The 115343-nt window shown below is 68.9% G+C and carries 101 protein-coding genes (3 of these 101 only partly in view); 76 read left to right on the top strand and 25 right to left on the bottom strand.

Annotated features, from left to right (window positions below; genetic code table 11):
• Positions 1-1164, top strand: the end of a protein-coding gene (metE, locus tag RBS60_RS15110) for a 5-methyltetrahydropteroyltriglutamate--homocysteine S-methyltransferase (protein ID WP_307958397.1). 1239 nt of this gene lie to the left of the window's left edge; 1164 of the gene's 2403 nt are visible here — the last part of the coding sequence; the start codon falls outside the window, past its left edge; it ends in the stop codon at positions 1162-1164.
• Positions 1165-1242: 78 nt separating this feature from the next.
• Here metE and RBS60_RS15105 read toward each other — a convergent pair whose 3' ends face one another.
• The 3 genes from RBS60_RS15105 to RBS60_RS15095 are packed head-to-tail and all read right to left on the bottom strand — an operon-like array spanning position 1243 to position 3566.
• A complete protein-coding gene (locus RBS60_RS15105; protein ID WP_307958396.1) occupies positions 1243-1746 on the bottom strand; it encodes a DUF2004 domain-containing protein in 504 nt (167 codons plus the stop codon).
• A gap of 53 nt (positions 1747-1799) precedes the next feature.
• A complete protein-coding gene (locus RBS60_RS15100) occupies positions 1800-2609 on the bottom strand; it encodes a DUF72 domain-containing protein (RefSeq protein WP_307958395.1) in 810 nt (269 codons plus the stop codon).
• 60 nt (positions 2610-2669) lie between these two features.
• Positions 2670-3566, bottom strand: coding sequence for a LysR family transcriptional regulator (locus RBS60_RS15095; protein ID WP_307958394.1), 897 nt, complete (start codon positions 3564-3566; stop codon positions 2670-2672).
• 357 nt (positions 3567-3923) lie between these two features.
• On the opposite strand from RBS60_RS15095, the gene nrdH reads away from it, so the two are divergent.
• From nrdH to RBS60_RS15060, 7 genes are all read left to right on the top strand, one after another.
• Positions 3924-4172, top strand: coding sequence for a glutaredoxin-like protein NrdH (gene nrdH, locus RBS60_RS15090; RefSeq protein ID WP_307958393.1), 249 nt, complete (start codon positions 3924-3926; stop codon positions 4170-4172).
• Between the two features lie 47 nt (positions 4173-4219).
• Positions 4220-4705, top strand: a complete 486-nt coding sequence (gene nrdI / locus RBS60_RS15085; RefSeq protein WP_307958392.1) for a class Ib ribonucleoside-diphosphate reductase assembly flavoprotein NrdI — start codon at positions 4220-4222, stop codon at positions 4703-4705.
• 23 nt (positions 4706-4728) lie between these two features.
• On the top strand, positions 4729-6849 hold the full coding sequence (gene nrdE / locus RBS60_RS15080; protein ID WP_307958418.1) for a class 1b ribonucleoside-diphosphate reductase subunit alpha: 2121 nt from the start codon (positions 4729-4731) through the stop codon (positions 6847-6849).
• Positions 6850-6886: 37 nt separating this feature from the next.
• Positions 6887-7675, top strand: a complete 789-nt coding sequence (locus RBS60_RS15075) for an NUMOD3 domain-containing DNA-binding protein (RefSeq protein WP_307958391.1) — start codon at positions 6887-6889, stop codon at positions 7673-7675.
• The gene (nrdF, locus tag RBS60_RS15070) at positions 7668-8642 is read left to right on the top strand and encodes a class 1b ribonucleoside-diphosphate reductase subunit beta (RefSeq protein WP_307958390.1); all 975 of its coding nucleotides are present in this window, start codon (positions 7668-7670) and stop codon (positions 8640-8642) included. Before RBS60_RS15075 ends, nrdF begins: the two co-directional genes overlap by 8 nt.
• 218 nt (positions 8643-8860) lie before the next feature.
• Positions 8861-9811, top strand: coding sequence for a hypothetical protein (locus RBS60_RS15065; RefSeq protein ID WP_307958389.1), 951 nt, complete (start codon positions 8861-8863; stop codon positions 9809-9811).
• Positions 9812-9924: 113 nt separating this feature from the next.
• Positions 9925-11076, top strand: a complete 1152-nt coding sequence (locus RBS60_RS15060; protein WP_307958388.1) for an FUSC family protein — start codon at positions 9925-9927, stop codon at positions 11074-11076.
• Here the strand turns inward: RBS60_RS15060 and RBS60_RS15055 are convergent.
• Entirely contained in the window at positions 11073-12527 is a 1455-nt protein-coding gene (locus RBS60_RS15055; protein ID WP_307958387.1) for an MFS transporter, read from the bottom strand. The two genes, RBS60_RS15060 and RBS60_RS15055, sit on opposite strands and share 4 nt — an antisense overlap.
• Before the next feature lie 101 nt (positions 12528-12628).
• Here RBS60_RS15055 and RBS60_RS15050 point away from each other — a divergent pair, with 101 nt between their 5' ends.
• Positions 12629-13462 carry a thioesterase family protein gene (locus RBS60_RS15050; RefSeq protein ID WP_307958386.1) on the top strand — a complete coding sequence of 278 codons (834 nt, stop codon included), beginning with the start codon at positions 12629-12631 and terminating at the stop codon, positions 13460-13462.
• 1 nt (position 13463) lies between these two features.
• Positions 13464-14243 (top strand): lipoyl protein ligase domain-containing protein, encoded by a 780-nt coding sequence (locus RBS60_RS15045; protein ID WP_307958385.1) that lies wholly within the window; start codon positions 13464-13466, stop codon positions 14241-14243.
• Positions 14244-14345: 102 nt separating this feature from the next.
• Here the strand turns inward: RBS60_RS15045 and RBS60_RS15040 are convergent, their stop codons facing one another.
• The 3 genes from RBS60_RS15040 to RBS60_RS15030 all read right to left on the bottom strand — a co-directional run bounded on the left by RBS60_RS15040 (position 14346) and on the right by RBS60_RS15030 (position 15874).
• A complete protein-coding gene (locus RBS60_RS15040; protein WP_307958384.1) occupies positions 14346-14606 on the bottom strand; it encodes a mycoredoxin in 261 nt (86 codons plus the stop codon).
• Between the two features lie 97 nt (positions 14607-14703).
• A complete protein-coding gene (locus tag RBS60_RS15035) occupies positions 14704-15348 on the bottom strand; it encodes an NAD(P)-binding domain-containing protein (RefSeq protein WP_307958383.1) in 645 nt (214 codons plus the stop codon).
• Between the two features lie 10 nt (positions 15349-15358).
• A complete protein-coding gene (locus tag RBS60_RS15030) occupies positions 15359-15874 on the bottom strand; it encodes a universal stress protein (RefSeq protein WP_307958382.1) in 516 nt (171 codons plus the stop codon).
• Between the two features lie 180 nt (positions 15875-16054).
• Between RBS60_RS15030 and RBS60_RS15025 the strand changes: the two genes are divergently transcribed.
• Positions 16055-19276 carry an HAD-IA family hydrolase gene (locus RBS60_RS15025; protein ID WP_307958381.1) on the top strand — a complete coding sequence of 1074 codons (3222 nt, stop codon included), beginning with the start codon at positions 16055-16057 and terminating at the stop codon, positions 19274-19276.
• On the opposite strand, the gene RBS60_RS15020 is transcribed toward RBS60_RS15025, so the two are convergent.
• Positions 19260-20003, bottom strand: a complete 744-nt coding sequence (locus RBS60_RS15020; protein ID WP_307958380.1) for an SOS response-associated peptidase — start codon at positions 20001-20003, stop codon at positions 19260-19262. The two genes, RBS60_RS15025 and RBS60_RS15020, sit on opposite strands and share 17 nt — an antisense overlap.
• Before the next feature lie 92 nt (positions 20004-20095).
• On the opposite strand from RBS60_RS15020, the gene RBS60_RS15015 reads away from it, so the two are divergent.
• From RBS60_RS15015 to RBS60_RS14970, 10 genes are all read left to right on the top strand, one after another.
• On the top strand, positions 20096-22204 hold the full coding sequence (locus RBS60_RS15015; RefSeq protein ID WP_307958379.1) for a hypothetical protein: 2109 nt from the start codon (positions 20096-20098) through the stop codon (positions 22202-22204).
• 98 nt (positions 22205-22302) lie between these two features.
• On the top strand, positions 22303-24324 hold the full coding sequence (gene thrS, locus RBS60_RS15010) for a threonine--tRNA ligase (RefSeq protein WP_307958378.1): 2022 nt from the start codon (positions 22303-22305) through the stop codon (positions 24322-24324).
• A gap of 1 nt (position 24325) precedes the next feature.
• Positions 24326-24943, top strand: coding sequence for an HIT domain-containing protein (locus RBS60_RS15005; RefSeq protein ID WP_307958377.1), 618 nt, complete (start codon positions 24326-24328; stop codon positions 24941-24943).
• Positions 24933-25550 carry a phosphatidylinositol phosphate synthase gene (pgsA, locus tag RBS60_RS15000; RefSeq protein WP_307958376.1) on the top strand — a complete coding sequence of 206 codons (618 nt, stop codon included), beginning with the start codon at positions 24933-24935 and terminating at the stop codon, positions 25548-25550. The genes RBS60_RS15005 and pgsA overlap by 11 nt, the downstream gene beginning before the upstream one ends.
• Positions 25551-25693: 143 nt before the next feature.
• Positions 25694-26602, top strand: a complete 909-nt coding sequence (pdxS, locus tag RBS60_RS14995) for a pyridoxal 5'-phosphate synthase lyase subunit PdxS (RefSeq protein ID WP_307958375.1) — start codon at positions 25694-25696, stop codon at positions 26600-26602.
• A 208-nt stretch (positions 26603-26810) separates the two neighbouring features.
• On the top strand, positions 26811-28613 hold the full coding sequence (gene acsA / locus RBS60_RS14990; protein WP_307958374.1) for an acetate--CoA ligase: 1803 nt from the start codon (positions 26811-26813) through the stop codon (positions 28611-28613).
• A complete protein-coding gene (gene pdhA / locus RBS60_RS14985; protein WP_307958373.1) occupies positions 28610-29611 on the top strand; it encodes a pyruvate dehydrogenase (acetyl-transferring) E1 component subunit alpha in 1002 nt (333 codons plus the stop codon). The genes acsA and pdhA overlap by 4 nt, the downstream gene beginning before the upstream one ends.
• Positions 29608-30588 (top strand): alpha-ketoacid dehydrogenase subunit beta, encoded by a 981-nt coding sequence (locus tag RBS60_RS14980; protein WP_307958372.1) that lies wholly within the window; start codon positions 29608-29610, stop codon positions 30586-30588. Before pdhA ends, RBS60_RS14980 begins: the two co-directional genes overlap by 4 nt.
• A complete protein-coding gene (locus tag RBS60_RS14975) occupies positions 30581-31948 on the top strand; it encodes a dihydrolipoamide acetyltransferase family protein (protein ID WP_307958371.1) in 1368 nt (455 codons plus the stop codon). Before RBS60_RS14980 ends, RBS60_RS14975 begins: the two co-directional genes overlap by 8 nt.
• On the top strand, positions 31945-32190 hold the full coding sequence (locus RBS60_RS14970) for a phosphopantetheine-binding protein (protein ID WP_307958370.1): 246 nt from the start codon (positions 31945-31947) through the stop codon (positions 32188-32190). Before RBS60_RS14975 ends, RBS60_RS14970 begins: the two co-directional genes overlap by 4 nt.
• Before the next feature lie 14 nt (positions 32191-32204).
• On the opposite strand, the gene RBS60_RS14965 is transcribed toward RBS60_RS14970, so the two are convergent.
• The 3 genes from RBS60_RS14965 to asnB form a co-directional block, all read right to left on the bottom strand.
• Positions 32205-33539, bottom strand: coding sequence for a phosphoribosyltransferase family protein (locus RBS60_RS14965; protein WP_307958369.1), 1335 nt, complete (start codon positions 33537-33539; stop codon positions 32205-32207).
• Between the two features lie 133 nt (positions 33540-33672).
• The gene (locus RBS60_RS14960) at positions 33673-35685 is read right to left on the bottom strand and encodes a M3 family metallopeptidase (protein ID WP_307958368.1); all 2013 of its coding nucleotides are present in this window, start codon (positions 35683-35685) and stop codon (positions 33673-33675) included.
• Positions 35686-35774: 89 nt separating this feature from the next.
• Complete coding sequence (gene asnB, locus RBS60_RS14955) at positions 35775-38438, bottom strand: asparagine synthase (glutamine-hydrolyzing) (RefSeq protein ID WP_307958367.1); 2664 nt, start codon at positions 38436-38438, stop codon at positions 35775-35777.
• 127 nt (positions 38439-38565) lie between these two features.
• On the opposite strand from asnB, the gene pdxT reads away from it, so the two are divergent.
• From pdxT to RBS60_RS14910, 9 genes are all read left to right on the top strand, one after another.
• A complete protein-coding gene (gene pdxT / locus RBS60_RS14950; RefSeq protein WP_307958417.1) occupies positions 38566-39255 on the top strand; it encodes a pyridoxal 5'-phosphate synthase glutaminase subunit PdxT in 690 nt (229 codons plus the stop codon).
• Between the two features lie 2 nt (positions 39256-39257).
• Complete coding sequence (locus RBS60_RS14945) at positions 39258-40013, top strand: YebC/PmpR family DNA-binding transcriptional regulator (RefSeq protein ID WP_307958366.1); 756 nt, start codon at positions 39258-39260, stop codon at positions 40011-40013.
• Positions 40014-40044: 31 nt separating this feature from the next.
• Positions 40045-40656: a crossover junction endodeoxyribonuclease RuvC gene (ruvC, locus tag RBS60_RS14940; protein ID WP_307958416.1), complete on the top strand. Its 612-nt coding sequence runs from the start codon at positions 40045-40047 to the stop codon at positions 40654-40656.
• A gap of 90 nt (positions 40657-40746) precedes the next feature.
• Positions 40747-41388, top strand: a complete 642-nt coding sequence (gene ruvA, locus RBS60_RS14935) for a Holliday junction branch migration protein RuvA (protein WP_307958365.1) — start codon at positions 40747-40749, stop codon at positions 41386-41388.
• The gene (gene ruvB, locus RBS60_RS14930; protein ID WP_374049289.1) at positions 41381-42451 is read left to right on the top strand and encodes a Holliday junction branch migration DNA helicase RuvB; all 1071 of its coding nucleotides are present in this window, start codon (positions 41381-41383) and stop codon (positions 42449-42451) included. The genes ruvA and ruvB overlap by 8 nt, the downstream gene beginning before the upstream one ends.
• Before the next feature lie 127 nt (positions 42452-42578).
• Positions 42579-43025, top strand: a complete 447-nt coding sequence (yajC, locus tag RBS60_RS14925; RefSeq protein WP_307958415.1) for a preprotein translocase subunit YajC — start codon at positions 42579-42581, stop codon at positions 43023-43025.
• A 77-nt stretch (positions 43026-43102) separates the two neighbouring features.
• Complete coding sequence (gene secD / locus RBS60_RS14920; protein ID WP_307958364.1) at positions 43103-44872, top strand: protein translocase subunit SecD; 1770 nt, start codon at positions 43103-43105, stop codon at positions 44870-44872.
• Entirely contained in the window at positions 44872-45867 is a 996-nt protein-coding gene (secF, locus tag RBS60_RS14915; RefSeq protein ID WP_307958363.1) for a protein translocase subunit SecF, read from the top strand. The genes secD and secF overlap by 1 nt, the downstream gene beginning before the upstream one ends.
• A 57-nt stretch (positions 45868-45924) precedes the next feature.
• The gene (locus RBS60_RS14910) at positions 45925-48366 is read left to right on the top strand and encodes a RelA/SpoT family protein (RefSeq protein ID WP_374049288.1); all 2442 of its coding nucleotides are present in this window, start codon (positions 45925-45927) and stop codon (positions 48364-48366) included.
• A 15-nt stretch (positions 48367-48381) separates the two neighbouring features.
• On the opposite strand, the gene RBS60_RS14905 is transcribed toward RBS60_RS14910, so the two are convergent.
• The 3 genes from RBS60_RS14905 to RBS60_RS14895 all read right to left on the bottom strand — a co-directional run bounded on the left by RBS60_RS14905 (position 48382) and on the right by RBS60_RS14895 (position 51416).
• On the bottom strand, positions 48382-48975 hold the full coding sequence (locus RBS60_RS14905; RefSeq protein WP_307958362.1) for a hypothetical protein: 594 nt from the start codon (positions 48973-48975) through the stop codon (positions 48382-48384).
• Between the two features lie 123 nt (positions 48976-49098).
• Positions 49099-50586 (bottom strand): DUF349 domain-containing protein, encoded by a 1488-nt coding sequence (locus RBS60_RS14900; protein WP_374049287.1) that lies wholly within the window; start codon positions 50584-50586, stop codon positions 49099-49101.
• The gene (locus RBS60_RS14895) at positions 50583-51416 is read right to left on the bottom strand and encodes a peptidylprolyl isomerase (RefSeq protein ID WP_307958360.1); all 834 of its coding nucleotides are present in this window, start codon (positions 51414-51416) and stop codon (positions 50583-50585) included. Before RBS60_RS14895 ends, RBS60_RS14900 begins: the two co-directional genes overlap by 4 nt.
• Before the next feature lie 44 nt (positions 51417-51460).
• Here RBS60_RS14895 and hisS point away from each other — a divergent pair, with 44 nt between their 5' ends.
• The gene (gene hisS, locus RBS60_RS14890) at positions 51461-52804 is read left to right on the top strand and encodes a histidine--tRNA ligase (protein WP_307958359.1); all 1344 of its coding nucleotides are present in this window, start codon (positions 51461-51463) and stop codon (positions 52802-52804) included.
• A gap of 59 nt (positions 52805-52863) precedes the next feature.
• Here hisS and RBS60_RS14885 read toward each other — a convergent pair whose 3' ends face one another.
• Positions 52864-54129, bottom strand: a complete 1266-nt coding sequence (locus RBS60_RS14885) for an amino acid permease (protein WP_307958358.1) — start codon at positions 54127-54129, stop codon at positions 52864-52866.
• 56 nt (positions 54130-54185) lie between these two features.
• On the opposite strand from RBS60_RS14885, the gene aspS reads away from it, so the two are divergent.
• The 15 genes from aspS (at position 54186) to nusB (ending at position 69981) form a co-directional block, all read left to right on the top strand.
• A complete protein-coding gene (gene aspS / locus RBS60_RS14880; RefSeq protein WP_307958357.1) occupies positions 54186-56009 on the top strand; it encodes an aspartate--tRNA ligase in 1824 nt (607 codons plus the stop codon).
• Positions 56010-56071: 62 nt separating this feature from the next.
• Positions 56072-57523 carry a replication-associated recombination protein A gene (locus tag RBS60_RS14875; RefSeq protein ID WP_307958356.1) on the top strand — a complete coding sequence of 484 codons (1452 nt, stop codon included), beginning with the start codon at positions 56072-56074 and terminating at the stop codon, positions 57521-57523.
• Positions 57524-57682: 159 nt separating this feature from the next.
• On the top strand, positions 57683-58306 hold the full coding sequence (gene rpsD, locus RBS60_RS14870; protein WP_307958355.1) for a 30S ribosomal protein S4: 624 nt from the start codon (positions 57683-57685) through the stop codon (positions 58304-58306).
• Positions 58307-58488: 182 nt separating this feature from the next.
• The gene (locus tag RBS60_RS14865) at positions 58489-58869 is read left to right on the top strand and encodes a DUF948 domain-containing protein (protein ID WP_307958354.1); all 381 of its coding nucleotides are present in this window, start codon (positions 58489-58491) and stop codon (positions 58867-58869) included.
• Positions 58870-58970: 101 nt separating this feature from the next.
• Complete coding sequence (locus RBS60_RS14860) at positions 58971-59183, top strand: hypothetical protein (protein ID WP_307958353.1); 213 nt, start codon at positions 58971-58973, stop codon at positions 59181-59183.
• Between the two features lie 114 nt (positions 59184-59297).
• Positions 59298-61976, top strand: coding sequence for an alanine--tRNA ligase (alaS, locus tag RBS60_RS14855; RefSeq protein WP_307958352.1), 2679 nt, complete (start codon positions 59298-59300; stop codon positions 61974-61976).
• 13 nt (positions 61977-61989) lie between these two features.
• Positions 61990-62541: a Holliday junction resolvase RuvX gene (ruvX, locus tag RBS60_RS14850; protein WP_307958351.1), complete on the top strand. Its 552-nt coding sequence runs from the start codon at positions 61990-61992 to the stop codon at positions 62539-62541.
• 5 nt (positions 62542-62546) lie between these two features.
• A complete protein-coding gene (gene mltG, locus RBS60_RS14845) occupies positions 62547-64661 on the top strand; it encodes an endolytic transglycosylase MltG (protein ID WP_307958350.1) in 2115 nt (704 codons plus the stop codon).
• A gap of 13 nt (positions 64662-64674) precedes the next feature.
• Entirely contained in the window at positions 64675-65547 is an 873-nt protein-coding gene (locus RBS60_RS14840) for a shikimate dehydrogenase (RefSeq protein ID WP_307958349.1), read from the top strand.
• 26 nt (positions 65548-65573) lie between these two features.
• Entirely contained in the window at positions 65574-66773 is a 1200-nt protein-coding gene (gene aroC, locus RBS60_RS14835; RefSeq protein ID WP_307958348.1) for a chorismate synthase, read from the top strand.
• On the top strand, positions 66770-67333 hold the full coding sequence (locus tag RBS60_RS14830; protein WP_307958347.1) for a shikimate kinase: 564 nt from the start codon (positions 66770-66772) through the stop codon (positions 67331-67333). The genes aroC and RBS60_RS14830 overlap by 4 nt, the downstream gene beginning before the upstream one ends.
• A complete protein-coding gene (gene aroB, locus RBS60_RS14825) occupies positions 67330-68433 on the top strand; it encodes a 3-dehydroquinate synthase (protein ID WP_307958346.1) in 1104 nt (367 codons plus the stop codon). The genes RBS60_RS14830 and aroB overlap by 4 nt, the downstream gene beginning before the upstream one ends.
• Positions 68430-68939 carry a tetratricopeptide repeat protein gene (locus RBS60_RS14820; RefSeq protein WP_307958345.1) on the top strand — a complete coding sequence of 170 codons (510 nt, stop codon included), beginning with the start codon at positions 68430-68432 and terminating at the stop codon, positions 68937-68939. Before aroB ends, RBS60_RS14820 begins: the two co-directional genes overlap by 4 nt.
• 68 nt (positions 68940-69007) lie before the next feature.
• Entirely contained in the window at positions 69008-69571 is a 564-nt protein-coding gene (gene efp, locus RBS60_RS14815; RefSeq protein ID WP_307958344.1) for an elongation factor P, read from the top strand.
• Entirely contained in the window at positions 69571-69981 is a 411-nt protein-coding gene (gene nusB, locus RBS60_RS14810) for a transcription antitermination factor NusB (protein WP_307958343.1), read from the top strand. Before efp ends, nusB begins: the two co-directional genes overlap by 1 nt.
• A 73-nt stretch (positions 69982-70054) precedes the next feature.
• On the opposite strand, the gene RBS60_RS14805 is transcribed toward nusB, so the two are convergent.
• Positions 70055-71254 (bottom strand): PrsW family intramembrane metalloprotease, encoded by a 1200-nt coding sequence (locus RBS60_RS14805; protein ID WP_307958342.1) that lies wholly within the window; start codon positions 71252-71254, stop codon positions 70055-70057.
• A gap of 150 nt (positions 71255-71404) precedes the next feature.
• Between RBS60_RS14805 and pyrR the strand changes: the two genes are divergently transcribed.
• The 14 genes from pyrR to RBS60_RS14735 all read left to right on the top strand — a co-directional run bounded on the left by pyrR (position 71405) and on the right by RBS60_RS14735 (position 87847).
• Positions 71405-72052 carry a bifunctional pyr operon transcriptional regulator/uracil phosphoribosyltransferase PyrR gene (gene pyrR / locus RBS60_RS14800; protein ID WP_307958341.1) on the top strand — a complete coding sequence of 216 codons (648 nt, stop codon included), beginning with the start codon at positions 71405-71407 and terminating at the stop codon, positions 72050-72052.
• Between the two features lie 3 nt (positions 72053-72055).
• Complete coding sequence (locus tag RBS60_RS14795; protein WP_307958340.1) at positions 72056-73063, top strand: aspartate carbamoyltransferase catalytic subunit; 1008 nt, start codon at positions 72056-72058, stop codon at positions 73061-73063.
• Positions 73060-74397, top strand: coding sequence for a dihydroorotase (locus RBS60_RS14790; protein WP_307958339.1), 1338 nt, complete (start codon positions 73060-73062; stop codon positions 74395-74397). The genes RBS60_RS14795 and RBS60_RS14790 overlap by 4 nt, the downstream gene beginning before the upstream one ends.
• The gene (locus RBS60_RS14785) at positions 74397-74924 is read left to right on the top strand and encodes a hypothetical protein (protein ID WP_307958338.1); all 528 of its coding nucleotides are present in this window, start codon (positions 74397-74399) and stop codon (positions 74922-74924) included. Before RBS60_RS14790 ends, RBS60_RS14785 begins: the two co-directional genes overlap by 1 nt.
• Entirely contained in the window at positions 74921-76126 is a 1206-nt protein-coding gene (gene carA, locus RBS60_RS14780; RefSeq protein ID WP_307958337.1) for a glutamine-hydrolyzing carbamoyl-phosphate synthase small subunit, read from the top strand. The genes RBS60_RS14785 and carA overlap by 4 nt, the downstream gene beginning before the upstream one ends.
• Entirely contained in the window at positions 76126-79506 is a 3381-nt protein-coding gene (gene carB, locus RBS60_RS14775; protein WP_307958336.1) for a carbamoyl-phosphate synthase large subunit, read from the top strand. Before carA ends, carB begins: the two co-directional genes overlap by 1 nt.
• A complete protein-coding gene (pyrF, locus tag RBS60_RS14770; RefSeq protein WP_307958335.1) occupies positions 79499-80368 on the top strand; it encodes an orotidine-5'-phosphate decarboxylase in 870 nt (289 codons plus the stop codon). The genes carB and pyrF overlap by 8 nt, the downstream gene beginning before the upstream one ends.
• A gap of 180 nt (positions 80369-80548) precedes the next feature.
• On the top strand, positions 80549-80863 hold the full coding sequence (gene mihF / locus RBS60_RS14765) for an integration host factor, actinobacterial type (protein ID WP_307958334.1): 315 nt from the start codon (positions 80549-80551) through the stop codon (positions 80861-80863).
• Between the two features lie 48 nt (positions 80864-80911).
• The gene (gene gmk / locus RBS60_RS14760) at positions 80912-81538 is read left to right on the top strand and encodes a guanylate kinase (RefSeq protein ID WP_307958333.1); all 627 of its coding nucleotides are present in this window, start codon (positions 80912-80914) and stop codon (positions 81536-81538) included.
• Between the two features lie 40 nt (positions 81539-81578).
• Positions 81579-81866 carry a DNA-directed RNA polymerase subunit omega gene (gene rpoZ, locus RBS60_RS14755; protein WP_307958332.1) on the top strand — a complete coding sequence of 96 codons (288 nt, stop codon included), beginning with the start codon at positions 81579-81581 and terminating at the stop codon, positions 81864-81866.
• Positions 81867-81878: 12 nt separating this feature from the next.
• Entirely contained in the window at positions 81879-83192 is a 1314-nt protein-coding gene (gene coaBC / locus RBS60_RS14750; RefSeq protein WP_307958331.1) for a bifunctional phosphopantothenoylcysteine decarboxylase/phosphopantothenate--cysteine ligase CoaBC, read from the top strand.
• Positions 83193-83196: 4 nt separating this feature from the next.
• Positions 83197-84414, top strand: a complete 1218-nt coding sequence (metK, locus tag RBS60_RS14745; RefSeq protein ID WP_307958330.1) for a methionine adenosyltransferase — start codon at positions 83197-83199, stop codon at positions 84412-84414.
• A 19-nt stretch (positions 84415-84433) separates the two neighbouring features.
• Entirely contained in the window at positions 84434-86560 is a 2127-nt protein-coding gene (locus RBS60_RS14740; protein WP_307958329.1) for a primosomal protein N', read from the top strand.
• Between the two features lie 129 nt (positions 86561-86689).
• Positions 86690-87847: a hypothetical protein gene (locus RBS60_RS14735; protein WP_307958328.1), complete on the top strand. Its 1158-nt coding sequence runs from the start codon at positions 86690-86692 to the stop codon at positions 87845-87847.
• A gap of 130 nt (positions 87848-87977) precedes the next feature.
• Here the strand turns inward: RBS60_RS14735 and RBS60_RS14730 are convergent, their stop codons facing one another.
• The 4 genes from RBS60_RS14730 to RBS60_RS14715 form a co-directional block, all read right to left on the bottom strand.
• Positions 87978-89066 (bottom strand): glycosyltransferase family 1 protein, encoded by a 1089-nt coding sequence (locus RBS60_RS14730; RefSeq protein ID WP_307958327.1) that lies wholly within the window; start codon positions 89064-89066, stop codon positions 87978-87980.
• Positions 89063-89956, bottom strand: coding sequence for an alpha/beta hydrolase (locus tag RBS60_RS14725; protein WP_307958326.1), 894 nt, complete (start codon positions 89954-89956; stop codon positions 89063-89065). The genes RBS60_RS14730 and RBS60_RS14725 overlap by 4 nt, the downstream gene beginning before the upstream one ends.
• A gap of 44 nt (positions 89957-90000) precedes the next feature.
• Positions 90001-90825, bottom strand: coding sequence for an aldo/keto reductase (locus tag RBS60_RS14720; protein ID WP_307958325.1), 825 nt, complete (start codon positions 90823-90825; stop codon positions 90001-90003).
• A gap of 87 nt (positions 90826-90912) precedes the next feature.
• Entirely contained in the window at positions 90913-91935 is a 1023-nt protein-coding gene (locus RBS60_RS14715) for a sugar-binding domain-containing protein (protein ID WP_307958324.1), read from the bottom strand.
• Positions 91936-92040: 105 nt separating this feature from the next.
• Here RBS60_RS14715 and RBS60_RS14710 point away from each other — a divergent pair, with 105 nt between their 5' ends.
• The 8 genes from RBS60_RS14710 (at position 92041) to holA (ending at position 103944) form a co-directional block, all read left to right on the top strand.
• Entirely contained in the window at positions 92041-93789 is a 1749-nt protein-coding gene (locus RBS60_RS14710) for a glycerol-3-phosphate dehydrogenase/oxidase (protein WP_307958323.1), read from the top strand.
• Positions 93790-93856: 67 nt separating this feature from the next.
• Entirely contained in the window at positions 93857-94609 is a 753-nt protein-coding gene (locus RBS60_RS14705) for an MIP/aquaporin family protein (RefSeq protein WP_307958322.1), read from the top strand.
• A 43-nt stretch (positions 94610-94652) separates the two neighbouring features.
• A complete protein-coding gene (gene glpK / locus RBS60_RS14700) occupies positions 94653-96170 on the top strand; it encodes a glycerol kinase GlpK (RefSeq protein WP_307958321.1) in 1518 nt (505 codons plus the stop codon).
• A gap of 189 nt (positions 96171-96359) precedes the next feature.
• On the top strand, positions 96360-98906 hold the full coding sequence (leuS, locus tag RBS60_RS14695) for a leucine--tRNA ligase (RefSeq protein WP_374049294.1): 2547 nt from the start codon (positions 96360-96362) through the stop codon (positions 98904-98906).
• 14 nt (positions 98907-98920) lie between these two features.
• Complete coding sequence (locus RBS60_RS14690; protein WP_307958319.1) at positions 98921-99931, top strand: DegV family protein; 1011 nt, start codon at positions 98921-98923, stop codon at positions 99929-99931.
• A 432-nt stretch (positions 99932-100363) separates the two neighbouring features.
• Positions 100364-101026, top strand: a complete 663-nt coding sequence (locus tag RBS60_RS14685; protein WP_307958318.1) for a helix-hairpin-helix domain-containing protein — start codon at positions 100364-100366, stop codon at positions 101024-101026.
• 37 nt (positions 101027-101063) lie between these two features.
• Positions 101064-102875 carry a ComEC/Rec2 family competence protein gene (locus RBS60_RS14680; RefSeq protein WP_307958317.1) on the top strand — a complete coding sequence of 604 codons (1812 nt, stop codon included), beginning with the start codon at positions 101064-101066 and terminating at the stop codon, positions 102873-102875.
• A 31-nt stretch (positions 102876-102906) separates the two neighbouring features.
• Complete coding sequence (gene holA, locus RBS60_RS14675; RefSeq protein WP_307958316.1) at positions 102907-103944, top strand: DNA polymerase III subunit delta; 1038 nt, start codon at positions 102907-102909, stop codon at positions 103942-103944.
• Between the two features lie 94 nt (positions 103945-104038).
• On the opposite strand, the gene rpsT is transcribed toward holA, so the two are convergent.
• Both rpsT and RBS60_RS14665 read right to left on the bottom strand, forming a co-directional pair.
• Positions 104039-104302: a 30S ribosomal protein S20 gene (rpsT, locus tag RBS60_RS14670; protein ID WP_307958315.1), complete on the bottom strand. Its 264-nt coding sequence runs from the start codon at positions 104300-104302 to the stop codon at positions 104039-104041.
• 157 nt (positions 104303-104459) lie between these two features.
• Positions 104460-104936, bottom strand: coding sequence for a type II toxin-antitoxin system PemK/MazF family toxin (locus tag RBS60_RS14665; RefSeq protein WP_307958314.1), 477 nt, complete (start codon positions 104934-104936; stop codon positions 104460-104462).
• Between the two features lie 81 nt (positions 104937-105017).
• On the opposite strand from RBS60_RS14665, the gene lepA reads away from it, so the two are divergent.
• Together lepA and hemW are read left to right on the top strand one after the other, a co-directional pair.
• A complete protein-coding gene (lepA, locus tag RBS60_RS14660) occupies positions 105018-106871 on the top strand; it encodes a translation elongation factor 4 (RefSeq protein WP_307958313.1) in 1854 nt (617 codons plus the stop codon).
• Positions 106871-108109, top strand: a complete 1239-nt coding sequence (gene hemW / locus RBS60_RS14655) for a radical SAM family heme chaperone HemW (protein ID WP_307958312.1) — start codon at positions 106871-106873, stop codon at positions 108107-108109. The genes lepA and hemW overlap by 1 nt, the downstream gene beginning before the upstream one ends.
• A 52-nt stretch (positions 108110-108161) precedes the next feature.
• Here the strand turns inward: hemW and RBS60_RS14650 are convergent, their stop codons facing one another.
• Positions 108162-108557: a DUF4870 domain-containing protein gene (locus RBS60_RS14650; protein ID WP_307958311.1), complete on the bottom strand. Its 396-nt coding sequence runs from the start codon at positions 108555-108557 to the stop codon at positions 108162-108164.
• A gap of 19 nt (positions 108558-108576) precedes the next feature.
• Positions 108577-109419 (bottom strand): DUF3097 family protein, encoded by an 843-nt coding sequence (locus tag RBS60_RS14645; RefSeq protein ID WP_307958413.1) that lies wholly within the window; start codon positions 109417-109419, stop codon positions 108577-108579.
• 131 nt (positions 109420-109550) lie between these two features.
• On the opposite strand from RBS60_RS14645, the gene hrcA reads away from it, so the two are divergent.
• The 3 genes from hrcA to RBS60_RS14630 are packed head-to-tail and all read left to right on the top strand — an operon-like array spanning position 109551 to position 112511.
• Entirely contained in the window at positions 109551-110567 is a 1017-nt protein-coding gene (gene hrcA, locus RBS60_RS14640) for a heat-inducible transcriptional repressor HrcA (RefSeq protein ID WP_307958310.1), read from the top strand.
• Between the two features lie 17 nt (positions 110568-110584).
• Entirely contained in the window at positions 110585-111712 is a 1128-nt protein-coding gene (gene dnaJ, locus RBS60_RS14635; RefSeq protein WP_307958309.1) for a molecular chaperone DnaJ, read from the top strand.
• 1 nt (position 111713) lies between these two features.
• Positions 111714-112511: a 16S rRNA (uracil(1498)-N(3))-methyltransferase gene (locus tag RBS60_RS14630; protein WP_307958308.1), complete on the top strand. Its 798-nt coding sequence runs from the start codon at positions 111714-111716 to the stop codon at positions 112509-112511.
• Here RBS60_RS14630 and RBS60_RS14625 read toward each other — a convergent pair.
• Positions 112508-113476 carry a GerMN domain-containing protein gene (locus RBS60_RS14625; RefSeq protein WP_307958307.1) on the bottom strand — a complete coding sequence of 323 codons (969 nt, stop codon included), beginning with the start codon at positions 113474-113476 and terminating at the stop codon, positions 112508-112510. The two genes, RBS60_RS14630 and RBS60_RS14625, sit on opposite strands and share 4 nt — an antisense overlap.
• A gap of 389 nt (positions 113477-113865) precedes the next feature.
• Between RBS60_RS14625 and RBS60_RS14620 the strand changes: the two genes are divergently transcribed.
• On the top strand, positions 113866-114876 hold the full coding sequence (locus RBS60_RS14620) for a PhoH family protein (protein ID WP_307958412.1): 1011 nt from the start codon (positions 113866-113868) through the stop codon (positions 114874-114876).
• Positions 114873-115343 carry the 5' portion of an rRNA maturation RNase YbeY gene (ybeY, locus tag RBS60_RS14615; RefSeq protein ID WP_307958306.1) on the top strand. Its footprint extends 3 nt past the window's final position, so only the first 471 of its 474 coding nucleotides appear in the window; the start codon lies at positions 114873-114875; its stop codon lies off the right edge, out of view. Before RBS60_RS14620 ends, ybeY begins: the two co-directional genes overlap by 4 nt.
• Position 115343 carries a 1-nt sliver of a hemolysin family protein gene (locus tag RBS60_RS14610; protein WP_307958305.1) on the top strand. Its footprint extends 1295 nt past the window's final position, so a 1-nt sliver of its 1296-nt coding sequence is all that appears in the window; only part of the start codon is in view: it crosses the right edge, with 1 base visible at position 115343; its stop codon lies off the right edge, out of view. Before ybeY ends, RBS60_RS14610 begins: the two co-directional genes overlap by 4 nt.

Genomic DNA, 115343 nt, shown 5'->3' with positions numbered 1-115343 from the left:
CAGGCCCCCGGCGTCCGCCGCCCCGAGGTGCGTGAGCGCACCTCGGCTCTCACCGATGCCGACTTCTCCCGTTCCGACTACGCCGTCCGCACCCAGGCGCAGGGTGCAGTTCTGGACCTCCCGCCGCTGCCTACGACGACGATCGGCTCGTTCCCGCAGACCGCCGAGGTCCGCGGGGCCCGTGCGCGACTGAACCGGGGAGCTATCGACGCGGCCGAGTACGAGCAGCTCATGAAGGACGAGATCAAGCGCGTCATCGAGCTCCAGGAGGAGCTCGGCTTCGATGTGCTCGTCCACGGCGAGCCCGAGCGCAATGACATGGTCCAGTACTTCGCCGAGCACCTCGACGGCTTCGATGTGACGGTGCACGGATGGGTCCAGTCCTACGGATCGCGCTGCACGCGCCCGTCCATCCTGTGGGGCGACGTGTCGCGGCAGGCTGGCCCGTCCATCCTCTGGGGCGACGCGTCCAGCTGCTCGGCGATCACGGTTCCGTGGGCTGCGTACGCGCAGTCGCTGACCGAGAAGCCGGTCAAGGGCATGCTCACGGGCCCGGTCACGATCCTCGCGTGGTCGTTCGTCCGCGACGACCAGCCGCTGGCCGAGACCGCCAACCAGGTGGCGCTCGCGCTGCGCGACGAGATCGCCGACCTCGAGGCCGCTGGGATCAAGATCATCCAGGTCGATGAGCCCGCCCTCCGGGAGCTGCTGCCGCTGCGCCGGGCCGACCAGGCTGCCTACCTCGACTGGTCCGTCAAGTCCTTCCGGCTCGCGACCGCGGGAGCCGCGGACGCGACGCAGGTCCACACGCACCTGTGCTACTCGGAGTTCGGCGTCATCATCGATGCGATCGACGGGCTTGACGCTGATGTGACGTCCATCGAGGCCGCCCGCTCCCGCATGGAGGTCGTCAACGACCTCGAGTCCCATGGCTTCGGTCGCGGGGTCGGTCCGGGTGTCTACGACATCCACTCGCCGCGCGTCCCCGGCCAGGGCGAGATCGAAGAACTGCTCGCGACCGCCGTCGAGCACGTTCCCGCCCGCCAGATCTGGGTCAACCCGGACTGCGGCCTCAAGACGCGTGGCTACGAGGAGACCGAGGCCTCGCTGCGCAACCTCGTCGAGGCCACCAAGGCGGCCCGCGTTGGGCTGACGGTGGTCTGACGACCGGACGGCACCGCAGACACCGCGACGCCGGCCCGTTCATCCGGGGCCGGCGTCGCGGTGTCGTTGGCGGGGGCGTCAGTCCCAGACGACCTCGTCGTCGACGACGCCGTCGGAATCCGCCGCCGCGATGAGCACCTCGTCCGTGAAGCCCTCGCCGAGCGTGAAGTCGAGCACGAAGTACCGCTCCGGCTGGCCTGGGAAGATGCCGACATGCGCGAGCCGGAGCGCGCGGAGGAACACCTCCGTGGTGATCTCTTCGGGGCTCTCAACCCCGAAGACCTCCTTGGCTTCGCCGTCGTGCAGGTTCTGGCAGTGGAACCGGCGGTACTGGCCCGCTGGGCTCTCTTTGTCGTCGAGTTCCTGCGCGATCAGCTCGCGGGCGGAATCGACGAGCTCGGGGAGGAAGCGGAGCCGGTAGTCCACCTTGTGCAGCGCCGCCTCATCGAGGTGGTCCTGATCGGTGATGTTCAGATCGAGCTCCACCGGCGCACCACCCAGCGTGAAGCGGCCGGTCACGGCCCGGCTCGACGCTGGCGCGAGGGCTATTTCACCGAAATGCTGGCTGATTGCCGTCTCCATGACAGAACGATAGCCCGCACCCCGCGTGGCAGGCCAGCATCCGTTGCCGGTGGTCAGTGCAGCCGGCCCAGAAGCGCGACGGCGTCGTGCGGCGCGCGCCCGTCCACGTCGTTGTCGAAATAGACGTACGCGTCCCGCCCGGCCGCGAGCCATCCTTGGACCCGGTCCGCCCAGGCGTCCAGGGACCGGTCCGAGTAGCCTCCGCGGTACAGCGCCGTTTCCCCGTGCAGCCTCGCATAGCGGAAGGCCGCCGTGTCGGCATCGACTTCCGGCCAGCTGCCCGCCCCATCCGAGAGGGCTATGCCGACACCTTCGCGCTCGAACAGCTCGAGGGCCTCTGGCGCGCCGAAGCTCTCGTGCCGTGGTTCGAGAGCGTGAAGGATCACGCGATCGGACCTCGATGCGGTGAGGGCCTCGGCGACCTTGGAGTCGTGCCGCGCAGCGAGCTCGGCGGCTGCGCGGGTCGAATGGGGGAGGAGGCGCAGGAATGGGGCCAGCAGGCCGCCGTCGAACGCCATGCGGGCCGGAAGCTGCCAGAGGATAGGGCCGAGCGCGTCATCGAGTGCAAGGACGCCCGAGGCGAAGTAGTTCGCGAGGGCCGTTTCGACGTCCCGCAGGCGCTTCATGTGGGTGACGAACCTGCTGCCCTTGAGGGCGAAGACGAATCCGTCCGGGACGGCGGTCCGCCATGCCTGGTAGGTGGAGGGGCGCTGAAGTGAGTAGAAGGATCCGTTGACCTCTGCAGAGGTCATGTGCCGGGCGAGGTAGGCGAGCTCGTCGGCCTGCCGGAGCCCGGGCGGGTAGAAGTCGCCGCGCCAGTGCTTGTAGCGCCAGCCGGACACTCCGATGAACGCGCGGGCCATATCCGCAAGGCTAGCCTCCTGTGCCAAGTGGCAGCATCCCTTGCTGTGCGCCGTCCGTGGCTACCTGAGCGCCTCGGCCACGAGGTCGAGGAACAGCCGCGTCGGCGTGTCGAGGGCACCCCGAGGCCGCAGGGCGAAGATGTTCCGCGCAAGCCGGATCTCGGGAACGTCGACGACCACGACGCCGGGGGGCCTCGACCGCAGCGCGAGCCCGGGGACGAGCGCCGCGCCCAGCCCGGCCGAGGCGAGGCCGAGGCTCGCGTTGAAGTCGTCGCTGTAGGCCACGACGCGGGGGGCGAGCCCTACGCTGGCGAAGAGTCTGTCGATCACCGTCGCGTCGCCGGTACCGGGATGGTGCACGATCCATGGCATGCCGCCGAGCTGGTCCGCGGTGACCTGTGCGCCGTCTGCGATGCCCCACGACTCGGGAAGGACCACGTGGAAGGGATCATCGCCCACCCACAGCCGTTCGGCCGTGTGCGGCCAGGCGAGACCGCTCTGGCCCACCTGGTAGACGAGGACGACGTCGAGGTCCCCGCCCTCGGCGAGGCGCCGGACCGTGTCGCCCGGCTCCGCGACCGAGACGTGCAGGTCCAGCCCGAGGCGCCGCCAGCCCTCGCTCCTGAGCACACGTGGGAGCACGTAGGTCGCGAGGCTCGGGAAGATGCCGAGCCGCAGTTGCCTCCCGGCCGCCTCGGCAGCGCGCGCCGTCGCGGCCTTGAGCGCGTCGATGTCTGTGAGGACCTTGGCCGCGTGGCGGACCATGACGAGCGCAGCGTCGGTGGGCTCAATGCTGCGCGCCGTCCGACGGAACAGCTCGACGCCGGTATCGCGCTCGAGGGCGGACATCTGCTGGGAGACGGCCGACGGCGTGTACCCGAGATGGGCGGCGGCCGCGGCGAACGAGCCGAGCCGGACCACCTCGATGAGGGTTGTCAGGTGGACGGGATTGACCACACGGGCTCCTTCCTGGGCCGGGCCCGCCCAGACTACGACACGCCGCGACACGCCGTGAGATGAACGACACGCAAAGTTTCGCTGACTGTGGGCACGGAGGTCCACAGGCTGTGGACAAACGCGCCCGATCCGCAGGAATACGGGGGTCGCGGCGGTGCATTAAGTGTGTGGAGTCTGTGGACTGAGAGCCTCAGTAATGACATACTTGTAAGACAACATCTTGGGGTCCGCGGCTGGGGCATGCACTACATGTAGTATCGAGGGCACCGAGATGCTCGAGACCCGAGGGGCGGCTGTCGGTGCGGCAGCGGCGAACGCCCCGGCCGGGGAAGCTTTTGAAGGATGGGGTTGGGAATCATGAACGTCACGGTCTACACGAAGCCCGCGTGTGTGCAGTGCAACGCGACCTACCGTGCCCTGGACAAGAAGGGCATCGACTACAGGAAGGTCGATGTCACGCAGGATCCGGAGGCCCTTGAGCGGCTCAAGGCCATGGGCTACCTGCAGGCGCCCGTCGTCGTCACGGACCGCGACCACTGGTCTGGCTTCCGGCCGGACAAGATCGCGGCGATCGCTCAAAGCGCATCCGCCGCGTCGGTGGCCTGAGCCGCCTGCCCCACCACTCAGCTTTTCCCACAAGGGGGTGCGCTCAAATGGCCTCCCAGGTCATCGCCGCGAGTGACGTCGGGGCGCAGGGCTCGGACCCCGCGCCACGCCTGACGTCGGCGCGACTCATCTACTTCTCGTCTGTCTCGGGCAACACCCGCCGTTTTGTGGGCAAGCTCGGTCTCGAGGCAGAGCAGATCCCGCTCCACTTACACGACGCGCCACTCCGGGCAACGGAGCCGTTCGTGCTGGTCGTCCCGACATACGGCGGGACTGGCGGAGCGGGGTCCGTGCCCAAACAAGTCATCAGATTCCTCAACGACCCGCAGAACCGGGGCCTCATCCGGGGCGTCATCAGCGCGGGCAACACGAACTTCGGGGACAACTACTGCGCTGCAGGCGACATCGTCGCCGTTAAGTGCCACGTTCCCCACCTCTACCGATTCGAACTCATGGGCACGCCCGAAGACGTGGCCCGGGTCACCGAAGGATTGGACGCATTTTGGACACGACTCTCGCTTCCCCTGCAGTAGCAGCGACGGCAGATCCGAAGGAGCTGCCCGCGAAGTACAAGGGCCTCGGCTACCACGAGCTCAATGCCATGCTGAACCTGTATGGCGACGACGGGAAGATCCAGTTCGAGGCGGACCGCTACGCGGCGCGCCAGTACTTCCTCGACCACGTCAACACCAACACGGTGTTCTTCCACGATCTGGACGAGAAGCTCGAGTACCTGATCAAGAAGGACTACTACGAGCGCGAGACGCTTGACCAGTACACGATGAACTTCGTCCGCGACCTGTTCGGCCGGGCCTACAAGAAGAAGTTCCGCTTCGAGACGTTCCTCGGCGCGTTCAAGTTCTACACCTCCTACACGCTCAAGACGTTCGACGGCAAGCGCTACCTCGAGCGCTACGAGGACCGAGTGTGCATGGTTGCGCTCCACCTTGCCCGGGGTGACGAGCAGCTCGCGACCCAGCTCGTGGACGAGATCATCTCGGGCCGCTTCCAGCCGGCCACACCCACCTTCCTCAACGCCGGGAAGAAGCAGCGCGGCGAGCTCGTCTCGTGCTTCCTCCTGCGCATCGAGGACAACATGGAGTCGATCGCGCGCGGCATCAACTCGGCGCTCCAGCTCTCCAAGCGCGGCGGCGGCGTCGCCCTCTCGCTGACGAACATCCGCGAGCACGGCGCGCCGATCAAGCAGATCGAGAACCAGTCCTCGGGCGTCATCCCCGTCATGAAGCTCCTCGAGGACTCCTTCTCGTATGCGAACCAGCTCGGCGCACGCCAGGGCGCCGGCGCCGTGTACCTGCACGCACACCACCCGGACATCTACCGCTTCCTCGACACGAAGCGCGAGAACGCTGACGAGAAGATCCGCATCAAGACACTCTCGCTCGGCGTCGTCATCCCGGACATCACGTTCGAGCTCGCGAAGAAGAACGAGGACATGTACCTCTTCTCGCCGTACGACGTCGAGCGCGTGTACGGCAAGCCGTTCTCCGATGTCTCGGTGACCGAGAAGTACTACGAGATGGTCGACGACGCGCGGATCAAGAAGACGAAGATCAGCGCCCGCGAGTTCTTCCAGACCCTCGCGGAGATCCAGTTCGAGTCGGGCTACCCCTACATCATGTTCGAGGACACGGTGAATCGGGCCAACCCGGTGGCCGGCAAGGTCACCATGAGCAACCTGTGCTCGGAGATCCTGCAGGTCTCCACGCCGAGCGTGTACAACGAGGACCTCTCCTACGCGAGCGTTGGCAAGGACATCTCCTGCAACCTCGGCTCGATGAACATCGCGAGGACCATGGACTCCGAGGACTTCGGGCTCTCCATCGAGACCGCGATCCGCGCGCTCTCGGCTGTGTCCGACATGAGCTACATCGAGTCCGTGCCTTCCGTCGCCGAGGGGAATGCGAAGTCCCACGCCATCGGCCTCGGCCAGATGAACCTCCACGGGTACCTCGCCCGCGAGCGGGTCCACTACGGCTCCGAGGAGGGTCTGGACTTCACGAACATCTACTTCTACACGGTGCTTTTCCACGCACTGCGGGCCTCGAATCGGCTCGCAATGGAGAACGGGCAGGCGTTCGGCGGCTTCGAGAACTCGAAGTACGCCTCGGGCGAGTTCTTCGACAAGTACACCGAGCAGGAGTGGGCCCCGCAGACCGAGAAGGTCCGCGAGCTGTTCGCCAAGGTCGAGGTTCCAACCCCGGACGACTGGCGAGAGCTCAAGGCCTCGGTCATGGAGCACGGCATCTACAACCAGAACCTCCAGGCGGTCCCCCCGACGGGCTCGATCAGCTACATCAACAACTCGACCTCCTCCATCCACCCGGTCGCGGCCAAGATCGAGATCCGCAAGGAAGGCAAGATCGGGCGCGTCTACTACCCGGCGCCGTACCTGACTAACGAGAACCTCGACTACTACCAGGACGCGTACGAGATCGGCTACGAGAAGATCATCGACACGTACGCGGCCGCCACGCAGCACGTGGACCAGGGCCTCTCGCTCACACTGTTCTTCAAGGACACTGCGACGACGCGGGACATCAACAAGGCCCAGATCTACGCGTGGCGCAAGGGCATCAAGACGCTCTACTACATCCGCCTCCGCCAGCTCGCCCTCGAGGGGACTGAGGTGGAGGGTTGCGTCAGCTGTGCGTTGTGAGACTCAACTATCGATTCTTCGAATGAAAGGGTAGGAGATGACGACGGCGACGGGTGGCTTGATCTATGGGATTCGGCTTCGCCACGAGTTCGAGTACCGATATGTAGGACTCACCACCAAGACCGCCCGCGTCCGTCTACGTCAGCATGTCAAGGTCGCTTCGGAAGGACGAAAGACCCCTTTCTACGATTGGTTGCGAAAGCAGAATGCGTCGGAATTGGCGGTTGACGAACTGGATTGGATTGAAGGTCTCGACGCATTGGGGACCGCCGAGATCGATTGGATTGCCTATCTCAGACTCGAAGGCGATCGGCTCCTCAATCTCTCCGAAGGCGGGCTCGGGCCAACCGGAGTGGTCTGGACGGACGAGATGCGCGAGGCCGCTCGAATCCGGTCGACCGGTCGCAAGGGGCTTAGCCGCCTTGGAGAAGCAGCGCCCTTCTATGGCAAGAGTCATTCCGCTGAGCAGAAGAAGAAGTGGTCCAGGGAACGCAGAGGCCAGAATGCCGGGCACACGAATCCGAACTTTGGGAAGTTCGGGTTGGAGCACCCTAGCTTTGGGCACGTCATGCCGGAGGAATCCCGGCGTGCATTGTCCGAGCAGCGCACAGGCGCAGGGAATCCAAACTATGGCAGAACGGCCTCCGCGGAGACGAAGGCTAAGATGTCCGCCGTTCGCAAGGGCGTCCCTATGCCGTCGAGCCGCCGGAGCGCTCACACGCGCCACCACACGAACAAAGGTGTCACCAAGGACACCTGTCAATACTGCATCGAGGATGCAGCCAAGCTCACGATGAGTGAAGAAAGAGACAGCCACCATGAGTGACAAGCTCAAGCTCCTCGATCACGTCCAGGCGATCAACTGGAACCGCATCCAGGACGAGAAGGACGTCGAGGTGTGGAACCGCCTCGTGAACAACTTCTGGCTGCCCGAGAAGGTGCCGCTCTCCAACGACGTGCAGTCGTGGGCCACCTTGACCCCGCAGGAGCAGCAGCTCACGATGCGCGTGTTCACGGGTCTGACGCTCCTGGACACGATCCAGGGGACGGTCGGCGCCGTGTCGCTGATCCCGGACGCCATCACCCCGCACGAGGAGGCCGTCTACACGAACATCGCCTTCATGGAGTCTGTCCACGCGAAGAGCTACTCGTCGATCTTCTCGACGCTGTGCTCGACCAAGGAGATCGACGACGCGTTCCGCTGGAGCGTCGAGAACGAGAACCTCCAGCGCAAGGCGCACATCGTCATGGACTACTACCGTGGCGACGAGCCGCTCAAGCGCAAGGTCGCCTCGACCCTGCTTGAGAGCTTCCTGTTCTACTCGGGCTTCTACCTGCCCATGTACTGGTCCTCGCGGGCCAAGCTGACGAACACCGCCGACCTCATCCGCCTCATCATCCGCGACGAGGCCGTGCACGGCTACTACATCGGCTACAAGTTCCAGAAGGGACTCGAGAAGGTCTCCGAGGAGAAGCGCCAGGAGATCAAGGACTACACGTTCGAGCTGCTCTTCGAGCTGTACGAGAACGAGGTCCAGTACACGCACGACCTGTACGACTCGGTGGGACTGTCCGAGGACGTCAAGAAGTTCCTGCACTACAACGCCAACAAGGCCCTCATGAACCTCGGTTACGAGGCCATGTTCCCCTCGTCGGTCACGGACGTGAACCCGGCGATCCTCTCGGCGCTGAGCCCGAACGCGGACGAGAACCACGACTTCTTCTCTGGGTCCGGTTCGAGCTACGTGATCGGCAAGGCCGTGAACACGGAAGACGAGGACTGGGACTTCTGATTCTTTCCTTCTTCTGCAGCAAGCGCTGATCACACAACAGGAGGAGGACGACGGCGGGAGGCCCCCGTCGTCGTCCTCCTCCTTCCGCGCTGGGCCGGTTGCGTCCCGGCGTCAGGTGAATCACGATGAGCAGGAGCGCGGCGGTCCCGGCGACGGCCATGATGGCATCGTTCGTCTGCGTGTCGTCGCCGCGCACCAAGGGACCTATGATGCGTGCCATGGAGCTCGATGATGTGGCCGCCGAGTTGTACGCGCTCCCGCCCGGAGCGTTCACCGCGGCCCGCAATCAGCGGGCCAAGCAGGCACGGGCCGAGGATCAGGCCCTTCTGGCGAAGCAGATTGCCCGCCTTCCCAAGCCATCCGCGGCCACCTGGGCGCTCAACATGCTCGCCAGGCGCCGCGTTGATGAAATCTCCCAGGTCCTAGACCTCGGCGCCGAGCTGCGCGACGCCCAAGAGGATCTCGACCCCGCGCGGATGCGTGAGCTGAGCCAGCAGCGCTCGAGGCTCCTGAGCGCCGTCGTGAGGGATGGCCGTGCCCTCGCCTCGGACCTTGGGGTGAAGATCAGTGAGCCCGCGGCCTCCGAGATGGAGCAGACGCTGCGCGCGGCCATGACGGATCCACGGGCGTCGGAGGCCCTTCGGAGCGGGCTGCTCGTGCGGACCTTCACGAGCAATGGCCTCGAGCCAGTGGACCTCACGGGTGCCGTTGCAGTGCCGGGCGCGTGGCCAGAGCAGCCCGCAGCCGCGGAGGGCGACGGGTCGGCGTCGATCGTGGTGCCTACGCGAGCTCGGCGCCCGGGCTCCGAGAGCAAGGCCCACGCGGACGATACGGGTGTGGACAAGCTTGCAGTGCGGGACGAGGCGAGGCGGCACGAACGCCAGGCGGCAGAGGCAGAGCTCGCGGAGGCTCAGCGGAGCCTCGACGACGCCGAGGCAGAGCTCGCCGACGCGGAGCGTGAGGCAACCGAGGCCGCCGAGCGGCGGGCCCGACTTGCGGCGGAGCTCGAGAGCCTCCGGAACCGGGCCGCCGAGCTCGAAGTGGAGGCGGCGTCCGCCGAACGCGAGGCTGGGGCCGCGGAGCGCGCGCGCAGGCTCGCATCGCGTCTGGCAGAGCAGGGACGCCGTGCGGTGGCCCGGGGGCGCGAGCGCCTCGGCCGCCTGTCCTGAGCTGTTGAGGAGGTCCAGCTCAAGGGGACAGCCACCGCCTCGGAGACAGGTGGTGCAGTGAGCGACGAGGGGACGGACTCGACCTACCGCGCGGGGGGTGCAAGGCTTGGCTCATGGCCGCCAGCTCCCCGCGGGACAGGTCCAGTGCGCGCGCGTTTCTGGGCCCGTCCCTCTCCGCCGTCCGCTCAGGACTGCGCGAGGCCGTCTCGATAGAGCGGCTCATGCTGGCCGCGAAGACCGCCCTCGCCGCGGGGCTCGCATGGTTCGCCGCGCAGCTGATGCCGGAACCCATCTCGCAGTATCCGTACTACGCGCCCCTCGGCGCTCTCGTGAGCATGTACCCGACGGTGGCGGACTCCCTGCGTAAAGGCCTCCAGAGCCTCCTAGGTCTGGCCCTCGGCATCGGGGTCGCGATGGTCGTGGCAAGCTTCACCGAGACGAGCGCGCTCGCCATAGCAGTGGTGATCGGCTTCGGCGTGCTGGTCGGGGGTCTTCCCCGGATGGGCACGGCGCGGGATTGGGTTCCTCTCGCTGCACTGTTCGTCCTCGTTGCCGGCGGCGGCCGCCGCGAGGACTTCTCGCTCGCCTACCTCGGGCAGATGGGTGTGGGGGTCGCGATCGGGTTCGCGGTGAACTGGCTGGTCTTCCCGCCCCTGCGCTACAGCGCCATCACTCCTGCCTTCAGAAGGCTCCGCCACACGCTTGGCGATCAGCTCGATGAGATGGCGCTCGCGCTGAACGAGTCATCGCCACAGAACCATCAGGACTGGGCCAGTCGCGAGGAACTCCTCGCGGAGACCGCTTCTCGGGTCCGACGCGTGGTCGAAGCCGCCGAGGAGAGCGCCAGGGTGAATCCGCGACGCTGGCGCCGCCGCCGGGATCTCGCGGCGGACCTCGCGGATCTGCGCGCCGTCGAGCGTTCGACCTTCCAGGTCCAGGACATCACGGACCTCCTATCCGGCGTGATCGGTGGGGAGGACGAGTCGTCCGCGATCCCAGTGGACGTGATGCCGCGGCTCGGGGACGCTCTCTCCGCCACCGCTGATGTGCTGCGCGCGTGGGGTGAGTCCGATTCCCTGCCGGACGTCCTAGCCCGAGCCGAAGGCACGATCGATGCCGTCAGCCGGACCTACTACGAGGCGGCAACGGCCCACGGGGCGTCTGTCAGCGTGGCTGCCGCGGTCTCCCTGTCACTGGCCCGGATCATCCGCGTTGTCCGCAGCAGGGAGGAGGGGGAGCACCCGGACACGAGGCGAGTTGGCTAGGCGCCCGGTCGCGTGGATCGGGACGCCGTCTCAGCGGCGTCTGAGACGCGGCGCCCGTCGCGGGGCATGGCGAACACGGCAAAGCCCACGAGTACGGCCACGACGACCACGGTGAGGAAGACCGCCGCCGACGCCGGCACGATCGTTTCGCCCTTCGCCTCGCCGGCGGGGGAGGAGGCGTAGATGCCGTTGGCGATGGCCCCGAACACGGCGACGCCCAGGGCGCTGCCGATCGAGCGCGAGAAGAGGTTCGTCCCCGTCACGACGCCGCGCTCATTCCATTCGACGCTCGACTGCGCGGCGATGAGCGTAGGCGAAGCGGTGAGGCCCAGGCCCAAGCCGATGGTGAAGCAGCTTGCCGCGACGGCCGCGACGTTCGGTGTGTGGGCCGTGGCCGCCAGAACGGCGGTGCCTGCCACCGCCACCGCGATTCCGATGAGAGCCGTTGTCCGGAATCCTATCCGGAGGTACAGCCGGCCGGACTGGGCGGCGCTGATCGGCCACCCGAGCGTCAGAGCCGCGAGGGCCAGGCCGGCGACCACGGGGGAGACCGAGAGTGCGCTCTCGAGGAACGTTGGAACGTACGAGGTGAGCCCCAGGATCATGGCCCCTACGCCGAAGGAGGCGAGCGTCGTGGTCAGTAGGAGGCGCCGCGAGACGACCCACAGGGGCAGGACCGGCTCGGCGGCACGCCGCTCTGCAATGAGGAACGCCCCGAACAGCGCCGGGCCGAGGACGAAGCAGCCGATGCCCAGCGGCGAGTTCCAGGCCCAGGCCTGACCGCCCTCGAGGGCGCCGAGGATGACCAGGGTCATGGACAGTGTGAGAAGGCCCGAGCCGAGGAAGTCGATCCGGTGCCGCGCGCGCTCCACGGTCTCGTGGAACGTGCGGGCCAGCATCCATCCGGCCAGCACGCACAGCGGGATGTTCACGAGGAAGATGCCGCGCCAGATCCCGAGGGAGGCGAAGACTCCGCCGAGCGTCGGCCCTACCACGGAGGACACCGCCCACACGCTCGCGAGGTACCCCTGCACTCTGGCACGTTCGGCGACGGTGTAGATGTCCCCCGCAATCGTGATGGCCATGGGCTGGACGGCGCCTGCGCCGAGGCCCTGGATCACCCGGAACGCGATGAGTGCGCCCATGGAGCCGGCCAGACCGCAGAGGACCGAGCCGACGAGGAACAGGGCGATGCCGATAAGGACGATCGGCTTGCGCCCGAGCATGTCCGCGAGCTTCGCGTAGACCGGCACCGAGACGGCTTGGGCGAGCATGTAGGCCGAGAACAGCCAGGGGAACGAGGAGAACCCGCCGACGTCGTTCACGATCGAGGGGACCGCCGTCGCGACGATCGTCGAATCGATGGCCACGAGCCCTGTAGTGAGCATGAGGGCCACGAGGATGGGCCCCCGCTCGGACCGGAAGCCGACATCCGCGCGCGTGATGGTCATGCGAGGGGAACCTCCCTTCGGCTCGAATTAGTCCCGCCGACCGCTGGAGATAGTCTGGATGGGGCCGCCCAGCGCGTGGCGGACCCGGAGAGGAGTGGGACGTGACGCAGGACACTGCGCTGAAGGCTGAGCAGGACGGGGTACTGCCGGGACTGGCAGTCGGCGAGTTCTACTACGAGGACCTCGGCGGCGGACGCTTCCGCTCGACGATCCACGCGCAAGGCGCCTGGAATGCCCACGAACAGCACATGGCCCCCGCCTCGGGGATCCTCGCCCACGCGCTCGCCCAGCACGAACCGCGCCCCGATCTGCGGATCGCCCGCATCAGCTACGAGATCCTCGGTCTCATTCACGCTGGCGAGTTCGAGGTTGCCGTGCGCACCGTCCGCCCCGGGAAGACGATCGAGCTCGTCGAGGCCGAACTCACCGCCCGGGGCCGCGTCGCGATCCGCGCAAGCGCTTGGCGGCTCATCACGACGGACAGCTCCGCGGTCGCCGCGGTCGAGGACACCGCAATCCCTCCGGTCGAGGAGTGCGAGCGCTGGGACGGTTCGACGGAGTGGCCTGGCGGCTACATCCGCTCGCTTGAGATGTACCAGGCGCCCCATCATCGCTCCGGGAACGGGACGGTCTGGATCCGGACCGCGCATCCGCTGGTCGGCGGGGCGGAGAGCCCCGACTGGGTGCGCCTCATGGGTCTTGTGGACACGGCCAACGGCATCGCCACGCGCGTCCCGCCGGGACAGGGAAGCTGGGCGTTCCCGAACGTCGACCTGCAGATCCACATGTACCGGGAGCCGCGCGGCGAGTGGCTCGGGATCGACAATGCGGTGTCCTTCGGCGCGGACGGCATCGGTCTGACCTCCTCTGTCCTGCACGATGCCGACGGGCCCTTCGGCCGAGCCGAGCAGATCCTCACCCTGCGCCGGAGCTGACATGGCGGAATGGAATGACGGCGAGAGCGTGCAGCTCGGCCTGGTCCGGGGGAGCGGAGTGCCGGACGGCGGTTCCGGCGCTGAGCGCGCCGCGGCCGAGCTGGCCCATGCCACCGAGCTGCTCGACGAGGTCAAGCGCGGAGTCCGGGGAGCTACCCTCCGCCTCTACCGCCCCCGCCCCACCCTCGCCTTCGGCCAGCGGGACACCCGTCTCGCAGGATTCGATGCCGCGCGGGACGCCGCCCGCGCGCACGGCTTCGAGCCCGTGGTCCGCAAGGCCGGCGGGCGGGCGGCCGCCTACCATGAGGGCACGCTCATCGTGGACCACATCGAGCCGGCGCGCGAGGCCATGGTGGGCCACCGGCATCGGTTCGAGGTGTTCGGCGCCCTCTACGCAGGCGTTCTGCAGGCGCTCGGAGTCGATGCCCGCGTGGGCGAGATCCCGGGCGAGTACTGCCCCGGCGAGTACAGCGTCCACGGGGTGCCCGTCGGGTTCGGCACCGGCACCGCCGTGTCGGGACGCACGACGGCGGCTGGCCGGCTCAAGCTCGTGGGCACGGCCCAGAGGGTGGTCGCCGGAGCCTGGCTCTTCTCCTCCGTCTTCGTGGTGAGCGACGCCGAGCCCGTCAGGGCAGTTCTCACCGACGTGTACCGGGCGCTCGCGCTTCCGTTCGACCCGGCTACCGCGGGGGCGGCCGACGATCTGGTGCCCGGGCTCACCGTCGATGCGGTCGAGACCGCGCTGCTGGCCATGTACCGCGAGCGCGGGGCGGTCGCCTGAGCCGCCACGCGCGCCAGCCAGAGGCCAGACGGGACGTCCACCCGTTGGGTACGACAAAATAAGGGTGCGCACCCAAGGGGTGCGCACCCTCTGGGTGCTGTACTAGACCGAGAGCTTCGCCTTCACCTGCGACGCGGACGGGTTGGTCGCAGCCGAGCCGTCAGGGAAGATCACCGTCGGGACGGTGCGGTTGCCTCCGTTGAGCTTCTCCACGAGCTCCGCCGTGCCGTCGACCTCCTCGATGTTCACCTCGGTGTAGCCGATGCCCTGGGCGTCCAGCTGCTTCTTGAGCCGGTTGCAGTAACCGCACCAGGTGGTCGAGAACATGGTGATCGTGCCGTCGGCGGGGGTGAAGTTGTCCATGCAGGAACTCCTCGGTGTAGGGGGTTACCTCGCGCAACGACTTGCGGCGCAACGGTATTCCCTCACCGCACGGTCCGTGGCGGTGACCTGCACGACTCTACGGCAGGATCCGCAGCGACGTGTCCCAGTTGAAGTTCTCGTGTGCGGGGCTCACCTGGAGGCCGGAGACCAGGAGCATGATGGCCTCCAGCTCCCGGGCGCGGCGAAGCGGCCCGGCATCGATGGGTCGCATCTGCGACCGGGCGACGAGCGCGCTGACCTTCTCCTTGGCGGCCTCGGAGTCTCCTGCGATGAAGACGTCCAGATGCTGGCCGTCCACCGAGCCTGCCTCCAGCGGGCCGGCGTAGACGGTGTTGAAGGCCTTCACCACGTCGGCGCGGCCGTTGACGATCGCGGCGACTTCCTCTGCGGAGGAGGTTCCCGCACGGGTGAGGAGCCGGTCGAAGGTGGACACATCGATGGGGTTGGCGATGTCCACGATCACGCGCCCCTCGATTCCGTCGCCGAGTTCCAGGAGCACAGGGTGGACCTCCCCGTACGGGACCGCCAGGATGACGATGCCTCCCTCGACCGGCGCACCGACGATTCCGCCGGTCGCGCCCGGGCCGAGGGACTCGACGAGGTCGCGGGTCTGGCTGCCATTGCGACCGAGGATCTGCACGGTGCGGTCGGCCCGCAGCGCCGCCCGGGCCAGTGCCCGCGCCATGTGTCCGCTGCCGATGATGGTGATCTGCGCTGTCATCGCTCTCTCCTCAGGCGTCCGTGCTTCCAGCGGGTGTTGTCGCTTTGCCTGCGTCTGCGGCACTGGCCGCCCCTGAGTCTCCGGAGGGATGAAGCACGAGGACGGGACAGTGTGCGTGTTCCGCGCAGGCCCCGCTCACCGAGCCGAGGAGGAGCCCCATGAAGCCCCCGATGCCACGCGAGCCGACGATGAGGAGCCTGGCGTTCCGGCTGTTCTCAATGAGGGTGTGGGCCGCTGGGCCCGAGGCCACCAGAGTGGTGAGTCCCGCAGGGCGAGAGCCTCCGTAGGCGTCCTCGACGGCCTGCTCGAGGATTCCCCGGGCATCGCCCTCGGCGTCCCAGTCCAAGCGCGAGTACGAGGTGCCCGCCCCGGCCACGGGAAACTGCCAGACCGTGGCCGCGGTGATCGGCCCGCCGACGACGGGCTCAAGCCGTGCTGCCCAGCGCAGCGCCTCGACGGAGAGGGGTGATCCGTCCACGCCGACGACGATGCCCGCGAGGGCTGTTCCTGCCTCTGTCCCATTCATGCCACCGAGAGTAGGTTCGCCGGAATGGCTGGGATAGGGCCTAAGGCCACGTAGGGCCCGCCGCCGTGGTCGATCACGGCGAGGCAGGTCCAGCCGCGAGGGCGACCGCCGATGACCTGGCCCTTGCCGTTGCGGCGGCGACTGCCCAAACTGACCTCAGGCGCCGAAAGGAGCCGGGCCATGACCCGATCGCCAACCCTCGAAGCAGCACGCCCCCCGTTCGACGCGGTGATCTTCGACCTCGACGGTGTGGTGACCGACACTGCGGCCGTGCACGAGGCCGCCTGGCGAGAGCTCTTCGACGCAGTCCTGCGTGACCCGCGGGTCCCAGCGGGAACGGATGCCTCGCCGTTCAGGCGGGCCGACTACCGCGCGTTCGTGGATGGGCGGCCGCGCGAAGAGGGCGTTCTCGCGTTCCTCGCCGCACGCGGCGTCGCCGTGCCGCGAGGCGATGCGGGGGATCCCGCGGATCGTTGGACGGCGTTCGGTCTCGGGGCCCGCAAGAACCGGATCTTCCATCGGCGCCTCGAAGCGACAGGCGTTTCGGTGTTCCCTGAGACAGTCGACCTCCTTGGCCGCCTCAGGGCTGGGCGTGTCCCAGTCGTCCTCGCGACGGCTAGCAGGAACGCTCTGGCGATCCTGAGGGCGGCCGGACTCGAGGGCATCTTCGACTGTGTCCTCGACGGCGCCGACGCCGCCGCGGCGGGCTTCGCCGGAAAGCCGGCACCGGATGTCTTCCTCGAGGCGGCGCGGCGGGTCCACGTCGATCCGGGACGCGCCGTCGTCATCGAGGACTCGGTGTCGGGAGTCCAGGCTGCGCGCCAAGGCGGCTTTGGCCTCGTGGTCGGTATCGACCGTTCAGGCCATCGCCCCGAGCTCAGCGACGCGGGGGCCGACGTGGTCCTCGACGACGTGGGAGAGCTCGATCTGGGACTCGTCGTCGCGAACCCGTGGCATCTGGTGTACGAGGGCTTCGACGCGGGCCACGAGGGGCACCGTGAGGCCTTGACGACCCTCGGCAACGGCTATCTCGGAGTGCGCGGCGCAGAACCCGAGAGCGGCAGGGCGGGTCCGGGCTATCCGGGCACCTACCTCAGCGGCATCTACAACCGCGTCGTCAACCGCGTGGAAGACGAGGAGACCGAAGACGAGCATCTGGTCAATGCACCCAACTGGCTCCACTTCGACCTGCGGATCGAGGGCGGAGTCTGGTGGTCCATGGGCGGTCTCACCGTGCGTTCCGAGCGGCGCGTCCTGGACATGCAGCAGGCAGTGCTCATGCGGGAGGCCACCCTCGAGGACGACGGCGGTCGGCGCATCACCGTGGCACAGCGTCGGTTCGTCTCCATGGCACTCCCGCAGCTCATGGCCCTCGAGACAAGCGTGACCGCCGAGGGCTGGAGCGGCCAAGTAACGATGCGCAGCGGCGTGGACCTCGACGTGAGCAACGAGAACGTCCTCGAGGACACGCTCCTCGCGCACCGCCACGTGCGCGACGTGAGCCCTATGGAGGAGACAGCCCCTCCCGACGTCGATGAGGGAACCGGGGAACTTGATGCCACCCTGATCACCGAGGCGGAGACGCTCCAGAGCCGCATCCGCATCGCTGTGGCGCTCCGGAACCGTGTCACGGGGTCAGCGCGCGGGGACGTGAGCGACGGCTGTGTCGGCGCGCTGCATTTCCACGAGTTCGCCCTGCGGCTCGACGACGGACGGCCGGTCCGCCTGACGAAGACTGCCGCGTTCGCGACCTCGAGGGACCACGCCCTCTCGTCGGCCCGCACGGGAGCCGCCGCCGTGCTCCGGCGCTCGCCGGGCACCTTCGAAGAGCTCCTCGCGAGCCATTCTGCAGCCTGGCAGCGCTTCCTCCATCTCTTCACCGTTGAGCTCGATGCTGCTCCCAGCGTGCAGTTCGCCGTCAACCTTCACGTCTTCCACGTCCTCCAGGCCCTCGCCCCGTTCGTCGAAGATCTGGACGTGGGAGTCCCGGCCCGCGGACTGCATGGTGAAGGCTACCGGGGGCACGTCTTCTGGGACGAGCTGTTCGTCCTGCCTATCATCACCTCGCGTCTGCCGGCCGTGGCGAGGGCTCTCATCGCGTACCGCTGGCGGCGCCTGCCCGAGGCACGGCACGCTGCGGCCGGGCTCGGTCTCCGCGGCGCGCTGTTCCCGTGGCAGAGCGGCAGCGACGGGCGGGAGGAGACTCCTCGGTGGATCTTCAACCGAAGGTCCGGCCATTGGATGCCTGACTACTCCCGGCTGCAGCGGCATGTGGGCCTCGCCGTGGCCTTCAACGCGTGGCAGTACTTCGAGGCGACGCACGACAGGTTCTGGCTCCTGCGCCAGGGCGCGGAGCTCATCATCGAGGTCGCGCGGCTCTTCGCATCGATGGCAGAGTACGACCCGCTGGAGGACCGCTACCACGTCCGCGGGGTGATGGGCCCCGACGAGTACCACACGGGCTACCCTGGCCGGCCGTCATCAGGCATCGACGACAACGCCTACACCAATGTCTTGGCCGCATGGGTATGCCATCAGGCGGCCCACCTCCTGCACGTCGTTCAGGGCCACGACCGGGACGACCTCGCCGACCGGCTCCGTATAGAGCCCGCCGAGCCCGAGCTCTGGGCGCGCATGGGCCGGCGGATGTCGGTGCCGTTCCACGGCGAAGGCATCATGAGCCAGTTCGCCGGATACGGCGACCTGGCCGAGCTGGACTGGGACGCGTACAGGGACCGCTACCACAACATCGAACGCCTCGACCTCATCCTCGAGGCCGAGGGGGACAGCACCAACCGGTACCAGTTGGCCAAGCAGGCAGACGCCCTCATGCTGCTCTACCTGTTCGGCCCCACCGAGCTCACAGCGCTGCTCGGACGGCTCGGCTACACCGTCACCGCGGAGCAGCTGGCACGGACAGTGGACTACTACCTCGCTAGGACCGCCCACGGCTCGACCCTCAGCCGGGTGGCGCACTCGTCAGTGCTTGCCGGCATGGATTCGGAACGGGCATGGGACACCTTCTGCGAGGCGCTCGACGCCGACCTCGACGACACCCAGGGCGGCACCACGCGCGCGGGAATCCATCTCGGCGCGATGGCCGGATCGATCGACGTCGTCCAGCGCAGCTTCGCCGGCCTCCGGCTCACGGGCGACGCGTTGATCTTCGCTCCCCGGCTGCCCGACGGGCTGCGCTCGGTGACATTCCGTGTGCGGTACCGGGATCAGCTGCTCGACGTCGACCTGGGGCAGGATCAGCTCCGGGTCTCCTCGGCGAGCGGCGACGCTGGGCCGGTGCGGATCCGGGTGGAGGGCGAGGAGATCCTGCTGCGCTGCGGCACGTCCCACCGCTTCCGCATCCAGGCGGGCCAGCCTCGTCCTTGGCCTACGCCGGCGCGATGAGCTCCGGCCCGTTGTTCCGGACGCTGTTCACAAGGCTGCCCACGATCCGTGGCGTGAGGTGCGGCTCCGGCATCGCATCGATGAGCGCCTTGACGTCCGCCTCGCCCGTCGTCTCCGGGTCGAGCCAGTCCGCCCACATCGCGCGCGGGACGATCACCGGGGTCCGGTCATGGATGTAGCCCAAGGAGTCCGACGCTGGCCCGGTCAGGATCGTGCACGTGCGCACCCACCGCTCGGGGTCATCCGGGGGGAGTGCAGGGTCGGGCCAGTTCTCGAAGAGGGCAGCGAAGGCGAGCACACCGCAGTCGGACGCGTGGAGGAACGTGGGTACCTTCTCGATCTTCACGCCCTTCGCGGCCGCCTCGGCAGCGCCGGGCACTTCACGCTTCTCCCACTCGTAGTACCCGTCCGCGGGAACAAGCGCACGCTTCGACGCGGCGGCCTTGCGGAAGGACGGCTTCTCCGTGACCGTCTCCCGCCGGGCGTTGATGAGCCGCGCGGCCGACTTCGTGTCCTTCGACCACGGCGGAACCAGGCCCCAGCGTGCGGTCACCAGCTTCCGCGAGTGGTCCCCGGACACCTTGTCGCGCCGATCGAGGATGATCGGCACAGGGTCGGTAGGAGCGATGTTGTACGAGGGCTCGAGGGAGTCGACGTAGGTCTCGTCGACATCGAACTCGGCCACGAGGTCGCCCACGTCGCGGGCCATGACGTATCTGCCGCACATGAGGCCATTATTCCCGGCCGACGCTAAGCTGGGCCTGTTCGAAGCTATCTTCGATGGTGATTCACCGGATTCCTTGGCCCTGGGAGCGCCGCTTGCCCTTCACACACCTGCATGTGTCGCCTTCCTCCGGCACACCCAGCTCCGGTCCCGGGCCCGAAGAGTTGGCCGAGGCGGCGCTCGCCGACGGGGCGACGGCGCTCGCACGCACCCACCGCGATGGCCTGTACGGCGCAGTCGAGCATGTCGGAACCTGTCTCGAGCGGGGCCTGGCGCCGATCGTCGGGGTCGATCTCGCGGTGCTTGCGGAGCCAGAGGAACCGGAGGGCGGGCCGCTCCATGAGGAGCAGGACAGCGCGGCGGCCGACGGCGCGGAGCACGGCAGCATCGAGGGGCGCGAGAGTGGGGGAAACGCGGGCGGCCGGAGACCGAGCCGCGGGTCGGCCGGCGTGGCGGGGCGCGTCGTCGTGCTCGCGCACGGCGCTAACGGTGGGGCCGGGTGGAGGGCTCTGTGCCGGCTCGTGTCCGATGCGCACGCGCACACTCGCGGAAGGAACGCCGCTCGGTCGGGAGGCCGGGTGCCGGCGGGGGTCCTGCGATCGGAGCTCGCCGCACGCTGCCTCGACCCCGAGAGCGGCAGGCCCGTCCTGACGGTGCTCGTGGGCCCGGATTCGGACGTGGGGCTGGCGATGGGCGGGCCGAAATTCCTGCGTCCGCGGACTCTGTTCCGCGAATGGGCCCGCGCGATGCCGGCCGGGGTACTCGCCGTCGAGCTTGTCACGCACCTCAGCGCGCCCGGGGAGCCGCTGAGCACCTCCCGAGCCGTCCGGATGCTGCGTCTCGCGAGCGAGCACGGCGTCCCCGCGGTGCTGAGCAACGCGGTGCAGTGCGTCGAGGAGGCTGGGGAGGCGTGGTTCAAGCCCGCGGACGCGATGCGGGAGATCGGCGCGGCGCTCATCGGTGCAGCCGGCCTGCGTGGGGCTGACCTTGAGAACCTCCTGTCCAATACCGAGCGCATCGCAGATCGCTGCCGGCTCGACCCGGCGTCCGATGTCGGGTGGACAGCCGGACCGGATCCCTCGGGCCCGGATCCCTCGGGCCCCGACTCCGTCGCCGCCGTCGCGGATCTCCTGCGCACCGCGGGGCTGCGTTCCGCTGAGCGCGGTACCGGGGCGCGGGGCCTCGCGGCCGGAGCAGCGCTAGGCCTCGACGTGGAAACCACTCAACTGCGTACCGTCTATCGCACCATCGCCAGGCACTTCGGTGCCGACCGGGTGGTCCTCGTGCGAGCACAGGGCCGAGGCAGGGACGGCGATCTGTCCCACGACCGGCCAAAGGACGCGGCCTCCGATGAAGGCGGCCGCCAGCCCGAACTTCTCGGCCGGCCCCCCGAGGTGCCCAGCCCACGGCGCGCCGACGCGGCGCCATTCGGCGTGGTCATCGGCGACGCGAGCCTCTTGGACCGCGTCCCCGCGGAGCCGAGCGGGATGGGTGTGCCGGTGAGCCAGTTCGGCAGGGAGGAAATCGAGCGTCTGGGCCTGCTCACGATCGAGATCCGAGGCGAGCGCAGGCTGAGTGTCGTCGCCCATGCTGCGCTGGAGGCCGCTCGTGTCGAGGGGTCTGTCATCGATCTGGACGCCGCCGAGCCCGCGGGCGGTTCCACCGTCCTTGATGCCCAGTGCGCTTGGCTCAGGGCCCACCATCCGGCGGCGTACCTGGCCGGGATCGCCGAGCACGACGGCGGGACCGAACCCGGGCGGCTCCTCTCCGCCGAGGCGCGGCGCTTGGGCGTCCCTGTCCTGCCCCTGGACGTCAACGAGAGCCGGAAGTCCTACCAGATCGAGCGGATTGCCTCGGGGCCCGACGCGGGGAAGCTGGGCGTCCGGCCTCCCCTGACGGGCACCGGCGGTCTATCGCGCCGCGAGCTGGAGCGGCTCGTGGCGCATCAGCCCTACGCATCGGTTTCGGACGTCCGGGTCCGCGCCCAGCTGCGCGACGGACCTACGCGACGGCTCGCCGAGCTCGGTGCTTTCGATTCCCTGTACCGGGCCGCCGCAGACCTGGAGAGCCGAGCAGACCTCGTCGCGCAGCTGGCGCGACTCGCGGAGCCAGCGAGGCCGGCACCTCACGGCGCCCCTGGCGAGGGCCAGCTGCGGCTCGAACTCGAGGGCGCGGGGCAGGGAATGGGCGCCCGCGGGCGGTGACCGGGGGCAGGACCCCGTTTCCGCTAGGCTTGTCCGTGGCTGGCTGTGGTCCCCGTACGCCACAAGCTATGAAGCCGCACAGATGAAGAGGAGACCCCGTGTCAGATGCCCAGCAGACCACCATTACCGTCGACGGTGAGCCAAGCACCGTGACGGTGGGCACCACGGGAACCGAGGTCTTCGACGGCCGGCGGGAGATCGTCGTCATGCGCGTCGACGGGGTCCTCAAGGACCTCGACCAGCCGATCCCCGCAGGTGCCCAGGTCGAGGGCGTCAACATCGCGAGCGAGGACGGGCTCAATGTGCTGCGTCACTCGACCGCCCACGTCATGGCCCAGGCGGTCCAGCAGCTCCGCCCCGATGCGAAGCTCGGCATCGGTCCGTACATCAAGGACGGCTTCTACTTCGACTTCGACGTCGACGAGCCCTTCACGCCCGAGGACCTGCGGGCCCTCGAGAAGATGATGCTCAAGATCGTCAACCAGAATCAGGTGTTCCGGCGCCGCGTCGTGACCGAGGTCGAGGCCGGCGCCGCCATGGCCAACGAGCCGTACAAGCTCATCATCCTCGGGGCCAAGGACAACCAGTCCGAGGGAGCCGCGAAGGAGGGCGCCAACGTCGAGGTCGGCGCCGGCGAGATCACCATCTACGACAACATCGAACGCAAGAGCGGCGACGTCGTCTGGTGCGATCTGTGCCGCGGCCCGCACCTGCCCAACACGAAGCTCATCTCGAACGCTTTCGCGCTCACCCGGTCGGCGGCCGCCTATTGGCTCGGGTCCGAGAAGAACAAGCAACTCCAGCGCATCTACGGCACGGCATGGCCGACCAAGGAGGCGCTCAAGGAGTACCAGGACCGCATCGCGGAGGCGGAGCGCCGCGACCACCGCAAGCTCGGCGCCGAGCTGGACCTCTTCTCCTTCCCCGACGAGCTCGGATCTGGCTTGCCGGTGTTCCATCCCAAGGGCGGGATCATCAAGCGCGAGATGGAGGACTACGTCCGCCGCCGGCACATCGAGGAGGGCTTCCAGTACGTGGGGACGCCGCACATCTCGAAGGATGGGCTGTTCCACACGTCGGGCCACCTCCCGTACTACGCCGACACGATGTTCCCGCCGCTGCACGTCGACGAGGAGCGCGACGAGGACGGCAACATCACCAAGCCGGGCCAGGACTACCGCCTCAAGGCGATGAACTGCCCCATGCACAACCTCATCTACCGGTCCCGCGGACGTTCCTACCGCGAACTCCCGATGCGGCTGTTCGAGTTCGGCCACGTGTACCGCTACGAGAAGTCCGGCGTGGTCCACGGCCTGACCCGCGTGCGCGGCTTCGCCCAGGACGATTCGCACTCCTACGTGACCAAGGAGCAGGCGCCCAGCGAGGTCAAGCACCTGCTCGACTTCATCCTGTCACTCCTGCGGGACTTCGGGCTCGATGACTTCTACCTCGAGCTGTCCACGCGTGACCCCGAGTCGGACAAGTTCATCGGCACGGACGAGCAGTGGGAGGAGGCGACGGCCGTCCTCGAGCGGGTTGCCCTCGAGACCGGCCTCGAGCTCGTCCCGGATCCGGGCGGAGCCGCCTACTACGGGCCCAAGATCTCGGTCCAGGCCCGCGACGCGATTGGGCGCACGTGGCAGATGTCGACCGTGCAGTACGACTTCAACCAGCCTGCGCGCTTCGGGCTCGAGTACCAGGCTGCGGACGGCTCCCGCCAGGAGCCCGTGATGATCCACGCAGCCAAGTTCGGCTCCATCGAGCGGTTCATGGGCGTCCTGACGGAGCACTACGCGGGGGCGTTCCCGGCGTGGCTCGCGCCGGTGCAGGTCGTGGCGGTTCCTGTCGCCGAGGCGTTCAACGACTACCTGTACGACGTCGTGGATCGCCTCAGGAAGGAAGGGATCCGTGCCGAGGTGGACGCCTCGAGCGACCGCTTCCCGAAGAAGATCCGCACGGCCAGCAAGGAGAAGGTGCCGTTCGTCCTCATTGCGGGCGGCGAGGACGCGGAGGCTGGCGCCGTCTCGTTCCGGTTCCGCGACGGCAGCCAGGACAACGGCGTGCCGATCGAGACGGCGATCGAGCGCATCGTCGAGGCCGTGCGCACGAGGGCGAACTGACATGGCGGAGTCCACGGGCGTCGGTGAGCGGCGCGCCAGCTCCGAGGCCGCGATGGATGCCGAGGTGACGGACGGCTTCGAGCTGCCCGGAGCGCCGGATGCCTTCGGGCGCCTGTGGACTCCGCACCGCATGGCCTATGTCAAGGGCGGGCAGGGCCAGTTCCGCAACCAGGACGACTGCCCGTTCTGCGCGGCCCCGGGCCGAAGCGACGAAGAGTCCCTCATCGTGCACCGCGGCCGCACAGCCTATGCCGTCCTCAATCTGTTCCCCTACAACCCGGGCCACCTTCTCGTGTGCCCCTACCGTCATGTGCCCGACTACACGGACATCACGGCGGAGGAGACCGCGGAGATGGCCGCGATCGCGCAGACCGCCATGCGCGTGATCCGCAAGGTCTCCGGGCCCCACGGGTTCAACCTCGGCATCAACCAGGGCGACGCCGGCGGGGCCGGGATCGCCTCTCACCTCCACCAGCACATCGTGCCCCGATGGGGCGGGGACGGGAACTTCCTGCCGATCATCGCCCAGACGAAGCAGATCACCCAGACCCTTGACGAGACCCGCCGGATCCTCTCCGAGGCCTGGCCCGAGGACGGGACGGCAGCGGGTGCTGAATAGGCACGCGCGCAACGCGTTCACAAGGCTCTTCACACCCGTCGCCGCGTTCCTCCTGCGCCTGCACGTCTCGCCCGACGCCGTCACGCTAGCGGGCACACTGGGCGTCTCGCTCGGTGCCCTCATCCTCTTCCCTCTGGGGCAGCTGTTCTGGGGCGTCGTCGTCATCACGCTCTTCGTGTTCTCCGATGTAGTCGACGGCATCATGGCCCGCCTCGCGGACCGCGCGGGCCGGTGGGGGAGTTTCCTCGACTCGACGCTCGACCGGGTCCAGGACGGCGCGGTGTTCGCGGGGATCGCGTTCTGGTACTTCGGAGCGGGCCACGACTTCGCCACGGGTTCACTCGCCCTGGCCTGCCTCGCACTGGGCAACATCGTCTCGTATGCGCGCGCCAAGGCCGAGTCCCTCGGGTACACGGCAAATGTCGGGATCGCCGAACGGGCTGAGCGGCTCGTGTCCACCCTCGTCGTGACGGGACTCGTGGGACTCGGCCTGCCGGTGCCCTTCCTCACGGCCACGCTCGCGCTCCTCGCCGCCGCGAGCATCGTGACGGTGTGCCAGCGTGTCCTCACAGTGCGGTCCCAGGCCGATTCACCCGGCGCCGCCTGAGCCTGTGCAGATGTCCTGAGAGGCCTTCCGGAGGTTGGGAGTCATACCAGTCACATGGCCTCCCCGCCGGGGATAGACTGGGGTGTCCCCACAGACGTTTTCAAGCTTTTTCAAGCTGTTCGCGCGACAAGAAAGACGAGTACGTGTCTACTGAAGCAAACGCCTCGGCTCCCACGACTGGCAGCAACCGTGTCAAGCGCGGCATGGCCGAGATGCTCAAGGGCGGCGTCATCATGGACGTCGTCAACGTCGAGCAGGCGAAGATCGCCGAGGATGCCGGTGCCGTCGCTGTCATGGCGCTCGAGCGTGTCCCTGCTGACATCCGCGCCCAGGGCGGCGTGTCCCGCATGTCCGATCCGGACATGATCGACTCGATCATCGAGGCTGTCTCGATCCCGGTCATGGCGAAGGCCCGCATCGGCCACTTTGTCGAGGCGCAGGTCCTGCAGTCCCTCGGCGTGGACTACATCGACGAGTCCGAGGTCCTGACCCCGGCCGACTACGAGAACCACATCGACAAGTGGAAGTTCACCGTGCCGTTCGTGTGCGGTGCGACGAACCTCGGCGAGGCGCTGCGTCGCATCAACGAGGGCGCGGCGATGATCCGCTCCAAGGGCGAGGCGGGCACCGGCGACGTCTCCAACGCGACCACCCACATGCGTAAGATCCGGGCCGAGATCAAGCGCCTGACCACGATGGCCGAGGACGAGCTCTACGTGGCGGCCAAGGAGCTCCAGGCCCCGTTCGAGCTCGTCAAGGAGATCGCCGAGACCGGCAAGCTCCCCGTCGTGCTCTTCACCGCCGGCGGCATCGCGACCCCCGCGGACGCGGCGATGATGATGCAGCTCGGCGCCGACGGCGTGTTCGTCGGCTCCGGTATCTTCAAGTCCGGCAACCCCGCCGAGCGCGCAGCGGCCGTCGTCAAGGCTACGACCTTCTTCGACGACCCCGACATGATCGCCAAGGTCTCCCGCGGCCTGGGCGAGGCCATGGTCGGCATCAATGTGGACGACATTCCGGCCCCGCACCGCCTCGCCGAGCGCGGCTGGTAAGCGCTGGCGGTAGCAGCACGCGGCTGGTGATTCCGGCCTGACCCTCCGCGGGGGGCCCACCCGGGCGGCCCGCACTTCCACCGCTCGGGGGGGGGCCGCCGTCGTTCGCGGGCTGGTTCGCTGAGGCGCGCCCTGTGGACGGCGTGAACGTGGCGGTCGGGGACTTTCGGCACTGGGCCGCATCGGGTGCTCGGCGTGTGATGGAGGCGTGAGCGCAGAAACCCGATCGGGCACGGCATGGCCGGTGATCCATAAAGACCTCGGCGCCCTGGCCGTGGAGCCGCATCTCGCGGACTACGACGCAGAGCGCGCAGTGTTCCGCTGGGAGGACGCACGCAGCGCGCTGTCCGGACTCCCGGGAGGCGGGCTCAATATCGCCCACGAGGCCGTCGACCGCCACGCGGCCGGCCCGCGCGCAACCCACGAGGCCCTGCGCTTCGTGCGCGGGGACGGGGGCGTCACGTCCCTCACCTACGCCGATCTGGCCGCCCAGGTGAACCGTTTCGCCAACCTCCTGCGAAGCCTCGGCGTCGGCCCGGGAGAGAGGGTCTTCTCGCTCCTCGGGCGTCGGCCCGAGCTGTACGCGGCGGTCCTCGGAACCCTCAAGGCGGGAAGCGTGTTCTGCCCTCTGTTCTCGGCCTTCGGTCCCGACCCCGTGCGCCAGCGGCTGGGGCTCGGTGGGGGCCGCGTCCTCGTGACGACCCGCTCGCTGTACCGGAAGAAGGTCGCGGCCCTCCGCGGCGACCTGCCCGAGCTGCGGCACGTCCTCCTCGTGGACGCCGACGGCGCGCCGGAGCCGGATACGCTCGACTTCTCAGAGCTAATGCGCGCCGCGTCCTCGCATGCCGAGGCAGCGCGGACCCTGCCGAGCGACTACGCGCTCCTGCACTTCACGAGCGGCACCACGGGCACGCCCAAGGGCGCGCTGCACGTCCATGAGGCGGTCGTCGCCCACTGGGCCACGGGGCGCTTCGCCCTCGACCTCCACCCCGACGACGTCTACTGGTGCACCGCGGACCCCGGTTGGGTCACCGGCACCTCGTACGGGATCATCGCCCCGCTGGTGCACGGGGTCACCACGATCGTCGATGAGGAAGAGCTCGACGTGGACCGCTGGTACAGGATCCTCGCGGAGCAGCGCGTCAACGTCTGGTACACGGCACCGACGGCGCTGCGCATGCACATGAAGGCCGGCGCCGAGCGCGCGAGCGGACACGACCTGAGCGCCCTGCGCTTCGTGGCGAGCGTCGGTGAGCCGCTCAATCCTGAGGTTGTGCCGTGGGGGCAGGAGGCCCTGGGCCTGCCGATCCACGACAACTGGTGGCAGACGGAGACCGGCGGCATCATGATCTCCAACTACGCAGCCATGGACATCCGGCCGGGATCGATGGGGAAGCCCCTGCCGGGGGTCGAGGCGACCATTCTCGAGCGCGGCGCCGACGATCGGCCGGTGCTCCGCGACGGTCAGGCCGTGCCGGTCTCGGAGCCCGGGGGCGTCGGAGAGCTCGCCCTACGCCCGGGGTGGCCCTCGATGTTCCGCGGCTACCTCCACGAGGAGGAGCGCTACCAGAGATGCTTCGCGGGCGGGTGGTACCTCAGCGGCGACCTCGCGACGCGCGACGCCGACGGGTACTTCTGGTTCGTGGGCCGCGGCGACGACGTCATCAAGTCCTCGGGGCACCTCATCGGGCCGTTCGAGGTGGAGAGCGCCCTCATGGAGCACCCCGCGGTTGCCGAGGCGGGCGTCATCGGGGTCCCCGACCCGGTGGCCGGAGAGATGGTCAAGGCGTTCGTGGAGCTCCGCGCCAGCCATGAGCCCACCGACGAGACGCGCCTGGACATCATCGGATTCGCACGACGCCGGCTGGGCGCCGCCGTGGCACCGCGCGAGGTCGCGTTCGTCCCGGCGCTCCCGCACACGCGCAGCGGCAAAGTGCTGCGCCGCCTCCTCAAGGCCCGCGAACTCGGCCTGCCAGAGGGCGACCTCTCGACGCTCGAGGTCCGGCCATGACCACCGCGCTTTCTCTCGATCTCCTCGAGGCCGACCCCGAGGCAGCCGTGGGTCTCCTGAGGGCTATGCTGCGCGTACGGCGCCTTGAAGAGACGTGCGTGCGCCTCTACACCGAGCAGAAGATCCGCGGTTTCCTGCATGTTTCGATCGGCGAGGAGGCCGTCGTGGCTGGCGTCATGAACGCGCTCGGCCCGGACGACGCCGTGGTCGCAACGTATCGCGAGCATGGCCACGCGCTGCTGCGGGGCGTCTCGGCGCGGCGCCTCATGGCGGAAATGTACGGGAAGGCGGAGGGCTGCAGCCGCGGACGTGGGGGTTCGATGCACCTCTTCGATGCTGGGACGCGCTTCTACGGCGGCAACGCGATCGTGGCCGGCGGGCTCCCGCTCGCCGTCGGGCTCGCCCTCGCCGATGCGATGCAGGGCCGCGATCGAGTGACCGCGTGTTTCTTCGGCGAGGGCGCCATGGCGGAGGGCGAATTTCACGAGAGCATGAACCTCGCCGCGCTGTGGCGCCTCCCCGTCCTGTTCTGCTGCGAGAACAACCTCTACGCGATGGGGACGGCGCTGACGCGCTCGGAGTCCCAGACGGACCTTGCGCTCAAGGCGGCGGCCTATGGAGTCCCGGCCTGGGAGGTCGACGGCATGGACGCCCTCGCGGTGGCCGATGCAGCTCACCGCGCGGTCGACGCCGTAAGGGGTGGCGGTGGTCCATACTTCCTCGAACTGAGGACGTACCGCTTCCGCGCGCACTCGATGTTCGATCCGGAGCGGTACCGCGAGAAGGCCGAGGTCGCCGCGTGGATGAAGCGCGACCCCATTCCCCAGCTCCGCGGGGCGCTGGCCGACGCCGGGCACCTCGACGACGAGACTTGGGCCCAGCTCGCGAGCGAGGTCGACGACGAGGTCGACGACGCTGTCGCGTTCGCCGAGCAGGGCACCCTCGAACCGCTCGAGGAGCTCACCCGCTTCGTCTACAGCGAGGGGCGCACGCCATGAAGCTCACGTATCGGGAAGCCATGCGCGCCGCGCTGCGGGACGCGCTCCAGCGCGACCAGCGCGTCTTCCTGATGGGCGAGGACGTCGGCGCGTACGGCGGCTGCTTCGCCGTGAGCCTCGGCCTGCTCGAGGAGTTCGGTCCCGCCCGCGTCCGGGACACGCCGCTCTCCGAGTCGGGCTTCGTTGGGGCCGGAATCGGTGCGGCGCTCGGCGGGATGCGGCCCATCGTCGAGATCATGACGGTCAATTTCAGCCTCCTCGCCCTAGACCAGATCGTGAACAGCGCCGCGTCGCTCCTGCACATGTCCGGCGGCCAGTTCAACGTGCCGATCGTGATCCGCATGACCACGGGCGCGGGCCGGCAGCTTGGGGCCCAGCACTCACACAGCCTCGAGGGGTGGTATGCCCACATCCCGGGCCTGAAGATCCTCGCGCCGGCCACGCTCGAAGACGCCCGTGGCATGCTCTGGACTGCCCTCGAGGACCCCGATCCGGTCCTGCTGTTCGAGCACGGCTCGCTCTACGGCGCCGAGGGAGAGCTCGACGACGCCGCGGGGCCTGTCGGGATTGACCGCGCGGCCGTGCGCCGCTCGGGGACCGACATCAGCCTCATCACGTACGGGGGCACGCTCCCGCTCACGCTCGACGCCGCGGAACAGCTCGCCCGCCAGGGTGTCAGCGCGGAGGTCGTCGACCTGCGCGTTCTGCGCCCGCTTGATGAGGAGACGATCCTCGCGAGCGTCGCGCGCACCCACCGTGCGGTCATCGTCGACGAGGCGTGGCGTAGCGGCAGCCTCGCGGGCGAGATCAGCGCACGCATCGCGGAGACGGCGTTCTACGATCTCGATGCCCCCGTGGCCCGTGTCTGCGGCGCGGAGGTGCCCATGCCCTATGCGAAGCACCTCGAGGAGGCCGCCCTGCCCTCGGCCGCACGGGTTGTCTCTGCGGCGCTCGAGGTGGTGTCGGCCCGTGCATGAGCTGACGATGCCCTCGCTCGGAGCGGACATGGAGCACGGCAAGGTTGTCGAGTGGCTCGTCCACCCCGGGGACACCGTGCACCGGGGGGACCTCATCGCCGTCGTGGACACCGACAAGACCGTCATGGATGTCGAGTCGTTCGAGGACGGCGTGGTTGGGGAGTACCTCGTGGATCTCGGAGAGACCGTTGCGGTGGGCACGCCTATCCTGCGGCTCGGCACGGGTGCAGACCAGCCCGAGGTCGGACCGACGCGGCCAGCCGAGGCGCCGTCGGAACACGCCGAAGCGCTGCCAGCCGAGGCGCCGCAGGAAGAGCCGACGCCGCCAGCCGAGGCGCCGCAAGAACAGCCGACGCCGCGAGAGCCGTCCTCGGAAGCGCCGTTCGCGAACAGGCTCGCGCCGCGGGAACACGCCGAGGCGCCGCCAGCCGTCGCTGGGGCGCACCGCGTGCGGTCGTCTCCACTGGCCCGACGCCTCGCCGCCCGGCTCGGGATCGATCTGGAAGGCGTTGTCGGCACCGGCCAGATGGGCAGTGTGTCCGAAGCCGACGTTCGGAGGGCAGCCGCCGAAACAGCTGGCGCGGCGGCCCCCGGTCCGCGCTCCGCAACCGAGGAGGTGCCGCCGTCGGCCGCAGAGACCGGCAAGCCGGCGGTGGTGCCATCGAGTCACATCGGTTCCCAGCCGTCACCGGACAAGGCCGCGACGATCCGGGCGGCGCTTGGAACCCTCATGGCGAAGTCCAAGGCGACGATTCCGCACTACTACCTCAGCACGACGATCGACTTGGCCCGGACGGCAGCCGTCATGCAGGAGCGGAACCTCACTCGCTCCGTGGCTGAGCGCCTTGTCCCGGCCGCGTTCCTGCTCAAGGCCGCCGCGGTGGCAGCCCATGAGGTGCCTGGGATGAACGGCTTCTGGACTGACGGTGCCTTTGCTCCGAGTCAGAGCGTGCACCTCGGCGTCGCCGTGGCCCTGCGCGGAGGCGGGCTCGTGGCCCCCGCCCTGCATGATGCCAACATGCTGTCTGTCGACGAGCTCATGGAGGCGCTGCGCGACCTCGTGGCACGGGCGCGGGCCGGCCATCTGCTCCGAGCGGAGATGGCGGACGCAACCATCACGGTCACGAGTCTTGGGGACCTCGGCGTCGAATCCGTCTTCGGGGTCATCGTCCCGCCGCAGGTCGCCATGGTCGGCTTCGGACGTGTCGTCGAGCGTCCCTGGGCCGAGAACGGGATGATCGGCGTGCGCCCCACCGTCACCGCGACCCTCTCCGCCGACCATCGCGTGAGCGACGGGCTCGGCGGCGGACGCTACCTGACCCGTATTCAGGAACTCCTGCTCACCCCGGAGGAGCTATGACATCCTTGGACCCGCGCTCTGCGGTCGTCGCCGCGCTGCGCGAGATCGCCCCCGAGCTCGAGCCGGACGAGATCGACGACGCCGACCGCCTACGCCAGGACCTCGACCTCGACTCGCTGGACTTCCTTCGCCTCATCGAGCAGATCTCGAAGGCCACCGCAGTGGACGTCCCCGAGCGGGACTATCCGCAGGTCGCGACGTTCGGCGGCCTCGTCGCGTATGTCGCGGCGCATCAGACATGATCTCAGCGCGCTACTCAGGCCTCGTCGGGTGCGGCCCCGGGGTTCGCGCCGCCGCCCAGATGCTCGGTGAACCAGTCCCGCGCAAGGCGAGCCACGGCGTCGAGCGCCCCGGGCTCCTCGAAGAGGTGCGTCGCCCGCGGGACGATCTCCAGACGGTTCGGACAGGTCAGGTACCTGGCGGCTTCGCGGTTCAGCTCGAGAACCTGGAGGTCAGCCCCGCCGACGATGAGGAGAGTCGGCGCCTGAACGGCGCCGAGCCTCCGGATAGCGAGGTCGGGGCGTCCGCCTCGGGAGACCACCGCGTCGATGCGCGCACCCGGCTCGGCCGCCGCCCACAGTGCGGCCGCGGCCCCAGTGCTCGCCCCGAAGTAGCCGACCGGCCTTGACAGGCCCGCGGGCCCTGCCCGGAGCCAGTCCGTCGCCTCGGTGAGCCGTGAGGCGAGGAGCTCGATGTCGAACACCGCCCGCCTCTCGAGCTCCTCGGCGGGGGAGAGGAGATCCAGCAGGAGCGTTCCGAGCCCGGCGTTCTGTAGCACGCGGGCCACTGCGCGGTTGCGGGGACTGTGCCGACTGCTGCCGCTGCCATGCGCGAAGACGACGACGCCGGCCGTCGCCGGCAGGAGCAGGCTTCCCTGGAGCGTTACCCCGTCTACCGGAATGAGCACGTCCTCGTGCCGGGGAGCGGGCTCCCTCAGGGGCGAGGCAGCGGCCGGGCGGCGTGCTGCAGCGTCGATCAGGTGCAGCACGTCGTCGTCGCTCGTTGCAGAGAAATCGCTGTAGAAGCGGCCGACGGCGCGGAACGGCGACGGCGTCGTGAGGCACACGACCTCGTCGGCTTCCGGGAAGTCCCCGATGGCGTCCTTCGGGGCCACCGGGACCGCGAGGACAACCCTTGCAGCGCCGAGACCGCGCGCGATCGTGCACGCGACACGTGCGGTGGAACCCGTGGCGATCCCGTCGTCGACGACGATGGCCGTCTTGCCATGGAGGTCTTCCGGCGCCCTGACGGCCCTGATCTGGGCGACGCGGGCTTCGAGGACCTCGCGCTCGCGCCGCTCGACGAGAGCGAATTCGCGCTCGGTCACTCCCGAGAGCGACCTGACCCGTTCGTCGATCACACGCACGCCATTCTCTCCGATGGCTCCCATAGCGAGTTCTTGCTGGAAGGGCACGCCGAGCTTGCGGACCACGATCACGTCGAGTGGAGCGTCCAGCGCGACGGCGACTTCGAACGCGACGGGCACTCCACCACGCGGAAGGCCGAGCACCACGGTGTTGGGCCCGCGGAACGAGGAGAGCGCGTGGGCGAGCTCCCTGCCAGCCTCGGTCCTGTCCTTGAACACATGCATGGCTCCTCCTCGCACGTCGCTTCCACTCTCGCTCACCGCCGCGGCGAAGGGCAGGGGCGAAGGACCGTATCTGCCAGACGTGCTGCGCGCCCACGCGCCCGAGTCCGGATCCATCGGCGCCAGCTTGGACGCGTCAGGCGAGCCCACGCCTCGCAATGAGCGGTTCGATGTCCGCGTCCCGGCCGCGGAACGCCCGGAATGAGGCGAGTGGATCACGCGAGTTGCCGCGCGAGAGCAGCTCGCGCCGGAAGGTCTCGCCGTTGGCCCGCGTGAGGCCCCCGTTCTCCCGGAACCACTCGACCGTGTCCGCGTCCAGGACCTCGCTCCAGATATAGGACCAGTAGCCGGCCGCGTACCAGCCGCCCGCGAAGATGTGCTGGAAGTAGCCCGTGCGGTACCGGGGCGGCACAAGAGGCACCGCGATACCGGCGTCAGCCAGAGCCTTCGCCTCGAAGGCCAGGGCGTCGCCTGCATCCTCGCCGAGGCGGAGGGTGTGCCAGGCGAGGTCGAGCAGGGACGCACCGAGGTACTCCGTGGTGGCGAAGCCCTCTCCCCAGAGCCTGGCTGCTTCGAGGCGCTCGAGATCCTCGCCGGGGAGCGGCTCCCCGGTCTTGTGGTGCCGCGCGTAGTGGTCCACGACCCCGGACGCAAACATCCACATCTCGTTGACCTGTGACGGGTACTCGACGAAGTCACGGGGAACATTCGTGCCCGAGAACCGTGGGTACTCGACATCGGAGAGGAGCCCGTGGAGCGCGTGGCCGAACTCGTGGAAGACGGTCCGGAGCTCGTCAAGGGTCAGGAGTGCAGGCTCGCCGGGCGCGGGCTTCGGAATGTTGAGGTTGTTGACGATGACCGGAGCGAGACCGAGCAGCCGCGATTGATCGGAGAGTGAGTTCATCCACGCTCCGCCCCGCTTCGTGGGCCGCGCGAAGTAGTCTCCGAGGAACAGCCCGAGGCCCGAGCCGTCGGCGTCCATGACCTCCCAGACGCGCACGTCCTCGTGGTACCCGACGAGGTCGGTCCGCTCGCGGAAGGTCAGGCCGAAGAGCTCCCCGGCGGCGTGGAAAACCCCATCGGCGAGGACGCGGTCCAGGTCCAAGTACGGGCGGAGGGCCTGCTCATCCAGCGCATACTTCTCCCGCCGGACCTTTGAGGAGTAGAACTCCCAGTCCCATGGTTCGAGCGCGTGCCCTGCAGCCTCGGTCAGCACCTCGGCCTCGGCGGCGGCATTCCGGACCGCGGCGAGCGCCAGACGGCCCAGCATCTCCCTGACCGCCGCGATGGACGGAGCGGTCTGGTCATCTATGGCGAGCTCCGCGAAGTCCGCGAACCCCAGGACCTCGGCCTTCTCGGCCCTCAGGCCGGCCATGTCGGTCGCGAGCCCGAGGACGTCCGTGGGGCCGCCCGAACTGCCGCGACTCACCGAGGCCTCGAAGATCCGTCGGCGCAGGGCACGGTTCTCGAGAACGGAGAGGTGTGGCTGGCTGGTCGGCTGGATGAAGGTGAGGAGCCACCCCGACTCGTGGCCTGCGGCCCGGGCTGCCTGAGCCGCGGAGGCGCGATCGTCCTCGGGCATGCCTGCGAGCTCGGCCTCGTCGGTCACGAGGATCGCGGCGTCATTGATCCCCTTCGCCACGCGCTGGCCGTACTCGGTGCCGAGGCGCGAGAGCTCGGCATTGATCCCGCGCAGTCGCTGCTGGCCGGCGTCGTCGAGCGTGACGCCGGACCTCCGGAACGCCGCGAGCCACTCCGAGACGAGGCGCGCGGACTCGTCGTCGAGGCCGTCCACGGCGATCGCTGCGAAACGCTCGTAGAGGGCCCGGTTGAGGTGGACCGCGTCGTCGTGCGCGGAGAGTTCGGGCATGAGCTCCGTCTCGAGCGCTCGGATGCCGTCGGTGCCATGGGATGACACTGCGTTCATGAATGCCGCGACGGCCCTGGCCAGGAGCGCACCGGACCGCTCCATGGCGGCGGCCGTGTTGTTGAAGTCCGGTGCCTCGCCGGACGAGGTGATGGCCTCGATCTCCCGCAGGTGCTCGGCGAGGCCGGCCCGGACCGCCTCGGCGTAGTGCTCGTCGCGGACCTCTGCAAAGGCAGGGAGTCCGTAGGGGAGGGAACTCGGTGCCAGGAGCGGATTTGTCATGAAAGGAGCCTTTCATGAGAGGTGGCCCCGGGCAAGGACTGCCCGGGGCCACCGAAGCGCGGCTACCGCGACGCCTGCCTGCGGTTGAATCAGCTCTGCGTGAACACGAGCGACATCGGGGTGGCCTGGGAGCCCTGGCCCTGCGGGTTGTCCTTGAACATGCCGGCGATGGTCTCCTTCGGCAGGTCCGTGTCGTGGCCCATGACGACGACGCCGAGGTCGTTCGCGTCCATGACTGCGGTGCCGCCGAAGGACGCCGAGGCTCCGTCCGGCAGTGCGGCCCGCACGGCCGCACTCAGGGCGCGTGCAACGCCGTCGGGATCCTTGGGTGCGAGCTTCACCGAGTTGCTCGCCGCGCCGAGGCTGTACGGCGTGGCGCCGTCGATCGCGTTGATGTTGTGGCCCACGACGTCGTAGAAGACGCCGGTCTTGCCCTGCAGCTTGCCCACGACCGACGCCGCGGCCGCCTTGGCGATGAGGGGCAGCCCGACCTCGTTGATCGCGATCTGCATCGACCACGGGCTCCCGAGGCCGATCCCCGCAGGCGTCCGGGTCACGAACTTCGAGAGCACGCGTGCGGCGGGGGTGACGTTGATCTCCCACACGGGGAAGGAGCGGCCCTGTGTGATCGCGACGATCTTCTCGCTCACGAGCAGGTACCACTTCGAACCGTCGACGGCGGTGCGCGCCTCCTCGGGCGCACTCGGGAGCCCGTCGAAGAACCGCTTGACGTACGACGCCACAGCCGGGGAGAGGTCCGTGTCCTTGGCGAAGACGCCCGTCTGGAGCGGGTAGCGCCGGAACACCGAGCCGTTCGAGGCGATGTCGAGTTCCTTGCCGGGGTTGGCCTCGTAATCGCTCTTGTTGGCCTTGACGTCCGCCGGGGTCTCGTCCTTGTCGATGAATTCGCGCAGCCAGAGCTCGACGTTCAGCAGGCGCCAGAAGATCATCGTGTCGGCGTCGTTCTTGCCGTTGAGGTACTCCTCGAACGCGGTGAGCACCTGCTCGCGGTCCCAGTACGGGCGTGAGTAGAACGAGTTGGACATGAAGATCTTGTAGAGGCGCTCCTTCATGAGCTTGAACCACTCCGCCTCCGGGGTGGTGAAGCCGATCTTGTTGCGCCGGTTGCTGATCATCTCCGGCAGCAGGCCGCGTGTCGCGTCGCGGAGCACGCGCTTGTTCCAGCCCTCCTTGATGATCGCCTCGTCCGAGAGCGAGAACAGGTACTTGACCACTTCCTTGTCGAGGAACGGCACGCGGCCCTCGAGCGAGAAGCGCATAGTGTTCTTGTCCTCGTAGCGCAGGAGCGAGGGCAGCGACTTCACGAAGAGGTCATCGATGAGGCGTGCCTTGAGGTTCGCCGGGATGTTCCCGAACGACTCGCCCGAGAACTGCCCCGCCCACGACTTCTTCAGGAGCGACCCCATTGAGACGGCCTTCTTGCCGCTCGCCATTCCCCGCAGGCGGAAGCGGCCGAGCCGGTAGAAGATGTCGACGCTCGACGACGACTCCTTGGCGAGCGTCGCATAGTCGCCGGAGGCCTTGAGCTGGCGCAGGTACGCGAAGTAGTACGGGATGTAGCCGGCCATCATCTCGTCCGCGCCCTGGCCGTCGAGGAGCACCGTGACGTGCTTGGACGCCTCCTTCATGACGCAGTACTGCGCGTAGGGGCCCGAGGAGATGATGGGCTCCTCCATGGTGCGGACGAAGTCTACGAGGTCGGCGTCGAAGCCCTCGGGGGTGGGCTTGATCTTGTGCGCCTCGATGTTCCCACTGCACACCGCGATCGCGGCGTCGGCGTACGCCTCCTCGTCGTTGATGGCGTTCGGGAACACCGCGCTGAACGTGTTCTGCTTCGTGCCGACAGCCTCGAGTCCGTCCGCCTTCTCCTGCATGAGGCGGTTGATCGTCACGACGACGGCCGACGAATCGAGGCCGCCCGAGAGCGCGCTGCCGACAGGCACCTCGGAGTTGAGGCGCAGGCGGATGGCCTCGGTGAAGCGGCGGCGGTACTCGTCCACGACGCCCGGCGTGTAGTGGGCGTTGACCTTCGCCAGCTCGGCGAGCTCCTCACGCAGGCGGGTGTAGGGCGCGATGCGGAAGCGTCCAGTGGCCAGGTCGACCGTCATCATCTCGCCCGGGAGGAGCTTCCGGACGCCGTCGAAGAAGGTCTCCTCGGTGTCGTCGTGGATGCGGTACTGGAGGTAGCGGTAGAGGATCCGCTCGTTCGGCCTGGCCTCGATGAGGCCTGTCGCGAGGATGGGCTTGATCTCGGAGGCGAAGAGGAGCCGTGGCTCGTGCTCCGTGCCCGCGTTGGCCCAGTAGAGCGGCTTGATCCCGAAGTGGTCGCGGACCAGGACGAGCTGGTTGCGGCGGCGGTCGAACAGCGCGAGGCCGAACATCCCGTTGAAGCGGTCGAACGCCTCGCTGCCCCACTGTTCGTAGGCCTGGAGGACGACCTCGGTGTCGGACGCCGTGCGGAAGACGCGCCCGAGCCCCTCGAGCTCTGCGCGGAGCTCACGGTAGTTGTAGACCTCGCCGTTGTAGACGAGCACTGTCTCGCCGTCCGCGCTGATCATCGGCTCCTGGCCGTGCGCGACGTCGACGATCGCGAGCCGCCGGTGCGCCAGACCGACGCTTCCCTCCGAGAAGTACCCCTCGCCGTCGGGCCCTCGGTGCACGATGCAGGCGTTCATCTCCTTCAGGATCGAGTCGTCGAGCCCAGCGCCGTAGTATCCGGCGATTCCGCACATAGTGCTGTCCTCATCTGTCGTCTACGAAGGTCTGCGGTCCATGCTACCGGCGGCCTCCGACGCTCTCGGGCACGAGGGGCACCGATGCGGGTGGCTGGCGGGCCGCGACTAGACTGTCACGGTGACTTTGAACGCTCCACCGTCCGCGCTCCAGACCGCACCGCCTTCGGGCGCGCCCGTCGTCGGCGTGCTCGCACTCCAGGGCGACGTGCGCGAGCACATCGCCGCACTGGCCCATGCGGGGGCGCGCGCCGTGAAGGTTCGCCGGCCCGAGGAGCTCGAGGGCCTCGATGGACTCGTGATCCCGGGCGGAGAGTCGACGACCATCGACAAGCTGGCTCGCGCCTTCGGCATCACCGAGCCGCTGCGCGCCAAGATCCGTGCGGGATTCCCGGTCTACGGATCCTGCGCCGGCATGATCCTCCTCGCCGATGAGATCGCGGATCCGACCCAAGACCTCTCCGGGTGCCCCCAGGAGTCCTTCGGAGGCCTCGACATCACGGTGCGGCGCAACGCCTTCGGCCGTCAGCGCGAGTCCTTCGAGACGGACCTCGACTTCAAGGAGGTGGACCAGACCGGTGGCCCGGTCCACGCCGTCTTCATCCGGGGTCCGTGGGTCGAGCGGGTCGGCCCGGACGTCGAGGTCCTCGCCGAAGTGGACCCCTCACACGCGTCACACACGGCGGCGCTTGGCGGCAGGTCTAGAATTGTGGCAGTGCGTTCTGGACGGCTTCTCGCCACATCCTTCCACCCCGAGGTGACCGGCGAGACACGGATCCATGAACTTTTCATCCGGATGATCAGAGGAGAAGCGTAGGCATGTCCGGCCACTCCAAATGGGCGACGACCAAGCACAAGAAGGCCGTCATCGACGGCAGGCGTGCCAAGGCGTTCGCCAAGTACATCAAGACCATCGAAGTCGCTGCGCGGCTCGGCGGCCCAGATCTCTCGGGCAACCCGAACCTCGAACTCGCGGTCAGCAAGGCCAAGAAGAACTCGGTGCCGAACGACAACATCGACCGCGCCATCAAGCGTGGCGCCGGCCTCACGGGCGAGGCGATCGAATACACCGAGATCATGTACGAGGCCCGCGGCCCGCAGGGCTCGGCACTCCTGATCGAGTGCCTCACCGAGAACCGCAACCGCGCGGCCGCGGAGGTCCGGCTCGCCGTCACCCGCAACGGCGGCACCATGGCGGACCAGGGCTCGGTCACGTACCTCTTCAACCGCAAGGGCGTAGTGAGCCTGGCCAAGAACGGACTCACCGAGGATGACGTGCTCATGGCGGTCCTCGACGCGGGCGCCGAGGAGGTCAAGGACGGCGGCGAGAACTGGATCGTCTACTCCGAGCCCGTCGATCTCCAGGCTATCCGCGACGCGCTCACCGAGGCGGGCATCGAGTACCAGACCGACGAGGCCGAGTTCGTGCCCTCGATGGAGGTCGAACTCGACGCCGACGGCGCACGCAAGTTCGTGCGCCTCGTGGACGCTCTCGAGGACCTCGACGACGTTCAGAACGTCTACGCGAATGCCGGCATGAGCGACGAGGTCATGGCGGCACTCGAGGACGACTGAGACTGTGCCTGACACGGTCGACGCCGTCGGCATGGGCGCCTCGAGGCCAGAGTCCGCGCTGCGTGTGCTGGGCGTGGACCCGGGCCTCACACGCTGCGGCATCGGGGTGGTCGATGTCGCACGGGACCGCCGCGCGGCATTGGTGGCCGTCGGGGTGGTCGGCACGAAGTCCGACGAACCGCTCGACGCGCGCCTGCTGGTGATCGCGCGGGCCATCGACGAGTGGCTGGACCGGCACACCCCGGACGTCGTCGCGGTCGAGCGCGTCTTCTCGCAGATGAACGTCAGCACGGTCATGGGCGTCGCCCAAGCCTCAGGTATTGTCATCGCCGCTGCAGCGCGGCGCGGAATACCGGTGGCACTGCACACCCCGAGCGAGGTCAAGGCGGCCGTGACCGGCAGCGGCAGGGCGGACAAGGCTGCCGTCACGCGGATGGTCACCAAGATCCTTCAGCTCGAGACCGCGCCCAGGCCAGCCGACGCCGCGGACGCCCTCGCCCTAGCCCTGGCGCACGCGTGGCGGGGGAGCGCTCCCGGCTCGCCATCCGCCGTCGGACGCACGACGGCGATGACCGCCACGGCGTTGACCCCCGCACAGCGGCTGTGGCAAGAAGCCGAAGCGAGGGCGCGCCGCGGCAGGTGAGTCGGACGGTCGCCGTCTACCGCTAGAGTTCTCGTAGATATGTTCGGTTTGTGGAGCTGGGCACCGGCGAGTAGGCACTAGGAGGGTGGCGTGATCAGCTTCGTCCGTGGCCGTGTGGCCCATGTAGGGCTGTCCACCGGCGTGGTCGACGTGAATGGCGCAGGGATGCTGTTCTGGGCCACGCCGCAGACCCTCGCGGGCCTGCGGGTCGGCGAGGAGGGCACCGTGCACACCTCTCTCGTGGTCCGGGAGGACTCGCTCACGCTGTTCGGCTTTGCGGTTCCCGAGGAGCGGGAGGTCTTCGAGGTGCTGCTGGGGGTCTCGGGCGTGGGACCGCGTCTGGCCCTCGCGGTCCTCGCCGTGCACACCCCGGAGGCTGTGCGCGTAGGCGTGCACACCGAAGACTCGAAGGCGTTCACGAAGGTCCCGGGCATTGGGCCGAAGGTCGCGGCGCGGCTCGTGCTCGAGCTCAAGGGAAAACTCGTCCCGCTGGGAGCCGCCGAAGGGCAGGCTCCCGCATCTACGGGCACCGAGGAGCCGTGGAAGGCCCAGGTCATCGCGGCCATGGCCTCGCTCGGATGGAGCGAGAAGGACGCGGCGTCGAGCATCGAGAAGGCCATGGCCGACTCCCCTGAGATCGCGGCGACGGGGAGCATCCCGGAGATCCTGCGCGCAACGCTCCGCTGGCTCGGCCAGGGTGCGCGTGCCGTGAAGGCCGGCGCCCGTGGCTGAAGCCTCGATCGTCACGAGCCAGGAGGAGCCCGAGGAGCGGGTCCTCGAGGCGGCGCTGCGACCCAAATTCCTCGATGAATTCGTGGGCCAGGCCCGCGTGCGCCGACAGCTCTCGCTCGTCCTCGAGGCGAGCAGGCTGCGGGGACGCACCGCAGACCACGTCCTGCTGTCGGGTCCGCCGGGCCTCGGCAAGACCACGCTCGCCATGATCATCGCGGGGGAGATGAACGCGCCCCTGCGGATCTCCTCCGGCCCGGCGATCCAGCACGCGGGCGATCTCGCGGCGATCCTCTCCTCGCTCTCGGAGGGCGAGGTCCTTTTCCTCGACGAGATCCACCGCATGTCGCGTCCCGCGGAGGAGATGCTGTACATGGCGATGGAGGACTTCCGGGTCGACATCGTCGTGGGCAAGGGCGCGGGCGCGACAGCGATTCCCCTTGACCTGCCGCCGTTCACGCTCGTCGGAGCGACGACGCGCGCAGGCCTGCTTCCGGGACCGCTTCGGGACCGCTTCGGGTTCACCGGGCACCTCGAGTTCTACTCGGTCGAGGAGCTCGAGTTGGTGCTCAGGCGCTCGGCGGGCCTGCTCGACCTGCGCGTGACTTCGGCCGCGTTCACCGAGGTGGCCGGCAGGTCCCGGGGCACGCCCCGTATTGCCAACCGGCTCCTGCGGCGCGTCCGCGACTGGGCCCTCGTCCATGGCGTCGAGCAGATCGATGCCCGTACGGCCGGCGCGGCGCTGGACATGTACGAGGTGGACGCCAAGGGGCTCGACCGGCTGGACCGATCCGTCCTGTCCGCGCTCGCCACGAAGTTCGGCGGGGGCCCCGTGGGGCTCTCCACGCTCGCGATCGCGGTCGGGGAGGAGCCCGAAACGGTGGAGACAGTCGCGGAGCCCTTCCTGGTCCGGGAGGGGCTCATGGGAAGGACTCCGCGGGGACGCGTTGCGACGCCTCTGGCCTTTGCCCATCTGGGGCTGCCGGTGCCGGCGAACGCGCCGTTCGCTGAGAGCGCAACCCTGTTTGGTCCGGGATCTGACGGGGACCCCGAATCGTTGGACTGAGCACCACCCCCGCGTGAGCCACTACACTGAAAGACATGCTTCCCGCCTCGCTGGGGACATGATGCTGTGCCCGGGACCGCCCTGGCCGGTTCCCGACTGAATACAGATTGGACCCCGCATGGACCTGATGACCATCCTCCTGTTGGCCGTCTTCGCCTTCTTCATCTTCACGATGTTCCGTAGGAACAAGAAGACCCAGCAGCAGCAGGCAGCTACGCAGTCGAAGTTCGCCCCCGGCGTCGACGTCATGACGAGCTTCGGGCTCTACGGCCGGATCGTCTCGGTCGACGACGCAGAGAACAAGATCGTCCTCGAGCTGAGCCCCGGCACGCTCGCCACGGTCCACCGCCAGTCCGTGACCAAGGTCATCGAGCCCGCGGCCCCCGCTGCCGACAGCGACGTTGAGGCACCCGCCAGCGCTGGCGCCGATTTCGCTGAAGCCGGCACCGCGCCGTCGTCCGGCATCACCCTCGGCAAGGCGGACTCCGACGCCCCGCGGTCGCAGGACCACTTCAGCGAGACGCCCGAGGAGACGCTGCGGCGCCTCAACGACGAGGGCAAGAGCGCCAACTAAGTCTCCGACCGTCCCGCCCGGCCTTGCGCCGGGCGGCTGTGCGCCCGCAAGGCTCCGCCCCATCTCGAAGGACCACCATGGCACGATCCCGCACGCGGCCGGGACTCAGAACCCTCGTTTCACTCGGCGTTATCCTCCTCGCCCTCGCCGGCATCCTCGCCGGCGGAGCGATAGCAGGGAAGGCGTCGTGGGCGCCGAAGCTTGCCCTCGATCTCGAGGGCGGCACTCAGATGATCCTCTCCCCGAAGGTTTCGGGCGGGTCCCAGATCAATCAGGACCAGCTCAACCAGGCCGTTGAGATCATCCGGCAGCGCGTGGACGGCTCCGGCGTATCCGAGGCCGAGATCAGCACCCAGTCGGGCCGCAACGTCATCGTGAGCCTGCCCGGAACGCCATCTGCCCAGACGCGTCAGCTCATCCAGGCCTCGGCGGACATGAACTTCCGGCCCGTCCTGACGGCGGGCGACCCGGCGGCCGTTCCTCAGGCCCAGCAGCTCACCGACGACAAGCTGCCCAAGCCGACGGCGGCGCCCACCAATGCCAGTGACGACAACTGGGTGACTGCCGACGTCTACAAGCAGTTCGAGGCGCTCGACTGCACCCAGCCGCAGCCCGAGAAGACCGATCGCTCCGATCCTGCCAAGCCGCTCGTGACGTGCCAGCCCGCCAGTGGCGCGCAGCCTGCCATCAAGTACATCCTCGGCCCAGTCGAGGTGGTGGGTACCGACATCGCTGGCTCGACCTTCCAGCTCCAGCAGGGCCAGCAGGGTGCGGTCACCAACGAGTGGGCCGTCAACATCCAGTTCAACAGCGACGGCACCGACAAGTTCAAGGCTGTGACGCAGCGCCTCAACGGCTACTACGTCGCGAACCAGAACAGCCCCAAGGCGCAGTTCGCGATCGTCCTCGACGACAAGGTCCTCTCGGCACCTCGGACCCTGGCCGTCATCACCGACGGCCGGCCGCAGATCACCGGCAACTTCACCCAGCAGAGCGCGCAGACCCTCTCGGACCAGCTCCGGTACGGCGCTCTCCCGATCAGCTTCGACATCCAGAGCGAGGAGCAGATCTCTGCGACGCTCGGGACGCAGCAGCTCGAGATGGGCCTGCTCGCAGGCGGCATCGGGCTGCTCCTCGTGGTGGTCTACTCCCTTTTCCAGTACCGGGCCCTCGGCTTCGTGACGATCTTCTCGCTCGTGGTTGCCGGTGTGCTCACATACCTGGCCATCGCAATCCTCGGCTGGACTGAGAACTACCGGCTCTCGCTGGCTGGCGTGGCGGGCCTCATCGTGGCCATCGGCCAGACCGCGGACTCGTTCATCGTGTACTTCGAACGCATCAGGGACGAGCTGCGCGAGGGACGGGGTCTGGTCTCCGCCGTCGAGAACGGCTGGAAGCGCGCCAAGCGCACCGTACTCGCCTCCAAGGCCGTCAACCTCCTGGCCGCCGTGGTGCTGTACTTCGTCGCCGTGGGCAACGTGCGGGGCTTCGCGTTCACGCTCGGGCTCACCGCGATCGCCGACCTCATCGTCGTGTTCCTCTTCACCCACCCCACCCTGCAGATGCTCGCGCGGACCAAGTTCTTCGGCGAGGGGCACCGCTTCTCCGGCCTGGACCCCGAACGGCTGGGCGCGGTTCCGCTGTACCGGGGAGCCGGTCGCCTCCGCGAGGCGTCCGAGGCGGCCAAGTCCACCCTGAAGCCCAAGAATGCCGCCGCTATGGGGGAGGCGGGACGCCGCATGACTATTGCGGAGCGCCGGGCCGCTGAGGCCCAGAAGCCGACTGAGATGACATCGACCTCGGGCCGGTCCAGCCGCGCGTCCGAGAACACGGGGGAGGAGAACTGATGTCCAACTTCTTCGCACGCTTCGGCAACGAGCTCTACACGGGCAAGCGGTCCTACCCGTTTGTGGAGCGCAAGAAGATCTGGCTCGGCATCGCTGCGGTGCTGACCGTCGTGTCGGTCCTCATCCCGCTCTTCGCGGGCGGGTTCAACCTCGGAATCGAGTTCCGCGGGGGCAGCGAGTTCACCATCTCGGGGACCTCCTCGACGGATGTGCACGCTGGAGAACAGGCGGTCAACTCGGTGGCTCCCGGCACCCAGCCGCGGGTCAACAACATTGCGCCGGGCTCGATGCGCGTCCAGACCGAGCGCCTGACCGATTCCCAGACCCTCGAGGTCAAGGACAAGCTCGCCGCCGCCTACGGTGTCGGGGCGGACCATGTGACGTCGACCTTCGTCGGCCCGACGTGGGGCGCAGATGTCTCGCAGCAGGCGCTCATCGGCTTCGTGGTCTTCGTGGTGCTGGCGGCCGTGCTCATGGCGCTCTACTTCCGCACGTGGAAGATGTCGCTCTCCGCCCTGACGGGCATGTTCGTCACACTGATCGTGACGGGCGGCGTGTACGCGGCCAGCGGCTTCGAGGTCACACCGTCCGCGATCATCGGCTTCCTCACGATCCTGAGCTACTCGCTCTACGACACGGTCGTGGTGTTCGACAAGATCCGCGAGAACACGAAGGACATCACGGCGTCGAGCCGTCGGACGTTCGCCGAGGAAGTCAATCTCGCCGTCAACCAGACCCTCGTGCGCTCCATCAACACGATGATGGTTGCGGTCCTTCCGGTCGCCGCGATCCTCTTCATCGGTGCGGGCCTCCTGGGCGCTGGCACGCTGCGCGACCTTTCCCTGGCCCTCTTCGTCGGCATCCTCATCGGCACGGCGGCGACCCTGTTCATCGCCGCTCCGATGTACGCGGGCCTGCGCGAGCGCGAGCCTGAGCTCATCAAGCAGGCTGATCGGGTCCACGCCCGTCGGTCCTCAGCGAACGCGGGCGTCTGAGCTCTCGCGCCGGGCATACACTGAGGGAATCCCCGTTCAGGAGTGGAGGTACCTTCGGTGACGGAGCGCTCGACGTCGTCACCGGCACAGGCCGGTGTGCCAGGCGCTGCCGGAAGCAGCGCCGATGGCTCGGCGCCGTCTGCGCGCGCAGCGGGCCCTTCACCGTCGGCGCCAGCGACTGAGGGGACAGGGCCCGCGCCGTCACCGGCGCCCGGGGGCAACAGCCTTCTCGAACGTCCGACCCTCGGACGCCGGGATTGGTCGTTCGCCCGTCTTGCGAGGCTGACGGGCCGTGGGCCGAGTGCCCACTCTCCCATCCTCGAGCCCCTCCTGCGCACCGTGCGGGCCAACAACCCGCGCGAGGACTTCGACCTCATCCAGCGTGCCTACGAGGTGGCTGAGCGGAGCCATCAGGGCCAGAAGCGCAAGAGCGGCGATCCGTACATCACCCACCCCGTCGCCGTGGCGACCATCTTGGCCGAGCTCGGCATGACGGGGACTACGCTCGCCGCCGCGCTCCTGCATGACACCGTCGAGGACACGTCGTACACCCTCGACCAGCTCCGCAAGGACTTCGGACCCGAGGTCGCAATGCTCGTGGACGGAGTCACCAAGCTCGACAAGGTCCAGTTCGGCGAGGCGGCTCAGTCCGAGACCGTGCGCAAGATGGTCGTGGCCATGGCCAAGGACATCCGCGTCCTCGTCATCAAGCTGGCCGACCGCCTGCACAACGCGCGGACGTGGCGCTTCGTCTCGCCCGAGTCATCCGCCCGAAAGGCACGGGAGACGCTCGAGATCTTCGCCCCGCTGGCGCACCGGCTCGGCATGAATACGATCAAGTGGGAGCTCGAGGACCTCTCGTTCGCAGCCCTCTACCCCAAGGTGTACGAGGAGATCGTGCGCATGGTCGGCGCCCGGACCCCCGAGAGGGAGAAGCAGCTCTCCCTCATCCGGGCCCAGATCGCCGACGACCTGCGAGCGGCGAAGATCAAAGCCGAGATCACCGGCAGGCCGAAGCACTACTACTCGATCTACCAGAAGATGATCGTCCGTCAGAAGGAATTCGACGACATCAACGACCTCATGGGCGTGCGCGTGCTGGTCGACTCGGTGCGGGACTGCTATGCGGTCCTCGGTGCGCTCCACGCGCGGTGGAACCCGCTCCCGGGCAGGTTCAAGGACTACATCGCGATGCCCAAGTTCAATATGTACCAGTCGCTCCACACCACGGTCATCGGGCCCAGTGGAAAGCCCGTCGAGATCCAGATCCGGACGCACGAGATGCACCGGCGCGCCGAGTACGGCGTCGCTGCCCACTGGAAGTACAAGGACCAGCCCGGCGCCCAGAGCCATAGCCCCAGCGGCAAGGCGTCCGAGATGGGCTGGCTCCGTTCCCTTGTGGACTGGCAGCAGGAGACGTCCGATCCCGGGGAATTCCTCGACTCCCTCCGCTTCGAGATCAATGCGAAGGAAGTCTTCGTCTTCACGCCCAAGGGCGAGGTAATGGCGCTGCCGGCGGGGTCGACGCCTGTCGACTTCGCCTATGCAGTCCACACGGAGGTGGGGCACCGCACGATCGGTGCACGGGTCAACGGGAAGCTCGTTCCGCTCAACAGCGAACTGAACCACGGAGACTGGGTCGAGATCTTCACGTCCAAGGCGGAGGGTGCTGGCCCCAGCCAGGACTGGCAGCATTTCGTCAAGAGTCCTCGGGCACGCAACAAGATTCGCCAGTGGTTCTCCAAGGAACGTCGCGAGGAGGCCATCGACAAGGGCAAGGATCTCCTCACGCGTGCCATGCGCAAGCAGAACCTTCCCCTCCAGCGCCTCCTGAGCCACGACGCGCTGCTCGCTGTAGCTCAGGAGTTCCGGTACCCGGACATCTCCGGGCTCTACGCAGGCATCGGCGACGGTCATGCCTCCGCACAGTCGGTCGTCGAGAAGCTTGTCGACAGCCTCGGGGGGGCCGCGGGCGCAGCCGAGGACATCGCCGAGACGATCGCGCCGACCAAGGGGAGCGCGCCGCCGAGGTACTCCAACTCCGGTGTGATCGTGAAGGGCGTCGGCGACGTCTGGGTCAAGCTTGCCCGGTGCTGTACGCCCGTTCCGCCGGACCCGATCGTGGGCTTCGTGACACGCGGCTCCGGCGTGTCGGTGCACCGCACCGACTGCACCAACATCGCGACGCTCCGCGCTGAGCCGGATCGCATGGTCGACGTCGAGTGGGCGCCAACGCAGTCGAGCGTGTTCCTCGTTGAGATCCAGGTCGAAGCCCTCGATCGCAAGAGCCTTCTCTCCGACGTCACCCGGGTACTGTCCGACAACCACGTGAACATCCTGTCCGCCCATGTTCACACCTCGACCGACAGGCTTGCCGTCTCGCGCTTCGCGTTCGAGATGGGCGATCCCAAGTACCTCAGCCACGTGCTCGGCGCCGTGCGGCGGATCGACGGCGTCTTCGACGTCTACAGGACCACTGGCAACCGACGCAGGACGTGACGCAGTCCCGCGGCCTCAGGACTGAAGCCGCTCAAGGATCCGGCGTGCACGTGTCTTGTGCGGCTGCGCGGGCAGGCCTTCGAGGCTGCGGACCATCAGGCCGACAGTGAGCCCGAGGCCCTCGCGGGCCAGGAGGCGGCGGAGCACCGGAACGGCGATGCGCTCTTCGGAGTGGATCGCAAGGTCGACGGCGGTGCGGAGAGCGCTCGTCACCCGCAGGTCCGCAATCTCGAGCACGTCGAAGTCTCCGAAGCTCACCTCGTGCACGAGCAGCCTCTCCCCGGTCCCCAGTCTGGCCAGCCGCCGTGTGCTCTCGACCAGCATGACGGGCATCTCGGGCGGAGGAGCGCACCCGAGGATCCATGCCGCCGTCATGCGCCCCGCCACGGCGCGTTCCCGCACCCGGGCGGTGAGCATGGCGGACAAGGCTCGGGCCCTGAGCTCGGCCGTGGTCCGCGCACGGACGGGGACGTAGGCCCGGCCGACGAGACGCCGCACCATGCCGTCGGCTTCCATTGCCTGGAGCTCGACGGCGGTGAAAGGAGAGCCAGCCGTCAGGATCGGCGGAGTAGCTGTGACCGGTGCGGGATGAATCGTGGGACTGGGCATACGGACATCATGCCCCGACGCCCGGTGCTCGTGAGGCCTTCCGCGGTGGCCTGTGGATAAGTGCACCGGGGCCCGGCCTGCCGCTATGGCAGTGCCGGGCCCCGGTGTTGCTGTCCGCTGAGGTCAGCCGAGCTCGTTCGCCGACTGACGGAGCGTCTCGAGCCACGCACGGCGGGCGTCGAGCGCCTCCTGGGCCTTCGCCTCCGCCCGGCGGTCGCCCTTGGCCTTCGCAGCGCTGAGGTCATCTTCGAGGCCCGCAATGGAGGACTCGAGCTGGCTCAGTGCGGAATCGGTCCGGGCCTTGGTCTCGGGATCGGTGCGCCGCCAGTTCTCGTGGTCAGCCTGGGCAACGGCATCCTCGACCTTGCGCAGCCCGGCCTCGATCCGTCCCATGTCGGCGCGAGGGACGCGGCCTGCATCCTCCCAGCGCTCCCGGACGGACTGCAGCGCCTTCTTCGCGGCCGCGAGGTCCTTCACCGGGAGGATCCGCTGGGCCTCCTCGAGGAGGGCCTCCTTGACCGAGAGGTTCGCCGAGTATTCGCGGTCGACGGCGTCGTTGGCGGCCTGCCGTGCCTCGAAGAAGACGTTCTGGGCGGCCCGGAAGCGGACCCACAGCGCGTCGTCGTCCTTCCGGCTCGCCCTCGGAGCGGCCTTCCACTCGTCCATGAGGCGGCGGTACTCGCCCGCAGCCCATCCCCATTCGGTCGACGACTGGAGGGTCTCGGCCTCGGCGATGAGCCCTTCCTTGACGGACTTCGCCTGGGCGTTGACGCTGTCCAGCTGCGAGAAGTAGGCGCGCCGGTGGCGGTCGAACTGGGTCCGAGCGGCACGGAACCGCTTCCAGAGCGTGTCCTCCGCAGCGCGGCCGAGACGGAGTCCCGACTTCTGCGAATTCTTCCACTCCTCGAAAAGCTCGTTCATGCGCGCGCCGCTCGACTTCCACTGCGTGCGCTCGGGGTCCTGCCCGCTGATCTGTTCGGCCTCCGCGACGATGGCCTCCCGCCGCTCGAGCTCATGTACCCGCGCCGCCTCGTGCTGTGCCTTCTCGGCGTCCTCGGCTTCGGCGAGCGAGGCCTCAAGGGCGTCGAGCCGGGCCTCGGCGGCACGCAGATCGCCTACCATGGCGCGCTCGGCGAGCTGTGCGCGGGCATGCACGGCAGCCTTGCGGACGTCGGCGACGGGGGCGTGCGAGCTCACTCGCTGCTCGGCGAGGGAGATCTGCGCGAGCACGTCCTCGAACTTGCGTGCGAAATAGGCGAGGGCCTCATCCGCGGACACGCCGGGATACTGGCCTACTGGATGCTCTTCGCCATCGATGGTGAGGAATACGTGCCCGTCTCCCTCGACGCGGCCCCACTTCGATGCCTCCGCCAGCGATACGGCCGGAACGGTCGGGGCGGGCGCGGCGGCCGGGGCAGCCGCAGCAGCCGACGGGGCGCTCGGGGCGGGGACCACCGGTCTGGGCTTTGCCGCAAAGGCGGCGGGGGAGGGAACTGGTGCGGCCTCTGTGGCCGCGGTGTCGTCGGATTTCTGACTTTCGGTCACCGCTAGAACTCTTTCGCTTGTTGTCGGTACTTCAGGTGTGCTGCCGGTGGAGGCAGCCCACGTCACTTCACAAGGAACGAGTCTATCGTGACTGCTGTCACGGGAGCCCCGTCATTCCCGGTCTTGACGCCCTGGGCGGCGATGCCCTGGACCACGTCGAGGCCCGAGGTCACCTTGCCCACGATCGTGTAGCCGCCCGCGCTGTCGGCCGGGATGGTCGTGTCCTTGTACACGATGAAGAACTCCTGACCGTTCCCGTACGCGTTGTTCGCGGTGCGGGCAACGGCAATGGTTCCGGCAGGATACTTGGTGTCAGCTGGCGTGTTCTCGAGCGGACCCCAGCTGTACCCCGACTCGGAGCTGCCGTCCGCCTTCTGGCCGCACTGCAGGACGCCGAAGGAATCCCCCGTGGTGAGGCGCCCGCACTGCCGGCCGTTGTATGTCCCCGCCTGCGCGAGCGAGGAGAAGACGGCGGCTGCCTGGGGCGCCGTCGTCCCGTCGAGCTCAACCCCCACGGGCTTCCCGTTGAGCACGAGGTCCCCGGTGAAGGTCTTTCCGGCGGCCGTCTCGGGCTTGGGGATGTCCGGCCCATTGCTCGGGGTTGCGCTCGGACTCGCCGTCGGCGTCTGGAGCCCGGCCTGTGCGGCCGCATACTCGGAGGCGGTGGGGTTCGAGGCGAAGACCGTGCCCTGCAGGACCGCGGCGACGACCAGGGCCGCGGCCCCGACGGCCGCCGCGATCGTGTTGTCGCGCCGTCGCCGTTTCTCCTTGCCGGTGCGCAGCTGCGCCCGTGCCTCCATGAGCTGGACCCGGCGGCGGTCCTCACGTGTGTTCCGCTTCGCCACCGATTTCTCCTCCAACGCTCGTGCATCCGACGGGTGCCTGAACAGGCGCATAAACTTGTGCAGCAGTCAGTCTACGCACAAGGAGTTTGTCCCCCATGGCACGTACCGCCTCGCTGTCCGGATTCCCCGAGTGGCTTCCGCAGGAGAGGCTTGTGGAGCTCCATGTGCTCGACACGCTCCGGCGCACCTTCGAGCTGCACGGCTTCGCCTCGATCGAGACCCGCGCTGTCGAGACCGTAGGCCAGCTGCTGCGCAAGGGCGAGATCGACAAGGAGGTCTACGGCCTCTCGCGGCTCCAGGACGACGACGACTCGGCCAGCAAGGACGACGCGCATGCGCTCGCGCTCCACTTCGACCTCACGGTTCCCTTCGCGCGCTACGTCGTCGAGAACGCCGGATACCTCGCGTTCCCGTTCCGCCGCTACCAGATCCAGAAGGTGTGGCGTGGCGAGCGTCCGCAGGAGGGCCGTGCCCGCGAGTTCACGCAGGCAGACATCGACGTGGTGGGCGACGGCGAGCTGCCCTTCCGGTACGACGTCGAGCTTGCGCTCGTCATCGCGGAGGCACTCTCCGCTCTCCCGATACCGCCGTTCCGGCTCCGGATCAACAACCGCAAGCTCGCTGAGGGCTTCTACCGCGGGATCGGCCTCGCGGACACGGCCGGGGTGCTGCGCAGCATCGACAAGCTTGAGAAAGTCGGCCCCGAGAAGGTCGCCGAACTCCTCCAGGAGGAGCTCGGGGCCACGCCCGAGCAGGCCAAGTCCGCCCTCGAGCTCGCCTCGATCCGCACGGAGGACACCTCGTTCGTCGCGCAGGTACGGGCCCTCGGGGTCCAGGACGAGCTGCTCGAGGAGGGGCTATCCGAGCTCGAGCAGGTCATCGCCGCCGCGTCGGCCGCCGCGCCGGGCAAGGTCGTAGCAGACCTCAGCATTGCCCGCGGCCTCGACTACTACACCGGCACGGTCTACGAGACGGTCCTCGTGGGCCATGAGCAGCTCGGCTCGATCTGCTCGGGCGGCCGGTACGACGCCCTTGCCACCAAGGGCAGCCGCAAGTTCCCGGGGGTCGGGCTCTCGATCGGGGTGACGCGCCTCGTGTCCCGGATCCTCAGCCAGGAGCTCGCGACGGCGAGCCGCTCGGTCCCGACCGCCGTGCTCGTCACGCTCGTCGACGACGATTCGTGGATCGCCGCTCAGAAGGTTGCGGCCCAGCTCCGCGGCCGCGGGATCGCCGTCGAAGTCGCGGCGAAGGCGGACAAGTTCGGCAAGCAGATCAAGTACGCGGACCGCCGCGGCATCCCGTTCGTATGGTTCTCGCACGCGGACGGGACGCACGAGGTCAAGGACATCCGCTCGGGCGAGCAGGTCGGTGCCGATCCGGCATCGTGGATGCCGCCTGCCGCGGACCTGGTCCCGCAGGTCGTGGCCGCCTCCGCCTGATCGGCTGAGACGGGCCTCTGATTTACCACGGGGTCGCCGAGCGCCGGCGCACGATGCAGTCAGCCCGCCCGGCGCCGGCGTGTGGTGAGCACGACGGCGCGGACGGCCGTGCCGGCCGCGAGCACCACGATCATCGTGACGGCGGACGCCCACGGAAGCGTGAAGGCGAGGACGAGGCAGCCCGTGGTGCCGGCGGCGTTGAGCCACCGCGGGCAGTACACGGGACGCTCGCGCAGCGTGAAGGCGGAGGCGTTGGCGACGGCGTAGTAGACGAGCACGCCGAAGCTCGAGAATCCGACGACGGTCAGCAGGCTGCCGCTGAGCACGAGGGCGACGACGACCGCGCAGACGGCGAGCTCAGCGGCCCAGGGCACGCTGTGCGGGCCGCCAATCCGGGCGAGGGCACGCGGCAGGTCTCCCTCGCGAGCCATCGCGAGGCTTGTCCGTCCGACTCCCGCGATGAGCGCGAGCAGCGCCCCGAGGCATGCGGCCGAGGCGCCCGCCCGGACGATGTCCTCGGCCCACGGTCCCGCCGGTGCCGCGAGTTCACGGATCGGAGCGGCCGCCCCCGGCAGCAGGCCGGGAATCCGGAGGGTCAGCACCACCGCCAGGACGGCATAGATGGCGAGCGCCCCGGCAAGCGCCGCGAGGATGGCCCGGGGGATCGCCCGTGTGGGATCCCGGACCTCTTCACCGAGCGTCGCGATCCGCGCGTAGCCCGCGAAGGCGAAGAACAGCACGCCGGCGGCGGTGAGGACCCCCAGAGGCGACCCGGCGCCGTCGCCCGAAAGCGCGGTGACCGCCGCGGCAGATGACCCCCGTGGTGGGCCCGCGATACCCACCACGATCGCGAACGCAAGGACCGCAAGCACGACGCCGAGCAGCACCTTGGTCACGAGCGCCGTCCGGGTGATCCCGGCGAGGTTCACCCCCGTGAGTGCGACGACCGCACCCACAGCGAGCGGCGCGGCATAGGAGGGCGCGACGTAGACCCCGAAGGTCAGGGCCATGGCCGCGCAGGAGGCCGCCTTGCCGGTCACGAATCCCCAGCCGGCGAGGAAGCCGGGCCACTCACCGAGCTGCTTGCGTCCGTAGACGTAGGTTCCACCACTCGACGGGTACTTCGAGGCGAGCGCCGCGGAGGCCACGGCATTCGCGTAGGCGACAGCTCCGGCGAGGCCGAGCGAGAGAAGGAGCCATGGTCCCGCCAGGGCGGCCGATGGGCCGAAGACTGCGAACGCTCCGGCGCCGAGCATCGAGCCGAGGCCGATCGCTGTCGCGTCGACGGTGCCGAGCCGCCGTTCCAGAGGGGGGACGGTCGGCATGGGACCTCCGGGTAAACTCGATGCGAACCACTGTCGATCCTAGTGAAAGAAGAGCTGTGCTGCGCACACACGGCCTCGGGACCCTGCGTTCCGAGCACATCGGACAGACCGTCACACTCGCGGGCTGGGTGGCCCGACGCCGCGACCACGGCGGGGTGGCCTTCGTGGACCTCCGCGACTCGACCGGCGTGTCGCAGATCGTGGTCCGCGAGGAGGAGGTCTTCCACGGCCTGCGCAACGAGTACGTCCTCCAAGTGGTCGGCACGGTGGAGCGCCGCCCCGAGGGGAACGAGAACCCGCAGCTCGCCACGGGTGAGATCGAGGTCATCGCCGAGAAGGTGGTTGTCCTCAACACCGCCGACCCACTGCCGTTCCAGGTGGACGAGCACGTGGAGGTCGGCGAGGAGGCGCGGCTCAAGCACCGTTACCTCGACCTGCGCCGCCCTGGCCCGGCCCGCGCCATGCGCCTGCGCTCCGAGGCCAACCGTGTGGCGCGCGAACTGCTCCACGGCGAGGATTTCACCGAGGTCGAGACCCCGACACTCACCCGTTCCACGCCGGAAGGCGCCCGCGACTTCCTGGTGCCGGCACGCCTCGCCCCGGGCTCGTGGTATGCCCTGCCTCAGTCGCCGCAGCTGTTCAAGCAGCTGCTCCAGGTGGGTGGGATCGAGAAGTACTTCCAGATCGCGCGCTGCTACCGGGACGAGGACTTCCGCGCCGACCGCCAGCCGGAGTTCACCCAGCTGGACATCGAGGCGAGCTTCGTCGAGCAGGACGACATCATCGCCCTCGGCGAGCGGATCGTCACGTCCCTGTGGAAGCTCATCGACGTCGAGGTGCCCACCCCGATCCGCCGGATGACGTACGCCGAGGCCATGGCGAAGTACGGCTCCGACAAGCCCGACCTGCGCTTCGGCCTCGAGCTCACGGACCTCACCGAGTTCTTCAAGGACACGACCTTCGGCGTGTTCAAGGCCGGGTATGCCGCAGGCTATGTAGGTGCGGTGGTCATGCCCGGCGGCGCCTCCCAGCCCCGCCGCACGCTCGACGCGTGGCAGGAGTGGGCCAAGCAGCGCGGCGCGAAGGGTCTCGCCTACGTGCTCTACAAGGAGGACGGCGAGTTGGCCGGCCCGGTAGCGAAGAACCTCACGGACGCCGAGCGCGCGGGCCTCGCGGATGCGGTCGGCGCCAAGCCCGGCGACTGCATCTTCTTCGCCGCCGGCGAACCGGGCCCCTCGGGCGCGCTCCTCGGGGCGGCCCGCGTCGAGATCGGCCACCGCACCGGCCTCATCGACCCCAATGACTGGGCGTTCGTCTGGGTCGTGGACGCGCCGCTCTTCGAGCCGTCCGCGGATGCGAAGGCCTCGGGCGACGTCGCGCTCGGCTACTCGGCTTGGACCGCAGTGCACCACGCGTTCACGTCGCCCAAGCCCGAGTTTATGGACACGTTCGACACGGAGCCCGGCGAGGCCCTCGCGTACGCCTATGACATCGTGTGCAACGGCAACGAGATCGGCGGCGGCTCCATCCGTATCCACCGCCGCGACATCCAGGAGCGCGTGTTCAGGGTCATGGGCATCGGCGAGGCCGAGGCTCTGGAGAAGTTCGGGTTCCTGCTCGAGGGCTTCAAGTACGGGGCCCCGCCGCACGGCGGGATCGCGTTCGGCTGGGACCGCGTGGTCGCGCTCCTCGCGGGGGTCGATTCGATCCGCGAGGTCATCGCCTTCCCCAAGACAGGCGGCGGCTACGACCCCCTGACCGCGGCCCCTGCGCCGATTACGCCCGAGCAGCGCAAGGAGGCCGGCGTGGACGCAAAGCCCGAGCCGAAGAAGGCGCCGCAGGAAACTGCGCCGAAGGCCGAGGACGCGAAGGGCGCCTGAGGCTCGGTCCGCATCCGAGGGCGGCCGCGAGGACGGCGTCTTGACGGGGTAGCGTAGAGGCGATGGAAGATCTGTTCGGATCAGTGGGCGTCGGCGGGGTGGGCCCCGACAGCGATGACGAGTCCGCGCCGTCGGCCGTCTCGAGCGAGCGCGCCGCGAAGGCCGCCCGCGATGCCCAGCGGAGTCCCCTCGCCGTGCGCTTGCGCCCGCGAAGCCTCGACGAGGTAGTGGGCCAGCAGCACCTGCTGGGGGAGGGGTCGCCCCTGCGGCAGCTCGCCGCGGGCGCGCCGAGCGGTGCGCTGTCCGTGACTGGACCGACGTCGGTGATCCTGTGGGGCCCTCCGGGGACGGGGAAGACAACGCTCGCGCACGTCATCGCCCGCGGCCCGGGCCGCAAGTTCGTCGAGCTCTCGGCGATCACCGCCGGCGTCAAGGACGTCCGGCGAGTCATGGACGAGGCGCTCACGGCCCGGGACCTGCACCGCACCACGACCGTGCTCTTCCTCGACGAGATCCACCGCTTCACGAAGGCCCAGCAGGACGCCCTCCTGCCCGGGGTGGAGAACCGGTGGGTGGTGCTCGTCGCGGCGACGACCGAGAACCCCTCCTTCAGCGTGGTCTCACCGCTGCTCTCACGCTCGCTCCTGCTCACGCTCAGGCCGCTGACTGACGAGGATATCCGCGGTCTTGTGGTCCGCGCGGTGACTGACCCGCGCGGGCTGGGCGGCGCCGTCGTGCTCGCGGACGACGCCGCGGATCACCTCGTGCGGCTCGCTGGCGGTGACGCCCGCCGCGCCCTGACCGCGCTCGAGGCAGCCGCCGCCGTCGCGCTCGGACAGGCTGCGGGCGAGACGGGCGAGGGCGACGACGCCAGCCCCGTCACCATCCAGGTGGCGCATACCGAAAAGGCCGTCGATGCCCACGCCGTGCGGTACGACCGTGCAGGGGACATTCACTATGACGTGGTGAGCGCGTTCATCAAGTCGATCCGCGGCTCTGACGTCGACGCCGCACTGCATTATCTTGCCCGCATGGTCGAGGCAGGGGAGGACCCCCGGTTCATCGCGCGGCGCATCATCATTTCAGCGGCCGAGGACATCGGCATGGCGGACCCGACCGCGCTCCAGACGGCCGTCGCCGCGGCCCAGGCCGTGCAGCTCATCGGTATGCCCGAGGGCCGGATCGTGCTGGCCGAGGCGGTGGTCCACCTCGCGACGGCCCCGAAGTCCAACGCTGCGTATATGGGCATCAATGCGGCGATCGCGGATGTCCGGGCAGGCGTGGGCACCGGCATCCCCGCCCACCTGCGCGACGCCCACTATGCCGGGGCGGAACGCCTGGGCCACGGCAAGGGCTACCAGTACTCCCACGACGCCCAGCACTCCGTAGCGCGCCAGCAGTACCCGCCGGACGACCTCGTGGGGAAGGACTACTACGCTCCCACGGCGAATGGCTCTGAACGCGAGCTCCAGGCCCGGGTCGAGCGGCTGCGCGGCATCATCCGTGGTTCCTGACCTGCCGCTGCCATGCTAAGCTGGTTGACCGTCTGGCACGACCGGGGCAGCTGTGTTTTAGGGCAGTACGCCCCTCGGTAGCAGAAGGCAGTCGCGGGCCAATGCTCTCCACCTCCGGAGGCCAGGATTCCAGTGCCGCGGCAGTATGAAAGGACACACGTGTCTAGCACTCGTGCCCGCCGTCAGACGCGCCTCTCGCGCGCTCTCGGCCTCGCGCTCACTCCCAAGGCCGCCAAGTACATGGAGCGCCGCCCGTACGGCCCCGGTGAGCACGGCCGTGCCCGCAAGAAGCAGGACTCGGACTACGCAGTCCGCCTCCGCGAGAAGCAGCGCCTCCGCGCCCAGTACGGCATCCGCGAGGCGCAGATGACCCGCGCCTTCGAGGAGGCGAAGCGCACCAAGGGCCTCACGGGTGAGAACCTCATCGAGCTCCTCGAGATGCGCCTTGACGCCCTCGTGCTCCGTGCCGGCTTCGCCCGCACGATCGCCCAGGCCCGCCAGATGGTTGTGCACCGCCACATCATCGTGGACGGCAAGCGCGTTGACCGCCCGTCGTTCCGCGTCGCCGAGGGCCAGCTGATCAGCGTCCACGAGCGCTCCGAGACCATGGCGCCGTTCCAGGTGGCCGCTGCCGGTGCCCACCGCGACGTCCTCCCGGCCGTCCCGGGCTACCTCGATGTCAAGCTCGAGTCGCTTCAGGCCCGCCTCGTGCGCCGCCCGAAGCGCTCTGAGGTTCCCGTGACCTGCGAAGAGCAGCTCGTCGTCGAGTACTACGCCCGCTGATCCGCCCCGCCCAAGGCGGACAGACTGACGGCGGGCAGACCGACGCCGGACAGACCGACGGCGGACGGACTGCAGGCGGATGGGCCGTCACACAAGGAGCCCGCGGCGCGCGCCGCGGGCTCCTTGCGTGTGTAAGGTAACGACAGGGTGCGCGGGCAGTCCGTGCGCGAGGAGGAGGAATCGTGTCCGGAGGCGACATTGCAGGGCTCATTGCCGCGGGGGTCTTCGCCGTGCTGGTGGCGTTGCTCGCCGTGCCGATCCTGAAGCTCGGAAAGGTCCTCGACGAACTCCGCGGATCCATCCGGACCCTCGCGGACGGGGCCACACCGCTCATGGACGAGGTGACGATGACCGTCTCGACCACGCACGAGCAGCTCAAGAAGGTCGACGGGATTGCCTCCAACGTCTCGGATACGACGGCGAACGTCTCGGCGCTGTCCTCACTCATCGCCGCGACGGTGGGCTCGCCTCTCGTCAAGGTCGCGGCGTTCTCCTACGGAGTCGGTTCTGCCTTCGCCCAGGGCAGCAAGGCACCCCGTCGCTCGGGCCGCCGCAGCCGCTGAGGCGCTCGAGCGCGGCCGACGAGGACGAGCCAACGCAGGCAGGAACAGCACCGCCGCCAGGAACAGCAACGCCGCCAGGAACAGCCAGAAGGGAACCAGCCGTGAAGCGAATTGTGTGGCTCGGCGTGGGTGTCGCCATCGGCGTCATCGCCTATCAGAAGATCAGCGAGGCCCGTTCGCTCGCGTCGCCCGGAGGAGTCAATCGGGCCGTTGCCTCGCTCGCGGACAGCGTGGCGCACTTCGCGGACGAGGTCCGCGCCGGCATGGCCGAGCGCGAGGGCGAGCTCCGCAAGGGCCTTGGACTTGAAGGCTAGCCCCGGCGCCTAGAATTGATGGAGTCGTCCGGACCGCACACCCAGCGCTCGGATCGCAGGCCGCCGGCACATCGCGCCGCGTGGCGCACGTAGAGAAGGTTGAAGCACACGCACATGAAGTCGCAGGAGATCACCCGACGCTGGATCGACTACTTCGTCAGCAAGGGACACACCGCGGTGCCTTCGGCGTCGCTCGTTTCGCCGGATCCGTCGATCCTCTTCACGATCGCTGGCATGGTGCCGTTCATCCCGTACCTCACGGCCCGCGAGGAACCGCCGTTTCCGCGTGCCACCAGTGTCCAGAAGTGCATCCGCACCGCTGACATCGAGGAAGTGGGCAAGACGGCCCGCCACGGCACGTTCTTCCAGATGTGCGGCAACTTCTCCTTCGGCGACTACTTCAAGGAAGACGCGATCAAGTTCGCGTACGAGCTCTTGACGAAGAGCGTCGACGACGGCGGCTACGGGCTTCCCTCCGAGAAGCTCTGGGTGACGGTCTACGAGGATGACGACGACGCCGCCGACCTCTGGCTCAGGGACACCGGAATCCCGGCTGAGCGCATCCAGCGCATGGGCAAGAGCGACAACTACTGGTCTACCGGCCAGCCCGGTCCGGCCGGTCCCTGCTCTGAGATCTACTACGATCGCGGCCCCGCGTACGGCCCCGACGGCGGCCCCGCCGTGGACGACACCCGCTACATCGAGATCTGGAACCTCGTGTTCATGCAGTACCAGATCGAGAATGTCTCATCGAAGATCGAGTTCGACATTGTCGGCGAGCTTCCGAAGAAGAACATCGACACGGGCCTCGGCATGGAGCGTCTCGCGATGATCCTCCAGGGCGTCGAGAACATGTACGAGACGGACCAAGTGCGGCCCGTGATCGACAAGGCCGCCGAACTGGCCGGCAAGACGTACACCTCCGCCGAGTCCGACGCCGACCCGCACCACGCCGACGACGTCCGGATGCGCGTCGTGGCCGACCATGTCCGCAGCGCCCTCATGCTCATCGCCGACGGCGTCACGCCGTCCAACGAGGGCCGCGGGTACGTGCTCCGCCGTCTGATCCGCCGGGCAGTCCGCGCCATGCGTCTGCTCGGGGTCGAGAAGCCCGTGATGCCGGAGCTGCTTCCCGTCTCGCGTGACGCCATGAAGGGCGTCTACCCGGTGGTCGCGAACGACTTCGACCGGATCGGCCGCATCGCCTACGGCGAGGAGCGGGCCTTCCTTCGCACGATCGCGGCGGGCACTGCCCGTCTCGACGAGGCTGTGACGGCGTCGAAGGCGGCTGGCTCCCAGCTCTCGGGCGAGGAGGCCTTCGCCCTCCACGACACGTATGGCTTCCCGATCGACCTCACGCTCGAGATGGCCGAAGAGGCCGGCGTCACGGTCGACGAGCCGGGCTTCCGTGCCCTCATGGAGGAGCAGCGCCAGCGCGCCCGGAAGGACGCCAAGGAGAAGAAGTCAGGCCACGCCGACCTCACGCTGTTCCAGGAACTCCACACGGCCGGGGACACGGTCTTCACGGGCTACACGGAACTCGAAGGCGAGTCGCGCATCCGCGGCCTCATCGCCACCGGATCGCGCGTCGACCGCGCAACGGCGGGCGAGGAGGTCGAGATCATCCTCGAGGAGTCCCCGTTCTACGCCGAGGCCGGCGGGCAGGCAGCAGACCGCGGCCTCATCAGCGGTGACGGCTTCCTCGTCGAGGTCCTCGACGTCCAGCGCCCCATCAAGGGGCTGAGCGTCCACAAGGCCGTGGTGCGCGAAGGCGAACTGAGCGCCGACGCGGTCGTGCGCACGGTCGTCGACAGGGAGCGCCGTCACGCCGCCGAGCAGGCTCACACGGCCACGCACCTCGTCCACGCGGCCCTGCGCCAGATTCTGGGCCCGGAGGCCGTGCAGCGCGGCTCGTTCAACAAGGCGGGCTACCTGCGTTTCGACTTCGCGTGGGGCGAGCAGCTCTCCGGCGCCGCGAGGAGCGAAATCGAGGAAGTCGCGAACCTCGCGATCCGGGACAACTTCTCGGTGAACACTGCCGAGATGCCCCTCGCCGAGGCCAAGGCCGCTGGCGCCATGGCGCTCTTCGGTGAGAACTACGGCTCTCGCGTGCGCGTCGTCGAGATCAACGGACCCTGGTCCATGGAGCTGTGCGGCGGTACCCACGTGGACCAGACCGCGCTCATCGGCAGCCTCACGCTGCTCGGCGAGCAGTCAGTCGGATCGGGCAACCGCCGTGTCGAGGCCTACGTAGGCCTCGATGCGTTCCGCCACCAGGCCGCTGAGCGAGCCCTCGTGTCCGAGCTGAGCGAGATGTTCAAGGTTCCCTCCGGCCAGCTCACCGAGCGCATCTCCGCGACTCTCGAGAAGCTCAAGACCGCCGAGAAGGAACTTGAGCGCCTTCGCAAGGAGAAGCTCGCGGCCTCAGCGGCCGCCCTGGTCGGCACCGCGAAGGATGTCGCTGGCGTTCGCCTCATCACGCACGACGCCGGGCAGCTCGGTTCCGCCGATGAGCTCCGTGGGCTCGCCCTCGACCTCCGGGCCCGACTCGGAGACAGCCCGGCAGCGGTGGCTGTTGCCGGCGTCGCCAAGGGCCGGCCAGCGGTCCTGGTCGCGACCAACGAACAGGCGCGGGCTACCGGTGTGAAGGCTGGGGCGCTCGTGCGGATCGCGGCCGGGATCCTCGGCGGCGGCGGAGGCGGCAAGGACGACGTCGCACAGGGGGGCGGGACCGACCCGGCCAAGATCGTGGAGGCGCTGGGGGCGATCGCGACGGCTGTCGCGCAGCGCTGACCCGGAGCCGCCTATGATTTCCCCCGAGCTTTCAGAGAACACCTTCCCGCGCGGCGTCAGGCTTGCCGTGGACGTGGGTTCGGTGCGCGTCGGCGTTGCAGTGTGCGACGCCGACGGCATCCTGCCGACGCCGCTGAAGACCCTGAGCCGCGACCCCAAGCGGAACAGCGACATCAAGGTCCTGGTCAAGGAAGCCGTGGTGCGCGGCGTCGTCGAGGTCTATGTCGGCCTCCCGCGAACCCTTGCCGGCCGTGAGGCCGAATCCGCGACGATGGCACGGCGGTATGCAGAGAACCTGGCTGCGGCGCTGGGCGAGGCTGGCCTCGAGTGTCCGGTGCGCCTCGTCGACGAGCGCTTCACAACCGTTGAAGCCCACCGAAACCTGCGTGCCGCTGGCATGGATTCCCGCGAGCATCGTAGAGTGGTGGACCAAGTGGCAGCCGTCGGCATACTCCAGCATGCGCTGGATATGATCCGAGGCCGAGGAGACGCGGGGGCTCTGGTGGACATCCCCACTCTCACGGGTGGGGACCTCGGTAGCAACGAGACAGATGTGAGAGGCTAAGGAGGATGGACCCCCAGGAGAACACGACCCCCGCCGTGCCTGACCGGCCCTTGACCCGCCGCGAGCTGCGCGAGCTGGAGCGTGCACGCCAGGAGTCGCAGCAGCGCATGCTCGCGCCCCAGCGACGAGCCCCTGCAGCGCCAGCGCCGTCGTCCAGCAGCCCACCGGCGGTACCCGATGCGCCGGAGCGCCGCCCGGCTGCCGAGCCGGCGCGTACTGAGGCTCCATCATGGCCTTCAGCGCCGTCCCAGGTGCGCCCTCCGCAGTCGGCGGGGCCGCAGGCGGCGGGCCCGCCCGGCCCGGATTCAGGCATGGAGCCGGCAGTGGGCGAGGGAACTGGCCAGCACGGCATCCACGGACGGCGTCGCGCGCGGAGCTTCGAGGCTGCGCCGGCGCCTGCGGACCTGGCGTCGGCGGCCAAGGCGTCCGTGGCGCCGGGCGACGCTGGCTCGCTGCAGCCGACTTCGGCCGCAATGGGCTGGGGTTCCTACCCGCCCTCGGCTGGATCGGGCTCGCCGGCCTATTCCCCGCCGTCTCCCGTCGCGCTGGCCGACGCCGGAGCGCCGTCGATCCTCCCCACGCCGGTCCCCGCAGGGCGGACCGCTGCCGTCGAGGCCTTCCCCGCGCTGTCTGAGCGGGAAGACGCTTCCTTCGCTGCGCCGTCGTCCGAGCCTGCAGCCTCTCCCGGCAGTCCGGTCGAGCCCGCCGCGACCGCCTACTTCCCGGCCGTGCCGGAAGCCCAGCCTGCGACCCGGCCAGTGAGACGCGTTCCGGCATCGGAGGACGCTCCCATTGTGCGCAACGTCTTCCCTGCCGCCGCCCAGGCCTTCGCCCGAGACTCGGCCATCGCGGTCGCCGAACCCGAGCCCGAGCATGCGACCGTGCACCCCTGGGACACGTACAACGACACGTACCACGAGCCGGCATTGGCGGACCCGGCGGATCTGCACGAGGATCTTCCTCCGCTCGACTCGGCCCACTATGCCCACCCGGTGGAGGAGACCCATCCGTTCGATGACTCCCATGCCGTCTTCGGCGACCCTGTTGTCGCGAAGGCTGCGCCCCGTCGACGGCGCCGGTTCCGCGTGATCATCGGCCTGACCCTCGCCCTCGCGTTGTTCGTGGGCGCCGTGCTGCTGGGCGTCCAATTCCTCAAACCGATCCTTGGTTTGGACAAGGTCAAGGACTTCCCGGGACCGGGCACCGGCTCGGTCGTCGTGACCGTGCAGCCGGGCTCGGGGCCGGCCGCCGTCGCCAGCACGCTCGAGAAGCAGGATGTCATCGCGGACTCCGCGACGTTCCTCAAGGCGTTCGCCGCCGCGGGAGGCAGCCTCCACCCGGGCGACTACACCTTCAAGAAGGAGATGACCTCTGCCGCGGCCGCCCAGATCCTGACGGGCTCATCCAACGACAAGGTCATCTACTTCGCCCTCAATGCCGGCATGCGGGTAGGCGAGTCCCTCGACGCCATCGCCCAGGCCGCTTCGGTGAACCGGAAGGACCTCGACGCGCTGAACGCCAAACCCGGGGACTTCGGGCTGCCGGCCAAGGCGAAGAGCCTCGAGGGCTATCTGGCACCGGGGGAGTACAGATTCCCTGTCGGAACGTCTGCCAAGGACATCCTCACCAAGCTGGTCTCCACGACGCTTGACACGCTCAAGGCCGCGGGAGTCACGGATCCGGACAAGCAGTATGACGTCCTCACGGTGGCCAGCATCGTCCAGGCCGAAGGCGGGCAGGCCGACTACGGAAACGTGGCGGGGGCAATCTACAACCGCCTCAAGCCGAACCCGGAGACCAACGGACTCATCCAGTCGGACGCCACGGTCACCTACGGCCTCGGCAAGAAGAGCTACCACATCACCGATGCGGAGAAGGCGGACGCAAGCAACCCGTACAACACGTACCAGCACACCGGGCTGCCCGCAGGGCCTATCGGTTCGCCGGGCACGAAGGCGCTCAATGCCGCCGCGAACCCCACGCCCAACAACTACCTGTACTGGGTCACCGTGAATCTGGACACCGGCGAGACGAAGTTCTCCTCGACGTACGCGCAGCACCAGATCTACGCCCAGCAGTACCAGCAGTGGTGCCAGGCCAACGCGGGGAAGTGCCAGTGACGCGAGAGCTCCAGTGACACCCCTGCGTGCCGCTGTCCTCGGCCATCCGATCGGCCATTCGAAGTCACCGGCGCTGCACCGCGCCGCGTACGGGCTGCTCGGCGTGGACATGGAATATGGGTCATTCGACCTGACAGAGGCGCAGCTTCCCGGCTTCGCGGGACGCGTGCGGTCCGAGCCCGGTTGGCGCGGCCTCTCCGTGACGATGCCGCTCAAGGCCGCGTTTGTCCCGCTCGTCGACCGGCTCGAAGGCCTCGCCGCCAGCCTCGGCGTGCTCAACACCGTGGTGGTCGAGGAGGGCAGCGGCGGCCCCGTGCTCGTCGGGTACAACACGGACGTTGCCGGCATCACGGAGTCGTTCCGTCACGCTGGCCTCGCCCGCGCCTACGATCCCGTGGTGGTCGGGGCGGGCAACACCGCCCTTGCGGCCGTCGCAGCGCTCCGGGAGCTGGGCGCGGACCGCATCGAGTTCCTCGTGCGGGACGCCTCCCGCTCCGGGGTTGCCGCCTCGCTCGCGGAGAGGCTGGGCCTGGGCGTCACTGTCTCCCCGATCGATGCCGGAGCCGCGCGCCTGAGTGCGGCAGACGCCGTCGTGAGCACCCTGCCTCCGCGCGCGGCGGACGGCCTGGCCGCACGGCTGGCGGGCGTTGCCCCTACGCACGACGGCGCGCGGCGTGTCCTGCTCGACGTCGCGTACGACCCGTGGCCGAGCCAGCTCGGCGAGGCCTGGGAGGCCAGAGGCGGCCGCGTGCTGCACGGCCTCGAGATGCTCGTGTACCAGGCGGTCGAGCAGATCGTGCTGTTCACGGGACGAGAGGATGCGCGCTCGCCCGCCGTCATAGATGTGATGTGTGACTCAGTGGGCGTACCCCGGCGCACCGCGTAGCGCAGCCGCGTGGCAGGATGGAGGTCATGTTGCGTTGGTTGACTGCCGGTGAGTCTCATGGCCCGGCACTCGTTGGCATCCTCGAAGGGCTCCCCGCGGGCGTGGCACTCACCAGCGAGGACATCCGTCAGGCCCTCGCGAGGCGCCGCCTCGGCTATGGCCGCGGCGCCAGGATGAAGTTCGAGCAGGACGCCGTCACGATCGTGGGCGGCGTGCGCCACGGCAGGACCCAGGGCGGGCCCGTCGCCGTCGAGGTGGGCAACACCGAGTGGCCGAAGTGGGAGCAGACCATGGCGGCCGACCCTGTCGATCCCACCGAGCTCGAGGGTCAGGCGCGCAATGCCCCGCTCACGCGTCCACGTCCCGGTCACGCAGACTTCACCGGAATGCAGAAATACGGGTTCGACGAGGCCCGTCCTGTGCTCGAGCGCGCCTCCGCCCGCGAGACGGCTGCCCGGGTGGCACTCGGCACCGTGGCGGCGGCCTTCCTGAGGGAGCTCGGGATCGAGCTCGTCAGCCACACGACCCAGATCGCGGGGGTCGCCGTCCCCGAGGACGCGCCCGTTCCGCTGCCCTCGGACGTCGCCGCACTCGACGCCGACCCGCTCCGCTGCTTTCACGCCGAGACCTCTCGGGCGATGGTCGCCGAAGTCGACGCTGCCCACAAGGAGGGCGAGACCCTCGGCGGCGTCGTCGAGGTGCTGGCCTACGGCCTTCCGCCGGGCCTCGGCAGCTACGTCCACTGGGACCGCCGGCTCGACGCACGCCTCGCCGGCGCGCTCATGGGCATCCAGGCCATCAAGGGCGTCGAGGTCGGGGACGGCTTCCGCACCGCGGCCCGCCGCGGCTCGGCCGCGCATGACGAGATCGTGCGCGATGAGAACGGCAAGATCGTCCGCTCGACGAATCGGGCAGGCGGGATCGAGGGCGGCATGAGCATCGGCGATGTCCTGCGCGTCCGCGCGGCCATGAAGCCAATTGCGACCGTTCCCCGCGCCCTCCGCACCATCGACGTGTCCACGGGGGAGTCCGCCAAGGCCCACCACCAGCGCTCGGACGTCTGCGCGGTGCCGGCCGCCGGTGTGGTTGCCGAGGCCATGGTGGCCCTCGTGCTCGCCCAGGCCGTCCTCGAGAAGTTCGGCGGCGACTCGGTCGCCGAGACGCGTCGGAACCTCGAATCCTTCGTTGCCTCCATTCCGCCTGCCCTCGACTCGGTGGCCGGATGACGGCGGGATCCTGCCGGCTTGACCGCCCCGTGGTGCTGTTCGGTCCGATGGCCTCGGGCAAGAGCTCGGTCGGAATCTCCCTCGCGGGCCTGACGGGTGCCGAGTTCCTCGACACCGATGCCCTCGTGGTAGCCGAGCACGGTCCCATCCCTGAGATCTTTGCGGCCCACGGCGAGGAGGCCTTCAGGCAGGCCGAAGCGGAGGTGATCGCCATGGTCCTCTCGCAGGAGCACCCCCGCGGACTCGTGCTTGCCCTCGGGGGAGGTTCCGTGCTCCGCGAGGAGACGAGATCTCGACTCGGCGGGGCCCACCGGATCTACCTGCGGGCCTCGTGGGACGACGTCGCACCGCGGCTTGCGGGCAGTGCCGACCGCCCGCTGCTGCACGGAGACGCAGAGAACAGCTGGAAGGCCCTCATGGACCGGCGGCGCCCCGTGTTCGAGTCGCTCGCGACTCTGAGCCTGGACACGGGCCACAGGACCGCGGCCGAGGTGGCCGCGCAGATCGCGCAAGAGATCGCGGAGGGTCATTGCCGCGTTGACGAGGGAGCCATCGTATGAGCAGCGACGCTGCAGTCATCAAGGTCAAGGGGAGCACCCCGTCCGAGAACTACGACGTGGTCGTGGGACACGGTCTGCTCGACCGCCTCGCCCCCTTGCTCGGCGAGCGGGTTCGGCGCGTCCTCGTCATCCACCCGCGGGCACTGCGCGCGACGGGAGACGCCGTGCGGGAGTCGCTCGAGGGGGAGGGGTTCACCGCCCTCACGGCCGAGATCCCCGATGCAGAAGAGGGCAAGCACATCCAGGTCGCCTCGTTCTGCTGGCAAGTCCTGGGGCAGAATGACTTCACGCGCTCCGATGCGATCGTCTCGGTCGGTGGCGGCGCGGTGACCGACGTCGCGGGTTTCGTCGCAGCGACCTGGCTGCGCGGCGTGCGCATAATCCACCTGCCGACGAGCCTCCTCGGCATGGTCGACGCCGCCGTGGGCGGCAAGACCGGTATCAACACCGCCGAGGGAAAGAACCTCGTCGGCGTCTTCCATCCGCCGGCGGCTGTTCTCGCCGATCTCGACGCCCTCGCGACCCTGCCGCGCAACGAGCTGCTGTCCGGCATGGCTGAAGTGGTCAAGTGCGGGTTCATCGCCGATCCGGTCATCCTCGACCTCATCGAGAAGGACCCGGAGGCCGTCGCGGATCCCGCCTCCGACGTGGTGCGGGAGCTTATCGAACGCTCGATTGCCGTCAAGGCGGGGGTTGTCTCCGCGGACCTCAAGGAGGCGGGCCTCCGCGAGATCCTCAACTACGGGCACACGCTCGGCCACGCGATCGAGCTCGCGGAACGCTATTCCTGGCGGCACGGCGCGGCCGTGAGCATCGGCATGATGTTCGCAGCCGAGCTCGCCCGCAGCGTGGGCCGGCTCGAGGACGACGTCGCCGACCGCCACCGCAGCATCCTCGAGTCCCTTGGCCTGCCGACCTCATACCGGGGCGACCGCTGGCAGGCCCTCCTGGACGGCATGCGCCGCGACAAGAAGTCCCGCGGGGATCTGCTCCGCTTCGTGGTGCTCGACGGCGTCGCCAAGCCCGGCATCCTCGAGGTGCCTGATACCTCCTTGCTGTTCGCGGCGTATCAGGAGATCTCACAGGGAGTGAGCGCATGATCATTGACCGCCGTGAGTGGCCAAGAGCCGGATTTCCCGGCATCGCGGTCAATCCGGAGACGTTGAACACGGAGATTGTGGACGAGGAACGCTGTCAGGACGCCCTGACCGCGAGCAACAGCCCCCATGACCGAGCGCTCGTCGAACTCGCCCGTGGCCACGTGGGCAACGCCGCCGAGATCCTCGTCGCGGCCCGGTACGAGGATCCCGAGTCCTTCGAGCTCAAGGTCCTCGAGCTCGACGTCCTCAGGGCAAGCAACCGCAACGACCGTGCGGTCGAGCGGGCCCAGCAGCTCCTCGCCGAGGCAAAGGGAACCCCGCACGAGGCCAAGATCTGGCAGTATCTCGGCAAGATCCAGTTCACCCGCGGCAAGTACGCCGCGGCGTCGAAGGCTTTCTCCAAGGCCCTCGACCTCAGGGTCGCGGAATCGGCCGACGCGAGCCTGATCTACTCCTCCACGGTGGCGCTCGGACGCGCGCGGGAGCTCCTCGGCGAGGAGGAATGACGCAGTAGGGCGTACTGTCCAGTTAGAATGGTCTGCGGATTTCTGAGAGAAGATACGAGAGGCGTTACGTGGCAACCACCAACGACATCAAGAACGGCACCGTGCTGAACCTGGACGGCCAGCTGTGGAACGTCATCGAGTTCCAGCACGTGAAGCCGGGCAAGGGCGGTGCCTTCGTACGCACCAAGATGCGCAACGTGCTCTCCGGCAAGGTCGTCGACCGTACGTTCAATGCGGGCACGAAGGTCGACACCGCGACTGTGGACCGCAGGGACTTCCAGTACCTGTACAAGGACGGCGAGGACTTCGTGTTCATGGACACGGACACGTACGACCAGATCACCGTCTCCGCTGCGACTGTCGGCAACGCCGCCAACTTCATGCTCGAGAGCCAGACGATCCTCATCGCGCTGCACGACGGCACCCCGCTCTACGTTGAGCTTCCGCCGAGCGTCACCCTCGAGATCACCTACACCGAGCCTGGCCTCCAGGGCGACCGCTCGTCCGCTGGCACCAAGCCCGCGACCGTTGAGACCGGCTACGAGATCCAGGTCCCTCTCTTCCTCGAGACCGGCACCAAGGTCAAGGTCGACACCCGCGACGGCAGCTACCTGGGACGTGTCAACGACTAGTGAGCGCCCGCAGTAAGGCCCGAGCCCGGGCACTCGACATCCTCTTCGAGGCGGAGCAGCGCTCCGTCGCGGCGTCGGACGCCATGCAAGGCAGACGCGATCGGACCGAGCAGATCATCAACCCGTACACCGTGGCGATTGTTGACGGTGTCACGGCGAAGCAGGCGCAGATCGACGAGATCCTGAGCACGTACTCGCAGGGTTGGACGCTCGAGCGCATGCCCGCCGTCGACCGCGTCATCCTGCGGATCGGCGTCTGGGAGCTGCTGTACAACGATGAGGTCCCGGACGGCGTCGCGGTGAGCGAGGCCGTGGCCCTTGCGCGGACGATGTCCACGGAGGAGTCGCCCACGTTCGTCAACGGACTGCTCGGCCGGCTCCAGCAGCTCAAGCCGACGCTGCTGGCCTGACCGTCGAAGACCGACGCTGCCGCAGGGCCCTGCCGATTCCGGCGGGGCCCTGCGGCGTCCCGGGGAGGGGTGTCTACAGCTGCGGTCCGGTCGGGGGAATGCCGAGCACGGCCGCCCGTTCGCGCCGGGAACGATCGAGGAGGCCGCGCTCGGTCGCCGCGTAGCCGCGGACATCGCGGCCGCTGAGCACTCGTTGGCGCGTGGCGGCGAGCTCCGTCGCAGTGCGGATGAAGGACCGCATTGCCTTCCTGCGTCCGAGTGACGCGGCCCATCTCAGGCCCGCTCGCCGGCCGCGCGGCGTGGCCAGCATGTCTACCTCGAGCGGAGTGAACCAGCCAGCCTGCGCGTACTCGACGAGCCGTCTGTGGGTGAGCCTCGCCTCGGAGCGGCGCAGGAGGTACACGCCGAGCACTGCCGCGCCGAAGAGCGGGAGCTGCACGATGACGTACAGCAGGAAGAAGTCCTCGCCGGCGCTGTTCCAGATGTTGTGCAGGAGCATGGCGGGAAGCAGCCCCACCGCGAACGCGCCGAGCACGAGGCCGGGGCTCCACCGCCGGGCGGCGAGCCCCGTGACGAGGCCGAGCGTGCCCGTGAACATCGCGTGCGCGAACGGTGAGAGGACGCCGCGCATCGTGAAGACAACAGCGAGGGAGGCTGCCGATCCCGATGTCTCCGCGTAGAGCCTGCCGAAGTAGAGGATGTTCTCCGTGAACGCGAAGCCGGCGGCGATCGTCATCCCGTAGACGATCCCATCCACCGGCCCGTCGATGTACTTGCGTGCCGCGAACATGAGGATGAGCAGGCCGAGGCCCTTGGACAGTTCCTCGACGACCGGCGCCTCGATCGTGGCCAGGAACTCCGCCGTCTGGGCGGCGCTGGCAGCGCGCGGGCCGAACACGCCCATGAAGAGCGGCTGGATGAGTGTCGTGGCGGCGACGGCCATGACGGCGCCCCACGCGAGGGCGAAGGCGAGCAGCCGCCGTGGCTCGGGCTCCCAACGGTCCACGAGATGGACGGCGAGGAGCACGACCACGAGCGGGAACAGCGAGAGCAGGAACCCGACGAGGAAGCCGGCGCTGCCGGTCGCTCGGACCAGGAAGGGCACGACGACCGCGAGGCCCGCGATGAGCAGGCCCGTGCCCGCCACGAGGACGGCGAGGAGCCCTGCGCGGACATCGGTCCGCCGCCGGGGCGGGACGGGCACGAGAAGCTCCTGCTGAGGGGGCCGCTGCCCTGGCCCGGGCCGCTCCCACCTCGGCTTGCCGGTCGTCATGGCACAAGGCTAGCCGGGGCGCGGTGGCACGCCCGCACGCCCGGGTGACGGCGCCCACAGGACCCCGGGGAGACCTGCTCCCGTGTGGTAGCGTGAATCGACAGTTTTCCTCATTTAATTCCGTCCTGTGAGGCGGGGAAGGGGGCTGCTGTGGCGAACGCCTCTGCAGAACAGCGCAGCGCCGACAGGGCCGACAAGGCCAATAAGAACGGCGGCTCGGCCCGGATCGTCCTGAACGCAGGGGACATCGACCGGGCGCTCACCCGCATCGCGCACGAGATCCTCGAGGCCAATCGAGGTCCCGAAGGGCTCGTCCTGCTCGGCATTCCGCGCCGTGGATACCCGCTGGCCGTCCGTCTTGCGGCCAAGCTCGCCGCCGCCGACGCCGCGGTGGAGCCCGCCGCCGTCGTCGGCCAGCTCGATATCACGATGTTCCGCGACGACCTCGCACACCAGCCCACGAGGCCTCCCGTTCCCACGATCCTGCCTGCTGGCGGCATCGACGGCAAGGTCGTGGTCCTCGTCGACGACGTCCTCTACTCTGGCCGGACCATCCGCGCGGCGCTCGACGCCCTCGTGGATCTGGGGCGCCCCCGCACGGTGCGCCTCGCCGTCCTCGTGGACCGCGGCCACCGTGAGCTGCCGATCCGAGCGGACCACGTGGGCAAGAACCTGCCGACGTCCCGCTCCGAGAAGGTGCGCGTGCGGCTCACGGAAGTCGACACCGAGATCGCTCAGGACTTCGTCGCCATCGAGGCTCCTGCCCAGCCCGGGGACGAGTCCGAGGGCGGTGCCTGACGCATGAAGCACCTGCTCTCCACCCGGGACCTCTCCCGCGGGGACGCGATCCGCGTCCTCGATACGGCCGAGGAGATGGATGCGGTCAACTCCCGCGAGGTCAAGAAGCTCCCCGCACTGCGTGGCCGTACGGTCGTCAACCTCTTCTTCGAGGACTCGACCCGGACCCGGATCTCGTTCGAGGCCGCGGCCAAGCGTCTCTCCGCCGACGTGATCAACTTCGCGGCCAAGGGCTCGTCCGTCTCCAAGGGCGAATCGCTCAAGGACACTGCCCAGACCCTCGAGGCGATCGGCGCCGACGCCGTCGTGATCCGCCACCCGGCCTCCGGGGCGCCGCACCGTCTCGCGACGACGGACTGGATCAGCGCCGCTGTGGTCAACGCCGGCGACGGCACTCACGAGCACCCCACCCAGGCGCTTCTGGACGCGTTCACCCTCCGCCGGCACTGGTCGAAGCTCGCGGGTACCCCATCGGGCGGGGCGGACCTGGCGGGTGCGAAGGTCCTCATCGTCGGGGACATCCTGCACTCGCGTGTGGCCCGTTCCGATGTGTGGCTCCTCACGACACTCGGCGCCCACGTGACGCTTGTGGCCCCGCCCACACTCCTGCCGATCGGCGTCGATCTGTGGCCCTCCGCGGTTTCCTACGATCTCGACGAGGCCATCGCGTCGCGACCGGACGCGATCATGATGCTCCGCGTCCAGGCAGAGCGCATGAACGCCTCGTACTTCCCATCCACGGGTGAGTATTCGCGCCGTTGGGGCCTCGGCGATGAGAGGTTCGGCCGACTGGACGAACTCGGCCTCAAGGACACGATCATCATGCATCCCGGGCCCATGGTGCGCGGCCTCGAGATCTCGTCGGCAGCGGCGGACTCCGAGCGCTCACAGGTGCTCAAGCAGGTTGCCAACGGCGTGTCCGTCCGGATGGCCGTGCTCTACCTGCTCATGTCCGGCGGCCTCGCGGGCGAGCCCGCAGCCGCACTCCAGCTGAAGGAGACAGCCTCATGACGCCGTCGACCCGCTACCTCATCCGTGGCGCCTCGCTCTACGGGGAGACGGCCGCCGACCTCCTCATCGCCGACGGTGTGATCGCGGCGATTGGTTCGGCTCTCGACGCCGCAGGGGCAACGGTGGTCGATGCGCAAGGCCTCGTGGCGCTGCCGGGATTCGTCGACGTGCACACGCACCTGCGGGAGCCCGGCCGCGAGGACGCCGAGACGGTCGAGACCGGCTCAAGGGCCGCGGCCCTCGGCGGCTACACCGCCGTCCATGCCATGGCCAACTCGAGCCCGGTAGCGGACACGGCAGGCGTCGTCGAGCAGGTCGCGCACCTCGGGCGCCGCGCCGGTTGGGTCGACGTCCGCCCCGTGGGGGCCGTGACTGTCGGCCTGAAGGGCGAGCGGCTCGCGGAGCTCGGCGCGATGGCGGAGTCAGCCGCCGCGGTGCGCATGTTCTCGGACGACGGCATGTGCGTCCACGACCCCGTCCTCATGCGGCGCGCCCTCGAGTACGTCAAGGCCGTCGACGGCGTCGTGGCCCAGCACGCGCAGGAACCGCGGCTCACGGCGGGTGCGCAAATGAACGAGGGCTCGGTCTCGGCGATCCTCGGGCTGCCCGGCTGGCCCGCCGTCGCGGAGGAAAGCATCATCGCCCGCGACGTGCTGCTGGCCCAGCACGTCGGGTCCCGACTGCATGTGTGCCACGTCTCGACGGCCGGCTCGGTGGACATCATCCGCTGGGCGAAGGCCCGCGGGATCAGCGTGACCGCCGAGGTCACGCCGCACCACCTGCTGCTCACGGACGAGCTCGTGCGCACCTACGATCCGGTCTACAAGGTCAACCCGCCGCTGCGGACCCACAGCGACGTCGAGGCCCTTCGCGCTGCTCTCGCCGACGGCACGATCGATGTGGTCGGCACCGACCACGCGCCGCACCCGAGCGAGCACAAGGAGTGCGAGTGGGTGCAGGCTGCGATGGGCATGACGGGCCTCGAGACGGCTCTCTCGGTGGTCCAGCTCGCCATGGTCGAGACCGGCCTGATGGGCTGGCGCGACGTGGCCCGCGTCCTGTCCGAGGTTCCCGCGGCGATCGGCCGGCTTGCGGATCAGGGACGCCCGCTCGCCGAAGGCGAGCCCGCGAACATCACGCTCGTCGATCCCGCTGCGCGGTGGACCGTTGACCCCTCGGTCCAGGCCACGAAAGGGCGCAACTCGCCGTTCGGCGGCCGCGAGCTCCCAGGACGCGTCGTCGCGACGTTCTACGCGGGGCACCCAACGGTGCTCGACGGAGCCCTCAACACCCCGCACCCCATCTCGGTGGCCGAACGCGCGGGGGGACGCTGATGGAGCGGCTCGGTCCTGGACTTGAGATGTTGGCCTTCGCGCTCGTGCTCCTGGCACTCATGTGGCTGGGCTGGCGACGGCGCATCCGGCGGCAGTCGGGAATCGGCACGCCGCAGCCGACGCCCGCGGACGCCGGCGCGGAACGCTTCCGATGCGCCGGACAGTACGTTGTCACGACGACGGCTGGGGACTGGCTCGACAGGGTGGCGGCCCACGGTCTGGGTGTCCGCACGGGGGCCGACGCGGTCGTGACTGACGCCGGCGTGGTGTTCGAACGCTCCGGCGCCCGCGACGTGTTCATCCCGCGTGACGATCTCGAGGGTGTGCGGCTCGAATCCGGCATGGCGGGAAAGTTCGTCGAGAAGGACGGACTCGTGGTCCTTGCGTGGCGTCTCGGCGGGACCGCCGTGGACACGGGCTTCCGGCCCCGCTATGCAGAAGAGAAGAATGCCTTCGTGGCAGCGATTGAAGACTTGATGGGTTCCGAGGCCGGCAGCGGCGCGGATCAGGGAAAGAGTGTGCAGTGACTGAGAACGCCACCATTGATCGGACCAACCCGCAGCAGGGGACTGCCCCGCAGCCGGCAGTCCTCGTGCTCGAGGACGGGAAGATGTTCCGCGGGCGCAGCTACGGCGCCATGGGTTCGACGCTCGGTGAGGTCGTCTTCGCGACCGGCATGACCGGGTACCAGGAGACGATCACCGATCCCTCGTACGCGCGCCAGATCGTCGTGCAGACGGCGCCACACATCGGCAACACGGGGGTGAATTCCGAGGACGCCGAGTCGCGCCGCATCTGGGTCGCCGGTTATGTGGTGCGTGATCCCGCACGCCGCCCGTCGAACTGGCGCAGCGAGCGCAGCCTCGACGACGAACTCGTCGACCAGGGCATCGTGGGCATCCAGGGCGTTGACACCCGCGCGATCACCCGACACCTCCGCGAGCACAAGACCATGCGTGCCGCGATCTTCTCCGGCGATGCGGCGCGGCGTTCGGACAGCGAACTGCTCGACGACGTGCTCGCGGGTGCCCCGATGGAGGGCTCGCGTCTCGCCGAGGAGGTCAGCGTCGACGAGGCCTACACTGTGGAGCCCTCCGACCATGGCTGGACGGGCGAGCCCCGGTTCACGATCGCGGCCATCGACCTCGGCATCAAGGCCATGACGCCGCACCGGTTCGCCGAGCGCGGCGTACGGGTGCACGTACTGCCCGCCACCGCGACGGTCGAGGACGTCACGGCAGCCAGCCCCGACGGATTCTTCATGTCCAACGGTCCCGGCGATCCCGCGACGGCGGATGCCCAGGTGAGGCTGCTCCGCTCGGTGCTGGATACGAAGCTGCCGTACTTCGGCATCTGCTTCGGCAACCAGATCCTGGGCCGCGCCCTCGGGTTCGGCACCTACAAGCTCCGCTACGGCCACCGCGGCATCAACCAGCCGGTCATGGACCGACGCACGGGCAAGGTCGAGATCACGAGCCAGAACCACGGCTTCGCGGTCGATGCCCCGCTCGAGGGCGCCACCCTCGCGCCCGAGGAGCGCTACGGGCGCGTCGAAGTGAGCCACATCAGCCTCAACGACCAGGTCGTCGAAGGTCTCGCCTGCCTCGACATCCCCGCCTTCTCCGTCCAGTACCACCCCGAGGCGGCGGCCGGGCCGCACGACGCCGCGTACCTCTTCGACCGCTTCATCGACCTGATGGAGACCACCAAGACCCAGGAAGCGAAGTAATGCCGAAGCGTACCGACCTGAAGAGCGTCCTGGTCATCGGCTCGGGCCCGATCGTCATCGGTCAGGCCGCAGAGTTCGACTACTCCGGCACGCAGGCCCTCCGCGTCCTCAAGGAGGAGGGCCTGCGGGTCATCCTCGTCAACTCGAACCCGGCGACGATCATGACCGATCCCGAGTTCGCGGACGCTACTTACGTCGAGCCGATCACGCCGGACGTGGTCGAGAAGATCATCGCGAAGGAACGCCCTGACGCGATCCTCCCCACCCTCGGCGGCCAGACCGCGCTCAACACGGCGATCGCCCTGGACAAGAACGGCGTGCTCGAGAAGTACGACGTCGAGCTCATCGGCGCGAATATCGAGGCGATCGAGCTCGGCGAGGACCGCGAGAAGTTCAAGGGCGTCGTTGCGCGCTGCGGGGCCGAGAGTGCCCGCAGCCACATCGTCCACACGATGGATGAGGCCCTCGCGGCCGCCGGTGACCTCGGCTACCCGCTCGTGGTCCGCCCCTCCTTCACGATGGGAGGGCTCGGCTCGGGTCTGGCCTACAACGAGGCGGACCTGCACCGGATCGTCGGCCAGGGGCTCCAGTACAGCCCGACCACCGAGGTGCTCCTTGAGGAGAGCATCCTCGGCTGGAAGGAGTACGAGCTCGAGATGATGCGCGACAAGAACGACAACGTCGTCGTCGTGTGCTCGATCGAGAACTTCGACCCGGTCGGCGTCCACACGGGCGATTCCATCACCGTCGCCCCGGCTCTGACGCTCACCGACCGCGAGTACCAGAAGCTGCGGGACGTCGCGATCGCCGTCATCCGCGAGGTCGGCGTCGACACGGGCGGCTGCAACATCCAGTTCGCGGTCGAGCCGACCACCGGCCGCGTCGTCGTCATCGAGATGAACCCGCGCGTCTCCCGTTCCTCGGCCCTCGCCTCGAAGGCCACGGGCTTCGCAATCGCCAAGATCGCCACGAAGCTCTCTCTCGGCTACACGCTCGACGAGATCCCCAATGACATCACGCAGAAGACTCCGGCGAGCTTCGAGCCGACGCTGGACTACGTCGTGGTCAAGGTCCCGCGCTTCGCGTTCGAGAAGTTCCCTGCCGCGGACCCGACGCTGACCACGACCATGAAGAGCGTCGGCGAGGCCATGGCGCTCGGGCGCAACTTCACCGAGGCCCTCCAGAAGGCCCTGCGGTCCCTCGAGCAGAAGGGCGCCCAGCTCGACTTCTCGCCGGTGCCGGACTACGAGGTCGCCGGGCTGATCGAGAAGGCCAAGCGGCCGACGACCGACCGACTGTCCCAGGTGCAGCGGGCGCTCCTGGGCGGAGCCACGGTCGAGGACCTCTATGAGGCGACGAAGATCGATCCGTGGTTCCTGGACCAGCTCGTGCTCCTGAACGAGGTCGCGGCGGAGGTCCACGCTGCACCGGCCCTGACCGAGGACATCCTCCGGCTCGCGAAGCGCCACGGCTTCTCGGACGAGCAGATCGGGGCCCTCACGCATTCGTCTGAGGCTGTGGTGCGAGGAGTCCGGCAGGCCCTCGGAGTCCGGCCCGTGTACAAGACCGTGGACACGTGCGCCGCCGAGTTCGCGGCCTACACGCCGTACCACTACTCCTCTTATGACGAGGAGGATGAAATTGCGCTGCATGGGAAGCCCTCGATCATCATCCTCGGATCAGGTCCGAACCGGATCGGCCAGGGCATCGAGTTCGACTACTCGTGCGTCCACGCGACCATGGCCCTGCGCAAGGCCGGCTACGAGACCGTGATGGTCAACTGCAACCCGGAGACCGTCTCCACGGACTACGACATCTCGACCCGCCTGTACTTCGAGCCCCTCACCCTTGAGGACGTGCTCGAGGTGGTCGCGGCCGAGGAGCGGACCGGCGGGGTCATCGGCGTGTTCGTCCAGCTCGGGGGCCAGACGCCCCTCAAGCTCGCCCAGCAGCTCGAAGATGCCGGCGTGCCGATCCTCGGCACGTCCCCGGAGGCGATCGACCTTGCCGAGCACCGTGGCGCCTTCGCGAAGGTGCTCGATGACGCGGGACTGGTCTCGCCGAAGAACGGCACCGCAGTGTCCTTCGAACAGGCAAAGCGCATCGCTGACGAGATCGGCTACCCCGTCCTGGTCCGTCCGTCGTACGTGCTCGGCGGCCGCGGCATGGAGATCGTCTACGACGAGTCCAACCTGCACCGCTACATCGACAACGCGACCGAGATCACCCCGGACCACCCCGTGCTGATCGACCGCTTCCTCGAGGACGCGATCGAAATCGACGTGGACGCCCTCTACGACGGCACCGATTTGTTCCTCGGCGGCATCATGGAGCACATCGAGGAGGCGGGCATCCACTCCGGCGACTCGGCGTGCGTGCTCCCTCCCTTCACGCTGGGCACGGACGTGGCCGATCGGGTCCGTTCCGCGACCGAGGCGATCGCGGAGGGCGTGGGCGTCCGCGGTCTGATCAACATCCAGTTCGCACTCGCCGCGGACGTCCTCTACGTCCTCGAGGCGAACCCGCGCGCGTCCCGCACCGTGCCGTTCGTCTCGAAGGCCACGGGCGTCCAGCTGGCCAAGGCGGCGGCGCTGATCGGCACTGGCGTGACGGTCAAGCAGCTCCGCACCGCGTACCACATGCTCCCCGAGACGGGTGATGGCACGCACGTCCCCGCGAATGCGCCGGTGGCCGTGAAGGAGGCGGTCCTCCCGTTCAGCCGCTTCCGGACGCCGGAGGGCACGGTCGTGGACAGCCTGCTCGGCCCCGAGATGCGGTCCACGGGTGAGGTCATGGGCATCGACAAGCACTTCGACACGGCCTTCGCCAAGAGCCAGGCCGCGGCCAACAGCGCTCTGCCGACGTCCGGCCGCGTCTTCGTCTCGGTGGCTAACCGGGACAAGCGCTCGATCATCCTGGCCGTCAAGAAGCTCTCGGACCTCGGCTTCGAGATCGTCGCGACGGGCGGCACCGCCGCGGTCCTGAACCGCAACGGCATCAACGCAACCGTCGTGCGCAAGGTGACGGAGGCCTCGGGCGCGGCGGTGGCCCAGAGCCCGGCCGCGGCCCGTGAGGGTGAGGGCACGATCGTCGACCTCATCAATGACGGCAAGATCGACATGGTCTTCAACACGCCATCCGGCGGAACTGCCCGTGGAGACGGCTACGAGATCCGGGCCGCGGCGACGTCGAACGGCAAGCCGTGCATCACGACGGTCGCCGAGTTCAACTTCGCCGTCCTCGCGATCGAGGCGATGCGCAGCTTCGAGTGGGGCGTTACGAGCCTTCAGGAGCACGCGGCCGCACTGCGTGCGAGCGTCGAGGACACGAGCGCCGAAGGCCACGGTACGGAGTCCTCCGAGGAGCCCGCGCATGCCTGACGCAGGCCCCGTGGTCGGCAGCCGCTCGCCGTTCGGCGAGCGGCTCGCAGCCGCCGTCGGCCGGCGCGGGCCGCTATGCGTGGGCGTTGATCCGCATCCGTCGCTCCTCGCTTCGTGGGGACTCACGGACGACGCCGAGGGCCTCCGCCGCTTCTCGGCGACGGTCCTGACCGCGGTCGCCGACGTCGCGGCCGCGCTCAAGCCGCAGGTGGCGCTCTACGAACGCCACGGGTCCGCGGGGATCGCGGTCCTCGAGGAGCTGCTCGCAGCTGCCCGAGAGGCGAACCTGCTGACCATCGCCGACGCCAAGAGGGGCGATATCGGCTCGACGATGGCCGCCTACGCACAGGCGTGGCTGGGGGAGGAATCCCCCCTCGCTGCCGATGCCGTGACCTTGAGCCCGTACCTCGGGTTCGAGTCGCTCCGGCCCGCCCTCGACCTGGCGGCCGAGACGGGCCGGGGCGTGTTCGTCCTTGCGCTCACCTCCAATCCCGAGGGGGCCTCCGTCCAGCACGTGGGCGGGGACGCGTCCGTGGCGCGCAGGATCGTCGATGCGGCGGCCGCCGAGAACCGCAGGTACGCCGGAGCTGCGCGGGGCCATGGATCCGTGGGCCTCGTGGTCGGCGCGACGGTCGGCGACGCCGTCCAGCGCCTCGGGCTCGATCTCGCCGCGGTGAGAGGTCCGCTGCTCGCCCCGGGGCTTGGTGCGCAGGGGGCGACTCCGGCCGCGCTCCGGGAGACGTTCGGGGCGGCATATGGCCAGGTGCTGGGCACATCGAGCAGGGACATCCTCGTGGGCGGTCCCGACGCTGGCGGCGTCCGTGCACGCGCGGAGCGGACGCTCGCCGGCTTGGCTGGCTGATTCGCTCGCCGTGTCCTGATCCCGCTTGTCCTCATCCGGCCGCCGGTCTGGCTCGTGTGCCGGTGGGGGCTCGTGACGCGTTGCCAAGCGCCGGGCGGCGGGTCTAGGTTCGAGGCAAGCCCGGCGTGACCTCTCGGCCCGGGCGTGAGGTGAGCACCGAGGTGAGCGGAGGCAGTGCACGTGGCCCTGGAACCCCTGACACCCGAGGAGCGGCGTGCGGCGCTCGGCAAGGCCATGGCGGCCCGCGGCATCCGATCTCGCGCGAAGGCAGCGCTGCGTTCGGGCGATCTCACCGTCGAGGACCTGCTCGCGCGTGCCCACGCGGATGAGGCCCTTGCCCGACTCAAGGTGACCGAGATGCTCGAGTGCGTCCACGGTGTGGGGCCCGTGCGGGCCCTCGCGATCCTCGGGTCCCTCGGGATCGCCCCGAGCCGTCGGCTGCGGGGCCTCGGCGTCCACCAGCGGCGGGCGCTGGTAGATTTTCTGGCAAGCTGAACAATGTCCGGGGCCGTACGGCGCACCGGGCCTTGACGAAGGGAAAGCGTGGAGCACGAACAGGGCCAGACGGCCGACCGGCACGGTGGGCGCGGTGGCCACGGCGGGTTGACGGTACTCGCGGGACCGACCGCCGTGGGCAAGGGCACGGTGTCGACCTACATCCGCGACACCTACCCCGAGGTCTGGCTCTCGGTCTCCGCGACCACCCGCGCGCCCCGCGAGGGCGAGAAGGACGGGGTCCACTACTTCTTCAGGACCGGCGAGGACTTCGACCGCCTGATCGAGGAGGGCGCCTTCCTCGAGTGGGCCGTGGTCCACGGCCAGAACCGCTACGGTACCCTGCGCCACAAGGTCGAGGAGGCAATTGAGGCCGGCAGGCACGTCTTGCTCGAGATCGACCTCCAGGGCGCACGCCAGGTCAAGGCTGCGATGCCGGACGCCAGATTCGTGTTCCTGGCGCCCCCGAGCTGGGACGAAATGGTCCGTCGGCTCCGCGGTCGCGGCACTGAAACCGCCCAGGAACAGCAGCGCCGCCTCGAAACGGCTAAAATAGAGCTCGCTGCCGAGCCCGAATTCGATGTCACGGTCGTCAACGACGACGTGAAGCGCGCGGCAGACGAACTTGTGTCACTCATGGGGCTTACCCCGCACGCCCGCCCCGCGGCGCGCTAGCGCACCGGTAACCCGTCACGAAGAGCATTGGAGATTCACCGTGTCCTCGACTCCCGAAGGCATCATCAACCCGCCGATCGACGATCTGCTGACGAAGTCTGACTCGAAGTACGGCCTCGTGATCTTCGGGGCCAAGCGCGCCCGCCAGATCAATGCCTACTATGCCCAGCTGCATGAGGGCCTCTTCGAGTACGTCGGCCCGCTCGTCGACACGAAGCTGAATGAGAAGCCGCTGTCGATCGCCCTGCGCGAGATCAATGAGGGCCTCCTCGTGGCGACCCCGGTGGCCGCCGAAGAAGAGTCCGGCACGGAGTCCGAGAACCAGTAGGAGACCGGCCGCGTGCGCATTGTCCTGGGAGTGGGCGGCGGCATCGCCGCCTACAAGGCGGCACTCCTGCTCCGCCTCTTCACGGAGGCCGGGCACAGTGTGACCGCTGTGCCTACCGAGTCGGCGCTCAAGTTCGTCGGCAAGGCTACGTGGGAAGCCCTCTCAGGCAGGCCGGTGCGGACCGAGGTGTTCGAGGCTGTCGAGACGGTCAACCACGTGCGCCTCGGCCACGAGGCCGAGCTCATCGTCGTCGCCCCGGCAACAGCCGATCTCCTGGCCCGCGCGGCAGGCGGCCACGCCGATGACCTTCTGACCAACACGCTCCTCGTGGCGCGCTGCCCGGTGCTTATGGCACCGGCCATGCACACCGAGATGTGGCGCCATCCTGCCACCCAGTCCAATGTCGCGCTCCTGCGCGAACGCGGGGTCCATGTCCTCGACCCCGCGGTCGGCCGGCTCACGGGCGCCGACAGCGGCCCGGGGCGCCTGCCCGACCCGGAGGAGATCTTCGCCGCGGCCCTCGCGCTGATCGCAGAAGCGCACGACGACGCCCCGCATTTGGGCGCTGAACCCGCCTCCCGCCCCCTCGCCGGCAGACGCGTGGTCGTTTCCGCGGGCGGGACCCGTGAGCCCATCGACCCGGTGCGCTTCCTCGGCAACCGATCCTCTGGCAAGCAGGGTGCCGCGATTGCGAGGGCTGCCATCGCGGCTGGCGCGGACGTGACCTTCGTCGCGGCCCACATCGACGTCGCCCCACCGGACGGTGCCGACGTGGTGCGCGTGGACTCTGCCCTCGAACTGCGCGACGCGATGCTTGCCCACGTGCCCGCCGCGGATGTGGTGGTCATGGCCGCGGCCGTTGCCGACTTCCGGCCGTCCGAGCTGCAGCCCAGCAAGATCAAGAAGCGCGACCACATGGCGGATCCCGTCATCACTCTCGTGCGCAATCCGGACATTCTCGTTGAACTCGTCCAGCGCAGGAACGCCGGCACGGACGGGACGCCGCCGGACCAGCTCATCGTCGGCTTCGCCGCCGAGACCGGGGACAGCGGTGGGACCGCGCTCGAGTATGGCCTGGCCAAGCTCGCCCGGAAGGGCTGCGAGCTGCTCGTGCTGAACGAGGTAGGCGCCGACGAGTCCGGTGCCGAGCGTGTCTTCGGGCAGGACCACAACTCCGCGCTCATCCTCGCGCGGGATGGCAGCGAGCCAGAGCGCGCGGCGGGCAGCAAGGACGAGGTGGCCGGCGCCGTCGTGCGCCGCATTGCCCAGGCGCTCGGTACCGACCAGGGGCCCGACCATCGGCCGCAGAGAGAGCCAGTAGAGTAGACCAGTGACCCACGCACCACTTTCCAGCGCGCATGCGCTGCGCCTCTTCACGTCCGAATCCGTGACGGAGGGGCACCCGGACAAGATCTGCGACCAGATCAGCGACTCGATCCTCGATGCGCTCATCGCCGCGGACCCGGATTCCAAGGTCGCGGTGGAGACGATGGCGACGACGGGGCTCGTGCACGTTGCGGGCGAGGTCACGACCGACGCCTACGTCGAGATCCCCCAGATCGTGCGCAATACGATCCTCGGGATCGGCTACGACTCGTCAGCGAACGGCTTCGACGGCGCGCGGTGCGGCGTGTCGGTCTCGATCGGGCAGCAGTCCTCGGACATCTTCGACGGCGTGTTCAACTCCCTCGAGTCTCGCGAGGGCACGATGGAGGACGAGTACGACCGGCAGGGCGCAGGCGATCAGGGCATCATGTTCGGCTACGCGTCGGACGAGACCGCCACGTACATGCCCACGCCGATCTGGATCGCGCACCGCCTCTCGGAGCGCCTCACCGAGGTCCGCAAGAGCGGCGAGCTTGCGTACTTGCGCCCGGACGGCAAGACCCAGGCCACCATCGGGTACGACGGCGATCGTCCCGTGAGCATCGAGACGGTCGTCATCTCGAGCCAGCATGCCGAGGGAACCGATCTCGCGACCCTTCGCGCCGACCTCGAGGACCACGTGGTCAAGCCGGTCCTCGCGATGGCCGAGCTCGAGACCGGTCACGTCCGGAACATCCTCAACCCCGCCGGCGCGTTCATCATCGGCGGTCCCGTCGGCGATGCCGGCCTCACGGGCCGCAAGATCATCGTGGACACCTACGGCGGGTTCGCACGGCACGGGGGTGGTGCCTTCTCCGGGAAGGACCCGTCCAAGGTGGACCGCTCGGCCGCGTACGCGATGCGCTGGGTCGCGAAGAACGTGGTCGCCGCGGGCCTTGCCCGTCGCGCTGAGATCCAGGTCGCCTACGCGATCGGGCAGGCTCGTCCCGTCGGCATCTACGTTGAGACGTTCGGCACTGAGAGCGTGGACCCCCTGCGGATCAGCGCCGCGATCAACGAGGTCTTCGACCTGCGGCCTCGGGCCATCATCGAGGCCCTCGACCTCAAGCGCCCCATCTACGCGAGGACGGCCGCGCACGGACACTTCGGCCGCGAGGAGCCCGACTTCACGTGGGAGCGGCTCGACCGGGTCCAGCAGCTCAAGGACTTCTTCGGCGCGTGACGCGCGCGAGGCGCACGCCATGACCGAAGGGCGGCCGCACGCCGATCCCGTTCAGCCCTCACTGCTGAGCGGGTTCCCCTTGGCCGAGCTGGCCCCACCCGGCCCGCGGCCTGCCGCGAACCGGCCCGTGGCCCGCGTGTGCGTCGAGTCGCCGCTTCCGCAGCTGGACCGGCGCTTCGACTACCTCGTCACCGAGGAGCTCGATGCCGCCGCGCTGCCGGGGGTGCGCGTCAAGGTGCGGGTGGCAGGGCGCGAGCACGTCGGGTTCCTCCTCGAACGCCGAGACACCTCGGACGCGGGCGTCCGCCTCGCGCCTCTGGGCGCTGTCCTCTCGCCCCTGCCCGTGCTCTCGCCCGAGATCGCCGAGCTCGCGGGCACTGTGGCCGAGCGGTGGGCCGGCGCGCTTGGCGACGTCCTGCGCTTCGCGGTCCCGCCGCGCGCAGCCCGGGTCGAGGCGGAGTTCGCGGCGCTCGCCTCCGGCGCTCAGGCGGCCGGGACCCAGCCAGAGCAGACGCACGACGACGGCCGGGCGCCTTCGGTGGGCGCGGAACCTTCGTCGGCCGCGGCCGCAGCCACCCCGCACCCGGCCGCAGGCTGGGACCGGTTGCGCAACGGCGCGGCGTACCTGCGCCACCTAGCCGCGGGAGGAAGCCCCCGGGCCCTCCTCCAGGCCGTGCACGGCTACGGGGCCGAGGCCTGGCCGCATACGATCGCTGCTGCCGTCGCTGCGGCGAACTCGTCCGGGCGGGGTGCGCTCGTCGTCGTACCCGACCGCCGTGACCTCCTGCGCGTCCACGCGGCACTCGAGGCGGCGCTGCCCCGGGAACGGATCGTCCGGCTTTCGGCAGAGGACGGACCCAGCACCCGGTCGCGCGGCTTCCTCGAGCTGCTCACCGGGGCGGCACACGTTGCCGTCGGCACCCGCGGGTCCGTCTTCGCGCCCGTCGAGAACCTCGGCCTCGTGGTCTGCTGGGACGACGGCGATGACCTGCACCTCGAGCCCCGCGCCCCGTACTTCCACGCGCGCGAGGTGCTGCTCCTGAGGGCTGAGCAGACGGGGTGCGCGGTGCTGCTTGCGGGGCACTCGGTCTCGGTCGAGGCCGAGCGGCTCGCTGAATCGGGCTGGCTTCAGAGGATTGCCGCCGAGCGGTCTGTGCTGCGTACCGCCCTGCCACGGGTCACGAGCACGGCAGACAGCATCGAGTCCGCACGGGATCCGCTGGCCCGCGTCGCCCGGCTGCCGCACGCCGCGTGGCAGCTTGCGCGGGACGCCCTCACCTCGGGACCAGTCCTCGTCCAGGTGGCGCGCGCGGGATACGCCCCCTCGCTCGCGTGCGACCGGTGCCGGGAGCCGGCCCGGTGCCGGCATTGCCAGGGACCGCTGGCCGAACAGGCCTCGGGCAGGGAGCGCCTCGTGGTGTGCCGCTGGTGCGGTACACCTGAGCTGACGTTCTCGTGCCGCGTGTGCGGCGGCAGAGCCTTGCGGCGCAGCGCCATCGGCGCGCTGCGGACGGCCGAGGAACTGGGCCGCGCCTTCCCCGGCGCCGTGGTGGTCACGTCCTCGGGGGACACCGTGAAGTCCGAAGTTCCGGCGTCCCCGGCGCTCGTGGTCGCGACCGTGGGTGCTGAGCCCATCGCGGCGCAGGGGTACGCCGCGGCGCTCCTGCTCGACGGCGAGGCGCTCCTGCGGCGGGAGAGCCTACGGGCCCCCGAGGAGGCGCTGCGCCGCTGGCTCAACGCCGCCGCGCTCGTGCGGCCCGCGCACGAGGGCGGGCGGGTGGTCATCACGGCGGGCGAGAGCGAGGCGCTGTCCGCACTGGTGCGGTGGGATCCGGCGGGCTTTGCCAGTCGAGAGCTCGCACTGCGCCGTGAGCTCTCCCTCCCGCCCGCCGTCCGGATCGCCGCGGTAACGGGGGAGTTCGCGGACGTCGAGGCGTTCCTCGCCGCTGCGGAGGAGGTGGTGGAGCGCCCGGGCGTCCGCGTGGCCGGCCCTGTCGCGGGGGACCCGGCACAGGCTCTCGTGTTCTTCCCGATCGCCTCGGGTCCTGCCGTGACGCGCGGTCTCCACAGTGTCCGGGTGTCGCTCGCCGCTCGTCGTTCCACTGGTCCGGTCACGCTGCGTGTCGACGCGCCGGATCTCCTCTGAGATCGGGCCGCCATCGAGAAGGATGCGGTCGCTGACCCCGGCCGTCCGCGAAGGGACGTTCGACCCTTCGACCGGGTGTCCCAAAGTCACACAATCGGACCAGCGGGGAGCGAGATGGGGGTTGGGGCCATGGCCAGCGACAACGACACCAGATCTCGCTCCACCACGTCGGCGCCACCGGGTGAGCTCGGGCTCGAGGCCAGCCTCGCGGACCTGGGTCGGGCGATCCACGCCGTAGCCCATACGTCGCTCCTCCCGAGACTGATCGACGTCGTCCTGCGCCACCCCCCAGAGACGTTCACCGCCCGCTGGCTGGTGGCGGCCGGCGCCCTGGACGCCGCTGTCCGCCTGCTCATCCCGGTCGTCGTCACCACCGTTGCCGGGGCCTGGGCCGACGCCCCGCTCTGGAGCTGGGCTATCGTGGACCTCTACCTCACTGCGGACTACGTCATCTCCACCGCAACCCATCCGCGGCAGCCCCCGATCATGGAGGACTTCCTCGCCCTGAGCCGAACCCTCGAGCAGGAAGCAGACGTCCGCCGTCTCAACAGGCTCACCCGTCGCTGGCTGCGCCTGCCCGTCAGGGTCGCGCTCAGCATCCTCCTGGCCGCTCCCATCCTCGCCATGAGCATGATCGCTGATCCTCGCGGGCTGACGAGCATCCACGTGGGAAGTGCCGCCATGGCCGCCGCAGTCCTCTACGAGTTCAGCGAGATTGTGTTCTTCCAGTTCATCGCCACCACGCGGCTCCTCCGGAGCGAGGCACGGTACTCCCACCGGCTCTCCTGGCTGAGCCCTGCGGACACGCCGGGGATTCCCCGGATGCTGCATGCGTGGGGCACCCTGGCGGTCCTGGGCGGAGGCGCGGTGGTGTTCTACATGCTGCCGGTCATCCTCCTGGTAGCCCCCGGCACCGCAGCCTTCCTCGTCGGACTCGTAGCCGCCATGACGCTATCGGGCTACCTCGTGACGATCGCCTCCTACGTCAGCGTCCGCTCGAGCGTTCGGGCGATTGTCCGGCACCACAAGCAACGCACCCTTGAGCGCCTGCAGCACCGTATCGACGGCTTCGGCCCGCGGATGGACGAGCTCACGCCCCCGGAATCCCAACGCCTGCAGGGGCTCATGGCAACCTACGCCGCGGTGCGCGATGCACCGCTGATGCCCCGCAGCTCCGAGGCGGGAAGCCACGCGCTGGCGGCACTCGCCGTCCCCGGCATCGGCTTCTTCCTCGCGGTCCTCGCCGAGGTCTATGCCGAACGTCTCCTCACGCAGTTGGTCCCCTAGAGCCCACCGCACCTCCGTATGCCGCCCGGCTCATCCGCGCCGTCCCACAGGTCGAGGGCTCAGGGAAGTGCCGACACTGTGTGGGCGATCGACCGCACCCCGACTGGTGGAGACGTGCACTAGGCCCGCCCTAGCCCCTGCGCCGGCGGGCGAACTCCTCGATCGCTTCCTCAGCCGCAGACAGGAGCGCATCCGCCGAGGCGTCCCAGCTGAAGGTCGCGGCCTGGGCGCGTGCAGCCGTAGAGGCCCGCTGCCAGGCGCCGGGCGCCTCAAGCGCGCGCACAGCGGACGCGAAGTCTTCCGGGACGTCCGGATCGACATAGGTGGCTCCGTCGCCGCCCACCTCGCGGAAGATCGGGATGTCGCTTGCGATCACGGGCGTGCCGAGGCTCATCGCCTCGACGAGCGGAAGACCGTAGCCCTCTGATCGCGAGAGGCTCACGAGCGCCGTCGTGCGCCTCAGGAGCGCGTCGTACTCCTCCTCGGACACGCCGCCGTGGAACACGACGCGAGCGCCGAGTGGGACCAGCGCCTCGAGTTCGTCGCGGCGGGCCGTCGCGATGCGCGAGAGGAGGTGGAGCTCATAGTCGGGCAGCTCGGCCATGCCGGCGATGACCGTCTCGACGTTCTTGTACGGCATGAACGATCCCATGTACAGCAGCGTCTTCTCTGCGCCGCCGTCGAGGGGACGCGGCTCGCTGCTCCTCTGGGGCGCATTGCCGACGATCCGCACGGGCCGCCTCGTGAGCCGCTTCTCGGACATGAGCCACCGCGTCGTGTGGCTGACCGTCGCAACGACGTCGGCCCGGTTCAGCAGGACCCGCTGCGGCCAGTAGGCCTTGTGGTAGAGCCGCCACAGCGCGCGGACCGGTGCCGGCAGGAAGCCCGGAGGCTCGGGGTGCTCGTAGTAGATGAGATCGTGCAGCGTCAGGATCAGCGGGTATCGGCGGCCCCACGAGCCCATGGTCTGCATGGGGCAGAAGACGACGTCCGGCTTGAGGCGGTTCACTTGGCGGGCAATGAACAGTTCGGCGGGGGACAGGGGGCTGGTGACCTTGACGTGGGGGACGTCGGGGAGCAGCGCGAGCTGCCGGTCGTCGCTGATGAGCATGGCGACCTCCGCGCGGCGCGCCACCGCCTCGATGAGGCTCGCGCCGAAGCGGCTGATTCCGTCATGCTGGTCGGTCCGGGTGAAGCGGGCGTCGATGAGGATCCTCACGCGGGGGCCTCCTGGATGAACTCGGCAATGGCGGCGGCGGCGGGGCCGGGGGTCTCGTAGTGGATGAGGTGCCCGACGCCGGGAATCACGGTAAGCCGGGAGTCCGCAAGCCGAGCGTGGAGCCGGCGGACGTCCGGAAGCGCTGCGACCTCGTCCCGCTCTCCCGCGATGAGCAGCACCGGCAGGTCCAGCTGCTCGGCCACCTCGGCCGCGTGGTGCGAGATCGAGGCGCGGAACGATTCGAGCAGCGACTCCCGCGTCGCGAACTCGCTGAAGTGCTCCTGATGCTGCGCGTGGATGAAGGCCCGCAGCTGCGTGTTCCGCGTCTTGGCCATGGCCTCGCTCATAAGGCGCACGACGGCGCGGCTTCGCAGGAGTGCCGTGCCGACGCTCGCCGGGAGCCTCGCAGCACCCCAATAGTAGAACTCGGCAAGGCGGCTCAGAATGGCCTGCGGTCCCTCGAGCGCCGGGGCAGAGATGGGGTTGACGAGCACGAGGCGCGTGAACCGACCCGGATGGGCCGCTAGGAAGTGCGAGACTACGATCGAGCCGAACGAGTGGCCGAGGAGCACGGTCTCCGGTCCGAGGCCGAGGACGTCCGCGAGGGCACCGAGCCAGTCGCCGTACTCCGCGATGCTGTGCTCCCCGGGGGCGAACATGCCGGAGGCACCGAAGCCGGGGAGGTCGGGCATGATGAAGCGTACGCGGGGAAGCTCGTCCACGATGCGCAGCAGGCCGTGGTGCGTGCCGCGGAACCCATGCACGGCGAGGATCGTCGTGGTGGGACGCGAGGGATCCGCTCCGACCGGTTCGTAGGTGAACACGGCGGTGGACGCGCCGCTGACCTTGACCGTGGTGCGGTTCTCGCGCTCGGCCAGCCGCTCGGACAAGAATGCCCCTGGGACCGTGGGCGCCGGAGGTGTGTGCGCCACCGTCAGTTCACCGTGTCCGGGTGCGATCCGCTGCGGAAGCCTCGGTCGAGGCCCGCGATCTGCTCGCGCTCGGCGGGTGTGAGCTCGAAGCCGAAGACGTCCGCGTTCTCGCAGATCCGCTCCGGGCTGCTGGCCTTGGGGATCACGATCGTGCCTTCGTCGAGGTGCCACCGGATGACGGCCTGCGCTGTGCTGACGCCGTGGGCCGCCGCGATCCGGCGCAGCACGGGGTCTTCGAGCACACGCCCGCGTGCGAGGGGCGACCACGCCTCGGTGGCGATCCCGAGCTCGGCGTGGACGGCGCGGAGCTCGCGTTGCTGGAGCCACGGATGGAGCTCGATCTGGTTGACCGCAGGGATCACGCCGGTTGCGTCCACGAGCCGGCGCAGGTGCTCGGGCTGGAAGTTGCTCACGCCGATCGCACGGACTCGCCCGTCCGCAAGCAGCCTCTCGAGCGCGCGGTAGGTGTCGATGTAGAGGCCGCGCGCTGGCGCCGGCCAGTGGATGAGGTAGAGGTCCACGACGTCGAGCCCGAGCGCCGCCTGGCTCCGGTCGAACGCCCGGAGGGTGGCCTCGAATCCCTGATCCGTGTTCCACACCTTCGTCGTGACGAAGACCTCGCTCCTCGCGAGCGACGATGCCCGGATGGCGCGGCCGACACCTTCCTCGTTCCCGTACATGGCCGCAGTGTCGAGGCTGCGGTATCCCTCGGCGAGGGCCGTGCCTGCAAGCTGTTCGGCGTCCTCGGCCGGAATCTTGTAGAGCCCGTAGCCGAGCTGGGGCATGCTCACGCCGTCGGCAATCCGTACCGTGGGGGAGGCAATCATGGTCTCCACCCTACCGGCGTACGAGCCACCGGCGGCCCAGCACCAGGACGTGCTGGGGGCGAGTACAGGCTCCCGGATCCACGCTGGCTAAGCGCGCTCGGCCAGAACGGCCCGGGCAGTCGCCTCATCCACGATGAGGTCTGTCACGAGCTGTGCGCGCAGCGCCCCCCGCAGGGCCGCTGCCTTCGCCGGCCCGGAGACGATGCACAGCCTGCGCGGCACCCTGCGTAGCGTGGAGAACGAGGGCCCGGTGGCCCGGGCGTTGAGTTCGATCCCGTCGGACGAGCCGTCGGCGCGGAAGAAGACCGTGGCGACGTCTCCCACGACCTCCTCCGCTGCAAGGGAGTCGAGATCCGCGGCGTCCAGATAGCCGCCTGCGTACACGTGGCTGGGAAGGTCGGCATCGGCGGCTCCGACCCCGAACACCGCGAGGGTCATGCGCTCCTGCACGTCGAGGACCCGCCGCACGCTGCGCTCCTTCCACATCCACTTCTTCGTCTCGGCCCGGTCGAAGAACGCGGGGACGGGGAACTCCTCGACATCGGCATCGAAGGCGCGCCCGAAGCGCCGCATGATCTCGCTCGCGTAGCCGACTCCCATGGTCTGGGTGTTCGCGGCGCCGTTGAGCTGGACCACGGTGCTGCCGTGGGTTGGCCGGCGGCTCACGTGGCGGCTCATGGCGCTCAGGGTCGAGCCCCACGCGATGCCGATGATGCTCTGGGACGCGACGAGCCCCGTCAGGGTGCGCGCTGCGTACATCGCCACCCGGTCGAGGTTCTCGGTCTCGCTGAGGCTCTCGACTTGGGGGACTACATGGACGGAGGCTGCCGCGATACCGAACCGCTCGGCGACGCCCGCCTCGAGGGCCACGGCCGAGTCAATGGGGGAGTGGATCTCGATCTGGACGAGCCCCTCGTCCCGTGCGAAGGCAAGCAGCCGCGACACCGTCGATCGGGAGGTCCGCAGCTGGCGGGCGATCCTGTCCATGGTCAGGTCCTGGAGGTAGTACAGACGGGCCGCGGAGAGGGCGTCCTGGTGCTTGCGCGTGTTGCGATTCTGTGAGCTTTGTCTCAGTTCTGGGTGCTGTGGCTCGGGATCCGAGGGCCGCATGACGCTTCTTTCTGCACGTTTGTGCATGTGGGTTGAACTCTATGTTCACAGGTCCGAAGAATAGCTGCGAACGCCCCAGGAAAGACACAGTGCAAGGAGACCCACGTGGTTCAGACCCCCGACCCCACTCGCCCGGAAGGCTCTCGGGCAGGTGCCGATGCACTCAGGGCCCGGCCTGCGGCCAAGGTCCTCATCATCGGCGGCGGCATCAATGGCGTGGGTACGTTCCGTGATCTGGCACTCCAGGGCGTGGACGTCACGCTCGTCGAGCGGGGCGACTACTGCGAGGGTGCCTCGGGCGCGTCGTCGCACATGATCCACGGCGGGATCCGGTACCTCGAGAACGGCGAGTTCCGCCTGGTCCGTGAATCGGTCGTCGAGCGGAACCGGCTCCTGCGGATCGCGCCGCACTACGTCAAGGCGCTGCGCACCACGATCCCGATCTTCTCGACCTTCTCGGGGATCCTCAACGCGCCGCTGCGCTTCCTCACTCACCGTTCGGGCAAGCCGCGCGAGCGCGGCGCCTTCCTGATCAAGATCGGACTGGCCCTCTACGATGCCTTCTCCCGGGAGGGAGGCTCTGTCCCGCGCCACCGCTTCCTGGGCCGGAAGAAGGCTCTGGCGGAACTCCCGCTCCTGCGGCCCGATCTCAAGTACACAGCCACGTACTTCGACGCGTCGGTCCACAATCCCGAGCGGCTGACGCTTGACGTCCTGCACGATGGACTCGCTGCTGGCGACCATGCGCGTGCCACCAACTACGTCTCCGCCGTGGGGCTCGCGGAAGGCACCGGTGCGCCCAGCGTTACCACGGTGCGACTCCGTGACGAGCTCACGGGCACGGAGTTCGACTTCGCGGCAGACGTCGTGGTCAACACGACCGGCGCGTGGGTCGATCTCACCAATGGAGCCTTCGGGGCGCCGACCCGCTTCATGGGTGGCACGAAGGGCTCGCACATCGTCCTGGCCCACGCCGGGCTCCTCGCCGCGTGCGCGGGCCGCGAGATCTTCTTCGAGCACAGCGATGGGCGGATCGTGCTGATCTATCCCCTCGGGGACAGGGTCCTCGTTGGGACGACTGATATCGACGCCGGCGCGGACCTCGCTCCGACGTGCACGGACGATGAGGTCGACTACTTCTTCGACCTCATCCACCACGTCTTCCCGACGATCGACGTCGGCCGCGACAGCATCGTCTACACGTTCTCGGGCGTGCGCCCGCTCCCGCGTCACGACGACACCGCACCGGGTTTCGTTTCGCGCGACTACCGGATCGAGCGGTCGGAGCTGCCGGGCGGCGCTACGGCCCTGAGTCTCGTGGGCGGCAAATGGACCACGTTCCGCGCGCTCTCAGAGCATCTCGCCGACCAGATCCTCGGGATCCTCGGCAGGCCGCGGATCGTGAATACGGCCGAGCTCGCGATCGGAGGCGGGAAGGGCTTCCCCACCACCGCAGAGGCCGTTGGCCGCTGGATCGAGGACCACACGGGGAAGGGGATCGATGCGGCGCGTGCCGAAGTGCTCCTCGCGCGATACGGCACAAGGGCAGCACACGTCATTGAATTCCTGCGGGAGGGGGAGGACAGTCGGCTCGAGAGCACCGGGGAGCTGAGCGTCCGAGAACTCGCGTGGATGGCGCTGCACGAGCAGGTGGGCCACACGATCGACATCCTCGTCCGCCGCACCTCTCTGGCCTTCCGGGGGCATGTGACGGCTGAGCTCGTCAAGGAGGTGTCCGGCCATTGCGCTGGCCTCCTCGGCTGGGACGAGCACCAGACCTGGCGGGAGGTCCAGCACGCAACCGCGACACTGGCCGAGCGTCATCGCGTCAACGTTGGCCAACTGGTCGACTGAGGCGCAGCGCACCACACTCTGGGCCGGAGTGGTCCCGGGTGGCACCTGACAACACAAGGAGTCAATGATGTCTCTAGGGTTGGTCTTCCTTTCTGAAGTGCTCGGCACGGGCATGCTCACGCTGCTCGGCTGTGGCGTGGTCGCGAATGTGGCCCTGAAGGGCACGAAGGGCTATGCGGGCGGCTTCCTCATGGTGACGTGGGGATGGGGAATTGCCGTCTTCTCCGGCGTCTTCATCGCGGCCAAGTCCGGCGCACACCTCAACCCCGCCGTGACGCTCGGCCTCCTCATGCACGGCAGTGCCGAGTACGCCCCCGGGGTGAAGGTCGATGTCGCCTCTACCCTGACCTACTTCGCCGGCGAGCTGGTCGGGGCGTTCCTCGGGGCCGTGGTCTGCTGGCTTGCCTACAAGCAGCACTTCGATTCAGAGGAGGTTCCCGCCAACAAGCTCGGCACGTTCTCCACGGCGCCCGCGATCCGCAGCAATGCCTGGAACCTCATCACCGAGATCATCGGTACGTTCGTGCTCGTCGAGGTCATCCTCTCGTTCGGTGGTACGCCTTCCGGCCTCGGCCCGCTCGCGGTCGCGCTCCTCGTCGTGGGTATCGGCGTCTCGCTCGGCGGCCCGACCGGCTATGCCATCAACCCCGCGCGTGACCTCGGGCCCCGTCTTGCGCACGCCGTCCTGCCCATCAAGGGCAAGGGCACGAGTGACTGGGCCTACGCGTGGATCCCGGTTGCGGGACCGCTCATCGGCGGCGCGCTCGCTGGACTCTTCGCCCGCATCACCCCGGATATCTTCGCCGCAGTGGCGAAGTAGCGGTCAGCCTCATCCCGCAGCCTCATCCAAAGGAGCAATGAGAATGTCAGAGCAGTACGTCATCGCCATCGACCAGGGCACCACGAGCACGCGCGCCATCGTGTTCGACCACTCCGGGTCCATCGTCTCGACCGGCCAGCTCGAGCACGAGCAGATCTTCCCGCAGGCGGGGTGGGTCGAGCACAACCCCAAGGAGATCTGGGACAACACCCGCGAGGTCATCGGCCAGGCGTTGTCCAAGGCAAACCTGACCCGGCACGACATCGCGGCGGTCGGCATCACCAACCAGCGCGAGACTGCGGTCGTCTGGGACAAGAACACCGGCGAGCCGGTGTACAACGCGATCGTCTGGCAGGACACCCGCACGCAGTCGATCGTCGACGAGCTCGCCAAGGACGGCGGCGTGGAGCGCTTCAAGCAGAAGGTTGGCCTGCCGCTCGCGACGTACTTCTCGGGGACGAAGATCAAGTGGATCCTCGACAACGTGGACGGTGCGCGGGCCAAGGCGGAGGCGGGAGACCTACTCTTCGGCAACACCGATGCATGGGTCCTGTGGAACCTCACGGGAGGAACCGACGGCGGCGTCCATGCCACCGACGTGACCAATGCGTCGCGCACGATGTTCATGGACCTCGAGACCCTCGCGTGGGACCAGTCGATCCTCGACGCGTTCGGGGTCCCGGCCTCGATGATGCCCGCCATCAAGTCCTCCTCCGAGACGTATGGCACGGTCCACACCTCCCAGCTGCTGCGCGAGGTTCCTGTCGCAGGCATCCTTGGCGACCAGCAGGCCGCGACGTTCGGTCAGGCGGCGTTCGACGCGGGCGAGGCCAAGAACACCTACGGGACGGGCTGCTTCCTCATCTTCAACACGGGGGAGGAGATCGTCCACTCGAAGAACGGGCTCCTGACCACGGTCGGGTACAAGCTCGGTGACGCGAAGCCGCACTACGCACTCGAGGGCTCCATCGCGGTCACGGGCTCGCTCATCCAGTGGCTGCGCGACAACCTCGGCATGATCTCGAGCGCGCCGGAGGTGGAGACGCTTGCGAAGTCCGTCGAGGACAATGGCGGCGTCTACATCGTCCCGGCCTTCTCAGGCCTGTTCGCGCCCTATTGGCGCGCCGACGCCCGCGGAGCGATCGTCGGCCTCACGCGCTACGTGAACAAGGGCCACATCGCGCGTGCCGCTCTCGAGGCGACCGCGTTCCAGACGCGCGAGGTGCTCGACGCCGTCAACGCGGACTCGGGCGTCCCGCTCGCCGAGCTCAAGGTCGACGGCGGCATGGTCGCCAACGACGCCCTCATGCAGTTCCAGGCCGACATCCTCGGCGTCGACGTGGTGCGGCCCAAGGTCGTCGAGACCACGGCCCTCGGCGCCGCCTACGCGGCTGGCCTGGCCGTGGGCTTCTGGAAGGACCTCGGCGAGTGCTCTGCCAACTGGGGTGAGGACAGGCGCTGGAGCCCGCAGTTGGACGGCACTGAACGCGATCGTCAGATGCGGCTTTGGAAGAAGGCCGTCACCAAGTCGATGGACTGGGTCGACGCCGACGTGAAGTAGCCCCGCGTTCCGCGCGCCCGGCGCGCGGCGGCCACCCGCCGTCGTGCGTCGGGCCTGCGGTACCATGAAGGCTATGCGTGGCATCCTCCTCCTTCGATAGCCGCTTGCCGCCGGGTCTCCGGTCAGCAAGCGGCCGCCCCTCCGTGTGAGGGGCTTTTGTGTGTCAGGAGCAGGATGCCGGAGGGCGGGATTTCAGTGGAGAGAAGCACGGTGAGCGAAGAGCGAGTCGCAGAGCAGAACGCGCAGCAGGAAACAGAGCAGAACGCCTACAGTTTCGCGGCGATCGAGGCAAAGTGGCCGGCGGTGTGGGACGAATTGGGGGTGTTCACGCCCAAGGACGACGGAAGCCGAGAGCGCCGGTTCGTGCTCGACATGTTCCCGTATCCCTCCGGGGACCTTCACATGGGCCACGCCGAGGCGTTCGCGATGGGCGACGTCGTCGCGCGGTACCTGCGGCTCAAGGGCTACGACGTGCTCCACCCGATCGGCTGGGATTCGTTCGGCCTGCCGGCGGAGAACGCAGCGATCAAGCGCAATGCCCACCCGTCCGAGTGGACGTACGCGAACATCGAGACGCAGGCGGCCTCGTTCAAGCGGTACGGCCTGAGCCTGGACTGGTCCCGCCGCCTCCACACGTCCGACCCGGCGTACTACCGGTGGACGCAGTGGCTGTTCCTGCGCTTCTATGAGCGCGGCCTCGCGTACCGGAAGAACCACCCGGTGAACTGGTGCCCCAAGGACCAGACCGTGCTGGCCAACGAGCAGGTCGTCAACGGTGCCTGCGAGCGCTGCGGCACGCCCGTGACGAAGAAGTCCCTCAACCAGTGGTACTTCAAGATCACCGACTACGCGGACCGGCTGCTGGACGACATGGCCGAGCTCGAGGGCCACTGGCCCGAGCGCGTGCTCGCCATGCAGCGCAACTGGATCGGTCGCTCTGAGGGCGCCCATGTGCGCTTCGCGATCGAGGGAACCAGCGAAGCAGAGGGAGGGCAGGCCCGGCGCGAGGTCACCGTCTTCACCACCCGCCCGGACACGCTGTACGGAGCCACCTTCTTCGTGGTCGCGGCGGATGCCGACCTGGCCGGCGAACTCGTGTCCCCTGAGCAGGCCCAGGCCCTGGCCGAGTACCAGGACCGGGTCAAGGCCCTGAGCGAGATCGAGCGCCAGAACACGGACCGGGAGAAGACCGGCGTCTTCCTGGGCCGGTACGCTGTCAACCCGCTCAGCGGCGAGAAGCTCCCGGTGTGGGCCGCGGACTATGTCCTGGCCGACTACGGCACCGGCGCCATCATGGCCGTGCCCGCGCACGACCAGCGCGACCTCGACTTCGCCAAGGCCTTCGGGCTGCCCGTCCGCACGGTCCTCGACACGGGCGAGGAGGACCCCGCTGTGTCCGGGACCGCGACGAGCGGCGAGGGCACGCTCATCAACTCCGGCGCGCTGGACGGACTGTCCAAGGCCGAGGGCATCGCGAAGGCCATCGAGACCGTCGAGTCGGCGGGCACGGGCGAGGGCACGGTCAATTACCGGCTCCGCGACTGGCTGCTCTCGAGACAGCGCTTCTGGGGCGCTCCCATCCCGATCATCCACTGCCCCGTAGACGGCGAGGTGCCGGTCCCGGACGAGCAGCTGCCCGTCCGGCTCCCCGACGACCTGCGCGGCGAGCAGCTCGCACCCAAGGGCACCTCGCCCCTCGCGGCGGCCGAGCACTGGGTCAACGTCGAGTGCCCCCGCTGCGGCGGCCCCGCGAAACGGGACACCGACACGATGGACACGTTCGTCGACTCGTCCTGGTACTACCTCCGGTACGTCTCTCCGGACTACACGGAGGGGCCGTTCGACCCCGAGGCCGCGAAGCGCTGGATGCCGGTCGCGCAGTACGTGGGCGGCGTCGAGCACGCGATCCTGCACCTGCTCTACAGCCGGTTCTTCATGAAGGTGCTCAAGGACATGGGCCTCGTCGACGCAGACGAGCCGTTCGCCGCGCTCATGAACCAGGGCCAGGTCCTCAACGGCGGCAAGGCCATGAGCAAGTCGCTCGGCAACGGCGTGGACCTGGGGGAGCAGCTCGACCGGTTCGGGGTCGACGCCGTGCGCCTCACCATGGTCTTCGCGTCTCCGCCGGAGGACGACGTCGACTGGGCCGATGTCTCGCCGTCAGGCTCGGCGAAGTTCCTGGCCCGCGCGTGGCGTCTGGGCCAGGACGTCACGAGCGACCCGGGAACGGACCCTGGGACCGGCGACCGCGCCCTGCGTACCGTCACGCACCGGACGCTCGCAGAGGCGGCCGAGCTCGTTGAGTCGCACAAGTTCAATGTTGTCGTCGCCAAGACGATGGAACTGGTCAATGCGACCCGCAAGGCCATCGACGGCGGACCCGGCGGTGCGGACCCGGCGGTGCGCGAGGCCGTCGAGACCGTGGCAATCATCCTGAGCCTCTTCGCGCCGTACACGGCGGAGGACTTGTGGGCCGCCCTGGGTCACGAGCCCTCGGTCGCAGGCGCCGCTTGGCCGCAGTACGATCCCTCGCTCCTCGTGGAGGAGACCGTGACCGCCGTCGTGCAGATCCAGGGCAAGGTGCGGGATCGCCTGGAGGTCGCCCCGGACATCTCTGAAGATGCGCTGCGCGAGCTGGCCCTCGCCTCGGCGAACGTCCAGCGGGTCCTGGACGGCCGCGGGATCCGGACCGTCATTGTGCGGGCGCCGAAGCTGGTCAACATCGTGCCGGCGTGACCCGGTGATGCAGGGTGGCTGAGAGTACGGACCTGCCCGCGATCGCGTGGCTGAGACGCGGCTGGGGCAGGCTCCGTCCGGGGCCTGCCCCAGCGGCGGCCCCGTCCACCCCGCTGCCGCGGATTGCCGTCGTGACCGACTCGTCCGCTGGCCTCCCGGACGCCTGGGCCGCCGAATTCGTCCGCGCAGAATGCTTCGCGGACGTCGTCCTGCCCGTCATGGTCGGTCAGGACATCTTCACCGAGGGCGAGGACGTCGGAACCGCCCTGAGCCTGGCGTTGGCCGCCGGCGCACAGGTCCGCACGTCGAGGCCCTCCCCAGGCCAATTCGAACGCGTCTACCGCGGGTTCGAGCAAGCCGGCTTCGAGGGCATCGCCTCCCTGCACCTGTCCGGAAAGCTCTCCGGGACGGTTGACGCCGCACGCCTCGCCGCAGGGCGCGTGGGCATCCCTGTCGAGGTCGTGGACTCCCAGACGGCCGGCATGGCGCTCGGTTTCGCCGTGCGCGCCGCCGTGCGCGCCGCGGCGCGGGGCGGGGGCCTCGCCGAGGTGCGCCGCGCCGGCGAGGAACGGCTCGCCGGGTCAGAGGTGCTGTTCTACGTTCCGAGCCTCGAGCAGCTCCGACGCGGCGGGCGCATCGGCGCAGCGGCCTCCCTCGTGGGGACAGTGCTTTCCATCAAGCTCATCCTGACCATCCGCGATGGCCTCATCGTGCCGCTCGAGCGGATCCGCACTGCGGCCAAGGCTGTTCCGCGTCTCCGGGAGCTCGCAGTGGCCCGCGCGTCGGCGGCCCTGGACCCATCGATTGCGGTCCACTACTTCGGCAACCGAGGCGAGGCCGAGGCTTTTGCGGCCTCGCTCGCGTCGGATCTCGGGGTGCCCGCGGCCGACGTCGCGCTCTCGCCTCTCCCGGCGGTCCTTGCCGCCCATACGGGGCTCGGCGTGCTCGCCGTCGTGATCTCGCCGGGAGCGGATCCGCGACCCCACCCGCTCGCCGTGCCACTGCCCGTGGACGCGCGGGACTGAGCTCGCTTCTCCTCCACAGGCGCCGGTTGCGCGTGTCCTTCCACATGGGTCCCGCATACGGTGCGGATCCGCGCCGCGTCTGACAGCGTGGGACCCATGGTCTGGTCCAGGCGGGACTCTCTCAGGCGGCGGCAGGAGGCCCGCCACCGCTGGGATGCCCTGTTCTCGGAGGTATCTGGCCCGGGGGATGGCCTTCTGGGACTCGCCGCCACTGCACAGATCCCCGTCGTCCAGCAGCACAGCCGGGCTACCGACCGTGACGCCGATCTCGATGCCGCTGCCGAAACGGGAGGTGACGCGGAACCCGATGCCCGTACGAAAGCTGCCGTAGGAGTCGAGGCCGGAGCCAGCTCCTCTGCCGATGCTGATCCCGTGTCGGCGGACCGAATCAGCATGGCGGATGGGGTCCGGAGCAGTCGGCCGAGATTTGCCATGTCAGTGCGGCTCGCCGCCGTGGTTGCGGTGCTGCTGTCTGCGACCTGCGGAGCCTGGTGGTGGCTTGCTGGATCGGCTGGCCCCGACGTCCGCCCCGTCACGGCGGTGGGAGCAGCGCAGGCGCACGGGGGAACGGACTCTGCCTCTGGCACCCAGACGGGGATGGCCCGGCCGACCGGGCCGGGAGCGCCGCCGGCGGCTGGCGGACCAACCGTTCATCTTGTCGGAGCCGTCTCCGCGCCCGGCGTGTACCAGCTCGCGCCCGGCGCGCGCGTCTATGAGGCCATCGCCGCGGCTGGCGGTGCAACACCGGCCGCCGATACCAACCGGCTCAATCTGGCGGCGACGGTTGAGGACGGGACCCGGATCAGGATTCCCGCGGTAGGCGACCCAGAGGTGCCGGAGTCCGCCGGGACTGTACCGACTGGCGCGGTGCCGGGGGGCGCCGCGACCGGCGCGACGGGCGGGAAGGTCGACATCAACACGGCCACCGTCGCGGAGCTCGCGACGCTGCCGCGGGTTGGCCCCGTGCTCGCGCAGCGCATTGTCGACTTCCGGACCGCCCACGGTCGCTTCGCAGAACCCGAAGGCCTCGACGCGGTCAGTGGAATCGGCCCGAAGATGCTTGAGTCCATCCTCCCGATGGTGACGGTGCGATGAGTTCCCAGCGCGCCCGGTGGCCCTCTGCGCACCTGCCATGAGCGACGAGCGGCGCGAGGCGTGGAACCGCTATCGCGAGGCAGCCGTCTCGGGTGCCCGACCCCGAGTCGAAGCCGACGCGGCGACGACGCTTGTCGAACAGCTTCGCCTCCGAGCTGCGCAGTGGTGGTCCGTCGACCCCGTCGCGGGCCACACCCGATCGGGTCGATGGCGGGACCTCCGTCTCGTTCCGATAGGCGCCGCCGCGTGGCTCGGTGCGGCGCTCGCGCCCGCGATCGGGCCCTCAGCGACTCGAGCGGGCCTGCTGGCCTCGACTCTGGCGGTCGCGGCAGGTGCCCTCGCCATCGCCCTTGCGGCCTCTGTGGTGAAGGGCAGAGTCGCGGCGCGCCGGCGAGGACTGAGTGCCGGGCTCAAGCGGTCGGTTCCCGCAGCCGTCCTCACGGCGTGTACGGCCATCGCTCTGGCCGCTGGTCTCGGGGCAGCAGCCGGCCACCATGCAGCCGAACACAGCGGGCCCGCGGGCGAGCTGCTGGACCGCGGTGGCCAGACCGTCGCCACAGTGGAAGTCACCGGGGAGCCGAATCAACAGCGTCAGCGGGGCACCTTCGGCTCGGGCCCCCGGTTCGCCGCCGAGGGCCGTCTCCTCCAGGCGACCGATGGGGGCCGGTCCTTCACAGCGTCTGCCTCGATCCGCCTTGTCGGAGGGGCCGAGATGGCGCGAGTCCGCAGCGGCACAACCATCGAGGTGGCGGGGCGCATCGTCCCGGCCGATCAGCCCGGGAGAACTGCGCTTCTGAGCGTCTCGAGCCGGCCCCGCGTCGTCGAGTCCGACGCCGCACGTCGGCAGGTGGGAGCCCTGCGCGAATCGCTCCGGCGTTCGTCCGAATGGCTCTGGCCCGATGCCGCCGGCCTGCTGCCGGGCATGACGGTCGGGGACACGGCGGCGCTGCCGGTGGAGCTCGAGGACGCCATGCGCGACGTCGGCCTGGGTCACCTTACCGCCGTGAGCGGCGCCAATTTCACCCTCCTGCTGGCCCTGGTGCTCCTCGGCCTGCGGTCGTTGAGGGCGTCGCGCGCCATGGTCCTCATTGGGTGCGCCCTGGCTGTGATCGGATTCACCGTCATCGTGGGCCCGGAACCGAGCGTCCTCCGCGCCGCAGCGATGGGCACGGTGGGGCTCGTGGCTCTCGTGAGCGGCCGGGCGGGACGCAGCTGCTCGGCGGTGTCGTCGGCCGTGCTCGTGCTCGTCCTCGCCCAACCGCCTCTGGCCCTGAGCATGGGCTTCCTCCTCTCGGTGGCGGCGACTCTCGGTATCGCGCTCCTCGGCCCACCGCTGACCCAGATGCTCGCCGCACGGTTTCCGGCCTGGCTCGCTCTGGCCGTCGCCGTGCCCCTGTCCGCTCAGCTCACGTGCGGACCACTCATGGTGCTCATCCAGCCCTCGTTCCTGAGCTTGTCGCTCGTGGCGAATGTCGCCTCGACTCCGTTCGTGCCGGTCGTGACGGTTGCGGGTACGCTCGCGCTGGCCACGTGCGCGTGGTGTCCCCCGGTGGCGCTCCTCGCAGTCGGCGTCGGGGGAGCAGGCGCGCAGGCGATTGCCCTCACGGCCCGGATGCTCGCCGGTCTCCCCGGCGCCACACTGCCGTGGCCGGAGGGCGTCGGCGGTGCCGTGGCGATGGCCGCCGTGTCCGGACTCAACGCCGCCCTCCTCTGGGCCACCCTGTTGCCCTCAGGGCAGGCGGCCGTGCGGCTGCTTGCGTGCCGGATCATCCGTCTGGCGCGCGCAGCCTTGGCCTGCACCGCGTCGGGATTGGGCGTAACGGTGCGGCGTGGGAGAGTGGAGCGGTGATTTCATTCGAACAGGCCGCAGGAGGCCGTTCATGACGCCCGCAGCTCGCAGCGCCCGTTCTGGCGGACATCGTGGAAGCGCCGTCAAGAGCGCGGGCACGGTCGAGTGGCGAGATGCGGCGCCCGCCCCCGTGGTCCTCGTGCTCGGGCCTGAGGACTACATCGCGGCTCGGTCCATGGATGCCATCAGGGCCAAGGCGCGCTCGGCCAGCCCCGATCTCGAGGTCACCAAGCTCGAGGCGGGGACCTACTCCGGTGGCGAGCTCCTCATGGCGGCCTCGCCTTCGCTCTTCGGGGAGAACAAGCTTGTCGAGGTCCAGGGACTCGAGTCGATGAGCGAGGAATTCCTCCGTGACACCCTCGCCTACGTCTCCGCGCCCGAAAATGACGTGGTCCTTGTGCTCCGGCACGCGGGCGGGGCGAAGGGCAAGAAGCTCTTGGACGCGGTCAAGGCATCGGGTGCACCGGTCATCGACTGCCAGCCATTGAAGAAGGACGCAGACAAGGCCGCCTTCGTTGCGGCCGAGTTCCGCGGAACAGGGCGGCGCATCGAGCGGGAGGCCATCGATGCACTTGTCGCCGCTGTGGGGAGCAGCCTCGCCGAGCTCGCCGCGGCATGCTCCCAGCTGGCGCTCGACGCGTCGGCGACCGTGGACGCCGCGACGGTGGAGAAGTACTACGGCGGCCGCGTCGAGGCTACCGCCTTCAAGGTGGCGGATGCGGCCCTGGCCGGTCAGCAGGCCAAGGCGCTCTCGGCGTTCCGGCACGCCCTGGAGACCGGTGTCGATCCCGTGCCGATGGTGGCCGCCATCGCGTCCAAGCTCAGGACCCTCGCCAAGGTCGCCGGCGCGCGGGGCTCGGCCCAGAGCATTGCAAGAGAGCTCGGCATGCAGCCGTGGCTCGTCGAGCAGGCGCAGCGCGATATCCGCGGGTGGACTCCACAGAGCCTCGCCACGGCAATCAGGGCAGTCGCAGAGGCGGACGCCGAGGTCAAGGGGCTCGCCCGGGACCCGGGCTATGCAGTGGAGCGGGCCTTGTCGATCGTGAGCTCAGCCGCGCGCGCCCGCTGACGCGCGCGCCCGTGTCAACCTTCTCCAGTTGCCAGAACGGCCGGGGCCGGCATCCAGTGCGGATGCCGGCCCCGGCCGAAGAAGGCGTTGAGAGTCAGCCGATCTTGGCGATCCTCTTCGCGATGCCCGACTTGCGGTTCGCGGCCTGGTTCTTGTGGATGACGCCCTTGCTCACGGCCTTGTCGAGCTTCTTGCTCGCGTGGGCCAGAGCAGCATTGGCGGCGTCCTTGTCGGCGGAGACGACGGCAGCGTTGACGGCGCGGATGGCCGTCTTCAGCTCGGACTTCACCGCCATGTTGCGCTGACGCGCCTTCTCGTTGGTGAGAATGCGCTTCTTCTGGGACTTGATGTTTGCCACGTGTGGAACTCTCTTGTTAAAGCCAACAGGGTCTAGAGGGTTCGGACCGACCATCGACTGAGTGGCGTGGGGATGCCTATGGCAGCCGGTCGTCAGTGCCCGTCGACCTGCACGGACACACAGCAGTAAACCTTAGCAGAAGGGCGCCCCTTCCATGTCAGCGCCAGCCGCGTTCACGGAGGGAGGCCGCGACGAGGTCGAACCGCTCCCGCTCGAGGATGGCACCCTCTCGGCGCACCGCACCCGGGTCGATCTGCAGGACCCGGTCCACCTTGACCTCGCTGGGCCGGCGGCGGGGATCCCATGACCCCGTGCCGATGTCGATGTAGTCCTTCTCCCGCGCGCGCCCGTCGTGGTCCTTGCTCGTGAGCATGACGCACAGCAGGGCGGACCCGCGCTGCGAGACGATCAACACCGGACGGTCCTTGCCCAACGAGTGGTCCTCCTCGAAGGGCACCCACGTCCACACGATCTCGCCGGGGTCGGGAACCCCATCCGGATCGGGTGCATAGGTGACCGTCGCGGTCCCGGTGAAGTCACCGGCATAGGCCGGCGGACGCCCGTCTGCGCGTCTGTCCGGGCGCCAAGCCGAGCGGACGGCGGAAAGGAAGCGGGAGGCTAGGCTGCGCAGCACACCCACAGCCTATGGGACACTGGGAAGCCAGCGTCCCCGCGTTGGCTCACATCTACCGCATCGACAGTGAGGACTCACCGCGTGTCTCCCATGGCCCGCACCGCCCCGGTGCCTGCCGCGACGGATCCGTCGATCATCCGCAACTTCTGCATCATTGCGCACATCGACCACGGCAAGTCGACCCTTGCCGACCGAATGCTGCAGTTCACAGGCGTCGTGCAGCCCAGGGACATGAAGGCGCAGTACCTCGACCGCATGGACATCGAGCGCGAACGCGGCATCACCATCAAGTCCCAGGCCGTGCGTATGCCGTGGGAGGTCGACGGCACGGCGTACGCGCTGAACATGATCGACACCCCCGGCCACGTCGACTTTACCTACGAGGTCTCCCGCTCACTCGCGGCATGCGAAGGCGCAGTCCTGCTCGTCGATGCAGCCCAGGGGATCGAGGCCCAGACGCTCGCGAACCTCTACCTCGCGATGGAGAACGACCTCACCATCATCCCGGTCCTGAACAAGATCGACCTTCCGGCGGCCCAGCCGGAGAAGTACGCCGAGGAGCTCGCCAACCTGATCGGGGGAAACCCCGCGGATGTGCTCCGGGTGTCCGGAAAGACCGGCATGGGCGTCGAGGGCCTCCTCGACCGCATCGTCGCCGACATCCCCGCTCCCACGGGCGACGCTGACGCGCCGGCTCGCGCGATGATCTTCGACTCGGTCTACGACACGTACCGCGGCGTGGTGACCTATGTGCGCGTCGTGGACGGTTCGCTCAGCCCGCGTGAACGCATCCAGATGATGTCGACCAAGGCCAGCCACGAGCTGCTAGAGATCGGTGTGAGCTCCCCGGAGCCGACGCCTACAAAGGGCCTCGGCGTGGGTGAGGTCGGCTACCTCATCACCGGCGTGAAGGACGTCCGCCTATCCAAGGTGGGCGACACGGTCACCAATCTGGCCAAGCCCGCCACCGAATCCCTCCCCGGCTATGCAGATGCGAAGCCGATGGTCTTCTCCGGCCTGTATCCCTTGGATGGGACGGACTATCCAGTGCTCCGGGACGCCTTGGAGAAGCTGATGCTCAACGACGCCGCCCTGGTCTATGAACCGGAGACGTCCGCGGCTCTGGGCTTCGGCTTCCGGGTCGGCTTCCTGGGCCTGCTGCACTTGGAAATCACCCGCGAGCGGCTCGAGCGCGAGTACAAACTGGACCTGATCTCCACGGCTCCCAACGTCGAGTACGAGGTGACGCTGGAAGACAAGACGGTTCTCCACGTCACCAACCCCAGCGAGTACCCGTCCGGCAAGATTGCTCAAGTCCGCGAGCCGATGGTTGCTGCGACCATCCTTGCGCCGAACGAGTTCGTCGGGGCCATCATGGAGCTGTGCCAGAGCCGTCGCGGCGTCCTGGGAGGCATGGACTACCTCTCCGAAGACCGAGTGGAGATCCGATACCGCCTGCCGCTGGCTGAAATCGTCTTCGACTTCTTCGACATCCTCAAGTCCAAGACCCGCGGCTACGGGTCGTTGGACTGGAAGTCCGACGGCGAGCAGACCGCCGACCTCGTCAAGGTGGACATCATGCTCCAGGGCGAGCAGGTCGATGCCTTCTCCGCCATCACCCATCGGGACAAGGCCTACGCCTACGGGGTGATGATGACTGGGAAGCTGAGGGAACTCATCCCTCGCCAGCAGTTCGAGGTGCCGATCCAGGCCGCGATCGGCTCCCGCATCATCGCCCGCGAGAGTATCCGTGCAATCCGCAAGGACGTCCTCGCGAAGTGCTACGGCGGTGACATCACGCGAAAGCGGAAGCTGCTCGAGAAGCAGAAGGAAGGCAAGAAGCGCATGAAGATGGTGGGCCGCGTCGAGGTTCCGCAGGAGGCCTTCATCGCCGCGCTCACCACCGATGAGTCGAAGGACAAGGCGAAGAAGTAGTGCCAAGCACCCTTCCCCTGGGAGATCCGGCCCCGGCCGACGGCGTCCTGCCGCCGCAGGCGGCGGCCTCGGCGGGGGAGCGGAGCTTCTCGCTCTACGCCCACATACCCTTCTGCGCCGTCCGCTGCGGGTACTGCGACTTCAACACCTACACCGCGACCGAGCTCGGCGGGGGTGCGTCGCAGGCCAACTATGCCGCGACCGCGTCCGGGGAGGTGCGCTTCGCGGCAGGTGCCCTCGACGCGTCGCGGGTGCCGCGCCGTCGTCTGTCCACGGTGTTCTTCGGCGGGGGGACGCCGACCCTCCTGCCGGCAGAAGACCTCGCCGCGATCCTCGCGTCAGCAGCAGCGGAGTGGGGCATCGAGCCTGGGGCCGAGGTCACCACCGAGGCGAACCCCGATTCGGTGACGCCCCAATCGCTCCGGACGCTCGCGGACGCCGGATTCACCCGGGTGTCCTTCGGCATGCAGTCGGCCGTCCCGCATGTGCTCAGGGTCCTCGACAGGACTCACACGCCGAGCCGGGTGCCGGAGGCTGTCCACTGGGCCCGCGAGGCCGGACTGGACGTGAGCCTCGACCTCATCTACGGCACGCCGGGGGAGACCCTCGACGACTGGCGGGCGTCCCTTGACGCCGCGCTCGCGTGCGAACCTGACCATGTGAGCGCCTACGCGCTGATTGTCGAGGAAGGCACCAAGCTCGCGGTCCAGATCCGCCGCGGCGAGGTGCCGGACGTGGACGACGACGACCACGCCGAGAAGTATGAGACGGCCGACGCAGTGCTCGGCGACGCCGGATTCCACTGGTACGAGGTGAGCAACTGGGCTCGGGGAGACGCATCGGATCGGCGCTTCGAATGCCGCCACAACCTCGCCTACTGGCATGGAGGCGACTGGTGGGGCGTGGGCCCGGGCGCGCACTCGCATGTGGGCGGCGTGCGGTGGTGGAACGTGAAGCATCCCACCGCGTATGCGGGAAGGCTTGCGCAGGGGGCCTCGCCCGCTGCGGGGCGGGAGACGCTCGACGACGCTACGCGCCGCGTGGAGCACGTCCTGCTGCAGATCCGTCTCGCCGAGGGCCTGCCGACGGCTGACATCGCTCCCGACGGACGCGCGGCCGTCGCAGGGCTTATCGCGGACGGCCTCGTTGACGGTCCGGCCGCCGTCCAGGGCCGGCTCGTGCTCACGCTCAGAGGACGACTCCTCGCCGACGCGGTAGTCCGCCGGCTACTGCCCTGACCCCTGCTGGCCGCCGGTCCGTCGTGAACGCCGACCCGGTCGAACTGCCGGCCTAGTGGATGAGGTGCAGGTTGTACTGGTACTGGTACGGCTGCCCGCGGTTCACCTGAATTCCAGCTATCACCGAGTAGACCGTCAGGGCAATCCAGATGAGGGTCGCGAGCACTGCGAACACGCTCCCGACGAACGGCACGAGCGCGAGGAAGTTGAACACGATCGCGGCAACCGTTGGGGGCAGGGTGAAGTTGAGGGCCTCCTTGGACTCCTGGGCCGTGAACGGTCCGCGGTCCTTGAAGTACAGGTAGATCAGGAGCGAGGGGACGAATCCAAGGATCCCGCCGAAGTGCGCGAGGGTAGCCCACTGGCGATCCTCGGACGCCGTGAGGGGGGCGGGGGCGGAATCGTCGGGGCGGTTGCGGTCGCGTCGGTACTGCGGGTAGTCACTCACTGGTTCAGGATATCCAAGCTCAGGCCGTCAGGAAGTCGATGACCTCTTCGACGCGGCCGAGCAGGGATGGCTCGAGGTCGGCATAGGTACGTACAGCGCCGAGAAGCTTCTGCCAGGCGAGCCCGATGTCCTCCGCGCTCTCGTGCGGCCACCCGAAGGCCTCGAGGATGCCGGTCTTCCAGTCAGTGCCGCGCGGCACTACCGGCCACGCCGCGATGCCCAGGGCCGAGGGCTTGATGGCCTGCCACACGTCCACATAGGGGTGACCGACGATCAGGACATTGCTGGCGGCGCCCCGAACCGACAGCGCTTCGGACACGATGCGCGACTCCTTCGTGCCCTGGACGAGGTGGTCCACGAGGATGCCCAGCTTCCTGCCGGGACCGGGATTGAACTCGGCAATCGCAGACGCGAGGTCATCAACTCCGTGCAGGGGCTCGACGACGATCCCCTCAAGGCGGAGGTCATCGCCCCAGACCTTCTCTACCAGCTCGGCGTCGTGCTTCCCCTCGACCCAGATGCGGCTGGCCTTGGCCACTTGTGCACGCTGGCCTTCGACCCGGACAGAGCCCGACGCCGTCCGGGCCGGGGCCGCGGGCTGCCTTCGCGCCGCCGGGGGTCCGACCCTGACAGGACGGCCGTCGACGAGGAACCCGAAGCCGAGCTGGAACGAGCGGCTGCGGCCACGACGGTCCTCGAGGCTCATCACGTGCATCCCACCGGACTTCTCGATGCGGGTGACGGCACCGACCCACCCGGACTCCGTGTCTTCGAGGACGAGCCCCAGCTCAACGGGCACCACGGGAAGCTCGGTCCGGGCGGCCCCGCCGAGGTCGGCGGGCCCCCACGAGTCATAGGAGATTCGGTCCACCCGCCGCATCCTACGCGGCGGGGCAGAGGCCCAGGCTGCGGCTCGCCGCGCCGGCCACAGGCATAATAGACTTAGCACTTGCTTCAAGAGAGTGCTAACGCCGGGACGCCACAGGAGGTGTGATGAACGAGCCACGCAAGCTGGAAGTCCTGCGGGCCATTGTGGAGGACTACGTCCACTTCCGTGAGCCCGTCGGGTCCAAGGCACTGGTCGAACGCCACCGGCTCAGTGTGTCCAGCGCGACGATCCGCAACGACATGGCCGCGCTCGAGGACGAGGGGCTCATCGTGGCCCCCCACACGAGCGCCGGCCGGGTGCCCACGGACAAGGGCTACCGCGTCTTCGTTGACCATCTGGCCGCGGTACGACCGCTGTCGGCCCCCGAGAAGCAGGCGATCCAGATGCTCCTGGATGGTGCCGAAGACCTAGACGATGTGCTCGAGCGCACCGTGCGGCTCCTGTCACAGCTGACCAACCAGGTCGCCGTCGTCCAGTATCCCCAGCTCGGAAGGGCACGCGTCCGCCACGTCGAGGCGGTGGCCATGGCCCCGCGTCAGGTTCTTCTTGTGCTCATCGCGGACACTGGCACAGTGGAGCAGCGCGTGCACAGCGTGAGCGAGGACGTGGACCACGACAGGCTCGCGTACCTGCGCCAGCGTTTCCTCGAAGGCCTCATCGGGACGGCTGTCACGCGGCTCCCTTCGAGCGCGGCCGAGGTTGTGGCGGCGCTGCCTCCGAAGGACCAGAGGCTCGCGGCCGAGCTCGCCCAGGGCCTCTCATCCCTCGCGGAGTCGAGCCGGGAGGACCGCATGGTCATGGCCGGAACGGCCTACCTCGCGCGGTCCAACAACGACTTCCTGCAGAGCATTTCGCCGGTCCTGGAGGCACTCGAGGAACAGGTTGTGCTCCTGCGCCTCCTGTCCGAGATGGCCAGTGACGCCCGCGGCGTTGCCGTGACGATCGGCCGCGAGAACCCGTACACGAGCCTCGAGGAGACCTCGGTCGTCGCGACGGGGTACGGGCTTGACGACGGCGCAAAGGTGGGCGTCCTGGGACCGACCCGCATGGACTATCCCGCGACGATGGCGGCGGTCCGGGCCGTGGCCCGGTACCTGTCGAAGATCATCGCCGGCAGCTGACCAACAGAAAGAGAATCGTGAGCAGCCATTACGAAACCCTCGGTGTTCCGAACGACGCGACCCCCGAGGAGATCAAGAAGGCGTACAAGAAACTCGCCCGGAAGCTCCATCCGGACATCAACCCCAGCGAGGATGCCTCCGAGCAGTTCAAGGCCGTGACGCACGCCTATGAGGTGCTCTCCGACCCCCAGAAGCGTCGCGTCTACGATACGACGGGCAACGAGAACGGCACGGACAACGGCTACTCAGGCGCCTACGACGGTTCGGGCTTCGCCTTCCAGGACATCTTCGAGACATTCTTCGGCGGGGGATCGGCTCAGGCTGGCCCCGCCTCGCGCGTGCGCCGTGGGCAGGATGCCCTCATCGCGGTGCGGATCGAGCTCAAGGACGCGGTCTTCGGCGTCAACAAGAAGCTCGAGGTGGACACCGCGGTCATGTGCTCCCGCTGCGAGGGATCGTGCTGTGAACCGGGGACCGTGCCCGTGCGCTGCAGCGTCTGCGGCGGCTCCGGACACATCCAGCGTCCGGTGCGCTCGATCCTGGGCCAGGTCATGACCATGGCCACGTGCCCCACGTGCCAGGGATTCGGCACCGAGATCCCCAGCCCGTGCAACGAGTGCGGCGGCGAAGGGCGTGTGCGCAGCCGCCGGTCGCTCACGGTCAAGATCCCGGCTGGCGTGTCAACCGGCACGCGGATCCAGCTCGCGGGCCAGGGCGAGGCAGGCACCGCGGGCGGCCCCTCCGGCGACCTCTACGTGGAAATCCGCGTCGCCTCGCACGCGACGTTCAGCCGCGAGGGAGATGACCTCCACGCGACCCTGAGCGTTCCGATGACGGCAGCCGCGCTCGGCTCGGAGATGACACTCGAGACGTTCGACGGCGAGCAGCAGATCACCCTCCGCCCGGGCACCCAGTCGGGAGACGTCGTTACGCTGCACGCCCTCGGCGTCGCTCGCCTCCGCGGCATGGGACGCGGGGACCTCCTCGTCCACATCAAGGTAGAGACGCCGACGAAGCTTGACGCCGAGCAGGAGGAGCTCATCCGGCAGCTCGCCAAGCTGCGCGGCGAGCAGGTCGGAGAAGGCAAGCTCGTGGGTACCGGCGGTGTGTTCGCGAAGCTCCGCGACAAGTTCGGCAACCTCTGACATGTCCCGGCCCCTGTTCTACGTGCCAGCCGGTGCGCTCGACGGCGCCGTTCCCGGCACGGTCGTGGACGTCGACGGCGCCGAGGGCCGCCATGCCGTGACTGTCAAGCGCCTCTCGGTCGGAGAGGGCGTCGATCTGGCCGACGGCGCGGGCGTCCGTGCCGTCGGAACGGTCACCAGCGCTGAGGGTTCTGTCCTCGGCGTCGCCGTCGGTTCAATCCGGCGCGAACAGGCCCCGCCGTTCCGCCTCGTCCTCGTCCAAGCGCTCGCCAAGGGCGACCGCGACGAGCTCGCCGCCGAGACCGCGACCGAGCTCGGCGTGGACGTGATCGTCCCGTGGCAGGCGGAGCGTTCGATCGTGCGCTGGAAGGGCGAGAGGGCAGAGAAGGCTCTCGCGAAGTGGCGCTCGGCGGTGTTCGCGGCGGCCAAGCAGGCGCGGCGCGCGAGGGTGCCCGAGGTCGATCCTGCGCACGACGGCGCGCGGCTGGCCGCCAGGGTCAAGGCGGCGCGGCTCGCCGTCGTCCTCCATGAAGAGGCCACCGAATCGCTTTCCGAGGTGCTCGCGGCGGTCACCCCGGACGAGGGTGCGCGTGGGGCCGAGATCCTGTTCATCGTCGGACCCGAGGGCGGTATCAGCCCCGCCGAGCTCGAGCGGTTCATCGCCGCAGGGGCGCGCCTCGCGCTCCTAGGGCCCCACGTGCTGAGGTCCTCGACCGCCGGACCAGCCGCCCTGGCCCTTGCGGGGGACCGGCTGGGGCGGTGGGGTGGCCGCGACGGCAGGGACGCCGAGAACTCCTAGCCGGTGACCGTGAAGCCCTTGGAGTCCCACGCGCTCGTGGTGGCGCTGGCGGCCGGTGAGGCGTCGTCGGAGGGCAGGATGCGAATCTCATAGTCGCCGGCCGGGAGGTTCACCGAGAACGTGAACTCGCCGACGTGGCCGGGCTGGTTCCCGGACGTCACAGTGCCGCTCACGTAGCTCGACTTGGCCCCTTGGGCGTCCCGGTGCAGGATCTGCCACGCGAAGGCCTTGTCCGGCGAGGTGGCGCGGCCGAAGACCTTGAGGGCCCCGGTGACCTGGGCGCCCTCCTGGGGGTCGATGATCCACGCGGGCGCGACCATCGACGGATCACGTTGCATGAGCTGGCCGAGTTGGACCCGGTCGAAGGCGAGCTGCGACGTCCTTCCGTCGACGAGGAGCATGACAGAGATCGGCTGGCCGGCGTCGACCAGGCCGGAGCTCGCCGCGGCGGCTGTTGCAGTGTAGACGAGCTGCTGGACGGCGAGCTGTGCTGTCGGTTCGTCCACACCCGTGTTGAACGCGTCGGCGGAGACATCCACAGTGATGTAGTTGCGGCCAGAGACGGACGCGGCGAGCTTCTTGGGCGGCTGCCACGGCGTGAAGTAGCTCGGGTCCAGCGGCTTCTGCGACATCATGATGCGCAGCGCGGTCGCGATGGGGTTGTCTTTGCCGTCCGCGTCGCGGAACTCGCGGTACAGGTAGACGCCATCCCGGGACTTTCCGAGCCAGTAAACGGGCGCCTTCGCGGACGTCTGCGACGTCTCGAGCGGGGCCGACGCCTGAGTCGCCCCCCCCGACGGTCCGGCGGTGGAGCCCGCAGCAATGCTCGGCTGAGGTGTCCCGGTGGCGGTGCATCCGGCGAGGGATGGGCACGCGGCGAGCAGCAGCGAGGCCGCCAGCAGCACGGCGGCAGGGACCGGCCGATGCCGCACACCCACCTGCTGCCGCCTCATCTGCTCTCCCATGGATCCTCCGCCGATGGCTCCGTGCCTGCGCTTCCTGCCGCTCTCTGCCTCCGCAGGACAATGGTCCGCTGTGTGCGGTACCCGTGGTATCGCTCCGGGCCAGGGTCCAGCTTGGCACAGCCCGACGCCGGGCGCCCGGCCGTTGCGTCAACTGTTTCCCAAGTGATGCACGATTGATATTTTCAACGGCACGCTCCATCGCCGCACTGCTCAGCGGCTATGCCGCGGGCGCGCCTTCGGGCGCGGCAGGGGCACGTAGGATAGAAACAGTGCCCTACCCGGCCCACGCCAAGCCACCTACGGAGAGAGACCTGCCTGTGACAGCGGAGTTCCCGCACACGACCCCGGCGGCGCGCACCGAGGTGCTGCGCTTCGGCTCGAGCGAGGAGATGGTCCGTATCCTGGGCCCGCATGACGAGGCCCTGCGGTACGTCGAGGAGCAGTTCCCCTCGGTGTCGATCCACGCGCGCGGCAATGAGCTGACAATCGTGGGACCGGCGGCGGAGGCGCCCCACATCCGCCGGCTCTTCGAGGAGATCTCCGCGATCGCGGCAAGCGGTGCACCTGTCACGACGGCTTCCCTCGAGCAACTCGTGGCGATGCTCCGCTCCCAGACCGTGGCAAGTCCCTCCGACGTCCTGACCCACAACATCCTCTCGAGCCGCGGCCGGACGATTCGTCCGAAGACGGCGAACCAGAAGGACTACGTCGACGCGATCGATGCCAACACGGTCATCTTCGGGATCGGCCCCGCGGGAACGGGCAAGACCTACCTCGCCATGGCTAAGGCGGTCCAGGCGCTGCAGCACAAGGACGTGAGCCGCATCATCCTGACGCGGCCCGCGGTCGAGGCAGGGGAGCGGCTCGGATTCCTCCCGGGAACCCTCAATGACAAGATCGATCCGTACCTGCGTCCGCTCTACGACGCGCTGCACGACATGATGGATCCCGAATCGATTCCGCGCCTCATGGCAGCGGGGACCATCGAGGTCGCGCCGCTCGCCTACATGCGCGGACGCACGCTCAACGACGCATTCATCATCCTCGACGAGGCGCAGAACACGACGCCCGAGCAGATGAAGATGTTCCTCACCCGCCTCGGCTTCGGCTCGAAGATGGTGGTCACGGGAGACGTGACGCAGGTCGACCTGCCCTCCGGCACCGCGTCGGGCCTGAGGATCGTGCAGCAGATCCTCCAGGGAGTCGAAGACGTGAGCTTCTCCGTCCTGGATGCCTCCGACGTGGTCCGCCACCGGCTCGTGGGCGACATTGTGGCCGCGTACGGCCGCTGGGATGCCACCGAGCGGGCCAAACTTGAGCGTCGCCGCGATCGCGCGGCGGCACACCGCGGCCCCGGTGCGGCGTCGGGCGCGGGCGCTGAGTCTAAGCTGGAGCCGTGAGCATCGAAGTCAACAACGAGTCCGGCCTGAGTATCGACGCCGAAGCGCTCGTGCGTCTCGCGCGGTTCGTGTTCGAGCGTCTCTGGCTCCATCCGCAGACGGAACTGTCGATCCTCCTCGTCGACGAGGAAGCCATGGAGCGTCTGCACCTCGAACTCATGGACGAACCGGGCTCGACCGACGTCCTCTCGGTGCCGATGGACGAGCTCACCCCGGGTGCCCCGGGTCGGCAGACCCCGCAGGGAATGCTCGGAGACGTCGCGATCTGCCCTCAGGTGGCGGCCCGGCAGGCACAGCGCGGTGGGCATTCGACGGACGACGAGATGCTCCTGCTCGAGACGCACGGGATCCTCCACCTCCTGGGCTTCGATCACGCCGAGCCGGAAGAACGCGAGGAGATGTTCACGCTCCAGCGTGAACTGCTCACCGAGTTCCTCGGACGCCCGGCACCGAGCGAGACGGTGGCG

Origin of the sequence: Sinomonas sp. ASV486, from assembly GCF_030908215.1 — a bacterium.
Taxonomy (GTDB): Bacteria; Actinomycetota; Actinomycetes; order Actinomycetales; family Micrococcaceae; genus Sinomonas; species Sinomonas puerhi.
The sequence above is the reverse complement of the archived record's forward strand: the minus strand, read 5'-3'. Positions and strand labels throughout refer to the sequence as shown.

What these genes read in the sequence shown, in the direction of transcription:
- hrcA (WP_307958310.1), top strand. Translation starts at nt 109,551, where the DNA reads ATGAACGAGCCACGCAAGCTGGAAGTCCTGCGGGCCATTGTGGAGGAC.
- RBS60_RS14960 (WP_307958368.1), bottom strand. Translation starts at nt 35,685, where the DNA reads ATGACAAATCCGCTCCTGGCACCGAGTTCCCTCCCCTACGGACTCCCT.
- glpK (WP_307958321.1), top strand. Translation starts at nt 94,653, where the DNA reads ATGTCAGAGCAGTACGTCATCGCCATCGACCAGGGCACCACGAGCACG.
- aroB (WP_307958346.1), top strand. Translation starts at nt 67,330, where the DNA reads ATGAGCAGCGACGCTGCAGTCATCAAGGTCAAGGGGAGCACCCCGTCC.
- RBS60_RS14630 (WP_307958308.1), top strand. Translation starts at nt 111,714, where the DNA reads ATGTCCCGGCCCCTGTTCTACGTGCCAGCCGGTGCGCTCGACGGCGCC.
- yajC (WP_307958415.1), top strand. Translation starts at nt 42,579, where the DNA reads ATGACCATCCTCCTGTTGGCCGTCTTCGCCTTCTTCATCTTCACGATG.
- RBS60_RS14875 (WP_307958356.1), top strand. Translation starts at nt 56,072, where the DNA reads ATGGAAGATCTGTTCGGATCAGTGGGCGTCGGCGGGGTGGGCCCCGAC.
- RBS60_RS14680 (WP_307958317.1), top strand. Translation starts at nt 101,064, where the DNA reads ATGAGCGACGAGCGGCGCGAGGCGTGGAACCGCTATCGCGAGGCAGCC.
- RBS60_RS14805 (WP_307958342.1), bottom strand. Translation starts at nt 71,254, where the DNA reads ATGACGACCGGCAAGCCGAGGTGGGAGCGGCCCGGGCCAGGGCAGCGG.
- hisS (WP_307958359.1), top strand. Translation starts at nt 51,461, where the DNA reads ATGGCACGTACCGCCTCGCTGTCCGGATTCCCCGAGTGGCTTCCGCAG.
- RBS60_RS14790 (WP_307958339.1), top strand. Translation starts at nt 73,060, where the DNA reads ATGACGCCGTCGACCCGCTACCTCATCCGTGGCGCCTCGCTCTACGGG.
- RBS60_RS14620 (WP_307958412.1), top strand. Translation starts at nt 113,866, where the DNA reads ATGGTCCGTATCCTGGGCCCGCATGACGAGGCCCTGCGGTACGTCGAG.
- RBS60_RS15055 (WP_307958387.1), bottom strand. Translation starts at nt 12,527, where the DNA reads ATGACCATCACGCGCGCGGATGTCGGCTTCCGGTCCGAGCGGGGGCCC.
- RBS60_RS14895 (WP_307958360.1), bottom strand. Translation starts at nt 51,416, where the DNA reads ATGCGCCTGTTCAGGCACCCGTCGGATGCACGAGCGTTGGAGGAGAAA.
- nrdH (WP_307958393.1), top strand. Translation starts at nt 3,924, where the DNA reads ATGAACGTCACGGTCTACACGAAGCCCGCGTGTGTGCAGTGCAACGCG.
- RBS60_RS14970 (WP_307958370.1), top strand. Translation starts at nt 31,945, where the DNA reads ATGACATCCTTGGACCCGCGCTCTGCGGTCGTCGCCGCGCTGCGCGAG.
- alaS (WP_307958352.1), top strand. Translation starts at nt 59,298, where the DNA reads ATGAAGTCGCAGGAGATCACCCGACGCTGGATCGACTACTTCGTCAGC.
- RBS60_RS14715 (WP_307958324.1), bottom strand. Translation starts at nt 91,935, where the DNA reads ATGCGGCCCTCGGATCCCGAGCCACAGCACCCAGAACTGAGACAAAGC.
- RBS60_RS15105 (WP_307958396.1), bottom strand. Translation starts at nt 1,746, where the DNA reads ATGGAGACGGCAATCAGCCAGCATTTCGGTGAAATAGCCCTCGCGCCA.
- RBS60_RS15035 (WP_307958383.1), bottom strand. Translation starts at nt 15,348, where the DNA reads ATGACAGCGCAGATCACCATCATCGGCAGCGGACACATGGCGCGGGCA.
- mltG (WP_307958350.1), top strand. Translation starts at nt 62,547, where the DNA reads ATGGACCCCCAGGAGAACACGACCCCCGCCGTGCCTGACCGGCCCTTG.
- RBS60_RS14830 (WP_307958347.1), top strand. Translation starts at nt 66,770, where the DNA reads ATGACGGCGGGATCCTGCCGGCTTGACCGCCCCGTGGTGCTGTTCGGT.
- nrdF (WP_307958390.1), top strand. Translation starts at nt 7,668, where the DNA reads ATGAGTGACAAGCTCAAGCTCCTCGATCACGTCCAGGCGATCAACTGG.
- RBS60_RS14945 (WP_307958366.1), top strand. Translation starts at nt 39,258, where the DNA reads ATGTCCGGCCACTCCAAATGGGCGACGACCAAGCACAAGAAGGCCGTC.
- secD (WP_307958364.1), top strand. Translation starts at nt 43,103, where the DNA reads ATGGCACGATCCCGCACGCGGCCGGGACTCAGAACCCTCGTTTCACTC.
- ruvX (WP_307958351.1), top strand. Translation starts at nt 61,990, where the DNA reads ATGATTTCCCCCGAGCTTTCAGAGAACACCTTCCCGCGCGGCGTCAGG.
- ruvC (WP_307958416.1), top strand. Translation starts at nt 40,045, where the DNA reads ATGGGCGCCTCGAGGCCAGAGTCCGCGCTGCGTGTGCTGGGCGTGGAC.
- RBS60_RS14965 (WP_307958369.1), bottom strand. Translation starts at nt 33,539, where the DNA reads ATGCATGTGTTCAAGGACAGGACCGAGGCTGGCAGGGAGCTCGCCCAC.
- asnB (WP_307958367.1), bottom strand. Translation starts at nt 38,438, where the DNA reads ATGTGCGGAATCGCCGGATACTACGGCGCTGGGCTCGACGACTCGATC.
- pyrF (WP_307958335.1), top strand. Translation starts at nt 79,499, where the DNA reads ATGCCTGACGCAGGCCCCGTGGTCGGCAGCCGCTCGCCGTTCGGCGAG.
- RBS60_RS14785 (WP_307958338.1), top strand. Translation starts at nt 74,397, where the DNA reads ATGGAGCGGCTCGGTCCTGGACTTGAGATGTTGGCCTTCGCGCTCGTG.
- RBS60_RS14885 (WP_307958358.1), bottom strand. Translation starts at nt 54,129, where the DNA reads ATGCCGACCGTCCCCCCTCTGGAACGGCGGCTCGGCACCGTCGACGCG.
- RBS60_RS14625 (WP_307958307.1), bottom strand. Translation starts at nt 113,476, where the DNA reads ATGGGAGAGCAGATGAGGCGGCAGCAGGTGGGTGTGCGGCATCGGCCG.
- secF (WP_307958363.1), top strand. Translation starts at nt 44,872, where the DNA reads ATGTCCAACTTCTTCGCACGCTTCGGCAACGAGCTCTACACGGGCAAG.
- RBS60_RS14820 (WP_307958345.1), top strand. Translation starts at nt 68,430, where the DNA reads ATGATCATTGACCGCCGTGAGTGGCCAAGAGCCGGATTTCCCGGCATC.
- RBS60_RS14795 (WP_307958340.1), top strand. Translation starts at nt 72,056, where the DNA reads ATGAAGCACCTGCTCTCCACCCGGGACCTCTCCCGCGGGGACGCGATC.
- RBS60_RS14685 (WP_307958318.1), top strand. Translation starts at nt 100,364, where the DNA reads ATGTCAGTGCGGCTCGCCGCCGTGGTTGCGGTGCTGCTGTCTGCGACC.
- RBS60_RS15025 (WP_307958381.1), top strand. Translation starts at nt 16,055, where the DNA reads ATGACCCGATCGCCAACCCTCGAAGCAGCACGCCCCCCGTTCGACGCG.
- RBS60_RS15075 (WP_307958391.1), top strand. Translation starts at nt 6,887, where the DNA reads ATGACGACGGCGACGGGTGGCTTGATCTATGGGATTCGGCTTCGCCAC.
- RBS60_RS14720 (WP_307958325.1), bottom strand. Translation starts at nt 90,825, where the DNA reads ATGATTGCCTCCCCCACGGTACGGATTGCCGACGGCGTGAGCATGCCC.
- RBS60_RS15030 (WP_307958382.1), bottom strand. Translation starts at nt 15,874, where the DNA reads ATGAATGGGACAGAGGCAGGAACAGCCCTCGCGGGCATCGTCGTCGGC.
- RBS60_RS14735 (WP_307958328.1), top strand. Translation starts at nt 86,690, where the DNA reads ATGGCCAGCGACAACGACACCAGATCTCGCTCCACCACGTCGGCGCCA.
- RBS60_RS15065 (WP_307958389.1), top strand. Translation starts at nt 8,861, where the DNA reads ATGGAGCTCGATGATGTGGCCGCCGAGTTGTACGCGCTCCCGCCCGGA.
- RBS60_RS15020 (WP_307958380.1), bottom strand. Translation starts at nt 20,003, where the DNA reads ATGTGCGGCAGATACGTCATGGCCCGCGACGTGGGCGACCTCGTGGCC.
- RBS60_RS14740 (WP_307958329.1), top strand. Translation starts at nt 84,434, where the DNA reads ATGACCGAAGGGCGGCCGCACGCCGATCCCGTTCAGCCCTCACTGCTG.
- RBS60_RS15040 (WP_307958384.1), bottom strand. Translation starts at nt 14,606, where the DNA reads ATGGACAACTTCACCCCCGCCGACGGCACGATCACCATGTTCTCGACC.
- RBS60_RS14980 (WP_307958372.1), top strand. Translation starts at nt 29,608, where the DNA reads ATGAAGCTCACGTATCGGGAAGCCATGCGCGCCGCGCTGCGGGACGCG.
- pdhA (WP_307958373.1), top strand. Translation starts at nt 28,610, where the DNA reads ATGACCACCGCGCTTTCTCTCGATCTCCTCGAGGCCGACCCCGAGGCA.
- RBS60_RS14705 (WP_307958322.1), top strand. Translation starts at nt 93,857, where the DNA reads ATGTCTCTAGGGTTGGTCTTCCTTTCTGAAGTGCTCGGCACGGGCATG.
- RBS60_RS15100 (WP_307958395.1), bottom strand. Translation starts at nt 2,609, where the DNA reads ATGGCCCGCGCGTTCATCGGAGTGTCCGGCTGGCGCTACAAGCACTGG.
- holA (WP_307958316.1), top strand. Translation starts at nt 102,907, where the DNA reads ATGACGCCCGCAGCTCGCAGCGCCCGTTCTGGCGGACATCGTGGAAGC.
- nrdI (WP_307958392.1), top strand. Translation starts at nt 4,220, where the DNA reads ATGGCCTCCCAGGTCATCGCCGCGAGTGACGTCGGGGCGCAGGGCTCG.
- RBS60_RS14905 (WP_307958362.1), bottom strand. Translation starts at nt 48,975, where the DNA reads ATGCCCAGTCCCACGATTCATCCCGCACCGGTCACAGCTACTCCGCCG.
- RBS60_RS15060 (WP_307958388.1), top strand. Translation starts at nt 9,925, where the DNA reads ATGGCCGCCAGCTCCCCGCGGGACAGGTCCAGTGCGCGCGCGTTTCTG.
- RBS60_RS15045 (WP_307958385.1), top strand. Translation starts at nt 13,464, where the DNA reads ATGGCGGAATGGAATGACGGCGAGAGCGTGCAGCTCGGCCTGGTCCGG.
- aroC (WP_307958348.1), top strand. Translation starts at nt 65,574, where the DNA reads ATGTTGCGTTGGTTGACTGCCGGTGAGTCTCATGGCCCGGCACTCGTT.
- RBS60_RS15005 (WP_307958377.1), top strand. Translation starts at nt 24,326, where the DNA reads ATGGCGGAGTCCACGGGCGTCGGTGAGCGGCGCGCCAGCTCCGAGGCC.
- carB (WP_307958336.1), top strand. Translation starts at nt 76,126, where the DNA reads ATGCCGAAGCGTACCGACCTGAAGAGCGTCCTGGTCATCGGCTCGGGC.